The sequence below is a fragment of the Paenibacillus sp. 8b26 genome (assembly GCF_050626875.1).
In the GTDB taxonomy this organism is placed as follows: Bacteria; Bacillota; Bacilli; order Paenibacillales; family Paenibacillaceae; genus Paenibacillus.
Genome location: NZ_CP192445.1, coordinates 3,534,776 through 3,650,118, shown reverse-complemented (window position 1 = coordinate 3,650,118; position 115,343 = coordinate 3,534,776). Strand labels below are relative to the sequence as shown.

Genomic DNA, 115,343 nt, shown 5'->3' with positions numbered 1-115,343 from the left:
AAGCCGCTCGCTTCGCTGCTCAGCCAAGTCGCCTACAACGGCTCCGTTGCCGTGAGCGGTCTGACGGCAGGCACCAAGCTGCCTACTACGGTGCTGCCGTTTATCTTGCGCGGTGTCAGCCTGCTGGGCATAGACTCCGTCTTCTGCCCTTATGAAACACGCGTAGCGATCTGGAAGCGACTCGGCAGCGACTGGAAGCCAAAACAACTGGAGCAGCTCGTCGAGCGCGAAATCGGGCTGGCTGACCTGCCAAGCGCGCTGGAGGACATCCTCGCGGCCCGCTCACAGGGCAGAACGCTCGTGCGATTGGCTGACTAAGCGGAAGTGTATTCACAAGCTATCCGTCGATGCAGTTCCACATAAAGGACTGTTTATTCCCTCGTGTCTAGCTTTGGAAAAATTTAAGAAGCCTGTAAATCTGCAGTTTTGAGATTTACAGGCTTCTTTTTCGTTCTACCGTTACTTATGAATGGATGAGCAAGCAACCTGGATAAAACATGGTACATTTGAGGAAAAGCGAAATCCAGTCAACACGGACGTTTACTTTTCACAACAATGAACCTTTTTGGAGCTCCAGTTGTTATATAGATAACCCGCACAAGAAAGGAGAGCGAATATTGGAAAGCAATCGAGAGTTGTTTGATAGATATCAACGGGATGTATATCGAACCTGCTACTATATGGTTCATGACCCGTCGGATGCAGAAGATTTGACGCAGGAAGTGTTTATCACCCTGTTTCGCAGCAATCGCGAACACATCGAACAACTAAAAGCCTGGATTATGAAAGTTACAGTAAACCATTGTCTGAATTACCTTAAACGCCGGAACAGCTTGCATACGAAGGTGTCAGCTAATCCCCATTTATTTACCGGGATCGAAAGCAAGCCTGTAGACAGGCTGGTGGAGGAGCGCGAATCCGCAGAGGAATGGGCTGTTTATATGAATCGTCTTCCGGCCAAAATCCGCGCGGTGCTGACACTTCGTTATATGCATGATTTTACTTTAGGGGAAATATCCGAGCTGCTGTCAATCCCACTGGGGACTGTCAAATCAAGGACGCACAAAGGACTTCGGCTAATGGAGCGAATACTACGGGATGCAGGCGTACAGCTCCCCGAGTGGGAAGGAGACAACTATGAGCAAAATAAAAGAAACCTTGAAGCATAAACTAAATGAGGATGCGGGAGTTCCCTATCCCGATTTCGAGAACATGTGGAGCCGTATGGAACAGGCAGGACATACTGCACCTACCACGACGGTCCATTCCGAAGCCGTTACCCCACGCCGACACAGAAACTGGCGCAAAATAGCTATTGCCGCTTCTCTAAGCGCACTTCTGGTTGCAGTTCCTGTCTATGCCGCCATACACTACAATTGGGACAATCTGCTACGTGGAAGAAGTGGCATCCAGACAGCACTGAAACAAAACCTTGGGCAACCGCTGGAGCAGTCTGTGACCAGAGACGGAGTGAAGCTAACGCTACATACAGCTATTGTCGATGAGAACCGGACGGTTATCCTATACAGCTTAGAGGTCGGAAAACGTGCAAACAACGAGTTTTGGAATGTTAAAGGTATGTCACTCAAAAAGGCTACGCAAAAAGACAGTGACGGGGAATACAACTTCCAACAGTGGGATCCGAAAAACCAGCGGTATAACGGATATTTTGAAAGCGATTGGACACCACAGCGGGAGACGGAGAACATGCAGCTGACCGTAGAGCATATGCAGCTTTACAGCATACAGGAACTGGATTTGCCGCTCCATATCCAATCGCCTGAGCCGCAAACTTTCACGTTGGGTCGTGACGGATTGCACGACATAAAGGTACAAGCATTTGATCAAGGGAAGGACAAACTTATGCTATCCTCCGCAATTACCTTCGATTCGTCCATGCCAAAGAAATGGGATAATCCGCAGATCATGGCCTACAAGGGCGGAATCCCTGTGATGTCGCAGCCGGGAGGGGCTTTTGGCAAGCCTGGAGAGAATGGAGAATATACGGCACAACAGTATTTTAAGCGGAGTGATATACCGGAAGAACAGACCACCTACAAGCTACAGTATGCCAAAACGGAAAAAAGTATCGACGGGCCCATCGAATTTGATCTTCAGTTAAGCAAAAAACAAATGGAGAGCGGAACGATTAAAACCGTGCTGAATACCCCACTGGAGAAGGGAGATCCAAATTTTACGATGGAGCATATGCTCGTCACGCCCACAGAAATTCGTGTCACGGTCAGAAGTAAGAAAAAATTTGCCGATATCCCTTATCAAAAATACTCCCTTTCCGTGAACGGCAAGACGCTGGAGGGTAACCGATGGTCACCGCCTAATAGCGAACCTTATCTGACCACGATCCGTTTTGAGCGACCGTCCGATCTTGTCATTACCAAGGACACCCCGGTTACCTTCACCGGGAAATACAAAGTAACGATACACTCAGATGATAAAACGCCGCTGCGTTTAACTCATATTTCCGATCAAAGGCAGACGCTGACCACACAAATTGGCGGCTATCCGGTGAACTGGACCTACTATAAACAAGGAGCGGATCTGTTCGTGGAAACCGATAGCGAGGATGCCCGTTTTGGTGGAATCAACCAGACCCATATTGGTCTGGGCAAAGAACGGATTATCGGCAAACCGATCACGACCAACTTCAACGGAGACGGCAACAACAAGGCGGTTGATGTCTACAAGAACTTCAAGGGGACCGAGGCTTCCATCTATATGTTCTACTACACGACGGACGACCCAGAGGCAGGGACAACTATACCATTACAGCCTCTGACAAATACAAGCGAAGCATCTGAATAGTAATGCTATAAAAAGGGTGTCCCATATACCTGTGTGAACTGCGGTATATAGGACACTTTTTTTCCAGTAAGCTGCGGTGCGCGTGGAGTTATTCTATTTTCGCTTACTTCACGGAGCCTTGCGTAACGCCGTTGATGATCCATTTTTGCGCAATCAGATAGACGATAATCATCGGCAGCAAGGCCATCAGGTACGAGGCAAAGGCCAGATTAAAGTCTGTATTGAACTGTCCCTGGAACACATACTGAACGAGCGGCAGCGTGTACTGCTCCGGGTCGCTGATAATAATAAGCGGCAGCAGAAAGTCGTTATAGGTGGACAGGCAGGTGAGAATCCCCACGGTAGCACTGATCGGTGCCATCAACGGAAAAATAATTCGCCAGAACGTGCCCCATGTCGTCGCCCCGTCTACCGTAGCCGCCTCTTCCAGCGCCACCGGAATGGAACGGATGTAGCCGACATAGACGAACACGTTAAACGCCAGCCCGTACACCGTGTGCAGCATAATCAGCCCAAACAGATTGGTCATATGAAATCCCGAGGCCAGTTTAACAATCGGCAGCATGATGATCGGGAACGGAATGAACATGGCGCTCACAAAATAAAAATATAATCCTTTAAAAAAGCGCCGCTGCATATTACGCGCAATCGCATAAGCGACCATGGAATTGGTCAGCAGCGTCAACACTACCGTCGATGTCGTGACCACTACACTATTCTGAAAAGCACTGAAAAAGCTGGTCATTTCTACCGCACGACTAAAATTCTCCCAATGCAGCTCGGTCGGAAAGGCAAAGGCAGAATGCGCCATCTGCTCGGGATTTTTAAGCGCAATCGTCACCGTCATATAGAGGGGAAACAGGATAAATATCGTCCCCAACGCCACCAAAAGCAGCACAGGCCAGTTGGTACGTCTGTTCGTTCTCATCAGTTATCCATCTCCCTTCTCTGGAGGAATCGCAGCTGCAAGATGGAAATCATCGCAATCACAATAAAATAAATGACAGAGTTAGCCGACTGATAAGCAAATTCCCCGCCTCTAAAGCCCCCTGTATAGATCAAGTGTGATATCGACTGTGTTGCCCGCCCCGGTCCACCGTTCGTCAAGGCCACGATCTGGTCGAACACCATGAGAGAATTTTTCATCGCCAATACCATATTGATCGTAAAAAACGGGGCAATCAGCGGAAACGTAATACTCCAGAATTCACGCCATTTGCCTGCACCGTCCAGATTGGATGCCTCGTACAGACTTGTTGGAATGGTTTGCAGCCCGGCCAGATACAGAATCGTATTAAAGGCAATCCCCTGCCATACAGCTACGATCACAACTCCCACCCAAGCCAACTGTTCGCTGCCCAAAATGTTGGTCGACAATGAGGTAATGCCTAAATTTTGCCCCCAAATCGTAAACACGTTCGAAAACAGGTAATTGAATATGTACCCGACAATCAGCACGCTCAAAATATTAGGCAGAAAATAAATGCCCCGAAAAAAGTTACGGAACCGTATTTTAGCATTCAGCCCCAGCGCAATCAGTAAACTGAGGACATTAATTGCAATCGTAACCACAATGGCAAACTTGAAGGTAAACCAGTATGCGTTCCCCACATTATCGTCCTGAAACAGGTTGACATAGTTTTTGAACCCGACAAAGTGATATTGATGACCAAAGCCGTTCCAGTTCGTGAGCGAATAATAAAAGCCCTGCAAAGCAGGCAATGTCAAAAATATAAAAAACAACAGGACAGCCGGCACGGTCATCCAATAGAAAGCCGTTAGTCGCTTGTTCATGTCTTATCCTCCTCCCCTATCGGCGGTTAGCTACCTTATCCCATTCTCGGTCCAGCTTCGCCAGATAAGCGTCGATGTCTCCGTTTTGCAGGAAGGCCTGCACAATGGAGTTTAACTGTACGGCTTTCGGAATATAATGATCGGCAAAATCAATGACACGCCCGGATTTAAAATACGGCAGCAGCTCCGCTACACTCGGATCATCCTGCGTGACTCCCTTCACCGCTGAAAACAGCGTTTGCTCCGTGATATACTGCTTGCTGTTCTCCGGCTTCAACAGGAAGGCAATAAACTCCTTGGCCTCTTTTTTATGCGGAGTGCTCTCCGACACGGCTAACAGTGTATCTATACCGGACACCAGCTTGACCGCCTTTTCATCGTTCCCTGTTGGTAACGGGAAGAATCCAAGCTCCACCTTCGGATTCGCCTTGCGGATTTCAGATATCGCCCATGAGCCCTGGATGTACATAAACCCCTGTCCATTAGCAAAGGCACGGTTCCCGTCCGCATAGTTTTTGCCAAAATTATCGCCATGTCCATATTTCAGCAGCTTCAGCTGCTTTTCCGCAACCTCGCGGTACTTGTCCTGAAAGGTGACCTGATTTGCACGTCGTTGCAGGAAAAAATCAATGCCCACCAGATTCGGGCCAAGTGCATTGAAGGGAAGATTCGTCTGCCAATCATCTTTATATGTAAAATAGAATGGGATTTTGCCTGCGGCCTTGATCTTTTGTGCCGTTGCGATCAGTTCGTCCCACGTTTTGGGCACCTGTAATCCCATTTCCTTAAAAAGTGTTTTGTTGTACATCACACCATTCGCATTGGCGGCATAAGGGATTCCGTACACCGGATTGATCCCGGTCACATCCTTGAGCATTTTGAGGTAGATCGGGTCCACGGTATGCGGCAGATCCGTATTCGCCAAATCCGTAAAAATACCGCTCTGCGCCAAAATGGAATAAGTATCGGTGGCCCCAAGCCCCACAATGTCAGGTACATCATTTTTGACAACCCGGGTCAGCAACACCGTCTCTGCCTCCGGCGGGTTGACCTGTGTCACTTCAATGCCGGGATGCTCCTGATTGAATCGGGAGATCAGCTTATCGAAGGAACCTTTGGCCTCCGGCTTGTTCTGAAAAAATTCAATCTTTACCTTGCCTGACGCGTCATCCTTATTGCATGCGCTTACAATAATCGCCATTAGAAGTATCGAAGCTAGTAATGACAGCCTCTTGCCCCATTTCCACATACTCATACCTCCTTTTCCCCTATGTCAATCTATTGCGTGACTAGACAATTAATACCCGAAGTCTATGTAAAAGAAACGATATGTCATTCCAACATCACAATAGGTGTAATATGTATCCATTTTCAACATAGGATTAACTTGACTATAGAGGAGGAGGCGTTGGTTTGTGAGAGATTGGCGGTTATATGGTAAAAAGGTACTGGTATTCGCTGTAGTATTGCTGCTTTTTTCCGGTATGGGTTTGTTAAATGGAGGTAGATCATTTGCAGCCTCGGGGTTTTATGTAAGCGGAACCAGTCTGAAGGATGCTAACGGAAATACCTTTGTCATGCGTGGAGTGAATAACCCTCATATCTGGTTTGATACACAGGCCGATCAGGCATTGGATAGCATTGCGGCGACAAAGTCCAACACCGTTCGCATTGTGTGGCAAACGAATGGATCAGCACAAAGACTGGAGCAAATTATCAACCGCGCTAAACAGCTCAAGCTGATTTCCGTCGTTGAACTGCATGATGTTACGGGCAGCAATGACGCCAACCATTTGAACGATATGGCCCGTTATTTCGCGGATCCAGCGGTAAAAAAAATACTGGCCGATAACCAGAAATACGTACTCGTGAATATCGCGAATGAGTGGGGTGACAACAACCTCACCGACGCCGCATGGCGAGACGCTTATAAAACGGCGATCACCACACTGCGCAACGCAGGCTTGCCGAATACAATTGTGATCGACGGCTCCGGCTGGGGACAATATGCCTCTCCCATTAAGGCCCATGGCGTTGAGCTGCTACAGCATGATCCAAACCATAATTTGCTGTTCTCCGTCCATATGTACGCTAATTACAATGATTCCAGCAAGATTGGCTCTGAGCTGCAAGCCATTAAGGATAAAGGGCTGGCTGTAATCGTGGGCGAGTTTGGTTACAACTATAACAACGGCAACAACAATCTGGGTACCACCGTGAATCCCTATGAGGTCATGAAGCAATCCCAAGCCAAAGGCATCGGCTATCTGGCCTGGTCCTGGACGGGCAACAACAGTGAGAACGCATGGCTTGACCTTGTGAACAGCAGCGACTGGAAAACACCGACGGCATGGGGCAATATCATATTGAACGATGCCAACGGTATCAAGAACACCTCGAAGACAGCTTCGGTGTACTGAGGTAGAGTCTCAGAAGGAATTAATGTTAAAAAAGATCCAACCGACCCTCAAGCGGTCGATTGGATCTTTTTTAACTTTTATGATGTTCAGGCTACAAAGCCCTATTTCTAAACAATCTTTTTTTGCCATCGTGTAAAACTAATAATGATACTTACCAGAATTAATCCTCCTGCACACATCCAGAAATTAAAGGAGTTCTCTACTCTTAAAGCAAACATTATTTGCTGAAATGGGTCCATTAACATAATAAGTGGCCTAAACAACTCGAAGAGAAATACGGATAAGATAAGAATCACTATATAGGCAAACAATGGCCGTGACACAAATAAACATACGGCGCTACTCAACATGAGCTTTACCAAGCAAACCAGCGTTAATACCAAATAAAACACAAGTATGTAGAGTATGGCATCTGATGGGGGAGAGGCATCTGATGAACCATATTTAAAAAAAGTAGAGCTATGCGGGAAGAACAACCATCCTGTGAGTACACCTATAAGCAGGCTTGTCCCCATAAAAATGACCGTCGAGGCTGATAGTGCGAGCAACTTGGCAAGCCAAAACTGAAAACGTCGATACGGTCGTAACATATATAGCCTATACGCTCCGGAATAGAGATCGCCGCTTAACTGATCCACATACAGAATGGGCAGGATTGCTGTAATTAGAAATAAAGCAACCTCACTCATCATCAGCCACGGCAGGTTCAGATTATTTACGGCCACAGTTCCTTCACCAAAACGTAAGACCTTCGTACCCGTTACTTTATGGCTACATATAATTACAACCACGATTAATATATAGGCTATATATAATAAAAGAGTGGATTTGCGATTCCAAATTCGTTCCATCTCACTTCGCCAGATTCTTAGCATGAAGAAATCCCCCTAATACAGATAATCATCGGTCACAAAACGGCGATATGCACCCCAAGTAAAAAAAATAATATATAGACTAACAACGGTGACAATGGCTCCATTCACAGACAAGTTCCCCATTAAAGACCTATCTAATCCTGTATGCTGCATAAACGGAATAATCATAAACGTGATTACATTGTATAAATAGGGTATATGAGAAACGAAAGAGGCCAATTTTAAATACAATGAATCAAACAACAGAGAGCCCAGATTGTATACCATACAAACACCGATGGCATACGTTACACTCTTGCTGTGCATAGCGACAAAGCAGTAGAAGGAGCTTATTGCTAATAACGAGGCAAGCGCCCAACCATAGTATTCAAGCATCTGTAGTCCTTGAGATCCGGACAGCCCCGCATCACTTACATCATATGAAAGAGTCCATACTTCAACAATCACCTGCGAGGATATTGCAAATGCAATGAGAAGAAGCAAGATAGAAGCATTCAAAACAAGTAACTTACTCCAGAAAATCTGACCGCGGGTAAATCGGCGCATAAATAACAAACGCAGTTGCCCGCTTCGAAATTCCTCTGTGTATATAGCTGCAGCTAAAGCAGCCACAGCTATGTTGCATGCTAAAAACAAATTCTCACGCAGACCAGTAACGACAAAGTTTAAGGATAATACCTCTACAGGGACCTTCATCGTGCGCAAAAAATATACTCCTGTCGAATAGGCTAGCATCGGTGTACATAAAACCATGAGCCAGAACCACTTTCGTCTCCATAATCGCTCGAACTCACTGTATATTAATAGCTTCATAGTCCCATTAATCCCATAAAGGCATCCTCCAGCCGTTGACCTTCCTTTACCAGTTGATCAGCAGGCCCCTGCCAAACCAGCCTGCCTTCTTTAATTACAATGAGTTCGTCACACATCTGTTGCAATTCATCCAACAGATGACTGGAGATAAAAAAGGCATAATTCGCTGAATCACGCAAATGAAGCACAATATCTCTCAATTCCCTCATCCCCATGGGATCAAGCCCATTGGACGGTTCATCCAGCAATAGAAGTTCAGGAGCACCCAGCATGGACTGCGCAATACCTAGCCTTTGCTTCATTCCCAGGGAATAGGTTTTCACCTTGTCATCCCCCCGCGTTTCCAGCCTCACCTTTGTAAGCAACTCTTCGATATGTATCTCCCGATCTGAGGGTGCAATTTCAGAGTGCAACCGTGACAAATTACGCAGAACCTGCCTGCCTGTCATATAATCAAAAAAGACCGGAGATTCAATAATAGCACCCACCTTGGACAGCGCCTTTTCCCGATCTGTGTGTACATCATATGAAGCTATCTTTACAGAGCCGCTGGTTGGCTGCATTAATCCAGTCATAATACGCATCATTGTTGTTTTGCCTGCTCCATTAGGCCCAATAAATCCATATATCTTTCCTTTCTGAAGCTTAAATGAAACATCATCCAATAAATTTCTTTTCCCCATTTTTTTCATTACCTGACTGACCTCCAGTAAGGAGTCCGACATACCATTCCCTCCATCCACAAGCAAATCACAAAATAGTTCCAACGGTGCATTTGATATGTAAAATCTTTATTGACAACGTAAACTTCATTTAACAGTGCATCATATTATTTATACAGATTAAAAAGTATCACATGTTGCGAAATGTAAACAACTTTCTTTATATGTAAAATAAAAATATAACAATTCATTAATACTAATTATTTTAATAAATGGTTATTAAATTACCGAGCATGATGACTTTACACAGCAAGAGGGTAGCCCCTCGGTGAACGTTCCACCTCAGGGCTACCCTCTATATAAAATAAACCGTTGTCTATTTAGTAACTAGCCTACCACCTATGCCAGTTCAATCCACTCGCCGAGCAACGTGTCCAGCTCCGCTTGCAGTCGCTCACGCGCATCCCACAGCTCCGCCATGCGCGCAGTGTCGTCGCTTGTGCCGAGCTGCTCCAGCTCGGCATCCGCCGCCGCCAATTCCGCTTCCTTGGCGGCAATCGCCCGCTCCAGCCGTTCGCTGGATACGGCGGGCGGCCGGAACGGCTTCGCGGCCTTCGCTCCGCGTGCCCCCGTGCCAGCGGACGACCCGCTACCTGCGACGGGCGAGTCCAAACGGCCTGCCGCACTCGGACGCGTGCGGCTCGCATCGGCCCCGGCAGGCGCTTCTGTCCGCGCAGCCGAAGCCGTCCTATTGCTGGCTGCACTGACAGGTGCAGCCCCGCCCAAGCCAGAGCCGCCACCTGCGGCGGCTCTGCTTCCGGATGCCGTGCGTGCCCCGGCATCTCCTGCGCTCAGGAAGCGGGCGTGTTCCAGCTCCCGCTTCTTCGCCCGGTATTCATCGAAGCCGCCCAGATAAGAGGCCAGCTTTCCATCTTCCAGCTCCCAGACGCGCCCGGCCAGCTTGTTCACAAAATAACGATCATGCGAAATCGCCAGCACGGTTCCCGTGTAACTGTCCAGCGCTTCCTCCAGCGCCTCGCGTGAGTCGATGTCCAAATGGTTGGTCGGCTCATCCAGCACCAGCAAGTTCGGCTTTTTCATGACCAACAACGCCAGCCGCAAGCGGGACCATTCTCCACCGGACAGCATGCTAACAGGCTTAAACACATCTGCTCCGTAGAACAAATACTTCGCCAGCAGCCCGCGTGCCTCGCCTTCCTCGACACCCGCTTCTTCCTTGAAGTACACAAGCACGGTCGCACGACTGTCCCGCTCTCTTTCCTGCTGCGCCAAATATCCATACTCCACGCGTGCGCCCCATTGCACCATGCCTGCATCGGCACTCTCCTGACCGAGCAGCAGCTTGAGCAGCGTCGTTTTTCCCGAACCGTTATCTCCCAGCAGAGCGACCTTTTCACCGAATTCCAGACTTCCTGTAGCACCGTTTAATATCTGGCGCTCCCCGTAGGCTTTGGCCATTTCTTCGAAATGCAGCACCCGCCGGCCCGAACGGTCCTCCAACCTCAAATTAAACTCAGCCCCTTGCGGGTCCAGTACAGGCCGCTTCACCAGTTCCATGCGCTCTAATGCTTTACGGATCGAGTTCGCTTTTTTAAAAAACTTTTCGTTATCCCCATTGCGTCCCCACTCTTCAAAACGCCGAATGGCCTCTTTCATCTTCTTGATCCGCTTTTGCTGTTCCTTATAATCCTCAAATTGCAGCAGCAGCCGTTCTTCCTTTTCCTTGACATAACCGCTGTAATTCGTATAGTACGTAAACGCCTCGCCATCCTCCAGCTCAATCATCTTGACGGCAACGCGATCCAGAAAATAACGATCATGGGATACAACAACACACGCGCCCATATAGCCTTGCAAAAATTGCTCCAGCCATTCCAGACCTTTTAAATCCAAATGGTTGGTCGGCTCATCCAGCAGCAACAGATCCGGTCGTCCGATCAACTGGGATGCGAGTGCAATCTTCGTTTTCTCCCCGCCGGACAACGAACCAAAGCTGCGCGTATACATGGCTTTGGGGATACGCAGCCCGTCGGCTACCTGATCGATATTCGCATCCATTTCATAGCCGCCGCTTCGCTCAAACCGTTCCTGCAAGGCGGCATACGATTGCAGCAGCTTCTCCAAACGATCCGCATCCGCAGCTACTACCGGATCGGACATTTCACGCTCCAGCTCGCTCATCTGACTGCGGCAATCCTTCAGCTCACGGTAGGCGTAAGCCAGCGTTTCGTACACGCTCAAGTGTTCAAACTCCGCCGGGATTTGCGGCAAATAGCCGATTTTCGTATCCTTGGCGATGACGAGCTGCCCTTCATCCGGTCGGGATAAACGCCCAATAAGGCGTAACAGGGTGGTTTTGCCGCTTCCGTTGCGGCCGATGAGCCCCACCTTTTCCCCCGTATGAATATCAAACGATGCACCGTCCAGAATCAGATTGGCACCGTGGTATTTTTTCAATTGTTGACCGTTCACAATATACATGTCTAGGCTCTCCTTTATTTAGGAAGACCCTTACCCGCGCAACACAAAAAGAGCCGCAGGAGCTAGTAGCCCGCGACTCTTTGGATGATACACAATCCGTTCGAGTTAAGGTAGGCGTCTTCTCGCGATGTTTACAACCGTATGATTAAAATTGGACAGACTTCTCCCGTTGAATGGAAAAGCATGCATAATGCCAGCCATAGCAATCGGCAGCTGGCTAATACGGTTGTTCAGCATCTCGTGATTCACCTACCTCACCTCCTTCTTCATAATTGTGTGTAGTATAGCATATTTTCTCGCCTTATAAAAGAGGGCGATGCCCACTAACTGTTTGCGATGCTCCGCTTCTCGTAATCGAAAATACGCCGCATACAAAAGCGACAATCACAAAAGCCCCGCCCACCCAGGCGTTCGTGGCAACTGATTCACTATTCTCAATTACCGCACCGCCCAAGGCTGAGCCGAGGGCAATCCCGATCTGGAGAGCAGAGAAATTGAAGCTTTGCTGAATACTACCTGATTCGGGAGCATTTTCGATGAGATAGCTCTGCATCGGCGGAGACAAGGCCCAACTTAATATACCCCAGATGATCAGCAACGGCGCAAATACATACATCGAGTGAACCGAGAATGGCAGCAAGAACATCACGGCGATAAATACGCCCACAATGATCAAAATACTCTTCGCTGTGCCAAAACGATCCGCCAAAGAGCCGCCAATAAAACCGCCCCCAACAGCCGAAAGTCCAAATACAAAATAGGCGACACTAATCCACGATGCATTCAAGCCCATCATATTCTCCATAAATGGAGTGAAATACGCATACAGTGTGTAATGACCCGCCAACGTTAACGTAGTCACGAGATGCGCACTAATCACCTTCACATTTTTCAAGGATTTCAGTTGCTCGCGCATCGGCACGACATGTTCCGTCGGAATCCGCTCCATAAACAAGTTCATGACGATCATAGCAACTACCGTCAACACGGCGATAATCAGGAACAGCACCCGCCAGCCAAACGCATTTCCAATCAGCACCCCGGCTGGAATACCAAGCACGATGGACGAGCTAACCCCCATGGAGATCACACCGAGAACCCGGGCCTGATAAGCCTTGGACACCACTTTGACGGCAATCGTCAGCGATAACGTCACAATCAATGATCCACTTGCGGCGGTAACGATACGGGATACAAATAAGACCGCATAATTCGGACTCCAGAAGGCCAACAGGCTTCCCAGAATAAAAATAAACATCGACCATAAATACAGCCGTTTTCGTTCAATTCTGGCGGTCAGCGCCAATAATGTCGGCCCGGCGATAGCATAGACAAGCGCGTAGATCATAATAAGCTGTCCCGCCGTGCTTACGGAGACATTCAAATCCTGCGCAATCTGGGGCAGAACGCCACCGATAATTAACTCCACCAGTCCCACCGTAAAGGTCGCAATCGTTAAGATAACTACTTTAAAGTTCATTACATAAGCTCCTTTGCTATCATGTAAATCCCTCGATATACGTAAAAAAATCCTGACCACAAGAAATGTACAAAGACGCACATTTTTTGTAATCAGGATTTATCGGTTCCTGGTAGAGACCCTCAAACCATATTATTGAGGTTATACAAATGGGACATTCATTGATCACGCATCACGAAGGTTATAGACATTACTATAAAGGAGCCTAACCCGAAGTTCAACCCCCTAAAGCTGTAAAAATTCGCTCATGGCGCGATCCGACAGATATGGTAAGTATTCATGGCCGTATTCGTGATACAGGAGCATTTCCTTGTCCGATACGATTTTATTGTACACCGCATATTGTGTGGAAGGTGGGCAGATCGTATCCGACAACCCCGTCACAAATAGCACCCGACCGCGAATACGATCTGCCAAATGTTGAATATCGATGTAGCCTAGTCGGTGAAATAACTCTTCCTCGCGCACATGATTCGGATCAAACCAGCGAAAATAATACACCAGCTCCTCATATGCGGATGTGGTGGCATCCAGCGCCCAAGCTCTTTTATAGTCCGACAGGAACGGATATACCGGAACCGCTACACGCACACGTGGCTCCAATGCAGCACAGGCAACTGTCAATGCTCCCCCTTGGGAGCATCCGAACGCGCCGATTCGATCAGGGTCTACCTGCTCCATTGACATCAGAATACGCACCGTCTGCACCGTATCCAGAAATACATTACGGTAATAGAACCGATCCGGGTTCGGGTCGTCGATTCCCCGGATGATATGCCCACGAATCGTCGTTCCCTGAACCTGCAAGTTGTCCTCAGACAAACCGCCTTGCCCCCGACAGTCCAGAGCCAGCACGGTAAATCCATGTGCTGCATAGCTCACTTTATCGAACCAGTCGCCACTGTCACAGGAATATCCGTGAAACATCGCCAAAGCCGGACCTTTTTCTGTAAAATGCTTGGGTCGGACGAGCTTTCCATGAACCTTCGCTCCGCCTACTCCTGTAAAATACAGATGAAAGCACTCCACCAGCGGAGAGACAAAATCGGCTGGCTCCAGCGTATAATCCAGCGGCTGCCGCTCCAGCTCCTGTAGCGCCCGTTCCCAGTACGCATCAAAATCCGGCGGCTTCGGACTACTGCCCGTATACGACTGCAATTGCTGTAAAGACATATCCTCCGGCATTCAAGTCCCCTCCTACATCCGGCCCGACTCATGGTCGTCTGCGACCACTTCATCCGTTGCGATGACATACTTCATCATGTCGGATACTGTCGTGTATGCGACACCTACATACGTATCGGCGGCTCCATAATAAATGGCAATCCGTCCGGTGTCCGCATCATGCAACGTAGCACATGGGAACACTACGTTTGGCACAAAGCCACGTTCCTCATACCACTCTTCCGGGGTCAGCACGAAATTGGAGGAACGATATTTAACTTTAGACGGCTCATCCCGGTCAAGAACGACTACTCCCATGCTGTATACCAGCCCATTACACGTGCCCGTCACCCCGTGGTAGAACATCAGCCAACCATCGGTCGTCTCAATCGGAGCCGGCCCGCCGCCAATCTTCACCGATTGCCACCAGCCCTGTCCGCCCTTGCTCATCACATGACGGTGCTTGCCCCAGTACACCAGATCCGGACTTTCACTGAGAAAAATATCGCCAAACGGCGTATGACCGCTATCGCTCGGACGGGATAGCAACACGTAGTTTCCGTTTAGTTTGCGGGGGAATAGCACACCGTTTCGATTAAACGGCAGGAACGGATTTTCCAATCGTACAAAGTTTTTAAAATCCTTCGTTTGCGCTATCCCCAACGCCGCACCGTAAAAATCTGTACACCAGATGATATAATACGTGTCCTCCACTCGGACCAGACGCGGATCGTAAGCATAATTGGGCTGGTAATCGTTCCCTTCCTCATCGACCAAATGCAAACGTTCCGTTTCAATGTCCCAAGCCAACCCGTCGTCACTCCAGCCCAGATGCAAATGCGGGCGTCCATTAATCGTTTCCGCCCGAAACACCCCCACAAACCGCCCCTCATACGGAGCTACTGCACTGTTGAAAATACGGGCAATGCCCGGCACCGGATTCCGTCCAATGACTGGATTCTCACTATGTCTCCATACCGGAGCCTCACTGCCTTCAGGCTTATCTTGCCACGGCATTTCCGGCAGACTGTCTCCCACAATTCGTACGTTACCTACATCCAAATCCACATTCAATTTACTCATACATATACTCTCCTCTCACCGAGACACTTGATTTTATCGATTTTTCTATTTCACTGAACCCTGTGCAAATCCGTTATAGATATATTTTTGTAATGACAAAAACGCAATCAGCGTCGGAATAATGGCTATGATAATACCTGCACTGATCACTTCCCATTGCGAGCCATACGGCCCTTTAAACTTGAACAGCGCCGTCGAAATGACCTGAAGGCTTGTTTTCGGCATATACAGAAACGGGGTGTAAAAATCGTTGTAAATATTAACCCCTTTGATAATAATGACCGTCACAATGGCGGGCTTGAGCAGGGGCAAGATAATGCGCCAGTAGATGGTCAGATAGGAGGCACCATCCAACATGGCCGATTCGTCCAGTGCCACCGCAATGGAATCCAGAAATTGCAGAAAAATATACACCGCAATAATATCGGTTCCCAAATACAGCAAAATAGCTGCCCAAGGCGTGTTAAACAGTTCCAACTTGTTGATAATCTGGAATGTCGATACCTGTGTCGTTACCCCCGGAATGAGGGTTGCGAGCAAAAACGCACCCAGCATGAGACTTTTGCCTTTAAATTTAAAACGATTCAAAATATACGCGATCATAGAGCCGGTCAACGTCGCGCCGATGATCGAAATAATCAGAATAAAGCCCGTGTTCACAAATCCGGTCAGCATGTTGCCGTTCACAAAGGCTTTGGCATAGTTGGCCCAATTGAACCAATTGTCCGGAGGAGTCAGAGGACTGGTAGCCGCATATTCAGCCTTTGTTTTCAAGGAAGCAAAGAAAATCACGACAATCGGAAGCAGTGCGACGAACGCACCCAGCAAAAGCGCGGCATACTTGATGCTGTTCGCCAGCATTCTTTTTAACATATACACGGTTAATCCTCCTCTCCCCGAATCAGCAAACGTTGCAGCAGCGTAACCACGATCACAATCAGCAGCAAAATAACCGCCATCGCCGAGGCCAGACCGACCTTGCTGTACTTGAACGCCACGTCAATCGTCTGAATGACGAACGTTTTACTGCCATTGGAGCCACCAGTCATAATATACGGAATATCGAATGCACTGATCGCACCGCTAATCGCCAAGATGAGATTCAGCTGCAAAATCCGCTTGATACTCGGCAAAATAATGTACCGAAACTGATGCCAGCGGTTGGCCCCGTCCATATCAGACGCTTCATACAGATCACTTGATATGGAGGAAATCGCACCGAGAAACACAATAAAGTTAAAGCCCATGTATCTCCAGATCGACGTGCCAGCCAGTGAAATATTAATAATCTCCGGGTTGCCAAGCCACAGCTTGATATACGAGCCTAGTCCCAGTGCCTGAAGCAGTGTATCCAGCGTGCCGTCCGGCTTGAAGAAGAATAGAAAAATAAAACCAATGGCCACCCCGTTCATCAGGGAAGGGAAAAATAAAATGCCCTTAAACACATTTTTAAACCAGGTTTGAAAGCTGAGAATGGTTGCAAAATAAAGGGCCAGCCCCATCTGTACAAACGTAGCGACAAAGTAATACAGACTGACCTTAAACACCGAGAAATACTCAGGGTCGGTAAAGATTTTGATATAGTTTTCAAAGCCCACATATTCCAGACGCTTACTATAGCCGTTCCAGTCCGAAAAGCTGTATTTGAACATGTTGATCACTGGCAAGTAAGCAAAAGTGACCAGCAGCGCCAGCGGAATAAATGAAAAGGCTGCAATAATCGCCAATCTTTGTTTGGAGTAGCTGAGATTCGAAAATTTAAACATGCTGCACCTCCTGGCTATCCGTCCATCGACTGCTACGTCGATCCTTTCTAATCGTCAGCTCAGATGACTATTTGGCTGCCTTCGCAGCCACTTCAGCTCGCGCCTTCACCCATGCGTCGTTCAGATCCTTCATAATGGTGTCATACGATTCAGGGCGGTTACCGACGCCTGCCTCAATAATGCGTTTCTTGAAATCCGGCTGCCACAAGCCGATTTCTCCCTTTTTGTCGATTTTATCAACAATTCCTTCTTGTCCTTTTGGGGAAGGAGTGAGCGTTTCAAAGACAACTCCCTGATCTCCGTATTGCTTCAAAATTTCAGGCAATTTAGCACCCTGTAGCGGACTGATGCTGCCCGCCTGCTCTACAGCATAGTTGGACTTCTCGGTAAACCAGTCCACCCAGGCACGGGCCGCTGCTTTATTTTCACTATTTACGTTAATGCCGAGGTTGTAATCACCTGCCAACGGAACAAGCACCTTGGAGGCATTTGTCGGAAACGGCATAAAGCCGACATCATCCTTGTTGGTCGCTGTGCTTTTGATCTGGTCAATGGCCCAGGAGCCGAGTACCATCGTACCGATTTTCCCTTGAGCCAAATCCGCCTTGGAGGTCTCCCAATCCGTCGTGGTTGGGTCTTTTTCGATCAGACCATTTTTAGCGGCATCGTACATGATCTTATACAGCTCATAGTGAGGCTGACCCTTCGTAAAATTGTCGTCTGTATTCGGCTGCGTAACATTCACATATTCCTTCGTGCCCGCCACTGTAGCCAAATCAGCTTCCCACTGGGTCAGTGCCCACCCGGAGGCATAGTTCGTAAACAGCGGCACCGCCTTGGTTTTGTCCTTAATCTGCTGTAGCGCTTTCAAAAATTGATCCGGGGTTTTAGGAAGTTGCGTGATCCCCGCATCCTTGAACACATTTTTGTTATAAATCACACCGGAATACGTCATTGCTACCGGAATACCGTAGACATTATTGTCCACCATACGTTCTTCAATGCCGGTATACTTGCTCTTCATCTCCTCATAAGTGCCCAGTGGCTCGAAAAATTCGGGTAGCTCTGCAATGGGAATGCTGGTAGGAATAAGCAAAACATCTCCGTAATCCCTGGTGCCCATCCGAATTTTAATTTGGCTCTCATAATCGGCTAATGCCTGGAAATTGACCTTCACCTTCGGATAAAGCTTGTTAAATTCCTTGGCGTAGTCCTGAAACACCGTATCCACAATGTCTGTCCGTTGTGTAATGACCGTGATTTCACCTTCCATATCCTTCGGATCAGAACTGGCTGCTGGCGCATCTGATCCTTTTGGGGCACACCCTGCAAACAACCCCGCTAACAATAGCACCGATAGTAACGGCACCAAAACCTTGGACAACTTCATAAAACGACCCCTCCCGTTTTTTAAAATAAGGTTATCGTTAAACTAACAAAATCATTTTATTATGATAACGCTTACTATGTCAATTTTATTATTTTGTGAATATATAAGCAGAGCTATAAAATCTTCATAATGTCAATACAATTCATGTAGTTCTTCCCACCCAGAGTAATAACGATAGCAGCATAGCTGCCCTGAAACATAACCATTAGCCTTGGAGTAACGGTTATGAATCAGGAGAGTTGACAGCTTTGAAATACGTGATTATGATTTTAAATAAAGTTACCGATAACCTAATATAATTTACAAAGGAGGGTTTTGCCTCTTGGACACATTGCTACATGAGATCAGACAGGAATGGAAGGATCATATACTCCCGTTCTGGCTAAGGTTGAAGGATGAAGCGCACGGTGGATTTTATGGTGAGGTGGATGTCGATCTGCACATCCATACAAAGGCGAACAAGGGTGGAATTGCTACTGCACGATTACTCTGGTCATTCTCGGCGGCAGCCCGTGTGACCGGGGAACGCATCTATAAGGATGCCGCACGACACTCTTTCCTGTTCCTGCAAGAGCACCTGATAGACCCGGTATATGGAGGAATGTACTGGATGGCAGATCATACGGGCCGTCCTGCCGACACATGCAAGCACGTCTATGCACAGGCATTCGCCATTTATGCCGTGTCCGAATATGCGCGGGCAACGGGCGACCCTGATGCACTGCCACTAGCTAAGGAGCTGTTTCACCTGCTGGAGCAAAAAGGATATGATCGCACCCGCCAGGCATACGGTGAACAATTTGACCGTATGTGGAACACACAGCCTAATGAGCTACTCAGCGAAAACGGGGTTACTGCGCATATCACCATGAATACACATATTCATGTTCTGGAAGCGTATACCCAATTACTGCGCGTGTGGCCGGATGAAAGCGTGCGAGATGCACTGGTGAATGTATTGGACATTTTATACTGTCGTGTTTACGATGCTTCCGCCCGGCGATTGGGGGTATTTTTCGACAGTGACTGGCGCTCTCTGCTCGACCTGACCTCGTACGGTCACGATATCGAGGCTAGCTGGCTGATTGAGGAAGCTATGAACGTACTGGGTCACCATCCCCCGGAATATGTAGACATGGTGGTGGATATCGCCCATGCGGTAGCCGAACGTGCTGTTCAGCCAGATGGTTCACTGATCAACGAACGGGAAGGCGATCGGGTAGACACCTCGCGCATTTGGTGGGTACAGGCAGAAGGAGTCGTCGGCTTTTACAATGCGTATCAACGAACACAGGACGAACGTTTCTTACAGATTGTACGGGATTTGTGGGCCTACACTCGGCAGTATATCGTAGATCCACGACCTGGAGGTGAATGGTTCTGGTCCGTTCAAGCGGATGGCAAGCCTGATCCAAAAGAAGTTGCAGGACCTTGGAAATGCCCTTATCACAATAGTCGATTTTGCATTGAAATGCTGGAAAGGATGGGAACGAAATGATTCATACTCAATACAATAAGCTGCTGACGCAGCAAGAGGAACTGATTACACGCCCGAATGAGGTCAACACCACCTTTTACAATGGCATCTACGAACGCTACCGCTATCCTGTACTCACACGCCACCACGTCCCGCTGCACTGGCGGTTTGATCTAAATGCACAAACGAACCCGTTTTTCATGGAGCGTCTGGGCGTGAATGCAGCGCTAAACCCGGGCGCGATCTATCATGAGGGCAAATATATTCTGGTTTCCCGCACCGAGGGGCTGGATCGAAAATCGTTTTTTGCCCTGGCCGAAAGCGATAACGGTATTGACCAGTTCCGGTTCATCGATGCTCCATTAATATGGGACGATATCGACCCGGACGAAACGAATATGTACGATATGCGGCTGGTGAAGCATGAGGACGGCTGGATCTACGGCATTTATTGTTCGGAGAAAAAGGACCCTGACGCACCAGCACACGACACCTCCAGCGCTGTCGCTCAGGCCGGACTGGTCCGCACCCGCGATCTTCGCACATGGACCCGTCTACCGAATATCTCCACCCGATCACCGCAACAGCGTAACGTTGTCCTGCACCCCGAATTCGTGAACGGCCAATACGCCTTTTACACTCGTCCGCAGGACGGATTTATTTCCACCGGCTCGGGCGGCGGCATTGCCTTCGGTCTGTGCGAGGATATTACACAGCCTGTGATTGAGAGCGAAACAGTGATTGACGAGCGCTGCTATCATACGGTGTACGAAGCCAAGAACGGGCAAGGGCCCGCTCCGATCAAGACCAGCCGCGGCTGGATTCATATCGCTCATGGCGTACGCAATACCGCCGCTGGTTTGCGATATGTACTCTACACCTTTGCCACCAGCCTGGAGGACCCTTCGCACGTCATCGCCAAGCCCGGCGGGCATTTTGTAGCCCCCTATGATGAAGAGCGTGTCGGGGATGTCTCGAACGTTATTTTTTGCAATGGAGCAGTGGTTAACGAGCACAATGAAGTCTTTATTTACTACGCCTCCAGTGATACCCGTATCCACGTGGCAACAACGACCGTCGCCCGCTTGGAGGACTACACGTTCAACACACCGCCTGACCCACTGCGTTCACTCGGCAGCGCCGCTGTCCGACGTGAGCTGATTCAGCGCAATGAAGCGCTATTGCAAGCACAAGCCCATTCTTCGTAGCGGACATAAGCCGCAAGCTTTATCCTGCCTGCGGAACCATGTATACTATCCAGAGAACAACTGTTATCCGCAGGCTAATGGTTGTTCTCTGGGCAGCTATGCTGCTACTCTTTATCTTTACAGGGTAGCTATGCTGCTGATTTTTCTCGACAGGACAGCTATGCTGCTGATGTTGATCTTTTTTAAATTGGAAGGCGGAACAGGAAATGAAGAGCAACGTAACGATGCGGGATATCGCAGATAAGCTGGGGGTTAGCAGCGTGACCGTGTCGAAGGCGCTCAATGACAAGGATGGAGTTAGCGATGAGCTAAAGGAGCGCATCAAGACGCTTGCAGGCGAAATGGGCTACCGTTTCAATACCGCTGCCAAGTCCATGAAGGAGGGCCTCACCTATAACATTGGTGTTGTCATTCCCGAGCGTTTTACCGGTCCCGGCCAATCGTTTTATCTACACATCTATCAGCAAATTTCGCGGGAACTCGAACAATACGGCTACTACGGCATCCTTCACATCCTCCATCGCGAGGACGAAGAACAGCTTAATCTGCCACGTATCTATTACGACCGCAAGGTGGATGGCTTCATTCTTCTGGGACAAGTGAGTAAGCCATATATAGAGCTGGTGCAGTCCATGGATCTGCCCAAAATGTTCCTTGATTTTTATGATGAGCATGCCGATATCGACTCCGTAGTAACCGATAATTTTTATGGAGCCTACGAGCTGACCAACTATTTGATCGCCCAGGGACACCGGGACATTGCATATGTGGGTAATCTCTACTCCACCAGTAGCATTCAGGACCGTTTCCTCGGCTACTATAAATCCTTGCTGGAGCACAGGCTGCCCCTGCGTAACGAGTGGGTGCTCAGCGACCGGGACGACGAGGGTGTATACGTTGATATGGAGCTGCCCCAGCCACTGCCGACCGCCTTCGTATGCAACTGTGACCAGGTCGCGTACAACCTGGTGCAAAAGCTCATTGCTCTGGGATACCGCGTGCCTGAGGATTGCTCTGTGGTTGGCTTCGACAACGATGTATATGCCACCCTTATTGTTCCGCAGTTGACCACCGTTGGAGTAGACATTGAACAGATGGCCCGTACTGCCATTGAATCCATGATGAAAAAAATAAGCCATCCCGGCAGTCGTTTTGGCCGGGTCCTTGTACAAGGCCACATCGTGTATCGTGATTCCGTGCAGCGTATGGAGAGGCCGTGATCGATGTGTGCTTTGGACAATTGGCCCCTATTCTCAAAGCTTCACAACCAAAAGCCGCTCAGCATGTCGCTGGAGCGGCTTTTGATGTTCATAGATTCTACACACGTGGTCGACGTACGCGCCTTTACTCAGGAGCGTTGGGCCACAAAAGAATTGCCCGTTCGATTGAGAATCGGGAGCATCCGCGTTTCCTGTCCCATGGAGGCTTGGCAGAGCGGACAAACCGGTTCACTCAAAAAGGTGAAATCCGTTCGCATCCAGCCGTTGCAACCCTCGCTGGTACACGACCAAATCGCCGTATCTTCCTCTGGGATAATCTCTGGAGCCTGACGTCTGTACATCTACATTCCCCCCCTCGGTTTTATGGGGTAATCCCCTACATTAGAAGGGAGCCCCGCCCAACGAAGCGGCAAAGAGGCTCCTCTGATCCAGCTCGTCCTGATCCGTTTTAGCTGGTCTTGGTGACATGCTCCGCCTGCGGCCCGCGCTGGCTTTCCACCACATTAAATTCCACATGCTGGCCTTCGTCCAGCGTCTTGAAGCCTTCGCCGTCGATTGCACTGTAGTGGACAAAAATGTCCTGGCCCTCTGTCTCGATAAAGCCGAAACCTTTATCTGCATTGAACCATTTCACTGTTCCTGTTGGCATATTGTTAAATCCCTCCTGTGCGGGTATTAATATGCTCCATCCTCTGAAAAATATGCGTATTTTCCCAAAATGTTTACTTGCGGATCGCCTTGGTCCAGAAACCGCCATGAAACTGCTTCGGCTCCACTGTAATGACAAAGGCCTTGGGATCAATATCCAGAATGGATTGGTACAGCTTGTTCTGATTTTTCCGCTTAGCCAAAATTTCCATCACCAGCCGATCTCCATCCCGCCCACTGCCCAGCCAGGCTGTAACACCGTACCCTTTGTCACGCAGCGCATTAGCGATACCTCCGTTGACCTCATTGCTGATCACCTTGACGGTTACGTAGCCGAGCGCTATTTTTTCCTCAATCCATGCTCCAATGAGAATACCCAGCGCATAGCCGATAGCATAAACCGCGAGACTTGCCACCTGATCCAAATACTTAAGCACCATGTTCAGGCCCAGCACATAGATCGTAACTTCTACAGTACTTATGAGCGCAGCAACGTACTTCTGTCCTTTCAGCGTCAAAATCATACGCAGTGTATACGCAGACACGTAAATAATTTGAATAACGAAAATAAATAACAAAATTTTAAGCATACGCCCACTCCTCATTTCACGTTCTGATTTGGCCTGTATCCATCATTATACCCTTGTATGTCGCACAGCTTTCCGTTTCGCATCACCCTCGCTCGGGTAAAGACTAACTACAGCATGCTGAATGAAATTTCGATCACATAAGGAGGGCTATAACATGAAGGATAACGGAATCAGCGATAAAATCAAAGGTAATGTTAACAAAGCCAAAGGTGAAATCAAGGATCAAATCGGGAATGCTACGGATAATAAATCCCTTCAAGCCGAAGGTAAGCTGGATAAGGCCAAAGGCCATCTTCAGGAAACAGCAGGCAAGCTGAAGGACGGCAAATAATTCGTGCTTTGGATATGAGCTTTGACGCAATATTTTCCCATCAAGCCTCGCTGTCTTGTGCAGCAGGCTTATTTTGTTTGACTTGTTTTGTTTGACGACTTTTCAAAAAAACTTTTACGAAAACAGGGCAACTTTTACTGTTGCTGTTGCGTCTAACCAATATAAGCACATCTGCTAATATCCCTCCAAACGTGTTGGATTTTGTAGTCATTAATGTTACTCTAGTCTATGAACTAGGCTATAATTCTTAAATAAAGGGGTAGACAAACGAATGAAATCATTGAAATCTATGAAAAAGCCTGTCATCATCACTGCCGTATCCGCCTTGGCCATATCGGGGGCTCTTTTCAGCCAATCCACATATGCCGCGCAAGTGACTAAGCCGATCCAAGCAGTTTATAACAATATCAAAATCATCTACAACGGAACTGAGGTTCCTTATGATGCAAAAACAGAACCATTTATGCTGGATGGCGTGACTTATCTCCCGCTTCGTCTGGCAGGTACAGCTTTGGATAAAAAAGTAGATTGGGACGGTACCAACAAACGCGTAGTCATTGCTGACAAAGGCGTTCCGATTGATCAATCTACAGTTACAGCATTGAACAACCAGATTACGACGTTGACTCAGGAACTGAACACAGCGAAAGCAGCGAACACGACGAAAGATGCTACCATCGCTCAATTGCAAAAAGACAATCAGACGTTAAAAGATGACGCAAGCAAAAGCAGCTCTAGCTCCTTGAAGGATCTTCAAAAGGAACTGAATGATGATCACAGCGATGACTACAACACCAACTCTGATATCTCGCTCAGTGGCAATAAAAACTCTATTACCGTGACTATCGAAATGACGAAATCCAGATGGACTGACCTATCCAGCAGTAAACAAAAGAGCTACCTGGAGGACATCGTTAACGATATTTTGAAAGAGTATAAGGATGCCGATGTTGACGGTACGGTTAAGAATTCCAGCAATAACGATAAATTAGCGAGCTTTACAACCAACAGCAGAGGCGATGTTACGATTAAAAAAATAGGTACATCTTTCGACGCAAACACGATCCAACGTGATTTATTCAACAGATACAGCAGCTACGCCGGATATGGCTTTGATTTCAGCGTAAGAGGCGACAGCAGTAACGCCTACGTGGATGTGTTTGTGGATCTGAATGATTGGAATAAAATGTCGAATTCACAAAAAAGCAACCTGACAGATGGCGTTACTGATTTTCTTAAAGACCAAGAGTCCATTGATAGAGTCAATGGAACTATACGCAACAAGGACAACCGCAACCTAATTACTAACTTCTGAATATAAATTAAAAAACTAAGCGACAAAGGCTCTGAGCCTTTGTCGCTTTTTATGATGTACAGGCATCATACATTCCATTATTTAATCAACCTGCCTACGGAAGTAATATATTTTATATAATCTTTATCCGCATCGGTTGTATCGATATTTTGGGTATAAATCAAATTACCGTGGCTGGTTATGTTAACTTTATAATTCATATTGAATTTAGAATAAGGATTTACACTATAGGTCCCTTTGCTATAAACAATCATAGGATTAAAGTCGATTTGCCTGGAAGCAGGTGATAAGCCGCCCTCGTACATAGCATAAATATCCAATATGCCTTTCTTGCGATCCCAATCAAAGGAAGTAAGATCAAACGCATTCGCGTCAATGACTTGGGCCAAGTCTTGTCCCTTAAAATGCATAAGAACTGGACTTTCCGTAAAGCTGTCATGCCTTAGCTTCAATAAACCACGCTTGGAATCCCACTCCATCTTCGCATCTGTATCTTTCAACAAAATGGATACCGGCAAAAACATCGCATTACTTTTCATGATGGGAACTGTGTCCATTGTCACTGGCTCACCATTAACCGATATTTCGGGTGATCCGATCGTAGCCGTTACATTACGGCCCAACAGATCAACAGAAGCGGTTTTGTTCGCTGCATTGTAAGTTACTTTGCCACCCAGTATATCCTCAGCCGCTTGGAGCGGTATAAGCAGTCTGCCCTTCTTATCCATAAAGGGTGATACAGGGTAGGTGTATAAGACGTAATGATCATTGACCTTGAGGTGTATCGGCGTTTGGCCTTGAGCTTGAGCTGATGCCCAATTCAAGTTAGCATCAGCAAAACTTAATAAAATCATAAGGCAGATTAATAACCTAATTTTCATAATGCCCCTCCTCGTTATTGTTCGTTACCAGTGTATCGTCACAAAAATATCAATTCAACCACAATTTACAACATATATCCAAAAATACACATGACATTTTACATATACTGGTTTATAATGGATTAAACTGCAAAACAAAAAGAGAGCACAGAATTGCACTCTCTTTGAATAAAGCATATAAAAGCAAGAAATATTAATAGGCCAATGCAAAAAGTCCTTTAATGTGGGACAAGTAACGGATGTTACTGCCTTCCTTCATCAAAGTAGCTACAGTGCCTTTCAGTTGGGTGCCATTCGCGCCTACCGTACCGATCGCGTCTGTTCTGCCCAAGCTGCCCAGCGTACCGGAGAATACAGGGTTGAATTGTTCCATTTTTGCTCCGTTGAAGTAAGCAAAAATGTTATAACCCACGGTTTCGCCCATTTGCCAAGCCAACTGTGCAGTTGGAGGGTATGGACGCTCGCCTTCACCAGGGAACACCACTGCGCTGTCGCCAGCGAGGAAGATATCTTCATGAGAAGTCGATTGCAGTGAACCGTTCACGGTTGCGCGGCCACGGTTCACTTCGATACCGGAAGCGCCAACCAGTGCGTTGCCTTGTACGCCGCCTGTCCAGATCAGGGTGTTCGTTTGGATCGAACGTCCGTCTTTGAGCAGAACTTCGTCGGCTTTCATTTCCGTAATTGGAACACCAGCTACGATTTGAACGCCACGTTTTTCAAGGCTTGTGACTGCACGATCAACCAGTGCTTGAGGGAAGCCTGCCAAAATAGATGGTCCAGCTTCTACACAGTAGAGGCTAATATCTTTGTAGTTAATGCCTTTTTCACGGCAAACCGCAGGTAGCTTGTCAGCATATTCGCCAACCAGCTCGACACCCGTCAGACCGCCACCACCGATAACGATTGTAGCGTCCGCTTTGTTACCGGATTGCTTGTAAGCATCCAGACGAGCTTCCACATGTGCACGAATGCGATTGGCTTCCGCCACTGATTTCAGCGTGAAGCTGTGCTCTTGCAGTCCCGGAATACCAAAGTAAGCCGTTTCACTGCCCAGGGAAATAACGAGAGCGTCATAGCTCAACGTAGCGCCACTGGCCAGGGATACTTTTTTATCGTCCGGTTTGATTTCCGAAACGGTATCCACTTTCAGGATAATTTCTTTGTTACGCAGCAGTTTCTCCAAAGGAAGCGCAACAGCTTTCTCGGCAATTGTACCTGCCGCCAAACGGTGCAGCTCCGTAATAATTTGGTGCGACGCAAAGCGGTTTACCACTGTAATGGTTGCTTGGCTAGCGTCCAGATGCTGGCGTGCTGTCAGAGCGGCCAGCAAGCCGCCGTATCCGCCGCCCAAGATCAAAATTTGCTTCGACATGTCCATCCTCCGTTCTTGATCAGGTAATTATTTGCTTTCGCGTTGGCGCTCATTCAGAATATCCAGGAAAGCCTGGCTGAAACGCAGCGTTTTTTGTACATTTGGATCTTTAAGCATTTTGAGCAGGCCAAACAGACCTACACTGCCGTCTGTAGTTTGTACGCGGTCTCCTGCTTCAATGGCAGCAGAAGCCAAACCTTTAGCCGACTCTGTAACAGGCTTCACAAACTCTCCCATGGAGCTTTTCATATCGCCGATAAATACAGGGTCGGTTGCCAAACTACGGGCTACATCATAAGCGTCGGTCATCAAAGTAACCATCTCAGTCAACTTGGGCAGATTCTCAACCAGTACGGTCAGCGATTGCTGAACCTCCGGTTTCATCAATTGGTCCAATACATCCCGAGACTCTTTAGTAGCTTCTTGTGTTACAGCCACCTCTTGTTGGTTTTCAGACATGCGTGAACGTCCTCCTTTACTGTGAAAATAGAAGTCCATTCCTTTCTCGTAACCTGTATCCATAAACTCTAGCAATAAAACGTTCATTGAATTCACGCCCTTAAACATGCAAGAAGCACAGCTAAAACCGGCCTATACCCTAAAGGGCAAGACTGATTTATTGCAGACGCCAATTGTATATTGCTCGGACGGTATTCTGTTGTTACTGCTGCGGAATATCTCACGAAGCGCTTCTTCGTGACTATAACAGGCCGAAACGGAACCCTATACCTCTATATTACACTGTTTACAACACAATCGTCGAAGAAATTTTAAATTTGCACAAATTTCTATAAAATTTTTATTGTTATTTTAGATAAAAATTAGAATAAGCTCGTTTTTTGTCCAATTTTCCGCAAAAAAAGGGTCATATCATAGCATGCAAGGGTAATAGAGAGAGTGAATCTCATATCGCGATCACATGAAAATCACCACAAAACATAGGAGGCCAATCCCGATACGTTCGTCATTGATGTGCAGGACTCCCACGACGCGGGCGCTTGCGGACTGATTCGCGGGAGTGCCCTGCGTTCATAGGGAGTCCTCAGGGGCATCAGAATCATCTGGAGAAGGCAACGGCACACCGGATTCGATGAATTCATCCAAATCGCGGGCTGCCTTGAATTGATTGCATTCGTTGCAAGCACATACACAATTGACGGGCGTAGTGTGTCCTCCTTTGGCACGGGGCAGCAAATGATCAATGGTATCACCATAACCCCCGCAGAAAAAGCAGGTATAGCGATCACGCTTGAGCACATATTGACGGAATTCCTTATTGCTGTAGAGTCTGCGGATGGTGTACGGATTAACAACCACTGCCATGCGCTCTCTAACCAGGGTAACCGCCAGATCAAATTCAATCTCCTGATGCCAACGTCTCCCCTGATCGGTTTTGCCCCTTAACCGAATCATGCCGTTACGGTTGAGCCGCAGAACCTTCGTATCCGCAGGCTTCAGCCTGCTGAGCAAATGCCGAACCCGTTGTCGATGACGCTCGCGGGCTTTATCCGTGACTGGCTTCCTGCGGGGCGGCTGAGGCTGCACATCAGGCTGTGCGGACGGCTCCATGCCTTGCACGGTTGCCTCATCCCCAGCGTCATGCGATGCCAGGGAAGCCGTGAGGGGCTTTGTTCCCTCGCCGGAAGAAGGAGCGGACGCAGACGCGCGTTCTTGCGCCGCTAGCCCCCGGCAGGAACGGCAAGGACCACGCCGGGAATAAGGACCGGCCCGGCGACCGGTTCTGCGCTGAAATTCCGTTAAAGGCTTTAGCTCTTGACAATACGTACATTTTTTCATCAGCGGTTTACCCGCTTCGCTCCTGATTGACTGCGATTCCGTCATGTCCGCCCCTCCTTTCCCCGTTGCTCACGTTTACCGAATACTTGAAACCCAAACTTTTGTTAAGTTAAATTCATTCTACCGTTTTCACGTTCCCTTTTCTAGCTATCGAATATATATACTCTCAAGGTATAACAAATTTTAATCATTTGGCATACGTTATACAGCGATCCCTGTTCTTCGTTCAGCAGCTTATTAACCGCCTGACGTTTAGCCCCCCTTGCTTGGTGGGTAACTTGTTATATATGAAGGAGGGACGCATGATGAAAAGGAACCATACGATGATGCAGTTTTTCGAGTGGAACGTCGAGGCTGACGGCTCCCACTGGAAGAAACTTGCCCGCCTGGCACCGGAACTAAAAGCCAAAGGAATTGACGCGATATGGATTCCACCTGTCACCAAGGGCCAATCCCCCCAGGATACGGGATACGGCGTCTATGACCTTTACGATCTGGGTGAATTTGATCAAAAAGGTGCGGTGCGCACCAAATACGGTACAAGGGAAGATCTGCTGGAGGCTATTGCTGCCTGCGTTCGCCACGGTGTGGCTGTCTATGTCGATCTGGTCATGAACCATAAAGCTGGCGCGGATGAAACGGAAGTATTCAAGGTCGTCGAGGTCAACCCGGATAACCGCAATGAGGTCATTTCCGAGCCGTTCGATATCGAAGGCTGGACTAAATTTACGTTCCCCGGCCGTCAGGGTCAGTATTCCACATTTCAATGGAATTTTGAGCATTTTAACGGAACCGATTATGATGCAAGTCAGGACCGGACAGGAATTTATCGTATTTTAGGCAAAAATAAAAGCTGGAGCGAGCATGTAGATGATGAATTCGGCAATTATGATTATTTGATGTTCGCCAATATTGACTATAATCATCAGGAAGTGCGCAAGGAAATGATCCGCTGGGGCAAATGGCTGGTGGATACCCTGCAATGCAACGGATTTCGTCTGGATGCGATCAAGCATATCAATCATGAATTTGTACGGGAGTTCGCTACGGAAATGATCAAAAAACGCGGACAGGACTTTTATATGGTAGGTGAGTTTTGGAAACCTGATCTGAAATCATGTCAAAAATTTCTGGATACCATTGATTATAAAATCGACCTGTTTGACGTATCCCTCCACTACAAACTACATAGCGCTTCCTTGGGTGGAAAGGATTTCGATTTAAGCACCCTTTTCGAGGATACGCTAGTCCAGACTCATCCCCTGAACTCCGTCACTTTTGTCGATAATCATGATTCCCAACCGCACGAAGCCCTGGAATCGTGGGTAGAGGACTGGTTTAAGCCCAGCGCCTACGCGCTCATCCTACTGCGCAAGGACGGTTACCCCTGTGTATTCTACGGCGATTACTACGGCATTCAAGGGCAAACGCCCGTGAAAGGCAAACAGGCCGACCTGGATCCGCTCCTGTATGCCCGCTATCATAAAGCCTATGGTGAGCAAAAGGATTATTTTGATGATCCCCATACGATTGGATGGGTTCGTCAGGGCGTGCCTGAATTGGAAGGCTCCGGCTGCGCCGTGGTGGTCACCAACGCCGACAACGGAGAGAAGCGTATGTTCGTGGGAGAACACCGTGCAGGAGAGCAATGGACCGATCTGACGGGCCGCCACGATCATATCGTACAAATTGAAAAGGATGGCTACGGTATATTCCCGGTTCGTGCCGGCAGTGTATCCGTATGGGCGCTTCCTGCCGAGGATGATAGCCCGGAGGAAGCAGATGACGACGTGGACGCTTAATATATTACTTATTAACTTATACCCAGCACAAAGAGGACAGGATGCGAGGAAGCGCCCTGTCCTCTTTTTATCGAAAATCACTCCGTCACCTTGCTTGGGTTAGCCACGGCCTGTTTTTTCGCCTCCACATGACTCGGATCACCGAGATAGAAGCGCCGAATGGGATCTATATGCTCGTCCAGCTCATATACCAGCGGAATGCCTGTCGGAATATTCAAATCCAGCAGTGCGGTTTCGTCCAGATTCTCCATGTACTTGATCAGTGCCCGCAGGGTGTTGCCATGTGCGGAAATAATAACCCGATCCTTTTTTTGCACCAAGGGCACAATCCGCTGCCTCCAAAACTCACCGACCCGATGCACCGTATCCTCCAAACTTTCTCCGAGCGGCAGCTCTTCCGGCTTAATGTTGCGGTATCGTTCCTCCCTGCGAGGACTGCGTTCATCCTGTTCATCCAACATAGGAGGCCGCACCGTCAGGCTGCGCCGCCAGATATGAACCTGTTCCTCTCCGTATTGGACGGCGGAATCCAGCTTGCTAAGCCCCTGAAGAGCACCATAATGGCGTTCGTTTAGCTTCCACGACTTCTGCACGGGTATCCACAAATGATCCAGCTCGTCCAAAATGTGATACAGCGTACGAATGGATCGTTTCAGCACCGAAGCGAACGCCAGATCAAAGGTATACCCGTTCTCCTTGAGAATACGCCCTGCCTCTATGGCTTCATGGGTTCCCTGCTCGGTCAGGTCCACATCCGTCCAGCCTGTAAACAGGTTTTGGCGGTTATACACGCTTTCTCCATGCCTCACCAGCACTACTTGATACATAGAAGACCCCACTCCTTTACTTACTATCGTATGTTTTACCTAACTTCTATGTATTTAACGTAAAATAAAGTTTTTAAACAGGTTCTTTTACTACTCGCAAAAACAGGAGGTTTCTCCATAGCCTGATCACCCAAATTTGTGTGCTTTTTTTGGATAGTTTTTTGGAACAGGATTTTGCAAAATTCGATTCCAGTCGCTCCGAATTGCAATATATAGACGAACTAGACCATTTGGATCTATATATTGTTCATTGGAAGTCGCTTATTGGATTTTTGCAAACTCCTCGAGAATGAAATACTTAAAAAATGGAACAGCAACTCAGAGTTAAAAACAAAGACAAACAACTTTGACCGATGACGAGAGCAGCTCCTTTCCCCAGAGACCATCCGGGGCCTTACGGCACGCGCAGGCAGCAAGGCACCAGTTAACCAGCGGAAACATAAACAGCCTGGTCGGACCCTTTGCGCGGTTCAATTCCGTAGCGTGCCTTATTAAGATAATGGAATCAATGTCCATTTTTTTGTTGAAAAATTACAATAAAAAAACTTATAATGTAAGAGAAGACAACAAAATTCAATATACAGCTATTAATAGTGTGGCTGTATTTTGAACGTTCTTTATTAGTCATATGACAAAATTGGAACTTATACATACTGGAGTTAATTAATAAAGACCATTCTTGTCTTGGAAAGAAGGGGTCACTTTATTAACTCATTAAGGGTAAGATCAGTTTAGGTAAAAATAAATTTTAATGAGAGAGCAAGCTATGAATATGAAAAACATTAAAAAAGTGTCTTTATTATCTGTCTTGTCTTTAGCTGTTGCAATTCCATTAACTGCTTCTGCAGCAGCTACGACCGATGTTGCACCGGCTACAACTGACTCAGCAGCAGTTTCCCAATCTGCAAACACATCGATTGATGTGACTACACCAACAACTGGTGACCATGTTATAACTCCTCAACAAACGATGTCTGTGTTTGATACAACATTATCCGGTCAAACACAGACATCGTATTTTTCTATTCCGGCGAATTTGGGTTATGTTAAATTATGGGTAAGAAATACAGGTAGTGAAGCGATTAAATTCGCCGTACACAAAGGCTCTGCTAGTGGTTCGATTATGAGTGGAACTGATGTAAAGATAGCTCCCGGAGATACTTTTAGTTGGATTAGCAGTTCAGCTTGGCCTACTGGCGAATTTTATGCTACTTATAATACTAGTAATACTAAAATGTCAGGTCAAGCTTATGGTAAATTAGGCTCGTCAAGAAGTGAATTGTAATTCAAATATGCAAGTGTTGTAAACTGATTTAGTATTGAATTGTATGCCCCTGCTGCATAGTTTTATATTATGTAGTAAGGGGCATTTATTGTAAGTAAGGATAACTCTAAAAAAGTGTGCAATTCAAAGAATGTGCCTTGGCAGCTACTTCATTTGAAGATATTTTCTTAAGTGACCGTTTGACGGGTTTTAAATAAGCGCCTGTGTTCATTTGGTGCACATAAAGTATATAAAGCGTAATATAAAAGCAGGATATCGATATTTTCATGCTGATAACCGTAATACATAGGCAGATAAGTCGCTCAATGATGAGTGGCTTTTTTTATTGCCTTTTGAAATGTTGAATAGGTTTTGAAGAAAGCAACTCATACGCAGCCATGAAATCATTCACTTCCTCCAAAGTAAATTTATTATTCTGTCCATTCTCTCCTATCCATCCAATGATATATCCACCGACAACCATAGCCTTTTCTGAGCCTGTTCCATCAGATATCACACCTTGCAGTTAATCAAAAACAAATTTTATATTTTATTACATGGGGATGTATTTTTATTTTTTTCTCAAATAATTCATTTTATAGAATAATTATGAGCGTTATGTGGGATTGGGAAGAGGAATATTTTTGCATACAAAGGGTGTGGTTTCTGAGGTTTCTGACTGAACATAGTGGTGATGTAACTTCTTAGTCTGATATATACGGTTGTACTGATTAATTAGTTCGTCCAAAATCATAGCTTGCTCAAGTACGCAAGCATGTCCAAAGCCATGCTGCTTATACAGATCATGCAACCGTTGACGGGCGCTTTCCAACTGTTGATTTAACGTTAAAGTTTCATCTATGTTCATGTCTTCAACCTCCTAATGAATTTCATTTTAGAAGATAATGGACAAATACAGTATGATCATTTTTTAGCCAAAACAACAAAATAAACAAAAAAAGCCAGCCTAACGGCTGGCCAAGGTAATAATTCTTATTGATTAAGCTGTGCCAATATGTCCTTGAACCTGGATTGCGTTAGAGCTTGGGATTCCGGTTGGAACTGGTAGTGCGAATACCAGTAAAAAGCTAGTTGTTACTAAGGTTAAAAGCTATCTTTTTTGTCAATTCTTTCCCACATGTCATACCCAGCCAGTATTTCAAGAGTGGCATAGGCTTTGAAACGCTCAAACAAGCCAACACAATTGGCAATAAGTAGTCCATGGTTAATTGTAACAGCTTTTTCATAAGCGTTTATTAAACTTTTGAAACCGTATGGATATCTACCTTTGTTCAAGCTGTATTTAGCCAGTTTGTACCAAAATCGTGCTTGCTGTTGCTGTAGAAACGGCTCAGCAGGAGATGGTTCCTTATACGACGCAAGTTTAGGTTCAAAGCGATGGATGATGTGATCCACATCAATATTATATTTATTCGCTGCTTCAACGATATTCAAAAGTTCATTAAAAATGTGTTGTTCGCCGGATATATATTCTACGTAGTCCGATAGGACACTAACATCTCCAGACATAAGCCTGTTTACGTAAGTATTAATTTTGGCCCATTGCTGAAATTTACCTAGCCAATGGAGTGTATCTGAATCTGTTTCTTTAACCCAGCTTAGATCAGTATAGCCACGTATATGCTCTAAAGCCTGTACATGATCTCCATTTGCATCACAAGCGTGTGCACACATCAGTTCAGCATAAGCTATGTATACAAACAGAGGTCTGCTAAGTTTCTTTACCGGTTTTATTTCTCGCTTGGAGTTATGAGCCAAATTGTACTGAATTTGCCCTAACTTATACATTTGGCATGAAAATTTATAGACCTTATCCCACAAGCTCAATGATCTATACACGTTTGCCAAGTCTTTCAAGGCATCCAGTTGGTCAATTTCATCCAAACGGTCGACAAAAGGTTCAAATTTAGCTGCTGCTTGTAGATTTTGAGCCTGATCTTCCCCTATCCGAATGCTAAATAGCCGATACTGGCATAAAGCAAGTCTTTCTGAATGCTGCTTTCTTTCACTCTCAGCCGCGTTTTCATAAAGGTAAGCTGCTGTGTCCCGATGCCCTTTGTGGAACAAATCCTCAGCCAGTTCAAAGAGTGAATGAGTGTAGATTGGACTATCCAGAAACATACTTACAGCACGCTGTAAACAATCCAGTCGCCCTAACTCAACACAACGATATACGAAAGGTTTTACTCTTCGCCAGTTAAGTGGTGATTCTTCAACGCACTCTTCAACGAATCGCTCATAAAAATAATCCGGTGGTAAATTCATGCCCATCGTAATGCGATCCAGTTGATTAACAGATAAAGAACGATTGCCTGTGATGATGCCGCTTACTGTACCTACATTCAAATTAGTGATATGGCCAAACTGGGTCATACTCAAGCCTTTCTGTTTCAGATATCTTTCAATTTCTGCCCGAATCGCAGGTGTTATTTCCATGAATAAACCACCCTTTCAGCGTGAACTTTGGAATGTGCAAATTTAAATAAAAAGAAGAATTGGAAAACTCGTAATATAATGAAATATTTGTATGTTTTCAATATACCACCTATTGGTACAACAATAAATACCTCTTTTTGGAGAAACATTGGATTATGTACGTAAAAATCACAGGTGACAGTTCAGAGTATGAAGTGGGTTTCTATAACCTGATAAGGAGGATATCAATTGAAGAGAACAGGTATGACACGTCCCTTAGATACGTTAGGCCGAATTGTTATTCCGATGGAAATCCGAAACTCAATGGGGATTGAGATTGGCGAGCCTTTAGAATTTTATATGGACGTTGAACAAGGTTTTATGGGCATAGGAAAGTATAGTAGCGGGGTTTCCTGTAATTTGTGCAATTCATTTCAGGATTTAACCTATTTCAAAAGCTCTCTTTTATGTAAGCAATGTATACTCGACCTGAAGGGAAACGTAGGTGTTCGTCCCATTCCTGCCCCTGTTGTTAAGGAGTCTACGTACAAAGAAAAAAAAGTAAATCGGTCGACACAAGAACTGGTTGAAAGCCTAAGAAGACTCAAACACGAGCATCCGACAGCCAAGCAGAGTGAATATGCCGAAAGGCTTGGCGTGTCACAAGGCCGTATTTCCCAGCTTAAAAAGTTATTATAGCGTGCGATGGCGTTTTCTTCATGATTTTACCTATAAAGGCTCCGTTATAGTGAAATGAATCTATCTTATGGAGGGTTAGTGATGGGGAATTGTTTTAAAACAGAGGAAGAAATTTATTTGTTGTCTGAACACGTGCATCCCTTGGACAAGGGTTTTGAATTGTTTCGGCTAAATTATAGACAAAATGATTGGGCAGAAGCGGAGTGCGTCGCTGATCACATTTTAAGTATGGCTGAACGCAGTTATAACAGTAGACGAAAATGGGGGGAAGTTGTTCCTCTAAATCAGATGCTAAAGTACCCACTTATATTTTATTTTGGATACGGATACCTGGCTAAATCAATCGTTTTTCAGAAGCGAAGTCTTTTTGATCGAGCAAGAGAATATATAGCTAAATATGCTGACTTAGAATGGTACGAAAATGCTACGGACGAAGATATACAAGAAATAGAACGTTTTAAAGGATTGGCAGTGGCAAATGGATACGCTGTAGACTTATTATCAGGGAATAAGGAAATATTGAAGGAGTACACTGAGTTTATACAAGAAAACGACGAGGAAACATTGCCCGGATTAATCACAATTTTTGAAGCAGCAAACATAAATGAATGGAATATAGACGAGTATTATTATATTCTCGATCAGCTAGAGACTTTCTCCAGCTTTGAAGACCTTGGAAATCGTGTATATTATGTGAAATTACTAAATCAACTAGCTATCTATAACATAAATCAGCAGCGGTATGGTGTCGCCATAAATTATATTCTGAATTGTTTGCAAACAGCAGTTGCAATGGATTTATACAGGGAATTTATTACAACTATTTCCATGTTCGAAACCGTTCGTCCGTTTGCAACAACGGAACAGCTGACAAAGTATCAAAATATCTTACAGAGAGTGCATTCACATGAGAAAGATATTAGTAGTTACATTTATGCTGATGACATTTGCTCCTTTCAATCACGGTGTTAACGGGTAACAGCCAAGGCCACTTGCATCAGCAGATGGCCCTCAGGCTGTCGAGACTTTCTCAAACAGCCTGAGGGCGGATTCAGCCGTCCTCTTCTCCTTATCCTGCACCTATCTGCACATTAAAGTGAAACTATTCATGAATCGCAGACACTTAGTCCTCCTTGCTGAACTTGGACAACAGCTCCAAAATCCGCACATACAGCCATACCAGGGTCAAGAGCAATCCAAAAGCGCCGTACCATTCCATGTATTTGGGTGCCCCTTGCTCGGTCTGCTCCTCAATAAAATTAAAATCCACCAGCAGATTCAAAGCCGCAATGATCACAACAAATAAACTGATGCCGATGCCAAGCCAGCCTGTCTCATGGATATACGGAACATTCATACCGAAAAAATTCAAGATAAAGTCCACCAGTGTGACCAGAGCAATAGCCAGCGTACACAAAACAACGAATGAGATAAAGCCCCGTGTCACCTTGATGATTCGCTGTGTGTACATAAAGAGCATCAGTAACAAGATACCTACGGTCAGCAAAATGGCATTGGCCACAATGCCGGGGTATTCATACTCCATATAAGCTGAAATACCGCCCAAAGCAAAGCCACTGAAAATCGCATAGATTGGCGAAAGAAGTGGAGCTGTTTTTGGAAAAAAGAATATCGCAAGGGCCATACCAGCCATACCGAACAAACCTGCAGTCATCAAGGATAGAACCTCTATGATCCCCTGGTCATTCAAATACCAGGTTATACTGCCAGAAACGATAAGCAAAACAAGTAGAAGCAACGTTTTATTTACCGTTCCTCCAATGGTCATGCGTTGTTCGCTAACTTCTCTTTCATCTTCTCGCAAAAAAATGTCATCACGTAAAACCGGATTGCTTAAGCTCATTCAGGGTGCTCCTTTTCAAATGTGTTAATTTCTAAGTTTGGCCTGTCGATTCTTTGTGCTGTATATGTATATATCGGTACAACCCGAAAAAAGTTTCAGAAAATTTTCAAAGCAAAAAAAACTCTAGCTCACCTTACGGCAAACTAGAGTTAGAGGATCAGGTCGTTACAGCTTAAAAATCAGCTGTCGCAATCTGGATCGTACCAAATGTGGCACCGGCTGCAGTAGTCAACAGACCAGCTACCAGCAATAAAGCAACTTCCAGCGTAAGGCTAGTAAATGCAGGGATAACATAAGTGATCACGGGTGCGTCGACACGAGTAACGACAAGATCGATCGGAGCCGGACCGTTATTATTAACGGTAATTGTAGCATTCGCGCCACCGTTCAAGTTTTCAAAGTATGACTTACCGATACCAGCCGCAATCGTGAAGTTTTGTTGAGGTAATAGAATCGCCATAGGTTTCACCTCCCTTGTGCTTGATAGTGTATTCTATGCTTCCAATCTATGAACGCAACGTCAATTGACTCAGTAGGAAGACACAAAGTTTACAGATTCATAGATTAAAGTCCCTATCACAAGCCAAAAAAGGGTTGCCTTCTCAGATCCTTTGTAGAATCTGATCGGACATCCCCTTCTTGAATAAACGAAGAAATAACCTACATCATATAACGTTTAATGTTCTATTTTAATGCTACTGCACGAGAATACTTAATTCCCGCGGGTCAAAACGGGATGGCGCGGAAACCTTCACACGGATATTACCCGCCTCTCCCTTTGTACGAACCCAGAACGCAATGCGTCCACCAATCAGGGATAAAGTTGAAGGACCGATCAAATCACCCGCTCCCTCGACCTCCACCGAAACCGGATCAGCATAGAAAGGCAGGACATTTCCGTATTCGTCCAGAGCATCCACCACAACTCTCGTCACGTCCCAATCGCCTGCCTCCAGCGCTGTATCATCGGCAGCTACACGCAGCTCCGTGGGTACAGGATTACGGGAATAGCGTCTGCGAATGACCTCTTGACCGTCCACGTACCCAATGAACACGGCATCTTCCCACTTCATGCCCCAGTGACCTGTCAATTCGTCGATAACGACGGGAGGATGCGGGAGCGCCGGATACTTTTCCTGGTTCGGACGATAGACGCCCTTACGCTCGTCACCATAAATGAATTCCACCTCATCACAATTGGTGAACACAACCAGCGGCACAACGCCCCCGATGTTCCGTTCGCCACGTGACCAGTAAGTGACTGGCTCCAAAATGATTTCCTGCTCGACCCGCTTCTGACTGCGATACACGTTCGCTGCGAATTTGGGCAAGCGGAACATATCCATGACACCGTGGTAGCAGATTTTATCGCCAGAGCCAAAATCCGCGTGTGTATTATAGTCAAAAGCGCACCAGCCAATCGCACCAGCAATGCCTTCGTCGGCATAGGAAGCATTCTGCACCCGCGTATGGCGCAGTGCATGCTCCATCACCCGTTCCTCCTGATCAAAGCGCTTGGTCGGGTACATATGCCCGTTATATTCCGTCACCAGATAAGGGACCGGATGATCCAGCTTGGTGACGATGGACGGCTCGCGCAGACCTGTCGTTTCGCCATCTACACCTTCTGTATCGTCATACGTATCGAAATTGCGGATTTCCTTCACCAAATATTTTTGATGCCCACCGTCATGAACGAAATCATTCATCGTATACACATCTTCCAGCAGTTCGCTGCCTACAATATAGCGCACCCCACCAGTCGCACGAGTCGGATCAAGCTTGCGTGCAAGCTCATTGGTACGTGCGTACAGCTCATGATCATCCTGCGATTCATTAATCCGCACGCCCCAGATCACAATAGACGGATGATTGCGGTCGCGGATAATCATGTCCTCCACATCCCTGACCGCCTGTTCCTTCCACGCTTGGCCGCCAATATGCTGCCAGCCCGGAATTTCCTCAAAAACGAGCAATCCGATCTCATCGCAACGGTCCAGAAAATGGCGGGACTGCGGGTAATGTGATGTTCGGACCATATTCAGGCCCAATTCCTCTTTGAGTACATCAGCATCACGGCGCTGCGCTCTTTTGGGCATCGCATACCCGACGTACGGGTAGGACTGATGACGATTCAAGCCCAGCAGTTTGAGCTTCCGCCCGTTCAGGTAAAACCCGTCCGGCTGAAATTCGGCTTCGCGGAAGCCGAAGCGCACATTCAACCGGTCCAGCTCTTCACCATTCCGCAGCAGTGTCAGCTCTGCTTCATACAGCTTGGGATCATCTATATCCCAAAGCTGTAGGCCGTTCAGTTCTTTCAGTTCCAGTGTGACTTCCGCTGACTTCACTTCTGTCGGCCGGATTTCGGCCTTCACGCTCGCTCCGTCCAGCAATCGCAGGGCGACCGTTAAGTCGTCCTCCTGATCGCCAATCCCCTCCAGCTCCGCAACCACGCGTACCGCCTTGCTTGCCGCAAGTGGCTCCGGTGTCTGGACGAATACCGTGCCGAGATGCACAGGCTCGACAACTCGCAGTTGCACCTCACGGTAAATACCGCCATAGGTCAGATAGTCAATGACTGCCCCAAAAGGAGGAATGTCGTCCCGCTCCGTGGAATCGACGATGACCGTCAGTACATTGGAGCCTCCGTATTCGGCAAGTCCGGTCAATTCAATACTGAACGGTGTGTAGCCTCCCTTATGCTCCCCCGCTTTTACCCCGTTCAGATATACCTGCGCGTAAGTCATGACCCCTTCAAAATCGACATATACCCGTTTCCCCTTGGTATCTGCCGGAATGTTCAGCTCCCTTTTATACGTGGAAACAAACTGGAACGCCTTGTCGTCAAAATAGTTATACGGCAGCTCTACATTGGTGTGTGGCAGCAGAATAGGCTCATACCGACTCGCATCAATTCCTGCGCTTATTTCGCTCTCAACATACTCGGGACGGTAAAACCACTGGTCATTCAACGGCAAAATGGTACGCATGGACAGTCACCTCAACCTTTTATTTTTCACTCTTTTACCATAGTAAAATATTTAAGTAAAAATAACGAGTAAAACTTAGTAAAATAAATATATTTTTAATGTAAGCATTTACAAGATATTTGTCAATTCCGTTTTTTTCTTTTGCCCATACAAAAAAAACAGCCCCGGCATCCGGAGCTGTAAAGGTCATTAAACACACAATGGAGCACATTACTATATCGAAGCCGTAAACGGCGACGCACTGCTGTTACGAATCATCAGCTCGGTCGGAATGGTGACCTTGCGACCCACCTCGTTCGGACCGTTGCGCACCGTATGCAGCAAAAGCTGAACGCCCGTTTCTCCCATCAATTCAGTATACGTCTTGACCGTCGTCAGCGACGGTGTCAAATACTCCGCTGTCGGAATATCATTGAAGCCGACGATTGAAATACGTTCAGGAACAGCGATTTGATGCTGCTCCAGCGCCTTTAATACACCAATCGCCACCGAATCGCTCGCCACAAAGAAGGCTGTAGGCAAGTTCTCTGGCCCCGCCAGAATGGCCGCTTCCATCGCACGAAAGCCGTCTGCCGCCGTCCCGCCGCACACATGAACGTCGTTCGATGTGCATAGCGCATGCTGCCCTTTATACTGTAAAAAGGTCTCATAACGCGCATCCAGCTCCGTCTGGTTGAAATCATGGGCCTGCTCATCCTTACCCATACCCACATAACCGATATGACGATGGCCCGCGTCCATCAAATAATCCAGCGCGTCCGCCGCAGCACGAGCGAGGTCAATGACGACATAGTCCGCACCCGTTCGCTCCACGGGGTGATCCAGAAAAACACAAGGGATCGGAAGCTCCAGCATGTGCTCCACTTCCTCGCTGCTAAAGTGTCCGAGCACGATCAGCCCGTGCAGCCCTTCGGACAGCGTCTTCAGTGCAGACAGCGTCTTCAGTGCGGCCAGGTCTTCCCGCCGGAAAATGCGCTCCAATTGCGCTCCGCTTTGGCGGCATTCCTTTTCCACGCCGAACCGGATGGACAAATAATATGGGTCCTCCAGTTCCTGATACGCGCTAAACCAATGGACCATACCGAGCCGAATCGGCCCCTCGGCCTTTTTACGAGGCTGACGCCCGATACCGCCGTTTTTACGTTTGGCTGTCGTATATTTCATACGCTCCGCGACCTCGAAAATTTTACGCCGTGTTTCCTCTGAAACGGACAGTGTTTCATCATAATTTAACACTCGGGAAACTGTCGATATGGAAACTTCCGCCTCCTGAGCAATATCTTTTAACGTAGGCATTGCAGACTCCTTTGATGGTTTTACTCCATTTTTACGTTCTTTTACTGTTATCTTACTCGTCGTCTCTGTGCAACACAAGCTGTCGTTTTAGAAGGTACAGCCAAATTTTTCATATAACAAGTCCAATCATGATAAAATATGTAGCATATCAGAAATGACCACAAGGAGGATATACGCATGAAACAGGAACTGATTGAACGCCTGACCACTTATGTTCAGGTGGATACCCAATCCGATGAAAGCAGCAACACTTGCCCGACCACACCCGGACAGCTCACACTGGGCAAACTGCTGGTCAACGAACTGAAAGCCATTGGTATGACGGACGTAACGATGGACGACAACGGTTATGTCATGGCAACCCTTCCTTCCAATACGGATAAAGAAGTCCCGGTTATCGGCTTTTTGGCCCATCTCGATACCGCTACCGAAATGACTGGCGCAGGGGTAAAGCCCCAACTGACGGAAAATTATGATGGGGGCGATATTACGCTGAATGCATCGCTGGGTGTGAACCTTTCTCCGCGCGAGTTCCCCGAACTGCCCCAATATAAAGGTCATACCCTGATCACGACGGACGGTACTACATTGCTTGGTGCAGATAACAAAGCCGGGATCGCAGAAATCATGACAGCGATACATTATCTGCTGGATCACCCGGAAATCCCGCATGGCAAGATTCGCGTCGCTTTTACACCGGACGAGGAGATTGGAAGAGGACCGGAACGGTTTGATGTAGCTGCTTTTGGTGCCCAATATGCCTATACCGTGGATGGCGGACCGCTCGGAGAACTGGAATATGAAAGCTTCAACGCCGCAGCCGCCCATATTACTATTCATGGCGTTAATGTCCATCCAGGTACAGCCAAAAACAAAATGATTAACGCCGTCAAAATTGCCATGGAGCTAAACGGACGACTGCCGGCGAATGAAGCTCCGGAATACACGGACGGATACGATGGCTTTTATCATTTGCTGGAATTTGAGGGCACGGTCGAACAAGCCAAACTGTACTATATCATTCGTGATTTTGATCGTGAAAGCTTTGAAAACCGGAAGGCTTACTTAACGAACGTGGTGAAAGAACTCCAAGCCGCATATGGGGAAAACCGTATCGTTCTGGAGCTGAGAGATCAGTATTACAACATGAAGGAAAAAATCGAGCCCGTCAAGCACATCGTGGATGTTGCCCATGAAGCGATGACAAAGCTGGGCATTGATCCGATTATGAAGCCGATTCGTGGTGGTACAGATGGTTCACAGTTGTCCTATATGGGACTGCCTACACCGAATATTTTTACAGGTGGGGAGAACTATCACGGCAAGTTCGAGTATGTGTCTGTAGATAACATGGTGCTTGCAACCAAGGTCATTGTCGAAATCGTACAATTATTCGAACAGCGCGGCGAGTGAACCGAATACAAGAAGCTTTTGCATCATTATAAAACGAAAAGGCATATCGTTTCCTAACTGGAAGCGGTGTGCCTTTTTTCTGAAACTCTCATGCCCGTTGAATTTTTCATTACATTTATAACTTTTCTCCCTCCGTAGACCGACAAATATATATGTGACTATAAAAAATATACCTAGTAAAGAAAGGTAGGTAATCTATTTGAATACAGTAGATGCATTAATAGCAGCCATTCCCTACATACAACGGATTATGAGTGAGAAGGTAACCCTTTGCCTCTTAGACCGTACTCATGTTCTGGCTTATAGCGAGTCGGAAGGGATGGAGCTCGGCTTTGAAACTGGCTCAGAGCTGCTCGAGGGCTACCAAAATTTTTCCATGCTTAAAAATGGGCGCGAGCCCAGCCTGACCCACGTTCCTGCTGAACTGCTGGGGTATCCTCTCGATATGGTCAGTATTCCTGTGTTTGACGAAAATGGCGAGGTCGTTGCAGCATTTGCTGCTTCCTATAATTTGACTAACAAGAATCAGTTGGATCAAATCGTCACTGAGAACCTTTCCATCACCGAGCATCTCATTGACATGGTGCAGCATGTAGCAGCGCATTCCGAGGAGCTACAGGCTACCAGTGAACAGATTTTAAAGAACACCCAAATTGCCGTGCAAAACTCAGGCAAAATCAATCAAGTTGCTGTATTTATCAAGGAAATTTCCGAGCAAACCAACCTGCTCGGGCTGAATGCCGCTATTGAAGCCGCACGTGTGGGGGAAGCGGGAGCAGGCTTTGGCATCGTGGCTCAAGAGGTGCGTAAGCTATCCGTAGAATCCAAAAAAGCGACGGTCGATATCGAAGGAGCTCTCAAGGATGTACAAAACTCCATTCGTCAGATGGAGCAGGAAATTGAGCAAATCGTTTCCTCCTCTCAGGAGCAAGCGACTCTCGTAAGCTCTTTTACCGAAGTGATGGAGCGTATGCAACAAGCGAGTGAAACGATGCAGCAGTTAGCGAATAACCTCACTTCATATATTGTGGAATAAACATAACTCCGTACGAAAAAAGAGAGCACACTTATCGCCAAAAGCGTTAAAGTGTGCTCCTTTTATTTACAAAATCCCTGCCGGGACCTATCATTCAAACCGAGTTTAAACAGTAACTTAGAAAACACCATGATTGGAAGGATTCACGGGATTGAGCTCATCCAGTACAGTTCCCGAAGGAATCACAATACTAAGAAACACCAAGACCATAGTTACCGAGATTAAAGCCTTTTTCATTATGAAGCCCCCTTAATAAAATGGTTTGATATTGCTCTTGCTGTGACGGTGTTGCCAAATCTCGATAAGCCTCAAACAGAGCGACCAGTGTCCTGAAATCGGCATCTGTTTCTACACTAACAGAAGATTGAAGAGAAACAAGGACATAATTTAACGCAACGGTGTACTGCTCCTGTTTGAAATAATAAATGGCTAATTGGTTAACCAGCTTTAAATAATATACGCGGTTTCCTCTATCTTCATAACCTGCAAATATCTCAATATCGCGGGCAAAATCATTTACCAGATCGTCAATGTTCCAATTATTCAAATTAGCAGCTTCGGCAATACCGACCAATCCCGGAAGCAGTTCCTCATCATTGGCGTGAAGAAATTGAATATATTCGGGCAGAAGCTCCCGTTTTCCCGAAAGCAATTCTATCGTAAACAGGTTGGCTTTGGCGAGAAAGCGAAATCTTTCTACTTCTTCAAGACCGCTCTCATCCAGCCCCATAAACCAGCCCATCTCGCTATACTTCATAATATAATCTCTGGCTTCATCATACTTGCCTTTATTCTGATAATAAATAGATTTCGCCAGATAGCTGTATGCATAATAAAATACCAACGGATGTTTGGTATTCAATGTCTCGTGCTTGCCGTCCGCAGCATTTCTCAGTTGGGTGCGATACAGGCTTTCAGCCAAAGCATGCAAATAGTCTGCAACTTTGTTCGCCTCGTCCCAATCGTTATGTGTATAGCTGATTCTAAACAACTCACAAGCCTTGTCGAGTTCGTGGCTGTCCGACAACAAATAAATAGCTTCCCTTTGGTTCAGGACCTCTTCCACTAAAACCCGCCTCCCTATCCTGAAAATGACGTTTACCCATGTATTCTCATCAGGAGCATCCGCGTTGTCGTTCCTCTCGCATACCAGTATATTACAAATATAGACAAAACCTAACTTGAAGTCAATTCAATCATTTGATATGCAATTTCTTTTGCAACCTGACATTACCGTGTATGGTTTATAGCCGATGAATAAATGACTCATTCGATAGAAATAATCCATAACAAAGACGCGAATCAGGCCCTCCAAGGGAGGCCAAAGAGAAGCCATAGTATCCTCAAGGTAACTACGTTACGAATTAGTGCGTACTTTTCAATCGGATACCGGGGGCTTACAATCAAACCTGTGCATGAAACCAAAGTATTCGCAGCACTCAACAGAGTATGTACCTGTTCATCCAATACAAATTCACTAAAGGAGTGAAGTTAATAACATGGAACTTCAATTGGCTTTGGACTTAGTAGATATCCCGCAAGGGATTGCATTGGTAAAAGAAGTAGAATCGTATATTGATATCGTAGAAATCGGTACACCGATTGTCATTAACGAAGGACTACATGCGGTAAAAGCAATGAAAGAAGCATTTCCGAATTTGAAAGTGCTGGCTGACCTGAAAGTTATGGATGCAGGCGGTTACGAAGTGCTGAAAGCTTCCGAAGCTGGCGCAGATATCGTTACGATTCTGGCTGTAGCTGAAGATGCAACGATCAAGGGTGCGGTAGAAGAAGCGAAAAAACAAGGCGGCAAAAAAATCCTGGTGGATATGATCGGTGTTAAAAACCTGGAGCAACGCGCTAAGGAAATCGACTCCCTCGGCGTAGACTACATCTGCGTGCATACAGGCTACGATCTGCAAGCTGAAGGACAAAGCCCGTTCGAAGCACTGCAAACCGTTAAAAAAGTCGTGAAAAACTCCAAAACAGCCGTTGCTGGCGGCATTAAGCTGAGCACCCTGGCTGAGGTCGTTAAGGCTCAACCGGATCTGGTTATTGTCGGCGGCGGGATCACTGGCGAGGACGACAAAAAAGCTGTTGCTTCCCAAATGCAACAGCTCATTAAACAAGGTTAATTCCAATGGAAACCTCTCAATATTTATCCGAGGTGCTCAAGGAGCTGCAATTGGTTCCACAGCTCATCAGTGATGTAGAATCGGAACAACTGATCCAGTCCATTGCCTCCGCGAATAAAGTGTTCGTGGCAGGTGCAGGACGTTCAGGTTTCATGATCCGTTCGCTGGCGATGCGGCTAATGCATATGGGTGTTCAGGCTTACGTGGTCGGGGAAACGGTAACCCCCGGCTTGAGCGAAGGCGACTTGCTGATTATCGGTTCAGGCTCTGGTGAAACCAAAAGTCTGACCTCGATGGCAGAAAAGGCGAAGAAGCTTGGTGCTTCTCTGGCGCTTCTGACCACTTCCCCCGGATCGACCATCGGCAAGCTGGCTGATATTATCGTCAAGCTTCCAGGCGCACCCAAGAACCCGTCCAACAAGGATTACCAAACCATTCAGCCCATGGGCTCACTATTTGAGCAAACCTTACTGTTGTATGGCGATGCATTGGTGCTCAAAACGATGGAGCTACGCAAGCTGACTTCTGAATCTATGTTTGGTCAACATGCTAATCTGGAGTAGAGCTGCTAGACTTTTACGATAACAAGGCAGGCCATCTTTTACATGTCACATGGACATGCGAAGACGGCCTGCTTTTTTTGTATTTATGAGTTTTACCTGGCGCTGCTGAGTAGTGGGATGGCGCTTCCAGAGTACGTTTACGAGTTCTATCTATAATAGTCCATGCCATCGTAGGAAAAATATTTAAAATATGCCGGGGTTGCGACGACTGGACCATCTTCGTCTACGATAGCATTCGTGTGGGAATAGGCATTGGGATGTGGATCGGATTTCTTCTCCCCCGCAGGCGTTCGACGTCGCCGACAGGTCAATCTGGCTGTGTCGATTCAACGCGTGCCCAATCTGCCGCCAATCCGTCAGGTTACGGCTATGAAAAATCGGCAAGCCCGGCATATATTCAAACGGGCTTGCCGCCATGTAGTAATCCTCCCCGGCACGTATCGCGCTCGGATCAGGATAAAATCCGGGGACAACCGGATTCGTCTAGCGTAAGGTAGCCATAGCTCCAGCTCTCCTGTTGGACAGCTCTATTGATTGATCTGATTCAAGCTATTTATTCGTTACTCCCCGCTGGCAACGGCGGTACTTTGGACAGATCAGCAAGCGCCCAATAAGCATATTTGGCCTTTAACCGTTCGTCGAACAGCAGCGGTTTATCCAGCCGGGCAATCGGAAATGTGCTGAGCCACGTATTGCCATCATCCGTACCCCAAATCGTCACATTGCTGATATTCTCCTGCTGCCTTGAAAACATATCGAACAGCGCCCGATAGCGGTAAGCCTGCCGGATCAGCATGGCTTCAGGGATCGTTTCGTAGCGATCCGTGTCATTGGAATAAAGGCCCATATCCAGCTCCGTAATCTGGTTATCCAGACCGAGTGAAGCAAACTTTTCAATGGATTGTTCAATCTCCTGAATCGTCGGAAACTCCAGCCGAATATGCGATTGATGGCCTACTCCATCGATCGGTACACCTTTACCGAGCAAATCACGCACTAAATTGTACAGGAAATCCCGTTTCTTTGGCTCGTGCGTGTTGTAATCGTTAATAAACAGCCGGGCATTCGGACCCGCCGCTTCCCGCGTGACGCGGAAGGCTTTTTCAATATAATCCGTGCCGGTAATCTGATACCATTTGCTGCGGCGCATGCCGTCCGGCTGGTCGGGATCAATGACTTCATTCACCACATCCCAGTCGGTGATTACATTTTTATAACGCGCCGCGACAGCACGAATATGCGTCTCCAGTCGATCCAGCAAAAGCTTTTTATTTTCCGCAGTTGGCGTCATCGGCTGTCCATTCTTATCCTTGAACATCCAATCCCCGGTCTGGCTATGCCACACCAAGGTATGGAAGCGGATTTCCAGTCCGTGCTGTCTAGCAAATTGCACAATTTGGTCTGCTTCCTCCCAATGGAACTGTCCCTCGGACGGCTGCAAGGAAATCGGCTTCATCGCATTCCCTGCAACGACGCTGTTAAAATGCTTCTGCACCAGTTCTCCGTAAGCCCCTTCTGTCTGGAAAGCCTCAATCGCCGTGCCGATGCTGAACTGTCCCTGATATAATCCGTGCAAAGAGGGAATGTCCTTTTCAATAGCCAGCGGCGGTACAAGTGACAGCTCGAAATCATCCATATAAAAGGAAGCCGTTCCTTCTGCCGTTTCCAAATACATAGAAATGGTGTCTGCATCATGCGCGAGAGTATACGTACCAGACAAATGCATCCATCCCCCTGTCGTGGTAGCCGTGTCGCCTACAACAGTTTCATACGCACTTTCACCTTGGTGATCGCGTTGTACGCTGAGCCGTACCTTGGCAGGCTGCTGCTCGCCCGGTGCCAGCTTTACCCAAGCGCTGACCGTGTAACGGCTGCCTTTTTGCACCGTAGCAGTCACATCAAGCTTAGGCCCGGCATACGTCTTTTGTCTGCCTGTCGTCAGCAGGCTGTACGATCCGGTTCGTGCATCCGCATTCGACACTTGCACCGTCTCGGCCCCCATACGGGATACCCAGCCTTGAGCTGTACCGTCCTCGAAGCCGGATACGATACCACTGGTCGGTTCCGTTGGTGTCTCCGATTCCTGCCTGATTTCTACCTCATCCACATAGTATGCCTGCGCGGGATTTGAGCTTTCCACATACAACTTCAATGCATCCATCCCCCCGGTAAAAGTATATTTGCCTTGAAGTTTGATCCACGATGTATCCGTCGTCTCCGTCTGCGCTACCGTCTTCCATGTCGTAGCCCCGCCTGCTGGCTGCTCCTCCACCGTAAACTTAATCACGCTCGGATTCGCGGAATTGCCGTCCAGCTTCACATAGCCGCTAATCTCATACTCCACCCCCGGCAGCAACAGCGACTTCACATCCAGTTCCGCTCCGTTCCAAGTCGCCGTGCGAGCGGTTGCCTTCAGACTGTGTGTGCCGCCATATGCAGCCTCCGTGACGGACGCGATTTGAGTATAAGTCCCCCGAGGCTTCCAGCCCTCGCTATTGCCTTGCTCAAATCCATAGGTCCCGATGGTCTTATCCACACTTCCCGTTGACAGAACCGAATCCGCAACTGGCGGGGAATATTCCACAAACGGAGCCGCCGCCGCTACAGAAGGACCCCACCACCCCACTGGCAATAACAGCACCCCGACCAGTACCAGACCAAAAGATTTGTACAAAAATGACCTCAACGCAATCCCTCCCGTGCTCATATTTTCAAAAATACAAGAAAGTGAGTTCCGCACATTTCTGGTCCATGCTCACCCCTTAACGCCTCCCAGAGTCATACCCTTCACAAAATATTTTTGCAAAAAAGGATACACCAAAATAATAGGTACGGAAGCCACAATCGTCATCGTGGCACGAATCGAGGTAGGAGTGACCGACTTCGCCAGATTTTCCGAGCCTGCAAACTGGCTGGCATAATCCTGAGCGTTCACGGACGTATTGGAATTTTGCAATATTTTCATCAGCTCATACTGGAGTGTACTCCACTGCTCATACGACGAATTGTACAAAAACACATCAAACCAGGAGTTCCATTGCGCCACCGCCGTGAACAGCGACACCGTTGCCAGCACCGGAACACACAGCGGCAAAACGATACGCATAAAAGTCGCAAATTCCCCCGCCCCATCAATACGGGCCGACTCCAAAATCCCTTCCGGCAAGCCTTCAATAAAGGAGCGAATCACAATCACATTGAACACCCCAATCAACCCCGGTACCACATACACCCAAAAGGTTCCGAGCATCCCCAGCTCACGAATCAGCAGAAAGTTCGGAATCAGCCCCCCGTTAAAATACATCGTCAAAATAAAAGCCAGCGATACAAATTTACGCAGCACATATTCCGGCCGACTGATCGTATACGCCACCATCGCGCAACAAAACACCGAGGTCACCGTGCCCACAACCGTACGCAGCACAGAAATCAACGTAGCATGAAAAATCGTCGCTTCCTTGAACACAAATTCATAATTGCTCCACGTAAACTCACGCGGCCACAAATAGATCCCACCCCGAATCGAATCATTCGCTTCATTCAGCGAAACCGCCAGCGTATTCAAAAACGGATATAGCGTGAACACCATCAGGCACAGCATAAATACAATATTACACGCATCAAAAACCCGATCCGAGGGTGCCCGTAACCGCCCGTGTACAGCCTTCCCTTTACCCATAACTTCCGCTCCTTTCTAAAAAATAGCTTAAGCACTCTAATTCGATGATCAGGACGATTGCTGGTGGAGATATTGGTCTTATATTTTGGAGTGTTATATTTCTATTGTTATATGAACAAATGTTAATTTATTAGATTATTTTCTCTATTAGAAGTTGTAATCCAGTTCGTCCATAAAGTCTTAATAAGGTCCGCGAAGCGGCCTGCTAAAAATCCACTGACCTGCACCAGTAGTATGAATGAACACGCACCTTTTGTTATCGCCTCGAATAGCTCAGTCCTAAAAACAAGCGATAGCGAAGCTGAGCCAGTCATGATCGTGCAGTTACTACAAGGAAGCGCGAGCACGCGCCTTCCCTCAAGTTCTCCCCTGCCACCACCCTCAGTTCTTAAAAAAGTGACTTTATGGCGGGTAGCAGCGGAGCGGGCAGAATTGTTCTGAAGAAGCGGCAGCGGTCGCCTTTATCCCCGGATTCCAACCTCTAATGTTTTATAATAAAAAGGAATCCGGGGATAACAGCGATCGGAAGAACAATCCGCACGCAAAGCGGCCTTCTCCCCCCATAACTCCCTTTATCCTAGAACAATCTCTCCTCCCCTAACCGCTTCGCAATATGATTGGCGCTAAACAGCAAAATGAAGCTGACTACCGTTTTGAACATCCCTGCTGCAATCGAAAGGGAGAAATTGCCCATCTGAATACCATATTTCATTACAAAAATATCCAGATTTTCCGAGTAATCCACGTTCATACCGTTGCCCAGCAAATATTGCGGCTCAAAGCCCGATTCCAGCAGGTTGCCGATGTTCATAATGAGCAGGATGATGAACACAGGTTTTAATCCTGGCAAGGTCACATGCCAAATCCGCTGAAAACGCCCGGCTCCATCCATCTCGGCCGCTTCATACTGCGAGGGATCAATCATCGTCATCGCGGCCAAATAAATGATGGTGTTCCAGCCGACATTTTTCCATACTTCCGATGCACCGAGAATGCCCCAAAAATAGCTTCCCTCGCCCAGCCACAGCACAGGCTCCTTAATCAGTCCCAGCCACATCAGCACCTCATTGACAATGCCGCCATCCGCAGACAGCGCCGTACTGATAATGCTCGCCGCGACGACCCACGAAATAAAATGCGGCAAATAGCTGATCGTCTGCACCACTCGCTTGAATACGATCTGACGAAGCTCATTCAGCAAAATTGCCAATATTATAGCAGTTACAAAGCCCAGCACCAGATTAATAAAGCTCATCGCCAGCGTATTGCGCATGACCCGCAGAAAATGCTCATCCTGAAACAGAAAGCGGAAATGCTTCAACCCAACCCACTGCTGATCAAGCAGCTTACGCGCAGGCTTAAAATCCTGAAAAGCAATCGTCCAGCCCCAGATAGGCAAATATTTGAAAATAAACAACCAGATTAAAAAAGGGATGGACATCCATACCAGTGCCCGCTGCTGGTTCAGCTTGTGCATAAATCCTCTAAAGCCAGTTCGCCGTGAGGGCGGCAAATGGCTCTGTGAGGTCGTGACAGGTGCCGTGTTGCCCATAGCTGCTTCCTCCTTTATTTTTTACCAGCAGTTTCGACTTTTTTGGCAACCTCCTTCGTAATCAGCTCCTCATACTCCTTCACATCCAGCTTGTTGAATTCAGTAGTGTACTCATTCCAAATCGCCTCAAACTGCCCCGGTGCAGACAGCACTAAACGTGGGAAATATTTTCGTTGCAGGTCGCCCTTCTTTTGCTGGAAGAGCTGCGCAGGTGAGCCTTGGGCAATCGGGATACTCCAAGCCGGATACCATGGGCGCTTGTCTGGGGCAGAAAATATTTGCGAGAGGGACTCTACACCATAGGCTTTTAGCAGCTTTTTATCTCCCTCGGTGTAGGACATACGCGCAACCTCAGGCTGCCGCCCGGGGCCAACCGAGTTGCCGTCAGGCAGGGTAGAACCACTACCGTATCGCGGCCAACTGTATTCAAAATATTTGAACCCGAATGATTCGCGGAACGCATCCTGACCCGTCTGCTTAATTTGCTCCTTGGTCCGGTAAAAGCGCCCTTTTTTATCTACATCATAGGTTTCGCCCTTGATCCCCCAGTTGGATAACACCTGGTTTTCATTGGTCAGCAGATTGTCAAAAAACTTGATGATACGTACCGGGTCCTTGGCACTAACCGTAATTCCAATACCTCGGTTATTAACGAATGACGAAGGGTCAATGTACTGATCCTTTATATTCTGGTCGTATACAACAGGTAGCCCTATATATTCCATATCATCATTGCCCGATTGCTTGGAAGCCTCCTGTAGGTTATTTAGAGCCTGCCCCGCCTGCCAGCGATAGTCGAAGAAACCCAGCACCTTGCCCGAGGTCAGCTTCCCCAAATATTGATCGTAATTGTCCACAAAGGATGCTTTGTCGAACAGGCCCTCTGCATTGAGCTGATTCAGCTCTTTGAGATACCGCTTCGTGATTTCCTCATCCCCATAATCCGTCGCCTGGTGCGATTTCATATCAATCATCGTGCCGCCATCGTTCGGATAGCCCGCCAGATGCATCGGCGCGTTCGTAAGAGCATAAAACCTATCCTGTGTGGTTAACGCCAAGTACCCGGTCAAGCCCTCGTCTGCATGCTTTTTCGCAAAGTTGCGAATCAGGGTCAAATACTCGTCGAGCGCTTTTATTTTTGGATACCCCGCCTCCTTCAACACCCTGCGCTGTACCCAAAAAGCTCCCTGCTCCACGTTAGGCGCGGGCAAATAATCGCCTACCACCGCACTGAGTGGCAGGAAATAGATATTCCCATCCTCCGCCTTCATCAGGTTGTAATACGGTCCGTATACACGCTTGATATTCGGACCATATTTATCAATCAAATCATTTAGCGGAATAAAGGCTCCGGCATCCAGCAGCTTATCAATCGTGCCATCAGGCACAATGGCGTCCGGGTAATCGTTACTGGCAATGAACGTACCGATCTTCGTATTGGAATCCCCTACCAAATGCTCCAGCTTCCAGTTTACTCCTGTCTGATCCTCCAGAATTTTGCCGATCCGCGTTTCATTGGTATGGATGTCCCTCCCCGCAGTGGCATTAAAATACGTGAATGTGACCCTCTCATTAGGACCTCCTGCTGCAGGCTCCTTGCCCGCACTTCCTGAGCAGGCAGTGATCATAGATGCCATCATGATGAATACCAGACTGATGATCCCGAACCTTTTGCTTGTCATGCCAGACCTTCCCCTTTCAGCCTCTTTTGTCGATTGTGTGAATACCGAGCGGCCGTACCTCAAGCACTGGAAATCCCGCACACTCCAAATTGTAAGCACTTTCATTTTATAAAATGCCGTTAATTTCGTTCACCTGCCAATCTAAAGGTGTTACCTAGAAAACTATAGGAGTAAGTCCAACAAAGCAAAATAAACGCCGATCCAGCATCAGCGTCCATTTTTACTGCAATACCCCTTGACTCCATTGTCAATAGGATTCACGTTGTGATAAAATGAAACAAAGAAGATTATAATAAAAAAAGAGCAAGGATGCGTTAACGTCCCTACTCTTTAGCAACAGCCGCTTATAAGGGCGGTGGCTGTGAACTAGGTACAGAAATAGACCGCTAACCTTTGTCCGAAGGGCGGTCTATTTCTTTTTGCTTTGGTTCAATGCAATGACAATCGTGACGATCAATCCGATCAACGCAATAATTAGCGTACCGAACATCATCATTAATGTCAGCGTATCTTTAACCTCCACAGGCATCACCTCCTTTGCAGGAGACTAGCCGACCGCGCCATCTAAGCCGTTCTGTTGATAGGGGGAATTATACCATATGGATATCATTGAGCGGAAGAACTAAAAGACTCCCGATCCGCAGGAATGATAATACGGATCTCCGTCCCCTCGCCGGGTGCGCTGCGAATATCAAGCTCAAAGCGGCTTCCGTAGTAAAGCTTCAGACGATAGATGACATTCTGCAGACCGATACGCTCGCCCATTTCCTCCTGTCTGTGCATGTAACCGTACAGCCGTTGTACCTGTTCCAGAGACATGCCAACTCCATCGTCTCGTACCGTTAGCATCAGTCGCTCCTCCCGACGCTCAAAATGAATCTCGATGCGCCCCCCATGCTTCAGCGGCTCAATGCCATGAATGCTTGCATTTTCAACCAGCGTAAGCACAACCATTTTGGGAAGCAGATAGTCCAGGTCCTCGGGTCGTGCCTGCACTTCGTACTGTATCCGCTCCCCAAAGCGGTATTGCTGAATTTCCAGAAAACAACGAATCAGCTCCAACTCCTCCCGCAACGTGACTCTATCCTTGTTCCACACCAACGAATTGCGGAAAATTCGTGCCATATTATGAATAATGCGGGCTGTCTCGTCTTCATGCTTCATCAGGCTTCGCATACGTATCGTCTCCAGCGCATTGAACAGAAAATGAGGGTTGATCTGGCTGTGAAGTGCATTAAGCTGGGCATGCCTGCGTAGAATCTCCAAATTTTTTCGCTGAATATCCGCCACATAGACATCGTTAATCAATCGCTTTATTTTCAGCATCATTCGATTAAATTCACCTGTTAGCTGCCCAATCTCATCTCTCGATTCTGTACCGGGAATCAGTTCAAAATGCTGATTTTTCACCTTTTTCATATGCTTCAGAATACGATGAATGCGCACGTTCAGCGAACGTGTAATCCAGATGATGATCAAGGTAGGCAGCAGCATATTCATGCAGGTTAACAGCAGCACAAAATTGCGCGATTTCTCCATTTCATACAGCACTTCATCGCCCGACACCGCAGTCACAATGCTCCAGCCATTGAGTTTACTTGTCAGCACATAATTTGTCTTGAACTCTATAGTGTCCTTGGGCTGCTGGAGGGTGCTATAGGCCACGACCTTATGATTGATATCAATCCTAGGATCGGTCGTATATTCGATTTCCCCCCGTTCGTTGAGCAGAAAGAGACTGCCCCGCAAATTCAGATTATGGAAAATCTCTTGAATGGACGACATTCGCAGCTCTATTTTCAGTATTTTCTCGTGGCCATTTTCGGAATAAAAATAGTTCATCCGCCGAATCAGGCTAAAGGGATGCAGTTGTTCGCCCGTACCGTCGTCAGTACGTACAAATATAGGCTTGGACTGCCGTCCGGGTGGGATTTTGGCATACCAGGGCAAGCTTTTAACCCGCTCATCTATAAAGCTGATTCCCCCGGAATCCAGTAGAGTCGGATTATCTGTGTAGATCGTCATTCCACCCACAGAATGGTATACAGGACTGTAAGTATTGTTTAACATACGACGCAAATAAGAATCATAGGCGGCAATATATTCAGCGGGATGGGGGTATGTTTGCTCCAATAGTTCGTTTAGCTGATGATCGGTATAAAAGACCGACGAGATTTCCATCGCATCTTCAAACTCACGGTAAAACTCAATTTTGATCTGCTCCAGCGCACGGGAAATATCCTGCATACGCTGTTCCTTCACATTTTGCGAGGTGACGTGGTAAAAAATCAGATTGGTCACCACCACTGGCACAAATACACAGAGAAAATACAGCAGCAGCATTTTATCCCGCAGACGGACATGATCAAGGGTTGAGCGTAGCATCCTCATTCGCTGCCCCTTTGCGGCTCCACACGGGTATTCAGGCTACTGCGGTATTCGCTTGGCTTGGCCTGCACCAATTTCTCAAATTGGGTGACAAAATAATCCGGGCTACCAAAGCCCACACGCTCGGCAATTTCATAAATGCGCAAATCGGTCTGACGAAGCAACCGTTTAGCCTCCTGAACCCGTAATTGCAGCAGGAATTCGTTAAAGTACACCCCGTACGTTTTTCTGAACAATTGGCCCAGGTAGACCGGATTCATATAAAAGCGGGCTGCTATACTTTTCAGGTTAATATTCTCTGCCGTATGCTGCTCAATGTAGGTGCGGATGTGCTGAATTCCTCCCTGTTGACGCTCCTTGCGCAACACCCCAATCATTCGGCTGCTTTCCTCGGTAAAAGCTGTAAATAGCCGTTGTAATTCACCCAGCGACAGGTTCATATCCTGCCAGCCCATCATAGGCTCTAATGTCTGAAGCGAGCGTTCATCACCCTGCATATTTTGAATAACCCGCACGATGCTTATTACGCATTGATGCAAGTTCATTTTTACAGCCTCCGGGGCGTAATGTTGCTCACGAAAGCTGCAAAACAGATGATCTACGGTCGAATATAGCTCCTCCAACCGTATCTCCTCTACCTGCTCCGTCAAGCAATCCAGTACATCCTGATGGATCGTCCTGTAGTAGAGCATTGGCATCCCCTCCTCCTGATACACGACAATGCCGCTGCGGTCATGAATGTATTTATGGAGCACCGCTTCCTTGGCACATTCATAGGACCGATGGAGATCTTGCAATCGTTGAACAGGGCTTCCTGCGTATACAAAGACCCGGCTCCCCATCTGATTTTGCAGTAGCTCCATGCCCTCCAACTCCCGTTGTAGCGCTTTCATAAAAGTGTCTGAACTAGCTTCAAAGCACTTCAAAAAGAAGTCCGGCACTATGATGCCAATCCGGTTACGATGCTCATGGACGTAGAGAGGATACTTGCCGTCGATCAAACGATAAAGCGCCTGCTCTACAAGCTCCCTGAACTGGAAAAGCGACAGCGGAACACCGTTGCCATCGGAACGCCACGGATGCTGATCATTCAGCTCGACGAGCACATAGTACATATGCGCAGCTTCTCCAAGGCGTAGCTGCTGTTCCCAAGCCGTCACCACGGCATCATCCACCTCATTCACCATCAGTGTCTCCAACAGCTCACCTGTGCGGCGACTCTGATAGAGCTGTGCATTCTGCTGCTCTTGATGCAGCCTTTTACTCAGCCTGCGCAGTGCAGACGAAAAGTCCTTCTCATCAATCGGCTTGAGCATAAAATCATGAACCCCATAGCGAAGTGCCTGCTGTGCATAAGCAAAATCGCTGTAGCCACTCAAGATAATAAACGCAGGATGATCCGTCCCCCGCCCGAGTACACAGCGAATCAGCTCCAATCCGTCCAGCACAGGCATACGAATATCGGTGATGACCAGATCAGGATGAACGCTACCGATCAGTTCCAATGCATCCTCGCCGTTATCAGCCTCCCCAACGACCTCAAAGCCGCAGGCTTCCCAATCCATGAGTTGAAGCAGTCCTTTGCGGGTGAATATTTCATCATCCACCACAATGGCTCGATGCAGCTTCATAACCCGCTTCCTCCTTTCGGTTTGTGCGTTATTTTATTTTGGATAACTATTCCAATCACCTCTAGCAATATGGTAATGTGGAAACATCGGGAAATGGAAATTGCCGTTACACCTATCATATGACGAATGGGGCGGTGCAAAAGCATGCGTATGGTATTTCGTTGGTTCGGTGAAGGGAACGATACAGTAACACTGGAACAAATCCGACAAATTCCGGGGGTAGAAGGACTCGTGTGGGCGCTGCACGATATCCCGGCCGGAGAAGAATGGCCTTTGGAACATATTGTGGCATTTCAGGAGCAAGCTGTACAGGCCGGTTTTCACCATGAGGTCGTAGAAAGTGTAAATGTGCATGAAGATATCAAGCTCGGACGGCCGACACGCGATTTGTATATCAGCAACTACATACGCACATTGGAAAAGCTCGGGCAGCACGGCGTCAAGGTCGTCTGCTATAATTTCATGCCCATATTCGACTGGCTGCGCACCGATCTGCATAAGGAACTGGAGGATGGCTCGACGGCTCTCTTCTTCGAGAAGTCACGAATTGAAGGTCTTGATCCGTTCGAGCTGGTACGCCGAATTAACGAAAACAGCTCGTTAACCATGCCCGGCTGGGAACCGGAGCGGCTGGAGCATCTGACAGCTTTGTTTGAAGCGTATACCCACGTCACGGAAGATGACCTGTGGCAGAATCTGGCCTACTTTCTGGAGGCCGTCATTCCCGCCGCCGAACGCAGCGGCATTCGGATGGCTATCCACCCCGACGATCCGCCATGGTCCGTATTCGGACTACCTCGTATTATCACAAGTCAGACCCATCTGCGCAGGCTGCTGGCGTTGTACGACAGTCCGGCCAACGGCATTACGCTATGCTCTGGTTCGCTGGGAGCCAACCCCGATCATGATATCGTATCCATGATTCATGAGTTCAAGGACCGGATTCCGTTTGCTCATATTCGCAATGTGCGTGTGTCCGCCAACGGAGACTTCATCGAAACATCCCACCGAACTCAGGATGGAACCGTCGATATTGCAGGCATCGTTCAGGCGTATCATGATGTTGGCTTCACGGGCTACGTCAGACCCGACCACGGTCGTCACTTGTGGGGAGAGGAGTGCAGACCCGGATATGGACTGTATGATCGCGCACTCGGCATTATGTATTTATGGGGATTGTGGGATGCGCTTACACGAAGCCAAGCCCAACACAACAACCCCACTCATCATGTGGAGTCCACACTAACCGAATCCGTTCACCCGAAGGAGTCGATCCTATGAGCACACAACCCCTACATCCTTCATTAGCAGGCAAAACAGCCGTGATTACAGGCGGCGCAGGTGTTCTATGCAGCACGATGGCCCGCGAGCTGGCAAGGCAAGGCGTGAAGGTCGCCATTCTGAACCGAACAGAAGCGAAGGGCCTGCGCGTAGCCAGAGACATTCAAGACGCAGGCGGAGAAGCGATAGCTGTAGCCTGCGACGTTACCGATGCCGCCAGCGTACAGCAGGCAGAGCAGGTCGTACGCAACCAATTCGGCGCATGTGACATTCTGATCAATGGAGCCGGAGGGAATCACGCGAGCGCTAATACAACCCGCGAAACCTTCCGGCTGGAGGATCTGACGCAGCCGGACATCACCACCTTCTTTGAACTGAGCATTCCGGGTTTTCGCCAAGTGCTGGACGTGAATTTCATTGGAACGCTTATTCCGACACAAATATTCGCACAGCGTATGACTGGACGCGCAGGAGCAGTTGTCCTGAACATTTCTTCCATGAGCGCCCCCAGCCCGATGACCAAGGTTCCGGCTTACAGCGCAGCCAAGGCTGCCATTAACAACTTCACGCAATGGCTGGCCGTTCATCTGGCCGAAGCGGGTATACGCGTCAACGCTATAGCACCGGGCTTTTTTCTCACAGAGCAAAACCGCGGGCTGCTCACCCACGAGGACGGCTCCCTCACTGAACGTGCGGATAAAATCATTGCCCATACTCCTATGCGCCGCTTCGGCGTACCGGACGATCTGCTGGGCACTCTGCTATGGCTCGTGGATGAACAAACATCCGGCTTTGTCACAGGGACAGTGATCCCGGTAGACGGTGGGTTCATGGCGTATTCCGGGGTGTGACCCCCCACTAAAGAAAGCCGCTTGGCTTAATGCCCAAGCGGCTTTCTTTAGTGGGGGGTTCTTTTCCTCTTCTTCTGATTTTTATAATTTATATATTTTGCGCATAGCTTTCACTTGGCGTTTTGGTCAACACCACATGCAGGCTGGAATTCGCCTCCGCACCACCGCGATAGGAAAAGCGCTCATCTCCTGTAACATGGATCATATCCCCTTGGACAATTTCCGTTTCTTCACCATTCACAGTTACAGTACCGTTACCCTCAAGAACAAGCAAATATACATTTGCTCCTGGATGATTATGTGTTGGCAACTCAGCATTAGGAGTAAAGTTGAGAATAAAAATTACATTGTCGGCTTCCTTATGCACAATTCGTTTTGTAAACGCAGCTTCTTTATATTCCTGAAACTGAATGAGGTTAGATTTTTTCATGTAGGTTCACTCTCCTGTTTGAAATTGGATTTGCCTATGATGGATTAGATACCTGGCATGTTCTCAGGTTTCAATCTATATGGTCTTATTGTATTTGATTATTACGCTCGCCTTGTGATTGCAATCACAAATATAAATTTAAGTATTAAAAACTTTGAAATATTCAAAAATTTGATTTCAATCCTCTTTTTCATCGACACATCCAACTAGAATCGAATTGTGTTAGACAAACAAAAACAAGCAGGAGGTTATTCCTATGAAGCCCGGATTTCAACTGGCAAAGGATATTTATTGGGTAGGAAAAATTGATAATCGTGAGGTTCCCTTTCATCGTCTTCTACTATCTAAGGGTACAACATATAATGCATATCTATTGAAAACTGGAAAACCAACCATTGTGGATACCGTGGATATGGCGTTCGGTAGGGAATTTGCCGAAGCTGTAACCGAATTGATCGATCCGCTGGACATTCAATATATTATCGTCAATCACACGGAACCAGATCACTCAGGCGGATTGGCGGCACTTGCTTCCAAAGCAACGAACGCTACGATTGTCTGCACTGAGATTGCCGTTCCGGAAATTCAACAAATGTACAAGCTTCAGCATCGCAATTTCCTGGTGATCAAGGACGGGGATCAACTGGATATTGGAGGCAAGACGCTGCTGTTTAAGGAAACACCTTACCTCCATACAGAAGAAACCATGATTACGTACTGCATAGAAGATAAAATCTTGTTCCCTTGTGATATTTTCAGTACACACGTGGCTGTAGAGCATCTATTTGCCGACGAGGCCGGTTTTGACATTACCGAAGACTTTATCGGATACTATCAGGCTATTATTCATCCGCATCGCAGATATGTGCGTACATTAATCGAAGCTGTTTCTGACCTGGATATTGAGATGATTGCTCCTTCCCACGGCTTCGCGATCCGACATGACATTGCCAAGTTTATTGATTTGTACGCCTCTATGAGTACCGAAACCAAGGATGATAAAAAAGTAGCGATTGTCTATGCCACTTTAAAAAATAATACTAAAAAAATGGCAAACATCCTGAAAGACTGCTTTTTGGAAAACCAAATCAAGGTGGAGCTATGGGACGTAGATAAGGCGGATGAAACGGAGATATTGAATAGTATTGCCTCAGCGGATGCTATTTTCGTCGGTAGCTCTACCAAATATGCGGACATGACGGGCAAGCTGGAAGACCTGCTGCAAAAAATGCAAAAGATGAATCTGGAAGGCAAGCTGGCTGCTGCCTTTGGTTCCTACGGCTGGAGCGGGGAAGCGATTGAAGTGGTACAGGATTACTTGAACGGTACCAATATGAAAGTCCAAAGCACTTCAGATGTAATCAAGTCAACGGGTATGACGCATGTAGAATTCCCGGTACGCATTCGTTTCTCTCCTACAGAAGATGAAAAAGTGAAAAAAATTAAAAATGCCGCTGAATTTGTCTCAGATCTACTGCTTAGTGTTATTTAAAACACAGTAGCGTATAGCGAATAGGAGAGATACTGAATGGGTAACCAACATTACGTTATTATCGGAGGCAGTGTCGCCGCCGTCAACGCGGCAAAAGCGATTAGAGATCATGATGAGCTGGCCGAAATTTCTATTTACGGGGAGGAAGCATCCCTTCCGTATAATCGAGTCAAGCTTTCCAAGGGGCTATTCACTGACCTGCACAGCGACAAAATCCTGATCAAAAAGGAAAAATGGTTTGCTACTCAACGAATTCATGTTTATTCCGGCATCAAGGTCACCTCGATACATGCAGAGGACTGCACCATTGAAACAGCAAACGGACAAATCGTTGCTTATGACAAGCTACTGCTGTGTACAGGAGCCCACAACCGTGAGCTTTTACTGGACGGTGCTTCTCTAAGGAACGTTCACAATATTCGTTTTCGACAAGATGCGGACAGCCTTAAGACAAAATTGCAAACGGGAGACCGGATATGTATCATCGGCGGTGGTATTCAGGGCGTAGAAACCGCCTGGTCCTTCCAGCAAGCCGGGTATGCTGTAACCATTTTGGAAGCTTCGCACCGGCTTATGCCCCGCCAGCTAGATGAGAAGGCCGCTTCTATTTTGAACCGTCGGATTACCGAACGGGGTACCGAGGTAAGGCTTGGACAAGGCGTAAAGCGTATTACAGGCACAGATCACGTAGAAGGTGTGGAGCTACAGAACGGATCTGTTATTCCCTGCGAGCATGTTGTGTACTCTATCGGAATTGTACCTAATACTGAACTTGCTCGCCAAATCGGTCTTGATATTGGACACGGCATCTTGGTGAACGCACAGATGGAGACCAGCTCCGCCAATATATATGCGGCAGGTGATGTAGCCGAGTTTCAGAATAGAGTGGATGGATTATGGGAAAGTGCTATAGAGCAAGGGAAAATAGCAGGAGCTAATATGACGGGTGCATCCGTCAGCTATCAGCGTCCCATCCCTGTAACTCTATCGAACAGCTATGAATCCCCTCTCTTTTCCATTGGCCTAGTAGATGAACAGGAATGCGACACCAGCCTGACCAGTGAAAATCAAGCTTCTTATACACGAATGTTCATACAAAACGGCTCTATCTGCGGCGTGATCGGTTTTGGGGATGCCCTCGCTTCACTTCCATACAAAACAGCCATCATTCAGGGACTCAAACCGGACGCGCCAGAGCTTACAAAAATTTTGGGTGACAAGGAGAGCTAAAGATGAAAAAATATGTATGTCAACCCTGTGGATACATTTATGATCCTGCTTTGGGTGACCCCGATGAAGACGTGATGCCTGGTACAGCGTTTGAGGACCTTCCGGAAGACTGGGTTTGTCCAGTCTGCGGCGAGGATCAAAGCCATTTTGCCCCAATAGATGATACAGAATAACAAGAACGCACTATACTTTTTAGTTTCCGGTTTATGAATGGAGTGAATGAATGTGAATGAGATGTCCTGCCCCTGCCAGTGCGAAAAGGAGCCCTGTGCCCGCAAAGTGCCTATCTTTTCCTCTTTGTCCTGCGAAGATTTGTGTAAGGTCAGCTCCATGATCCGACACCGGAAATATCAGAAAGGCGAGGCCTTGATTATCGAGGAACAAGCGTCCGATACGCTGTACATTATTAAAAGCGGGCATGTCAAGCTTCTGAAAATGACACCTCAGGGCAAAGAACAAATTCTGCACATTCTGACAACTGGCGATTTTTTTGGCGAGTTGAACATATTTAACAGCGATGAGCTGAGTAACTTTAGTGCGTATGCCTTAAAAGATACAGATATTTGTATGCTCACCAAGGATGATATGGAGCAGTTGATTCACAACAATCCCGATATCTCTTTGAAGCTGCTCAAAACCATTACCAAACGCTTGGCCCATACCGAAAAGCTGGCTCAAAGCCTGGCTACCAAAGACCCGGAAATCCGTATTGCCTATATGATTCTTGAGCTTGGGCATAAATACGGAAAACGGGACGGCTCCTACATTAAAATCAATCTCCCCCTTTCACGCGAAGAAATGGCTAATTATGTGGGTGTCACACGCGAAACCATCAGTCGCAAATTCGCAAAATTTGAACAACTGGGGATTATTCATATTAAGGGTACACGAGAGATTACTATCTGCAATGTACAGAAACTGAGCGAATATATAGATTGAGGAACATCAATCCAATGTTGTTCTAGCATGAAGAGCAATAAAAAAACCGCTTCTTTGGCGTAATGGTTTATGGCTGGTATACCTGCCACTTCCATTTCGCTAAAGGGCGGTTTCTTTTTTTACCCTATTTTATAATGGGCTATCTTTCAATCGTTGTGTTCACACCTTGGGGAGACGCTCTCCGCACAGGCTTCCCGGAAGGAAGCTCCGGTGCAACCGTGTCCTCGGCGGACTTGGCCTGAATCGTGGCGGACTTGGAGCAATCCCACACAACTTTGACCAGATACACAAACAGCAGCACGTTCAACAACGAGGTCACACATAGAATAACTCCATAGCTGTCCTGAGAGTTGGAGCTATAGAAAATATCGAAGGTGTTCAGGAAAATCGTGAGACTGAATCCACCCGCGAGCCATAAAAATCTCCGATCCCGCAAATACAGATATGCTAGTACAGCCAACGCTGCGGCCGGGAACAGATACCGTTCATGCATGCTGGAAGCGAAAGTGAACACACCTGCAATTTGTACCAGCGCAGCCGCGGCCACAAACTGTGGTTTGTTACTGCGCGCATACATCCACCACGTAAACAAAGTCACCAGCACAATGCCGATCATACCCCATGTGTGGTAGCTGAACAGGAACAACGTCGTCGTATCCTGCGTATAATTACCACCGATCAGTGCGAAGAAGTTATACGCGTTCACAGAAGCATATGGATACTCACCGACCGTTCCTTGGTATAAATCAAGCAACCATAATGGCTCCTGCCCCCACGAAAATGGCAGTACCACCAGAATTGTCGTCACAACCGCTCCACCTATAGCCAGCAGCCAAGGTTGTATTTTACGTTGTCTCAACAGCTCGAAGAACAGAATCGGACCATAAATAATCCCCTGTGGCTTCATCAGCACCGCTACCGTAAACAAGACAGTGGACCAGCCTACTCTGTTTTCCACCAACAGCACAACCATGCCTACAATCAGCAATGTAAAGAATGAATCTACTTGTCCCCAGAAGGTCGAATTGATAAACACCGCCGGGTTAAATACATAGAACAATACCAGCCCGATGCTGATTCCAAAGCCGACCCGTTTGCTCGCCAACCGATACAGCATGTACGCTGTCGCGATATCCGCCAATATATTGGGTAGCCGCAGCAGCACCGACATATAGGGACTGAAAGCGTCCGTTGAACCGATTTTACCGATCACATATAAAATATAAATATAGAACGGCGGATAATCACTTGATCCGTTCGTGTAAAATCCCGTTAAGCTATCCGCTGCTGTTGTAGCCCAGTTCCGGAATAGCATTAAATCCATGTGTCCCGAGATCCACGGCGCTATCGCCATTCTTAAAAAGAATCCCACGCCAAGCACGGTCCATAACATCAGACCCCGGTTACGTTCCCCGATCTTCCATACACTGGCCCGAAAACGATACACAATGAATACAAACGCACCGAAGAACAAAGCGGCAAAGATCGCCAGCGGAGTCGCAGAAGCAGATGAAGAATGTCCGCCTCTTCCACCGCCCATACCAGGGCCGCCGTTACCGGACATACCGCCCGGACCTCGCTGTTGCCCGTCTCTGACAACACCGTTGCCTCCGGAGGTAGACGTGTCTTTCCCGGCCATTGTACCTTTATCACCCGATGTCGATGTACCTTGGGTGGATGAATCGGATGATTGGCCTGTCGTACCTGGGCTCTTGCCGTCCAAGTTGTTCGTGGTACCCGTCGATGTCGAATTGGAGCTGGTATCCTGCCCTACATTTCCTGATAACGAAACCACACTAACCACAGCACACAATATGAGACTGAACAGAAGTATATATTTTATGCGGTTCTCTTTCCACGCGTTCAAATCCGATGCACCTCTCTCTGTATCTATTTTCCTCATATTGTATCTGCCATAGCTGAGGGCATCGTGAGTTCTGGCTGAAAGTTGGCTGAGTATGGAATCATTTCTTCATAAATTGCCGCTCCATCTCCTGAATGGCCCGTTCGAGTGCGTCCTGTGGATGTTCTAGCAGGTTACCATGTCCGACAGCCAGCAGAGATGGTTTGAATCCCGCAAGCTTTTTGGCGCTTTCCAGTGAAATTTCCTTGTTCCAGGTAGCCAGTGCCGGAAAAGGAAACCACGGTTTGAACTGCCCAGACACCGCCACACCGCCTCGAATCTGGAACGCATCGCCCGCAACCAGCGCACGGGTGCGAGTATCCAAAAACGCCATCGAGCCTGGCGTATGTCCCGGCGCACTGATCGCCTGCAACGAGCCCACATGATCGCCTTCTTCCAGCAGAACGTCAGGCTGTGTACGGATGTTTTTGGGCACACTGCCCCGAATCGGAGTATCCGGTTCCCCCGCATCCATTGATACATCCCCCTTTAACAGTCGGGCATCCCGCCCGGAAATGAATACTTGCGCATCCGAATACCGTTCCTTCAGCCTATCGAGCGCACCCACATGATCCTCATGAGCATGAGTAAGCACAATGCGTATGATAGGTTGCCCCATCCGCGCAGCAGCCTTTTCGATCCCATCTGCACTATAAGGAAGTCCGGCATCTATCAATGTCAGCCCCTCCTTTTCCTGCACCAAATAGCAATTCACCGGGAACAGCCTCGGCAGAAACGTCAATTGAACTATATGTTGCACCTGAACAACACGCATCCGTCTCATCTCCTCATCTTGATTGAAACTAATTATATTAGTATATATAAATAATATTATTAGTTTTAAGCAAATCTTTTCGCAGATATTCATTTGGAACTGCTTTCGGGACTAAATGCTCAATCTGGCTGTGCGTTTCCTGCTGGAAGTCTGCGGTATTGTCGCTTTTGTATATTGGGGGTTTAAAACAGGGATTAACGTACCTATACGACTGGGACAATAAATAGCCAAAAAAAGCAGCAAAAAGGCAGACCCCGGAATAATACCGATGATCTGCCTCTCTCCAACTATGATGCGAATGTTCCTCTATCCATCAACCCTGCCGGATAGCCTCAGCAATGGGCGTGCTGCCTGACGCCAGATTAATCGCACGGTGATACGTCTGCCGTTCATCCAGTGCCGCTACCACTACTGCCGCTACATCCTCACGGGAAATGGTGCTAACGGAAGAATCATCTCCCGTAGCGACCTTTCCGATACCGGGATCATCTGTCAATCCACCCGGACGAAGGATCGTGTAATCCAGATTACTCGCTTCCAGCAAGCGATCTGCATAATGCTTTGCCACGTAATACGGCTTAATCGACTCAGGCCATTGCTCCCGATTCTCCGCATGCCTTGCGCTGACCATAATGAAGCGGCGAATGCCTGCCTGCTCGGCAGCTTCCATGGCCTTGACTGCTCCATCGAGGTCGATGAGCAGGGTTTTGTCCGCGCCTGTTTTGCCACCGGAACCTGCCGTGAATACGATAGCATCGCTACCCTTTACGGCTGCGGCAATGTCGTCAACCGTTCCTTCGAGATCAGCGATCACCGTTTCCGCACCCAAACGTTCAAGCGCTTCGGCCTGATCCGGATTGCGGATCAACGCCTTTACGCGATGCGAGTCATTTTCACCCAGCAGACGAACAAGATGTCTGCCTACTTTTCCATTTGCGCCAATCACCAGTACGTTCACAATATCCCTACTGTATTCGCAGTCTCTCATCTACATTATACAGAAGTATTTTACCCGTATGGTTCAAGACGCAATCAGATTGGTATGTCAAGTTTGTGATCAGGTTGTCTTACAGCTTGGCTTCCCGCTCCCAGCACTCCACTTGCTCCAGCCCCGGAATGCTATCTTTATAGAAGATAGGGTCGTGACCCGCCTTTTTCTGCCGTGAATAATCCTTTAAGGCTGCAAAAGCGACTCGGGATAAAAGGGCAATGGCAATCAGATTGACGACAACCATCATGCCCATAAATAAATCAGCCAAATCCCACACCAGTTGCACCTTGGCCACCGCTCCAAAAACCACCATGCCAATTACAGCAGCGCGATACAGCCATACCCAAATTTTCTTGGATTTCATAAACTCGATGTTCGTTTCACCGTAATAGTAGTTACCGATCAATGTGCTGAAAGCGAACAGGAATACCATGATGGCAAGAAAACCGGACGCCCACGGGCCGATATGCACACTAAGAGCCGCCTGGGTCAGCTCAATACCACTAAGTCCTGGCTTCGTATACGCACCGGATAACAAAATAATCATTGCCGTGCTCGTACATATAATAAGCGTATCCGTCAGCACCCCGAATGCCTGGATCAAGCCTTGCTTGACCGGATGGCTGGTGTCTGCCGTAGCTGCCGCATTCGGTGCGCTCCCCATTCCTGCTTCATTGGAAAATAAACCACGCTTGATGCCGTGCATCAGAGCTGCCCCGATGGAGCCTCCCGCAACCTGCTCAAAACCGAACGCACTGCGTACAATCAGGGACAATATCTGCGGCAATTGCTGAATATTAATGATCACAATAAACAGCGCAATTCCGATATACAGCACTGCCAGTACAATGACGATATATTCGGACATTTTGGCAATCCGCTTGATACCCCCAAAAATAATGACCGCAAACACAGCCGCCATCAGCAGACCCACGACCAGCCGACTCGTGCCGAAGGCATTTTCAAAAGCTAGCGTAATCGTATTGGACTGCACCGCGTTAAAGACCAGACCAAAGCTCAGTGTAATCAGTATCGCAAAGACGATACCCATCCACCGCTTTCTCAATCCGATCTCCATATAATACGCCGGACCGCCACGGAATCCGTCTTTGTCCTTCACTTTATATACCTGTGCTAATGTACTTTCGACGAAGCTGGAGGCCGAGCCGATGATCGCAATGATCCACATCCAGAACACCGCACCCGGACCGCCCAGCGCAATGGCAAGAGCAATCCCCGTAATGTTCCCCGTACCTACGCGTGCCGCCATGCTGATACAAAATGCCTGAAAAGGCGAAATGCTGTCTCGGGAGCCGCGTTTTGATTCTTTGAGGACCCGGAACATGTCTCCGATCATTCGTACTTGCAGACCCTTAGTGCGGAACGTAAAAAATAGCCCCAATGCGATCAGCATGACAATTAACAACTTAGACCAGAAAAAGTCGTTAATTACACCGATCACACCCTGTAAAACCTGTTGCATCCACAATCCCCCTAATATCCTTTGAATCATTTCCTCGGTAGAACCGGTTCCACATCCGGCTGTTAAGCAGTATTTTTCGAGTATATCAATTTTTTGCCGCACAGAACAGATAATTATACATTTTACTGAATAGAAACCATTACCAGGAAAGAGAACCGTGTTCGCTTCTCATCTTATCCCCGTTTCTGCTGCACATGCAGACCTGTCAAAAAAGTGTTCATCATGACTTCAATACTCCGATCCACTTCCACGGGTAAACCAAAACCGCCATTTTGTTCGAGCGAGGCAAAACCATGAAGCAGACTGCGGAACCCCCTCGCCGCATGAACACAATCCTCTTCCTTAAATCCGTAACCGCTGGACAGAACAGAAATAACAAGCCCCGCTACGCGATCCGCAGCACGCCTCATTTCGGGATCATTTCGATCGGTCGCATACAGCATCGCTTCATACAAACCGGGTCGCTCGCGGGCATATCGCATATAGGCTTTCCCCATAGCGGTCATTGCATCGTCACCCGCTCTGCCAACCGCCGCGCTCATCAAAGCTTCCTCCAACTGTCCCAGGCTGTGTAGAGCCAGCACTTGGCGCAGTCCGTTCAATCCGTCCACGTGGTTATACAAAGACGGAGGGCGAATGTGCAGCTTCTGCGCCAGCGTGGTGAGCGTAACATCACCCATCCCCCGTTCATTGGCAATGTCCTCAGCAGCCTGTAAAATATCTTGCAGCTTCACTCCGTTTCTGGGTGACATCAGCATTTCTCCTTTAATCGAATTTCTATGTAAGGTGTTTACGTATAAATATACATAATGAATCTCATTTCTATTTTAACTAATTCTGTTAGTTTATACAAAGAAGTTTTGGTATGCAAGCATATCAGCTTTTACTGATATAATGAACGAAACAAGATCATAAAGCGGGTCTGACCACTTTTTCGATCCCATGCAAAGGAGATAGTTATATCTATGGAGTCCAAGTCACTTCCAGCCATTGAATTTAAAGACGCCACCAAATATTTTACCGGATCTGAACAGCAACGTGCTGTCCTGAACGGAATTACGGCAAGAGTCTCTCCCGGCAAAATCACCACGCTGGTCGGCCCGTCCGGGTCTGGCAAAAGCACGCTGCTTTCACTGTGTAATCTTCTACTGACGCCGGATGAAGGGGAAATCAGCGTATTCGGCAAGCCCCTTTCCGAATGGGAAATCCCTGAGCTGAGACGAAAGGTCGCACTGGTTTTTCAGGATGCCCCCATGCTGCAAGGAACCGTTCTGTATAATCTTCAGACCGTAGAACGGTTGCACGGCACGGTGCTGCATGACCCAGGCGACCTGTTAGAGCGTGTAGGGCTTACCCGCGATCTACTGGAGCAAAAGGCGCAGGAGCTATCCGGAGGTCAAAGACAGCGCTTGGCCTTGGCGCGAACGCTTGCGAACCGCCCGGATATTTTACTGCTGGATGAGATTACTTCCGCACTGGACCCAGCCTCGGTCAAAGAGGTAGAGGAACTGTTGCTTCAAATGAACAAAGAAGAGGGAACGACGATGATCTGGATTACGCATCATATGGAACAAGCACGCAGAGTGGGCCATGAAACATGGCTGATGATCGACGGAAAGCTCGTGGAGCAAGCGGATACCGAGACTTTTTTCCATGCACCACAGCACAATGAAACCCGCAAGTTTATAGCAGGAGAATGGGTATGACGATTGTTGCCCTGATTCTGTCCCTCGGTTTTGTGTTCATCGCCATCGTCATGTCCAAATCCTTCAAGCTCGGTCTGGATCGGGATATCATTATCGCCACGATCAGAGCATCGGTTCAGTTGCTGGCCATCGGCTATGTGCTGCATTTAATTTTCGGGATGCAGAGCTACGGATTTATCGTATTATTCATTCTGCTCATGATCACTGTGGCCTCCCAAAATGTCGCGCGCAAAGGAAGATTCATTCCCGGCCTGATGTGGAAGTCGTTCCTGACGCTGCTTAGTGTGGAAATCGTTACACAGGCATTTCTGATTGGCCTGCATATCATTCCGGCGACAGCCCGATATATGATTACGATTAGCGGCATGATCATTGGCAGCTCCATGATTTTGTCTAGCCTGCTGGTATCCCGGCTCAAGTCGGAAGTGCTGCTGCGCAAGCCTGAAATTATGCTCATTCTGGCACTAGGCGGCACGCCGAGACAAGCTATTTTCCCGATACTCAAGGATTGCATACGCTCCAGTATGATTCCAACCATTGAGGGACAGAAAACGCTGGGGCTGGTCCAGCTTCCCGGCATGATGACCGGACAGATCATCGCAGGTGCTAATCCCATTGCCGCCGTCCGCCTGCAATTGCTGATCGTATTTACCACCATGACCTCTGCGATTTTGACCAGCGTACTGCTCAGCCTGTTTATTTATCCGGCATTATTTACCCGCCAGCAGCAGCTTCGCACAGAAGCATGGGAGCGCTGATCCCTATCCAACACAGCTTTATTTTGCAAAAGTCTATCTGCCAGATGATCGGTAGGTAGGCTTTTTGGTGTATATTCTTGTCCCTGCACGAAAAGATCTACTGTGATTTTATATCATCAGGCTTACAATATACATATATAGGTTAAATGTCGACTTAAGAGAGAGAGCATAGAAATAAGTCATCTAACAACATGCAAAGGAGATAAAAAGATGAACCATCGTTTATTAATCCAAAACGGCTGTGTACTCACGCTTGATAAGACAATCGGTGATTTTAAGAAAGCGGATATTCTCATTGAGGGGAAAAAAATTGTCGCTGTTCAACCGGAGCTAGAAGCATCCAATTGTGAAGTTGTTGACGCTACAAACATGATTGTTATGCCGGGATTCGTGGATACACATCGCCACACCTGGGAATCTGTCGTTCGTAATGTAGGTGCCGATTGGTCTCTCGAAAAGTACCTGGGGCGTATGTACTATGGGAATATTGGAGCTAAATTACGTCCGCAGGATGGATATGTAGCGAATCTGCTTGGCGCACTGGAAGCATTGGATGCAGGGGTTACCACGCTACTGGATTGGTCGATGATTAATTCACCCGATCATACGGACGAGCTGATCCGGGGCTTGCAAGAATCGGGAACACGAGCGGTCTTTGCCCACGGAGTTCCTAGTGATGGCGAATATTGGTCCAGAGAAAGCCAGATACGACAATCCGATGACAGCAGACGGGTGAAAAAGCAGTATTTCTCATCAGATGACCAGTTGCTTACCATGGGGCTAGCCATAAGAGGGCCGGAATTCAGCGCATGGGAAACAGCAGTCGATGAGATTCGATTCGCTCGGGAGCTCGGTGTGCTGTGTACAATGCATTTAGGGTTCGGAACATGGGGTTCGGTGGATCGGTCGATTGAAAAATTGCATAAGGCTGGACTACTCGGACCGGATCTTAACTTTGCCCATGCCAATACACTCAGCTATGAGGAGTATAAACTAATCGCAGATTCGGGTGCCTCCATTTCCGTTACTCCGGAAATCGAAATGATGATGGGGCATGGTTATCCGGCTACAGGGTTGTTTATGGAGAACGGAGGAAGACCGTCATTAGGGATCGATGTCGTAGTATCGACCGGTGGAGACATGTTTGGGCAAATGAAGTTCGCCTTGCAAGCAGAACGTTCCAGAATCAATGGAAAGGTTTTATCCACAGGAGAAATGCCGGTGGAACTCACCATTTCAGCACGGGACATTTTAGAATTCGCGACGATTGACGGTGCCCGAGCATTGGGACTGGATCATAAGATCGGTACGTTAACTCCGGGAAAAGAAGCTGATCTGATTATGATTCGAACCAACGATCTGAATATGTTTCCGGTAAATCATCCAATCGGTGCTGTTGTGCAATGTGCCAACACGAGCAACGTCGATTCAGTGTTTGTGGCTGGAAAAGCTGTCAAACGGAACGGAAAAATGCTGCATGTAGACATTCAACGTTTGCGCAAGTTAGCCAATGAGTCGAGGGATTATATTTTCTCACAATACGGGGTGCCTGAAGAAGCATGGCCAATCTGATTTGCTGTAGGGTGCCATGCAACTCAAGTCAAATATTCCTACATTCCGCTTGTTAAGATGGAATCGAAAGGAGGGAACCATCGTGTACGAATGGAACGAAATGGTCCAACTCATGATTGATTGGATTGATAATAATCTTACTTCAGCACCATCGTTGTTGAGAATGTCCAATCAGTTAGGCTACTCTCCTTATTACTGTACAAAACAGTTCCATTCTCTTACAGGAATGACGTTAAGGGATTATGTGTGGATGCGCCGGATTAGCCGTGCAGCCCTTGAACTCCGGGATAGCAATGTCCGCATCCTTGATGTTGCCATAAAGTATGGGTTTTCTTCACAAGAAGCTTTTACACGAGCATTTGTAAAAGCCTTTGAGGTAACTCCGGCTGTATACCAAAGAGAGCCTAGACCTATTCCGTTAGCGATTCGTGTTGAAGTGTTCTCTCCTTATCATTACCATTTGAAGGAGCGGGATAAGATGGTTAAGGTTCATTTGCAAGAAGCCGAAATCAAAATTGAGCGTATACCAGCACACAAATTTATTGGAATCTGGGATGCCTCTTCTCGAAACTACGGTGATTTCTGGAGAAACGGTCATAATTGTGATGAAATTTGCGGAACACTGGAAAGCATGTCTCACCTCAAGCTACCCGAACAATTGGGACAGACCGCAGGCTGGTTCTATCAGGATGGTCAAAAGGGCTATCTCTATGGAATACCGGTTGCCGCTGACTACGCCGGAGAGATTCCATTAGGTATGGAGTGCCGGAACATCCCCGAATCAGATTACCTGATGTTTTTTCACCCGCCCTTCAATTATCTAAAAAACAATGGAGAGGTTATGAGAATTGTGGAGGAAAAAGCTTGGAACTTTGACCCTACCAGCATGGGATATGAATGGGATGAGGAAACGAAGCAGGATTATCAGCGACATTTCCCGGAGGGATACGGTTACGCAGTGTTACGTCCAGTGAAAAAAATGTAGAGAAAAAGAATCCCAAGAAGCCGCTACGATCAGGATGCTGTTAATCGTCTTGCGGCTTCTATTTTTCCATTCAAAACTGCAAAATGAACCAGCATCCAAGCTAGTACGTGGTAATACGTTGTTACAATATTGGTTTGGAGGTATAGGCAATGAAATCATTTCGTTTTGGGTTAGCCCTACTCTCATGTCTAGTTATTACTGTAAATATTACGGGGTATGACGACTATAATATGCTATTGGCTATCATTAGCCCGTTGGTTTGGATTTACGAATCATTTCAATTTGTGCGAAAAGCAGACATCCCCGTAGCCGTCGTTTACTTCACTACACTGGTTTTCTGGTTTTTTATTGGATACGTTTTGGACCGTTTGATTAGAAGATTGAAAAATTAAAATTCATCCCTCCCAAAACAACCAAGCAAGTCAACCTTTTATGTAGTGCAGTCTTCAATTAATAATACCTCCTTTGTTGAAAATTTTAGCATTTACTTTCATTATAAAGAGATGTTATTTTTTCGGAATTAACCAACTTTTACGCTGAAATTTAGATATCGTTAGATTCTACATGCTCGATGCCCTTGGCGGAGATATATAGACAATATTTCATCTCCGGAAGAACTACCGCCCATTATTCTACCCACAATGCTACCCATATAAAAATTACATATGCCAGCACAAAGAACGTAATCACACTAAGGGGGATAATCCAAGTAAGATGGGTTTTAAACGGGGCGAGGATTTTTTCCCAAGTAAGATTATTAAATGGGCATCTTTTAGTAAAACCATTTGTGACCTCCATCTACTCCTCATTTGTAAGCTTCAAGTACACATCATAGATTTACAGAACGGGGTATGGGCTTGAATTACATATCGTATGACAAAAAGTATATTCTATTATTTTCTAAGTTGATCATGCTAATGATCACGTTATTATAACTAAAATCATATACATCTCTACTCATAATTAAACTATTAGTACGATTATTTCTAATCGTGTAATAACCCTGAGTTCCTTTAAAAGGTAAAAGATTAGCTATTTCTTCATTTGTAATGTCTTTAATTTTTTCGAACAGCGGCTCACTTAACTCTGTAGGTAACGGTAGTTTAGACCAATTATTCAACGTTCCTCTTTTGGTCAATTCCTTCATTTCTTCAGAACTAATTTGGTAAATATACAAACGATATCCATCCCCAAGCGCTCCATATGATTCATCACTGAACCAGATTCTTGTTTCTTTGGGTAATTGAACCCCTAACCTATCGTAAAGCCATTCTACTTCTTTGTTTTTTTTATAAAAAGAACCATAAAACAATGCGGCTAAAATCAGAACAACAATTAATCCAAAGATGATCAGCTTTTTATTTCTCAACTTTACCGTCTCCTTTGTTGAAAATTTTAGCACCGTTATACCAAAAACCACTCTCTCAATAGAGAGGTGGCTCTTGAAATTTTAGAAATTCACACTTTTTTCCTTTTCTTAATTACGAAGGAAACTCCACCAATAATCATTAACCCGGCAATAAAGATTAATGACAATTCCCCAGTGCTGATTTTGCTTGCATTGGCCTGTGAAGCAGTCGAGCTTAGACTGGATGGGCTACCTCCAGAGATCGGTTCATCCGAATCATTTTTTGAAGCTGCTTCTTGTCGAACTTTCTCATTGGCAGATAGAAACTCTATAAATTCCTGTAGATTGTATACTTTCAATGGCTTAAAGTCCATGTATACACTCTCTCTAAGAGGAACCACAACTTCCTTCCCATCTATATCAGAAATTAGAGCAACCGTAGCCAGTCGATCATCATATATCAGTTTGCTGTTTTCATCGTAGCCGACCAGTTTCTTTGTTTCTTCGAATTGACTTGGAAACTCAAGATCACTATAAGCTGATCGTATTCTTTTCCCATCTTCTGAAAAAACAATTCCGTTATTTTGTTGTCCACTTTTTATGGAGAATAAGTACCCTTTAGATTTCAATATGTCATTAGCTTTATCTGTATTTCCTGATCTAATAGCTTTAGAATTTACAGTGTAAACCTTAAAGCCTTCATCAAGCGTTAAATTTTCCGCTTCTTTAGTAGTTGTTATTTTGAATCCTGTATTCTGTCTAATATCATCTTTGAAATTCCCCAAATCTTTTTCAATAGATTGTTCAACTTCCTGCGGAACCTCATTTGCCGCTAAGACCGTTATAGGAAACAATAAGATACAAGAAAACGCAATTCCAAGTATTTTTTTATACATTTTATCACTCCTCCTTAGTGCTCATGTTTTAGTCCACATAAATTTCGTTTATGGGGTAGCGGCTCTTTATCAATTGCAGAGCTTAATCCCCCATATGCTAACGCGCTTTTTACTTCCCGATCCGATCCTCCCTTATTTACGAGGCTCCATAACTTTCATTTGATTACACCCTCTTAACCATCTCCTCTACTATTTCTAGTACCACTAATATTATCCAATAATATATAAAAAGTGTAACATATTTCTTTTTTTGATAACGTTCAATAATTCAGTCCCTTTTCTTTAAAAATCCTGTATCCGCCAATACTCGCTGTTTTCATTCAAGAAGCGGCAGAATGAAATAAAAAAGACCAGCTTAAAAGCTGGTCCATGGTAGAAAATTTAAAACTTAGATCAGAATCCACCCACGTGCCCTTAGAGTTGGATTATGCAAAAACTTGGTTTACAACTCGAACTGTTATCCGCGATTAGTTTTTTTACGAAGAAAGACGATTGTTACAGCACCTAAAATTAAAACCACTGCTGACACTATCAAAATTTGATTTATATTGGTGTTGGCCTCAGGAGCAGCATTGGCAAATCCTCCGCTTCTTAGTTTCTCGGTACCAGAATTATCATTATTAGAACTCGCTTGTTTCTTAAGGAAAGTAATAACTTCACTGGTAGTCCGATACTCGTCATTCCCCAAAGCTTGGAATAATGACGCTTTATTCTCCGGTACAGAGGATAAAATAATGTCCTTAACTGAGTCTTTCGCAGCGTCCTTTGCTACAAAATAGTAGGCAGGTCCAGCTTGGACTACTTCGGGATCTCCATGCTCTGACTTAATTCTTGCCAAGGCATTTCCGTAGTTATTAGCATTTCCACCCACCTGAACAGTTTTATATTCTCCATCTTCTAATGCAACTGTCAAATAATTTTTGGCTACACCATTTAACTGAATCGTGAACAACCAACCACCAGTATCTAATGTATAGTCTTTTAAACTATTACTTTCTTTGTTCAATAAGTTCTTATCAACTGCATAAAGCTTATACCCTTCACCTAATCCAATACGGTTCACTTCTTCTGCATTTGCATAACCATACTCGGAAGGACTTTGAGTAGCATCTGAAATAAAGGACTTCAACCCTTGCTCGGCAGCACTCCTTACTTCAGAAGGAATATCTTCCGCATTTGAAGCAAATGCATTCGAGTCGAATATACAAAATAAGCATATCAGCAATAGCGACACCTTTTTCAATTACAACACCTCCTTAGTTAGTTATATTATAAAGTGTACCGTCCCACACGTGACCAACGCTGTTACTACCTTTCACCCAAGAGTAACTAGCCTTATTAGTAGTAGCATCAAGAGGATCGACATAAAAAACCCAATCAACGTTATCTGTAAGATGTGAATTTTGAATGCCTTTAATCAGAACAGCATGGCCTCCACCATTTGACCATGACCACCCCGCGTATATAGGCCGACTATAATCTACAATTTGCGTAACAATTGAACTGTAGGATATAGAAGAGCTTGCAAGCGTACTGTTAAGTCCATAGGCGCTTAATCCCCTCTTTGCTTCTTGATCGGAAGCTCCTTCATTTATAACAGAACCTTTTACAGTCCTTACAAAATTAGCTTGAGTCACTGATTTATCGTAATAGCGTAAAATACCCTGAGATACAGCTGCCCAGCACCAGGAGTCTCTTTCCTGTACGCTCGCATATGCCCCCAAAGTTCTAAGCCCTGAAAATGCAGCATACGAAGAAGATGGGATTACAGAAAAAGAAATGGCCAACAACATACATAGAATAGCGAAAAGCTTAAACTGTTTTTTCACTTCCATCTTTCCTTTCACAAGATATTTTGGTGATAAAAACAACTATTTGATTTTCCTTTTTCAACCATCCCCTCTACATAACTATTCTAAATACTCATGATAGATAACCCAAGAAGATATTAAAAATGTATCATGCTTCAATTTTAGGGTAAAGTTAACAAACTATGGTCTTATTCTTTAAAAATCCTGTATCCGCCAATACTCGCTGTATAAACTGCCGCAACATCAAGCTCTCCCCATAAAAATTTAACATTTTCTGACTTTCTTATGTATTTATATTTCATATAAGGTATTTAATAGATATAGTGATATAGTCAGTTCTGTTACTCGCTGGGGAAATTATTTTTGCATAAGGAGGGTTGGAAGATACGGTTGTGCTGGTTAATGAGCTCGTCCAAAAGCATAGATTGCTCAAGCACAGAGGAATGTCCAAAACCGTACTGGTCATACAAATCATGAAGCCGCTGTCTTGCATTTTCTAATTGCTGATTTAATGTTTCATCTGTCTTCATCCAAATCCCCTCCTAATGAATCTCATTTTAGGATGGAATGGGTAAATATGAATCGTCCATTTTTTCATTCAAGAATCGGCAAAATGGAAATAAAAAAAAGACCAGCATCTAAGCTGGTCTTTGGCAATGAGTTGTTATTTGATTCAGAATCCACCAATTAATTCCTGAGTTTGAACTGTGCCAGAAGCTTGACTTATAGCTTGAACGGGCGCAATGAATCCTAGCATAAAGCTTGTTGCTACTAAGAAAAAAGCAATCTTTTTCATCATTCTCTCTCACCTCCTTAGACCGTTTGGTATGGAGTCAGTGTTTCAGGGGCAGACACACTCTGAAACACTTGTTGTAAGTGATGATTAAAAGATCTGATCAGACTAATTCCCATTAAGAAAGTAGCCATCTTTTTGATCAATTTCTTTCCACATTTTTTGAAGTTTTTTTCCTGTTGTATGGACAGCATTCACTCTGAAACGTTCGAATAATCGTGCACAATTTGAAAGGATTAGTTCATTATTAATTGTAAGAGCCTTTTCCCAAGCAACTAAGAGGCATTCAAAACCATAAGAGTATCTACTTTTATTCAGATTATAACTAGCCAACTTGTACCAAAACCGTACGTATTGTTCAACTAAAACTTGCTGTGTATACGTATCATCCGATGATGGTTCCTGATAGGCTGTAATTTGGGGTTCAAAACGCTCTAAAATATAATCAACGTCTATATTGTAGCGATTGGCTGTTTCTAGGACATTCAAGAGTTCGGCAAAAATTTCTTCTTTACCTGCCATATACTCTACATAACCCGGCAGCACGCTGATATCTCCTGACATGAGCCTGTTTACGTAGGTATTAATTCTCGTCCAATGTTGAAATAAACCAATCCAATGAAGGGTGTCTGGATCCTGTTCCTTTACCCAGCTTAAATCAGCGTTAGCATGGAGATGCTGTAAAGCTTTCATATGTTCTCCCTTTGCATCATACACAGCTGCACGCAATAGATCCGAGTAGGCTATATAAATAAAAAGTGGCCCACTTAGTTTCCTTACTGGCTCTTGTTTCTTGCGCTTTGGGTTATGAGCCAGATCATATTGTATTTTCCCTAACCGTCCCATTTCCTTAGCAAACTCGTACACCTTGTCCCACTGGCTCAATGATCTGTATACATTCGCTAAATCTTTTAAAGCTTCGAGTTGATCGATTTCGCCCAAACGGTTAACAAAAGGCTCAAATTTATTTGCTGCTTCGAGATTAATCGCTTGATCTTTCTCAATCGTGAGCTTAAACAAGCGATACTGGCATACCGCAAGTCGCTCGGAATGCTGCTGCTTTTCACTTTCAGCCACATTTTTATACAGGAACGCCGCTGCTTCATTGTGGCCATCTTTGAAAGCATCCTCGGCTACTTCAAAGAGCAACGGAGGATAAATAGGATTATCTAGCAATAGAAATACAACTCGCTGCAAGCAATCGAGTCAATCAAGCTCCACACATCGGTACAAGAACGGGGATATTCTTCGCCAGTTGAGGGGTTCTTCCTCAATGCATTCTTCAACATATCGGTGATAAAAATGATCTGGTGGTAATTCCATCGTTGAAGTAATACGATCCAATTGGTTAACAGAGATAGTCCGATTGCCCGTTACAATGCCACTCACAGTACCTGGATTCAGTCCTGCGATATGTCCAAACTCAGTTCTGCTCATATCTTGTTGCTTTAGATACTTTTCTAATTCTGCTCTTATCGTAGGTGTGATTTCCATGAATAAACCACCCTTTCAATTGTGGACTCTGGGGTATAAACCTAGTAAATGAAGCTATGTAGTTCAAAAATTCATAATATTATGAAATGTTTTCCTTTTCACATCACAATAGTACCACCTTTTGGAACAACAATAAATACTACTATTTTATTGATTATCATCTTTTTAATGGGAGTTTTTAACATGAAGGACATAGGAATGACGAGAAAATTAGATGGATTGGTACGACTCTTAATTCCCAAAGAAATACTGAATACGTGTCATATTCAACCTTCTGATTGTATTGAATTTCTTTTAGAGGGGGCAACCATATCCGTCACTAAATATAACGACCAAACCTGCGAGTTTTGTAAATCAAAAGAAGAATTAACCGCATTTAAGAAGCGTTTTATATGCAGCAAGTGCAGGTATCTGATCATTCACAGCAGCATGTAAGGATTAAAGAGGAGGTAGGTTATGAAAAACACAGGTATGACCCGCTCATTGGATACTTTGGGTCGAATCGTAGTTCCTATAGAAATGCGAATGACGATGAATATGAATAGTGGGGATTCGCTAGAATTTTTTGTGGATGATGAAACGGGCTTTATGGCTGTAAAGAAGTATATGGGCGTTTCCTGTAAAATGTGTAGTGCGGTTGAAAATCTAACCTATTTCAGAGATTCATTTCTATGCATCGACTGTATCCATAAATTAAAGGAGAATATAGATTGTAGCCCCATACCGACTCCTTCTATTAAAAAAGATACACACCCCCACAAAAGAACGAATCAGTCGGCAGAAAAATTACTCGGACGTCTTAGGGAACTCATTCAGGAGCATCCCGATGCCAGACAATACGACTATGCTAAATGGCTTGGCGTGTCACAAGGACGTATATCTCAGCTTAAAAAGTTACTGTAAAACGCAGCATAACCTCTTGTAAAATCCTGTTCTTTTAAATCCAAAGCCATTCTTATCATATAATTTTATTTTAACGTGAATACTCACTGAATACCTTTGTTTACTTATGTAATACCGTCTTCCCATCCTGTAAACTAAGTTCCATCAAGCGATAACCGCTGGATCATAGAGAGGATGAGATATTCATGAGTGTAGAAAATAGAGTTTTAGCGATACAAGATGGTCTGGACGGACGTGTGAATGCAGTCATAGATCAAACCCTTGCCGAGAAGCGCCTGGTTGGCGCAGTCGTCATGGTATATATCGATGGTTCACCCGTGTATGTGCGAGCGGCGGGGCTGGCTGATCGAGAAGAAAATCTTCCTATGCGCGAGGATGCTTTATTTCGGCTCTCTTCTATATCCAAGCCAATTGTATCTACAGCGGCCTTGGTTTTGGCAGCCCAAGGACAGATTGGACTCGATGAATCCATTGAACGCTGGTTGCCGGACTTTCGCCCCCGCTTGATCAGCGGCGAGCAACCATCCATTACGGTACGGCAATTGCTCACACATACTGCCGGGCTGACCTATGGCTTTTTAGAGGAAGAAGGCGGCGGCCCCTATCAACGTGCAGGCGTATCAGATGGCATGGATTTTTCAAATCTTACCCTTGAAGAGAACTTGCAACGTTTGGCTTCTGTGCCTCTGTTGTATACACCGGGTAAAGCATGGGGCTATTCCATTGCCACCGATGTACTCGGCGCTATCATTAGTCGCGTATGCGGCACAACCCTTGAGCAGGCTGTTAAAAAGCTCGTTACAGACCCCCTCGGTATGCAAGACACTAGCTTCACAGTTGCTGATCCCGAACGACTTGCCGCCGCTTATGTCAACGATACTCTGGAACCCCGCCGGATGCGTGAGCTTGAGGTTGCGCAGGTGTTTGAAGGCACAGCAGGACTTCGTTTTCAGCCTGCACGCGCCTTTGATCCGACGGCTTTCCACTCTGGCGGCTCGGGTATGATTGGCAGCGCAAAAGACTTTATGCGACTACTGGAAACACTGCGAAACGGTGGCAATCCATTACTTTCTGAGGAATGGGTACGTGAAATGGGCACCATCCAGACCGGGAATCTCTCCTTGGCAGGCTGGCCGGGACGGGGCTTCGGACTGGGATTCACCGTACTCCAAAATCCCGACGAAGGCGAAACAGCAGAATCCCCCGGAACGTGGCGTCTCGGAGGAGCTTACGGTCATTCATGGTTCGTTGATCCCGCGCAAAGACTCAGCGTTGTTGCCTTTACCAATACAGCATTTGAAGGTATGTCGGGTCCGTTTACAACCGAGCTTTGCCAAGCCATTTACGGCAGCTCAAAAAGGGTCTAATAAAGCGGGAGTTACATGTTTAAGCTCTACAGGCGAGGATAAGACAATTAACGTGGTAGAGTGACCGTGCTTTCCGCACTCATCCCCGAATTGCTCCAGCTTAAGCATGGATTCGACCATAACCTTAAGTAAATAATTTTGCTCACCGCTAATTCGATGGCACTCAATGACCTCAGGTGCAGATTGACAAAACTCAACAAATGAATTGCATTGATTCGTATGCACGAGCACATGGGCCATGATCGGCTTTCCGACTTTTTCATGTGAAACCATGGCCCGATATCCAGTGATAATGCCTTTATCCTCCATGCGCCTTACTCTTTCCGTGACAGCGGGCTGGGAAAGTCCAACCTCCTTGCCCAGCTCGGTCATGGAGATGCGTGCCTGGTTTTGTAGACATAACAAAATTTTATGATCCACTTGGTCCATAGGTAATCTACTCCTTAAATACAAGGTTATATTGCATATATACTTTATTTTTTATCATCTATTCAGACAATGACTTTGAATTATATCCAACAATCGAATATTACCATGTAAAACTATGACGGTAAAGAGAACTGCTATACAGAAGGACTTGATACCCTAAAGCCAAAGAAAACCGGCTAACACGATGCTACGTGTTAGACCGGTTTTTGTTTAGAAAACAGGTTTCCTACCTGTTGATTGCGTGTGGCTTGGATTAGATCAGCGTGTAGCCGCCATCCGGGAACAGCACGCTTCCGGTGGTGAACTTGTTCGTCATCAGATACAACACGGTATGCGCGATTTCCTCGTTATAACCCACCCGATGGAGCAAGGTTACTTCCTTGTATTCCTCAAAAGCTTGCGCCCGCTGTTCGCCCTCGGAGCCATCTCTCCAGATGGTGCCGGGAGATACAACATTGACCCGTACCGGAGCCAATTCTACCGCCAAAGCTTTACCCAAGCTTTCGATTGCGCCGTTAGCCGCCCCGTATGTAGCGCCAAAGCCCATCGGCCGCTGGCTGAATGCTCCAGACATGAGGACGATGGAGCCTTCCTTGGAAATATGCGGAACCGCATGCTTGGCAGCGAAATATTGCGGCCAGAATTTCCCTTCAAACGGAGTCTTCGCCATTTCCGTATCAATCGTGATCGGACCACGTGTGTAGCTCGCGCCTGGTGTAAACAGATGGTCGAATGCGCCGACCTTTTCAAAAAATGCCTGCACTTCCTCCTCCTTCTGATTATTCAGTTGGAAGGTTTCCACCGATTCCGCAGGGATAACTTTCTTCGCCTGCTCCAATTTCTCCGCAGAACGCCCAGCAATTACGATACTCGCTCCCTGCTTTGCTGCTTCTATTGCTGTTGCCAGTCCTATACCTGCACTGCCGCCAATGACGACGACACGTTTTTGATGTAAAATCATACAATTCTCAGCTCCTTTGTGAGGATTATATCATAACTATTTTATTAGTATACATATTTTTAATCGGATGGGCTTTCCTGCACAGTGCTTTTACGGTAGGATGTCGGCGACTGACCGGACCATCGTTTGAACTGCCTGCTAAAATGGGCAATGTTTCCATAACCGAGCATATCGGTAATTTGCTGCACCGTCCATTGCGGATCAGCCAATAGCAACTTAGCCTCGTGCAGGACAAGACCAGACAGATACACACGGGGAGATACACCAAAAACACTACGAAATACACGATTACAATGGGAAACGCTAATCCCTAATTCCGATGAAATGCCTTCAATCCCATCATGCTTTTCTACAGAGTCGATTTGTCCAAAATGCTGATTCACCCTGCCTTGAAGTCGGCTGGCAATCTGATGGGCAAGCTCAGCCTGCACGTATCCGCGCCCCGGCAGATGCGCCGCTTCGCTGGATACCGCCTCCCATAACGTAGCGAACAGCTCAAATACGGCAGATTGAATCCGCATACGCTTGGCCACCGAATCCCCTGCTTGTTCTGCATTGGGTGTGGAAAGTTCGAGCAACTTATCCAGCGCGGGTCCTATCTGCCTCGCCACCGCACCTTCAGCTGGAAACAATACCTGCTCCAGTCGGCTCAGTAACGAGAGGAACAGCTTGTCATCAATGTCGAAATGCATGCAAAAATACGTAAAGCCCTCCCCGCTGCTGTAGCTGGAGTGAACAATTCCCGGTCGCAGCAGCACCAGATCACCTTGCCGTTGTGTATAGCTGCGGCCATCCACCACCATCACCTGCTCTCCTGCAAGCACGATATTAATTTCATATTGAGGATGCGTATGTGGCGGGTAGCTCCATTCCCTTCCGACTCTTCGCGTATGGATGGCAAACAGATTGACCGTCGTTCGTACATCGGGAAAAAAGTACTCCTCTCCAGTAGCCGTAAGGTCTGTAGGCTCTGGGCAGTTCGGTAAACGTGGTGACGACATGCTTCCCCTCCTGACGTTGATGGTTTTACTCCAGTATATCGTTTTTAGCGCGATTTGGATAAATGATGGCGCGATTTGACAATGGTTCCCTGAACCTTAGCATGCTAGGCTCTATATGAGGATGCTGCAAAATACTTTTGTATCTGAAAGTCACTCTTTATATTGAAAGGGGTTTCATTATATGACGAAAAATATATTTTATAACACGCAACACTCACCTGTCGGTGCCTTTTCCAGCTTTACACTCGGGTTCAAGGGTAATCGGGGTGGACTCGGCTTGGAGCTAGGCAAGCCCGCGGATGAAAATGTATATATCGGGCTGCAATCCAGAGACGGCGAGGTCTATGAGGCGCTCCCCTTTTTTGCAGCCACACAGGACGAAAGCGCCCGATACGATGTGGAGAAAAAGGATAAACGAACGGAGCCACAGCTTGTTCCCTTTGCCGATCAAGCCATTACCCGTGAGCTAAAAGCTGGCACAGATACATGGAGCGCCGGAGATTTGACGTTCCGGCTGTATTCTCCTGTCCGTCCGGTTCCAGAACCGGGGAAAGCGGATGTAGATGAGCTGCGGGCTGCGCTGGTTCCGGCGGTATTTGCCGAGCTTACGATTGATAACACGCAGGGAACGGCTGCGCGGAAAGCCTTTTTCGGCTATCAGGGCAGTGATCCGTACAGCGGCATGCGCATTGTTGGCGAAGACCCGCGCGGGGAAGCTGCGGGGTTGAATGTCGGGACGTTGGGAAAAATCACGGGCGTCGGACAAGGGCGTAGCACGGCCATTGTGACTAACAGCAGTGAAGCGGTACCTGCCTGTGGATTTACGCTGGAGAAGCTGCTTGGGGAGTCGATTGCCGAGAACTTATCCTTCGGCCTGGGTGGAACGGCTGCGCTCCTGATGGACGTTCCCGCAGGCGAGAAGCGCACGTATTCCTTTGCCGTCTGTTTTTACCGGGGCGGCATCGTCACTACAGGTATCGACACAGCGTATTATTACACCCGGCTGTTCACGGATATTGAAGACGTGGCGGGCTATGCCTTGGAGCATTTTACAGCCCTGAAGGCATCCTGTATCCAGGCGAATCACTGGATCGAGTCGGCAGGCTTGAGCAAGGATCAGGAATTTATGCTCGCACAGGCGATCCACAGCTACTATGGCAGTACCCAATTGCTCAGCCAGCAAGCGGATGGAGAACCCATCTGGATCGTCAATGAAGGCGAATATCGGATGATGAATACGCTGGATTTAACGGCAGATCAGCTTTACTTTGAGTTGATTTTGAACCCGTGGACGGTACGCAACGAACTGGAGTGGTTTGTAAAACGGTACAGCTACCGCGATGAGGTACGATTCCCGACCGAGGAACAGACCTATCCAGGCGGCATCACGTTTACGCATGATATGGGCGTAGCTAATGTATTTTCCCGTCCGGGGTACTCCGCGTATGAGCTGGCAGGGATTGACGACTGCTTCTCCTATATGAGCCACGAGGAGTTGGTAAACTGGCTATGCTGCGCCACGGTATATATCGAACAGACACAGGATCGGGCGTTTACGACACGTATGCTGCCCGTTTTGCGTGAATGCTTCGCCAGCATGTTACAACGGGATCACCCTGATCCGTCGCACCGAAACGGCTTAATGGGCTTGGACAGCACCAGAACGCAGGGCGGCGCGGAAATTACGACCTACGATAGTCTGGACGTTTCTTTGGGGCAGTCCCGCAACAACATCTATTTGGGCAGCAAATGCTGGGCGGTATATATTGCGCTGGAGAAGCTTTTTGCCTCGGAAGGACTCAATACCCTTTCACGGGAAGCTGGCTCACAGGCGGACAAATGCGCAGTAGCGATCACGGTGCAGATGACAGATAAGGGATATATCCCTGCGGTCATTCAAGAGGGGAATGATTCACAGATTATCCCCGCTATTGAGGGGCTGATCTTCCCTTACTTCACAGGATGCGAGGAGGCCCTTCAACTCAATGGGCGGTTTGGCGGATATATACAGGCCCTTCGACGCCAGTTGGACACGGTGCTGGCACCGGGAGTTTGCCTGTTCGAAGATGGAGGCTGGAAGCTGTCCTCGACCAGTAACAACTCTTGGCTGAGTAAAATCTACCTGTCCCAGTTCATTGCCCGCGAGCTGCTGGAGTTCCCTTGGGATGAAGCAGGGCAAGCCGCGGATGCTGCCCATGTCTCTTGGCTCCTTCACCCTGAGGAATCCTATTGGTGCTGGAGCGACCAAATGCTCTCAGGCGTTGCCCACGGCAGCAAATATTACCCACGCGGAGTCACCGCTATTTTATGGCTGTATGAAGGCAAGAGCAATCGCCTAACCTTACCGCAGCATATGGAGCAGGAGCAGCATGCCTGAGACGGACCTTCATCTGCACAAGGAGGATCGAATATGAGCAATCATATGGATGTGCAAAAAGAGAACGGCTATGACGCTTGGCTCCATTATCCACGCAGCAGTCATGCAGAGAATCGGCCCGCATGGTGCAATGTTATCGTGGTCACCGGAGGGGATGAAGTGCTCCAAACCGCTGCAAATGAGCTACAACGCGGATTGACCTCCATGTTCGGACAGCAGCCGAAGATCAACGACGTTCCTGTAGATGTGCCATTTATTGCACTCGGTACATTTAAAGACCATCCACTGGTGGCAGAACGATTTAGTGCAGAGGAACAGGCTGATGTGAACGCAGAAGGCTACCGAATTCGTGGAACTGAGATGATAAACCCGGCACAATCAGCTTCGTATGATGCTATAAAAGAGCCGTACGTCACGGTCGCCGGTCAGACCGCCCCAGGCGTGCTGTACGGTGTTTTTCATCTGCTGCGCTGGCTACAAGGAAGACTGGATGGCGAACTACCGTTACAAGCCACCAGCAAATCATCCGAATCATCGGATGGTCCGTTTCTGGATGTATTGTCCAATCCGGTTAATCCCATCCGCATGATCAATCACTGGGATAACATGGATGGCAGTGTTGAACGGGGATATGCGGGGGCATCCATTTTTTACGAAAATAATGCCTTAACTAAAAATATGGACCGCCTTAGGGACTATGCCCGTCTGCTCGCATCTGTCGGCATTCAGTCGTTATCCATTAACAATGTGAATGTCCATCAAGTAGAAACCGAGCTGATTACGGACAAATATTTATCGGACGTAGCCAGGCTAGCTGCAATATTTCGAGCCTATGGCATCCAAATCTACTTGAGCATTAACTATGCCAGCCCTATGCAGCTCGGCGGACTAACCACAGCCGATCCTCTAGACCCCGGTGTAGCGGAATGGTGGCGGACCAAAGCCCGGGAGGTTTACGCCGCCGTTCCCGATCTGGGTGGCTTCGTGGTCAAAGCCGATTCCGAGAATCGGCCCGGTCCATTCAGCTACGGACGCCATCACGCCGATGGAGCCAACATGCTGGCAGATGCGTTGCAGCCTTATGGTGGACGGATTATTTGGCGCTGCTTTGTCTACGACTGCAAGCAGGATTGGCGTGACCGCAAGACGGATCGGGCTCGCGCGGCCTTTGACCATTTTAAACCGCTGGATGGGCTGTTCCGCGATAATGTCATTTTACAGATCAAAAACGGTCCCATGGATTTTCAGGTGCGGGAGCCTGTCTCCCCCCTGTTCGGGGCGCTGCAAGCCACTCAGGTACTGCTGGAATTTCAGATTACCCAAGAATACACAGGACAGCAACGGCATTTATGCTACCTTGTTCCGCAGTGGAAGGAGGTTCTGGATTTTGACACTTATGCTCAGGGAAAAGGCTCCACCATCAAGCGAATCGTGAGCGGCTCTTTGGGTAGCAATGGCAGTCCTGCTTCCCCTTCCTCCACCAAGTACACTAACTATGGGATCGCTGCTGTAACCAATATTGGGGCAGACACCAACTGGACCGGACATTTGCTCGCCCAGTCCAATCTGTACGGCTACGGACGGTTGGCATGGGACCCGGAGCTGTCCGCAGACGAAATCGCAGATGAGTGGGTTCGGCTGACGTTTGGCGGACATAGGAATCGTTCCTATACGGGCAATAGCAAACATCTAGTTCCTGCCATTAAAAAAATGCTGCTCGATTCGTGGAATATCTACGAGTCCTACACCGCCCCTCTCGGGGTCGGCTGGATGGTCAGTCCTGGTCACCACTATGGGCCGGATGTGGATGGCTACGAATATTCGATGTGGGGCACCTACCATTTTGCCGATTGCCGTGGTATCGGGGTGGATCGCACTACCACGACTGGAACGGGCTATGTCGGGCAATATTGTTCTCCCCAAGCGGATATCTATGAATCTACCGAAACCTGCCCGGATGAGCTGCTATTGTTCTTTCATCATGTCCCTTATACGCACGTACTCCACTCTGGTCAAACTGTCATTCAGCACATTTATGATACACATTTTGAGGGTGCGGAACGTGCGGCCAACCTTAGAGACACGTGGGTTAGTTTGAGGGATCATCTGGATGAGGCGATCTATGCACAGGTGCTAGAGCGTCTGGAGCATCAAACTGAGCACGCTCAGGAGTGGCGGGATCGGATCAATACGTATTTTTACCGTAAAAGCGGCATTGCTGACCAGAAGAATCGCCCTATTTATTAAAATAGTCCTCCGTGTAACACTGCATACATGCATAAATGAGGCTCCCAAGCTCTCAAATTCACCTACTTCTGTATGGAATGTTGTCTCCAGCTTATCTTGCACAATCCTAAAAGGCATACGTCTGATTTTTAGACCTATGCTTTTTTTGACTTAAACACGTTTGGAATCATATACAGGAGCATTCATTTGTCTGTCTATAACAAGGTGTCACTAGCGAATTAGTCATATTTCTCCCCTTCGAGAGTGCAATAAATTCTTCTTTTTGGGCAACCGATTGCTTTATAATTATTTTGTAAACGTTTACAGAATGTTGTCGAAATAGACTATGCTTTGGGGAGGATGATCGCTTTGACCTTGTATCGAAGTCTATGGAACAAAGGGTGCCTGATTCTATTAAGCCTTGTGCTGTCTTTGACCGCCTTCATTGGCTCACCCTCCAATACGGCAAGCGCCGCGGTTGCTGATGATTTTCAGGCTTCCGTTATGGGACCGCTGGCGAAAATCAATGACTGGGGCGCATTCAAAAAGCAACTGCAAACGCTGAAAAGTAACGGCGTGTATGCCATCACCACCGATGTCTGGTGGGGCTATGTGGAGAGTGCAGGAGATAACCAGTTCGATTGGAGCTATTACAAGACCTATGCAGACGCTGTAAAAGAGGTAGGTCTGAAGTGGGTTCCCATCATTTCTACGCACAAGTGCGGCGGAAATGTGGGCGATGATTGCAACATCCCGCTGCCAAGCTGGCTGTCGAGCAAGGGCAGTGCAGATGAAATGCAGTTCAAGGACGAAAGCGGCTATGTGAATAACGAAGCCCTTTCCCCATTATGGAGCGGAACTGGCAAACAATATGACGAGCTGTATGCCTCATTTGCTCAAACATTTGCTAGCTACAAAAGCATTATCCCCAAAATTTATTTAAGCGGTGGGCCCTCAGGAGAATTGCGGTATCCTTCATACTATCCGGCAGCGGGATGGAGCTATCCTGCACGGGGCAAATTCCAAGCCTACACCGAAACAGCCAAAAATGCGTTCCGCACGGCCATGAATGAAAAGTATGGATCATTGGACAAGATTAATGCGGCTTGGGGTACCAAGCTAAGCAGCCTTAGCCAAATTAATCCTCCAACCGACGGGGGCGGATTTTACACGAACGATGGGTATAATTCCGCGTATGGGAAGGATTTCCTGTCGTGGTACCAAAGCGTGCTTGAGAAGCATCTGGGCGTCATCGGAGCTGCTGCACACAAAAACTTCGATTCCGTGTTCGGTGTCCGTATCGGAGCCAAGATTTCCGGTCTGCACTGGCAGATGAACAATCCTGCCATGCCTCACAGCACAGAGCAAGCAGGTGGATATTATGATTACAACCGTCTCATCGAGAAGTTCAAAGATGCGGATCTGGATTTGACCTTTACTGCACTGGAGATGAACGACAGTGGCACAGCACCGAATTATTCCTTGCCGTCCACATTAGTAGATACCGTCTCCTCGATCGCTAATGCCAAGGGTGTTCGCCTGAATGGTGAGAATGCACTCCCGACTGGCGGCAGCGGCTTCCAAAAAATCGAGGAGAAAATCACGAAGTTCGGTTATCACGGCTTTACACTTTTACGCCTCAACAATCTCGTCAACAGCGACGGCTCACCAACTGGTGAAATGAATGGATTCAAACAGTATATTATCAGCAAGGCCAAGCCTGGCGATAATGACGGGGGTACAGGCAACAAAGTAACTATATACTACAAAAAAGGCTTCAACTCACCTTACATTCACTACCGTCCGGCTGGCGGAAGCTGGACTGCTGCGCCTGGTGTGAAAATGCAGGATGCCGAAATTAGCGGCTATGCCAAAATTACCGTCGATATCGGTTCTGCCTCCCAATTGGAAGCTGCTTTTAACGACGGCAATAACAACTGGGACAGTAACAACACCAAAAACTACTCCTTTAGCACGGGCACTTCTACTTACACGCCCGGTAACAGCGGCAATGCGGGAACTATCACATCAGGCGCTCCATCGGGCACGATTCCCGGGGATGGCGGCGGTACAACTAACAAGGTAACGGTATACTACAAAAAAGGCTTTAACTCGCCTTACATTCACTATCGCCCTGCCGGCGGAAGCTGGACTGCTGCGCCTGGTGTGAAAATGCAGGACGTCGAGATTAGCGGCTATGCCAAAATTACCGTCGATATCGGTTCTGCCTCCCAATTGGAAGCCGCTTTTAACGACGGCAATAACAGCTGGGACAGCAACAACACGAAAAACTACCTTTTCAGCACTGGAATTTCTACCTACACACCCGGCTCTAACGGGGCTGCAGGATCTATCCGAACGGGGGCGCCTTCGGGGGGCGTCCTCAGCGTAGGGACTTCTACCTACACAACCAACCTCAACGAATTTGCAGGACTTATCCAAACAGGGGCACTTTCGGGTGTATCCTTAAACGTAGGGACTTCTACCTACACACCCAACTCTAACGGAGTTGAAGTAACTATTCAAACGGAGGCGCCTTCGGGCGCCTTCACTCCTATAGATCTGGGTACCCTCTCCAAGCCCACTCCCCTCAACACAGACTGGAGCAAACAGAGCATTTATTTTATCATGACAGACCGATTCAGCAACGGAGATCCATCCAACGATAATTACGGTGGCTTCAATTCCAACAACAGCGATCAGCGCAAGTGGCATGGTGGCGATTTTCAAGGTATTATTAACCAACTCGACTACATTAAAAATATGGGGTTTACCGCCATCTGGATTACTCCGGTAACGATGCAAAAGAGCGAATTCGCTTATCACGGCTATCATACGTATGATTTTTATGCGGTAGACGGGCATCTCGGTACAATGGACAAGTTCAAAGAGCTGGTCGGTAAGGCACACGACAAAAATATCGCTGTGATGCTGGACGTAGTCGTGAATCACACAGGTGATTTCCAACCGGGGAACGGCTTCGCCAAGGCTCCTTTTGATAAAGCAAATTGGTATCATCACAATGGCGACATTACAGATGCGGATTACAACTCAAACAATCAGTGGAAAATCGAAAATGGTGACGTTGCCGGATTGGACGACCTGAATCAGGACAACCCAGATACAGCGAATGAACTCAAAAACTGGATCAAATGGCTGCTGAACGAGTCGGGCATCGACGGACTGCGAGTGGACACCGCCAAGCATGTACCAAAAGGCTTTTTGAAGGATTTTGACCAGGCCGCCAATACCTTCACCCTCGGTGAAATTTACAGTGGCGATCCTGCTTATGTGGGTGATTACACCCGGTATCTCGATGCCGCACTGGATTTTCCGATGTATTATACAATCAAGGATGTGTTCGGACACGATCAATCTATGAGGAAAATCAAGGAACGCTACTCAGATGATCGTCACTATCGCGATGCTCAGACCAACGGCGTATTTATCGACAATCATGATGTAAAACGTTTCCTGAATGACGCCTCTGGCAAACCGGGTGCTAACTATGACAAATGGCCTCAGCTCAAGGCAGCCTTGGGCTTTACTTTGACCTCACGCGGGATTCCTATCATCTATCAAGGCACCGAGCAAGGCTTTAGTGGCGGAGATGATCCTGCCAACCGGGAAAACGTTGTGTTTAACGCCAATCATGATCTGTATCAGTACATCGCTAAGCTGAACCGTGTGCGCAACAGCCACCCCGCTCTGCAAAACGGCAGCCAAAAGGAAAAATGGGCGGACGACTCCTTTTACAGCTTCCAGCGCTCTAAAAATGGCGACGAGGCCATTGTACTTATCAACAATTCTTGGAACAGTCAAACCCGCACGATTGGCAACTTCGACAATCTGTCCAACGGCACTCGCCTGACCAACCAATTAAGCAACGACTCCATTCAGATTAACAACGGTTCAATCACCGTGACCCTCGCTCCAAAGGAAGTTAAAGTTTTCACCAAATGAGTTACATCGATTATTCAATTGTGCTAAAATAAATGATAGAAGGATATACTAAAAAAGAGCAAGGATGCTGGTAACATCCCTACTCTTGGCAACAGCCGCTTTGAAGAGCGGTCGGCTGAAAAAGGTTAGCTATTAGAAATAGACCGAGCCCCTTCTCGAGAGCGGTCTATTTCTTTTTGTTTTGGTTCAACGCAATAACAATCGTAACGATTAACCCGATCAACGCTACTAATAGCGTGCCGAACATCATCATTAATGTCAGAGCATCTTTAACCTCCACAGGCATCACCTCCCTTCCGGGAGACTTAGCCGACCGCCCACCTAAGCCATTCGCCCACCCTCTCCTGAAATGAGAGACAAAAAGTACTCCTCTAGCGTCTGTTTGGAGGTGTGTATCTCATAGACTGGAAAATGATGATCTATTAACTGTTTATTTAATGCAGCTGTATTCTCAATCGGACTATGAATTCTTAGTTGTTGTGGGATATCACTTTAGATTGTAGCTTCTTCATAAAACTGCTTACGGAGCTTTTTTGTTTCAATAATATATTCCACTTTTGAACCTCCTAATCACTAAATAATACAAGTATACAAAATATAACCACTACTACGTGTAAGATTGCTTACACTGTACCATCTGTCCATAAAACAAAACAGGCACCTGCGACGAAGCGTACACTTCGTTGCAGGTGCCCTGTTTATATATAAACAACGTGGGATTACTTAGGCCTCAGTAGCCACGTTGATATTGTTCAGGTATGGAAGGCTTCTCGCCGCGCAATGTCACCGCTGCATGAGTCGCCCAATATGGATCGCGCAGCAATCCGCGCCCCACGGCGACCAGATCGGCATCCTCATTGCCGATAACGGACTGCGCCAAGGCTGGATCATCCAGTGCGCCGACGGCGACTACCGGGATGTTCAGCGCCTCGCGAATTTGGCGTGCAAATGGCACTTGATAGCCCGGATAGTTGCCCGGCTTTCTGGCTCCCGCAGGGCCTTCTCCGCCCGTGCTCACATGGATCACGTCTACGCCCGCAGCCTGATACGCCCGGCTCAGCTCAATCGTATGATCCACATCGTATCCGCCATCTACGTATTCGACCGCGCTGATGCGGAAAAATAACGGCATGCCCGCAGGCATTTCCTTGCGTACAGCCTGAATGACTTCAACGCCAAAACGGGATAGCTCCTGACCGTACTCGTCGTTACGCTTGTTCGTGACTGGCGAATGGAATTGGTGAATCAAGTAACCATGTGCCCCGTGAAGTTCGATCGTATCCACGCCCGCTTGAACCGCACGCCGGGCAGCGTCTGCGAATTTTTGCACCATGCCACGGACTTCCTCCGTGGTAAGTTCGCGTGGCTGTTTATAATTCGCATCCGGGTATGCAATTGCCGAAGGAGCCACTGGCTCTGCTGCATCCTCAGCTTTACGGCCTGCATGAGCAATCTGGATGCCTACCTTGGACCCGTGCGCATGAATGCCGTCCACCAGCTTCTTATAAGCCGGGATATGCTCATCTGACCAAAGGCCCAGATCATAATCTGTAATCCGTCCATCCGGCTCTACGTCCGTCATTTCTATAATAATCAGACCCGTGCCTCCAATAGCTCGGCTCAGGTAGTGAACATGATGCCAATCGTTCGGAATCCCGTCCTTAGCCGTGACCGAGTATTGGCACATCGGTGCCATCACCACACGGTTTTTTAATTCCAAATCTTTCAGTGTGTACGGTGTAAACAACGAATTCGTCAAAACGTTCATCTCCTTTTTATTCTTGCCACATAAATGGAAATACGTCCCAAATTACACGGTCTATTATAATCATATTCGGCATAGTCCAAACGGAATAAAGAGATTCCCCAAACGGGGTATCTCTCACATTTGCAACTTGCAGTCATTATGTATGTCGTATGTCGTATGTCGTAGATATATTGCACACAATCTATTATCCACAACTCAATAACTTTTTGCAAGTAAATATTTAAATATTATTAAATATTTTTTTGTCCACACCCTCTCGGCTTCCTAGCTATAACACAAAAAGACGCCCTTACGGACGCCTTTGCGAAACCAGCCTTATTGTGCTGAACCTAATTGCACCCATGCCTTCTCAATCTCAGCAACTGCCTGATCCTTGTTCATGTTGCCGCTGATATAAGCCTGCATCAGCTCGCCAAACTTTTGATGAAACGTATCCAGTGAGTAGTTGACAGACAGATCACCGGACTTCGACGTTTTCAAAATGCTTTCCATTTCCTTAGGCATTTCCAGATCAGGAAGCGGTGCATCCTTAATTGGAGGAATCACCTTCGCTACCTGGGAGAACCAGTTCTTACCGTATTCCGAAGTGTATAGCCAGTTAAAAAATTCAATCGTCTCCTTGGCTACTTCCGAATCCTTGTTAATACGCAGCGCTTGGTCAGCACCAGTAATGATGACGGATTGATCAGCCTTGTCACTTACCGGATAGCCCATGATGCCAATCTTGAGGTCAGGATTAATCTTCTTGATCGCTTCCTCATCCCATGCGCCTTTACCTGTCATAAACGCAGCTTTACCGGATGCAAAATCACTCACTTCCGCATTGCTGTCCCGTTCCAGCGGCTTATCCGTGCCATGCTTCACCGTCAAATCAATGAAGCTAAAGAAATTGTTGTACAGCACCGGGTAGTCCTTGATTTTTGCTTTGCCTGCAATAAAATCATTAACGAGCTGCTTCGGCTCTACACCTGCATCCTGTGCAGCAGCATCCACATAATGCTGGAAGATGTGCTTCCATACCCACCACTCTTTATATGCATTCGCAAATGGAGTGATGCCCTTCGCCTCAAGCTTGGTGACTGCGTCCTGCATCTCTGCAATCGTCTTCGGTGGGGAGGTTACACCGGCCTTGGTGAGTAAATCCTTGTTGTAAATTAGCGCAAACAAATTCCCCTTCACCGGGAAGCCCAACACTTTACCGTCACTGGAGCTCATATTCGCTCGAACGGCATCCGTCATAGCTGCTGCCAGCGGCTCATTCGTCAGATCGGCGCTATAATCAGCATACGTGTCGATGTCGCCTCCGGCCGTGGTCTGGAATACATCCGGCGTGCTGCCTGAGGCAATTTTGGATTTGAGAATGGTGTTATAGTCCGCCTGCATAATTTCCAGATTGATCTTCACATTTGGCTTGACCTTCTTATACTCTTCGATATACGCGTTAAAAGCATCGGTATACTCCGGTGAGGCTGTGAACATATTTATTGTAACCGTTTTCAATTCTTCTTTGCCGCCAGCATTCCCTTTCGCCGCATCTGAGTCGCCGCTGCTTCCGCATCCGCTCAACAAACCGACCGTCAAAAGCAAACTGCCGGATAACGCCATCATTTTCTTTAACATGGATACTCCCCCATTTATTCGTGATCAACGTCCATGCGCTCATTCTAAAAAATATAGTCCGATTTAAAAAGGCAGATTAGTGAAGCATTAAGGGTAAAAAAGTGGTTTATTGCAAGCTCACACGATACTCCGACGGTGACACCTGATAATAATTACGAAAAGCCTTACTGAAATAATTCTTGTCCTTGTAGCCCAGCATATCGGAAATCTCCTGAATTTTCAGGCTGGAATCGCCCAGCAGCTCCTTCGCCTTGCCCATTCGGACCTTCTGCACATATTCGTGAATCCCGTAACCAAACTGCTGCTTGAACAGCTTCATCAAGTACTCCCGACTTAAAAAATACGTTTCGGCAAAAAATGAAATTTTGATATCTTCAAAGTAATATCGGTCAATATGCCGTTTGATCTCCGTAATATCAAAGGGCTGACTCCCCCCTTGAGCATGCTGAACCCCGGCAATGTAAAGCTCCAGCATCCGATGCAGCCGCTGTCCATACTGGGCATAGTCCGTAAAGTCCGCAGCAATATCGCCCTCAGCCACGCTTTTTCTCTGTTCCCCCGAAGCCCCCTCCGGCTCAGACACAGATGCAGATACAGATAGGAAAGCACCCGGCTCCGTAGCCGCTTCTCTCAGTAAAAAATGAAGCTCGCCCATCATCCGATCTGCATCCTGTAAACGAAAAGCAGGGCCAGATGCCAACTGCTTCAGCAGGTCGTTTAGTAGTACCTTTGCTCGATTTGCCTGGCCTGTCTGGGCATCCTTCTGGATCAACAGCAGCCGATCCGTCCACGACACTTCTTCTGGCATCATTCCCTGCCGGGGCGCGACATGTATGACCGATGTTCCTGTCAGCTTCAATACGTCCGTGCTGTGGATATGCGCCTTGACATCCGTATAAACAGATGCCAGTTCCAGTATGTCCGTACAAGGCTTACCCACACCGGCAGCTACCACCATGCCAAACAATCCATGCAGATTCGTCACCGCCTTCTGTGTCACTTGTGCCAGCAGAAGAGGCATATGTTGTTCCTGCCCCGGAGACAATGTGCAAATCGAAACGACCTCGCGCTCCCGTCTCGGATGAGGAAAACTAAAACAGCTCAATCGTTCATCCGAAGTCTGAGCCAACACGTTCGTCACGGCAAAATCCATCAGATCCGTCTCCCCGTGAAAACGTGTCATGCGGACCTCGTCCCTGTTTAGCAACCGCAGCACGATCACCCCAAAGCGGTTCCCCGGTTGATCTGCACCGATCATGGGGAGTAACGCCGCATTCGCCTGCCTTTTAAAGCTACCGTCCAGAATAGATAAATACAGCTTCTCCTTTAGCTTCGGCAGTGACATGTTCAGCGTAATGTTCTGACTAATGAATTTGCTTTCGCTCTGCTTGCGGCTCTCCAATATATCTACCGCCTTGCGCAGCGCCTGATTCAATTCCTGCCGATTAATCGGCTTGAGCAAATAATCCACTACCCGGGATTGAATCGCTTGCCGTGTAAATTCAAAATCGTCATAGCCACTAATGACAATCGTCAGCAGATTAGGATACACCTTCTCGATGGCACGAAGAAATTCGATACCGTTCAACTCCGGCATTTTCATATCCACCATGACCACGTCTATTGGGTAACGTTGCAGCAGCTCCAGTCCAAGTCTGCCATTCGTCGCCTCAAACACCTGCCCGATGCCGAGGTTATTCCAGTCTCCGACAATACGAATAGCTTCGCGTAGCGGCTCCTCATCGTCAATGATCAATACGTTATACATGACTACTTCCTCCCTGGGGGATGCGCATTTGGATTTCTGTTCCCGTATCATCCGTATGTATGGATAGTCCCGCCTGATCTCCATACAGCAGCTTCAATCGTGTATTCAGATTTTTTAGGCCGATATGCTCACTCTCCCGTTCCTCCCACTTCTCTTCGAACGAATCCAGCACCTGTCTCAGCTTATCCTCCGAGATTCCCGGGCCGTTGTCCCGTACAGTAATCGTGGCATCTGTAGAGCTGGATTCGGCTGAAATGACAATCAGAATATCGCTTGAGACCTTTTCCAGCGCATGCTTGATTGAATTTTCCACCAACGTCTGCACGGACAACCTCGGGATTCGCAGCTCCATCAGCGTGTCCTCCCACTCCAGCTCGATTCGAAGTCTTGTCCCGAATCTTGCTTTTTGCAATCCCATATAACGTTCAATATGCTGGAGTTCTTCGCGGGCAACCACGATATCCTTGCCGTTGATGGAATACCGCAGGGTTTGGGCCAACGCATCGACCATATCCGCCATATCGAACATCTCACGCTTTAATGCCTGTGTGGATATGGCTTGCAGCGCATTGTACAGAAAATGGGGGTTAATTTCAGCCTCCAGCGCCTTGAGTATGGCGTTTTTCTCGACCAGCTTCATTCGATAACGCTCATTAATTAATTCTTCGGTTCTTTGGACCATTTCGTTAAAATGCAGCGACAAATACGCAATCTCGTCATGGCCCTTCACAAGGGCCGTTGCCCCGAAGTCCCCGGTACTAAACCGCTTCATCTGGGTGGACAGCTTGTGTAAGGGACTGGTAATGGCATTCGAGGTCAGCGTTACCAAAATAATAGACACCCCTAAAAACAATATCCCGATCACGTAGCTCCAATTTCGTGTCGTCGTAGCCGCTTCGTAAATTTGACGGTATGGGATCGGCTTGACGAGCCGCCAGCCTTCTTTTTTCCCGGCATCATACACGACCAGATACTCCTGGCTGCCGCTACTGTCCGACCATGTTACTCGTCCGCTCCCTCCCTGTCCAATCTGTTCCAGCACCCCCGAGTCCCGCATTCGCTCGTATAACGGAAGGCTGTCCACGTAAAAGGGAATACGTTTAGGACTTAGCAGCATGAGATGATCCCCTTTGCCGAGTGGAATGTTCTTCATGATATCGTCCACAGCGCTCGTATTGTAATAAAAGGACAACACCGCCTGCGGGTGACGAGATGCAATCGACCTCAGCACCCGATGGTACGCCATAAAGCTGGCCTGTGGCGCCACATACCCCATATCCGAGCGGGAACCCACAAAGGATTGGAACGATTCGTTGGCCGTGCTCGCCAGCGCCTCCTTATACCAGGGCAGCTTGGGAATATCCGTGTTCATCCCTTGGCGCACCGTAATATTGTACGTCTCCCGGGTCACCACATAATATTGATGGCGATCTGCCACGTACAGATAAATAGCTTCCAGATCACTGCGGGAATAAAACATGCTGCGCAAGTAATTTTCAATGACCATTCGGGAAGCATAGTCCCGATTTTCATTCGCAATCGCGTTCATAATATCGTTATAACGAAGCTGCGGCAGGGCCAACTGCTGCATCCCAACCAGATAATCCTCCAGGTTCTGATTAACCAGCAGCAGATTATTCGTTGTGCTGGCAATGCTATGACTCACCGACTCCCTTTCAATCATCTGATAGGAGATAATCGTCAGCGAGCCTACCACCAGAATGATCACCGAGGTAAAAAGCAAAATAAGCTTGTTCACCAATTTTTGCGTTATTCGTCTCCACATGGATCTGAGAACTACACCTGCTCGCTCTGGTATCACGATAAAATCGCCCCTTTTGAAAGCGTACACATTTTTACCCTCAACTGTTTTCTTAAATCCATTGGTCCGGCCCCAGGGGCTATCCTATACTTTCATTATATCTCAAACGGCTTGGAACGAAAGATCGGAAAATGTTGAGAAAAAGAGGTGCGTTATGCTGAAAAAAAGGGGAAGCCGGGGCGATAAGGGCAGTAAATTGGAGTTTGGCTTGTTCACACTGCCCGTCATCCTGTGCATTACGATTGCATTTTATATTCCGTTTTTGATGACAATACGCTATTCCCTGACCAAGTGGAATGGAATATCCAAGCATCCGAAATTTGTAGGCCTGGATAATTTCAAACAAATCCTGCTCGGAGACGCCAACTTTGCACATGCGGCCTGGTTTACGGTCAAATATGCCATTCTGTACATTGTGCTGGTGAACGTGCTGGCTATCTTGCTGGCGCTCGTCCTCGACATGAAGCTGAAAAGCTCGGCGTGGCTGCGGGCGGCTTTCTTTATCCCTTATATCCTCAGTCTCGTGATTGTCGGATTTATCTGGAAGTTTATCTTTATGCAGGGCTTTGAGTCACTGGGAAACAGCACAGGCTGGGGCATCTTCCAGCTCAGTTGGCTAGGGCAAGAAGGGCTCGCGTTTATTTCCATTTTGGCGGTATCTATCTGGCAATCCATTGGCTTTTATATGGTCATTTACATTGCAGGCTTGCAGTCCGTACCGGAGGATCTGAAGGAAGCCGCTATTGTGGACGGAGCGGGGCCGATTCGGAGATTCTTTAGTATTACGTTACCCTTGCTGGCACCTTCCATTACGATCTCGGTCTTCATGGCACTGACCAACTCGATCAAGGTGTTCGACGTCATTCTATCCCTGACTGGCGGCGGGCCGGGAGGTACAACATACAGTATTGCGTATGATATTTATCGGGACACGTTTCAGAACAATCTGTACGGCTATGGAACAGCCAAAGCGTTGTTATTATTCGTCGCAGTGCTGATCATTACGATCATCCAATTGTCTATTTTCAAACGCAGGGAGGTTGAAGCCTGATGCAACGCAGACGTATGGGACGTATTTTGCTGGAAGCGGGCATGATTGTATTATCGCTGTTATTTTTGTATCCGCTGTTTCTCGCCATTAACAATTCGTTCAAAAGCTTCGCTGAGGTCATGACCGACGTCATTGCGCTGCCCAAGCATCTTTCGCTGGATAACTACGTATATGTATGGAAATTCATTAACTATCCACGCTTATTTCTGAATAACACGATCATTACCGTGGTCGGGCTGGCAGGTATCGTACTGGTATCCTCCATTGCCGCCTATAAGCTGGCACGGACGAAGAGCAAATGGAGTTCCGCCATCTACATGCTGTGCATTATGCCAATGTTGATCCCGTTTCAGTCCATTATGCTGACTGTCTTGCGACTCGCGAAAGACCTGCATCTGGCGGACAGTACCTGGGGACTTGGCCTGTTGTATTGGGGCTTCGGCGCACCGCTGGCGGTGTTTATCTATCACGGGTTTGTCAAAGGGATTCCCAACGAGATTGACGAAAGCGCCAAAATCGACGGAGCCTCAGGCTTCCGGCTTTTCTTTTCGGTGATTTTCCCCTTGCTGAAATCGGTCACCGCCACTATTGTGATCATCGACGTGATGTGGATTTGGAACGATTTTCTGCTGCCCCTGCTCATGGTTAACGGTTCACCCAGCACCAAAACGCTTACGCTGGCGGCCTATACCTTCGTCGGACAGTATACGTCTGACTGGCAGTATGCCATGACAGCCATGGTGATGGCTGTGCTGCCTTCCATCGTCGTATTTATTTTCCTGCAAAAATACATCGTCAAAGGCGTTGTCGCTGGAGCGGTCAAAGGCTAAGTTCAAAATGGTGATTCCAGGCGAATTTAAAGAGTCAGCGTATATGAGTATACGAAGCCAGATAGCAAAAAGAGGACTTGCGTGTTATTTGCGCAAGTCCTCTTGGTTGTAGCTTAGATGCCCGGAAGACTCTGTTATCTAACACTTCCCGCTCAGGAAGCGGGATGAATCGGTGTATCCGAAATTGAAATTCTATCCATAGACGTACGTCTGGTGGACGTGCCGCGCCCGCCATTCGTATCCTTTGGATGAGTCGAAGCCGAGGTGTTGTTCTCGTCTGCATCGTTTGTAATGCGGAAATGCTGTATTTCCGACATTAGCTCGGCAGCCATATGACGCAGCGAATCGGCAGAATCTGCGATGACCTCCATAGAAGCGAGCTGCTCCTCGCACACAGCCGCAGCCGACTCCGATTCCTCTGCAATCTCACGGGACAAGCCTACCAGCTTTTGCTCCGAGTCCAGCAGTTGCCCGGTAATGGCAGACAATTCTTCGGTCGCAGCCGACACCTCCTGCGTATGCTCAGCGACCGTTTGTACTGCTTCATGTACTTTGCTAAACGTCTGCCCGGTGCGATGAATCAGATCTGTTCCAGCCTCAACCTCGCTGGAGCCTTTCTGGATCGAGTCTACGGCCTGGTTCACTGTATCCGCCATGGCATCCATAAAGACAGCAATCTGTTGGGATGCTTGACCTGTCTGTTCCGCCAGCTTCTTCACTTCACCCGCCACGACAGCAAAGCCCTTGCCCGATTCCCCGGCTCTGGCCGCTTCAATGGAGGCGTTCAATGACAGCAAATTGGTTTGCTTGGCGATATCGCGAATGAACTGCGTTACACTTTGGATTCTCTTCGATTGCTCGCCCAAGTCCTGAATGACCTTGACCGAGTCCTCCATCGTATCCTGAATATGGCGCATTTGCATAACCGTTTCCTCCAGGTCTGCATTGCCGCGCTCTGTCTCGTGAATCGCCCGCTCGGACAGCTCTGCGGTAATGGATGCGGATTGGGCAATCTTTTGAACGCCTTCTGCGCTTTCCTTGACCGCCTGCTGGTTTTCACGATTTCGCTCAACCTGATTGCCTGCCGACTCGTGGATTCCCCGTACCGTCTCCGCCATCTGCCGCGTACCTTCCGCCACTTGCCCGGAGCCATTGGACAGCTCACCCGAAGCCAGTGTAACTCCTTGCGCATTCTGATAAATCACTTGCAGCAGCGAACGAAGCTGGCGTTTCATATCGTTAAAGCTCTGTGCCAATTCACCAATCTCATCCTTCTGCCGAATTTGAATATCCTCCTGTGTCAGATCCCCTTCTGCAATACGCCGCGCGGCTTGAGCCACCTGAACCACCGGACGGGCAATCATACGGGTGATTACATACGCCAATACGATCCCGATTACCAGCGCAAGCGCCATCGCAATGATAATCATCGTCTGTACATATTGAAGCTTCTCACCCTGCTCGACTTGGGATTGATTCAGTAGATCCATCTGGTATTGCTCCATGACCTGTGACTGCTGCTCCAGTGCAAGTGCCATCGGCTTACATTTTTCCTCCACTAATCTCGTGTAGGTCGCGACATCCCCCTGCTGCTTATATGAGGTAATTTCCTTCACGATATCTGCATATTCAGCCTCCATCTGCTGGAGCTTTGCTGCCATTTGCTTGGGCTTGTCCAGTGCTGGCGTTGATTGCAGCTTCTTCATGGTCGTTGCAAAGGTTTCGCGTGCTTTCAGATAACTGTTCATTTCATCCTGATCGCCAGTCACTAGATACCCGCGAAAATACTTGGTCTGGCTCGCAGCATCATACTGCAATTCTTTAATAATCAAAATTTTATCGACTCTGTCATCAATCATACTTTGATAAGATGTATGTAAAGACGAAGTAGCATACTCACCAATAACGCCCACAACCAATGTAAGCAATAATACGGCTGCAAAACTAATGGATAGTTTTTTACCAATCTTCATTCTAAAATATCTCCTTTGTATGGGACAATTTTCTTAGGTCTAATGGGGTTATTATACGCCTATTTGTCATTTGAAACAGTTAAATATAATTCGTAAGTTTCAATTATTGAATGTAAAACATTCCAGATATGAAACGGCGCTGAATAATAAATAGATCACTTCTTTTTGTTGATTCCCCCTCCTTTCCTTACAGCCTCCCTTGACATTTCCCTTCATTAATGATTTACTGATTTTACTATTCGTAATTATTACGATTAAAAGAAACCGACAAGGGGAGCATTGCAGCTTCCCTATCTGACATTGTAGCCACTACAACACATTCAGCATTTCATGAACACTTTCGAAGGGATGAGTGATTATGTTGGCAAACACGATGGAATTGGAAAAGAAAATACCGGTGACGGTACTTAGCGGGTACCTCGGTTCAGGCAAAACTACGCTGCTCAATCATGTGCTGAATAATCGGGATGGCTTGCGGGTAGCTGTCATTGTCAATGACATGAGCGAGGTGAACATTGATGCCGATCTCGTTCGGGACGGCGGAGGATTATCCCGCGTTAATGAGAAGCTGGTGGAAATGTCCAACGGCTGCATCTGCTGCACCCTGCGAGAAGACCTCTTAAAAGAGGTAGAGCGGCTGGCGCTGGATAAAAAGTTCGACTATATCCTTATTGAGTCCACAGGCATCGGCGAACCCATCCCGGTAGCCCAAACGTTCAGTTATGTAGATGAAGAAAACGACATCGACCTGACCAAGCTGACCCGACTGGATACGATGGTTACTGTTGTGAATGCGCCGGAATTTTGGAAGGACTTCTACTCCGGAGATTCCCTCAAGGATCGCGGGCAGGAGGTTGCGGACGAAGATGCGCGCGGCATTGTTGATCTGCTGGTAGAGCAGGTGGAATTTTGTGATGTGCTGATTATTAACAAATGCGATCTGGTATCCCCCGAGGAGCTGGAGCGACTGGAAAAAGCGCTGCGCGGTATTCAACCGAACGCCAAAATCATTCGTTCCAAGTACGGTAAAGTGGACCCGAAGGAGATTTTGAACACGCATCGCTTCGACTTTGAAACAGCCAGCCAAGCGGCAGGCTGGATCCAGGAGATGAACAAGGAAGAACACGTACCGGAGACAGAGGAATACGGTATTGCTTCGTTTGTGTACAAGCGCAAAATCCCGTTTCACCCGGAACGTTTGTTAAAATGGCTGGCCAAATGGCCTGCCGAGGTTGTCCGTTCCAAGGGATTGGTGTGGTTCGCCACGCAGAACCGCACCGCCTTCACATTCAGTCAGGCGGGCAGCTCCAAGCAATTTGCACGCGCAGGACTGTGGGTATCTGCTTTGACCTAGGAAGAACACCAATACTATCTCGGAGAAGATTTTGAAAAAACACCGGATTGGGACGAAAAATACGGCGACCGGGTGACCAAGCTCGTATTTATCGGCATAGACATGAATCGGGAAGAAATCGAGCGTACGCTGGACCAGACGCTGCTGACTCCTGAAGAGATGAAGCAGGACTGGCGCAAGCTGCCTGACCCTTTTACCCCAAAAATATAACAGCTTCAGAGACACGCAAAGCGCCTAAAACGGGGAACAGCATTCCGTCTTAGGCGCTCTTCTATTCTTCATGCTTTACCCACTGCGCGCTGCCCAGCGGCCAGAAAATCACATCCGCACGTCCAACAATATCTTTAATCGAAACAAAGCCAATCGCACGACTGTCTCTACTATTATTACGATGATCGCCCATGACAAAAATAGTACCTTCGGGAACCTTGGACTCGGTTATTGTTGCATTTGGAAAGTCCACATTGTTGTACAGCTCGCCCTTGGCATGTGCTTCTTGGACAGCTCCCTGAATGTATGACTCTTCCACCTTCTTACCATTCACGTAAAGATTGTCGCCTTGATATTTAATCGTGTCTCCCGCAACCCCAATAACACGCTTAATGAAGTCTCTTCCTTCCTTTCTCACATGGAATACAACGACCTCACTGGGCTTGGGATCACGAAAATCGTAAATCAGTTTATTCAAGACAACCCGTTCATTTGTTTTGAAATTCGGCTCCATGGATGCTCCCTCAACGACAGATGGCGCAAACAGCAACCCGTGCATAATGAACACGAGAACAACACCCACCGTAATCGCTTTAAGCCAATCCACGATCTCATTTTTAACTCGCGACTGCTTGTCCGAAACTTTCCGTGTAGCTGGACTCGTCAAATGATTTCCGTTATCCATGCGTCAGAACCGCCTTTTATCATAGATTCTATTCCTAATATGTGTATATTGTATAAGTGTAATCAATTTTTCCCAGCTTGGCAAAACCGTGTTTAAAGTTGAAACAAAAGTGTGAACTTTTTTTCACAATATTAAATTATCATCAAAAAACAGTTGATGCAAACGTTAACATATATTAAACTGAGCTTATACTTCTTAGAGCGTTTTAGACATTATGCCAGTTAAGCCGTCACCCGAGGAGGTGTCCTCGTTTCACATGAAAGACAGCATAAGTCGCTTTTATAGTGCTATCTTCTTTTAAATAAAAGATGAAATAAGGAGGAATTTACATGTTTAAACGCAATGAACGTCCAAAAAACGGGTTTAACGCTCTGAGGCTCGGTGTTTCTTTTGTTTTCGCTTCTTCTTTTCTTATTGGAACCGCTTACGCAGATACGTCATCCAATGCTCCTTCTTCTTCCCTTTCAGAAGAGGCTGCCAGTGCAACGGATTCATCTGCTATCTCCACCACACTGGCGGCAGGCGACTTGTATGTAGCGCCAAATGGTAACGTGTCCAATCCAGGCACCATATCCAGTCCTACTACTCTTGAAGCCGCACTTACACAAATTGCTCCTGGTAAAACCATTTACCTGCGCGGAGGCAACTACGCCTATTCCTCAACGATTACCGTTCAGCATGGAAATAACGGCAGCAATGGCTCCCTCAAAGGGTTGGTTGCTTACGGCAGTGAAAAGCCTGTACTTGATTTTTCGGGTCAAGCCTTTGGCTCCGCTAACCGTGGACTCCAGCTTTTCGGAGACTATTGGCTGGTAAAAGGCCTTGAAGTAAAGGGTGCCGGGGATAACGGTATCTATATCGGCGGCAGCAACAACCGGATTGAAAACGTGGAAACTCACCATAACCGGGACACCGGTCTTCAACTCGGACGCTATTCCACTACAGCCGCTAACAGTGAATGGCCTTCAAACAACCTAATCTTGAACTCCTACTCTCATGATAATGCTGATCCTGATAACGGTGAGGATGCCGACGGATTTGCCGCCAAGCTGACCGTAGGATCAGGCAATGTATTCGATAACTGCCTGGCTGCGTACAACGTAGACGATGGCTGGGATTTGTACACCAAAACGGAAACAGGTCCTATCGGAGCGGTAACAATCTTGAACAGTGTCGCCCACCACAACGGACAGACTTCTGACGGAACGTCTACCGCTAACAGTGACGGCAATGGTTTTAAGCTGGGCGGGGACAAAATCAAGGTCAACCATATCGTGAAAAACAGCATTGCCTTTCAGAACAAAAAGCATGGCTTTACCTACAATAGCAACCCCGGCTCCATTACCCTGACTAATAATACCTCATGGAGCAATGGCGAAAGCAATTTTGCTTTTGACAAGGGGGAACACGTGTTCATTAACAATCTTTCCTTTGAAGGAACAGCCAGTGACAAGACCAGTGGAACCGATCAAGATAATTCTAACGTCTGGTGGAAAAGCAAAAAAAGCACCAATGCCAAAGGTCTTCTCGCCAGCGCCGCTGACTTTGTCAGTCTCGTTCCTTCCGTTACTAGAAGTGCAGACGGTTCCATCCAGCTAGGTAACTTCCTCAAGCTGGCTTCAGGAAGCGATCTGATCGGCTCGGGCACTCCGAGCGGCAATAATATAGGGGCACGTTAAAAGCCCAACCCAATCAGGACGCCCTGGCCCATCTACCTACTTAGACATACTGCATAATATAGCGACCGGTGATAGTCCTCATAACCAGACAAAATATGAGGTGAACAGATCATGGAACGAAAAATCACAATGAAACATACACTCGCCTATGGAAGCGGCAACATGCTGGGAAGCGGTGCACTTGCTATTAGTGGCGCATGGTTAATGTACTTTTATACAACCTTTTGCGGACTGTCTCCCGTTCAGGCCGCAGCCATTTTCTCCGTTGCCAGCATCATCGATGCAGTCAGCAATCCGATCATGGGCTTTATTAGCGACAACTTTCATCGAACCCGCCTGGGCCGTAAATTCGGCAGACGCCGTTTTTTCATTATGATGGGTATTCCACTGATGCTCGTATATCCGTTGCTTTGGGTAGATGGGTTGGGTTTCTGGTATTACCTAAGTACGTACGTGCTGTTTGAACTGGTGTATACCTCTGTCATGGTGCCCTATGAAGCCCTCGCCTCAGAGATGACCCGGGACTTCGGCGCGCGCTCCAGATTGACCGGATGGAAGGCCATGTTCGGTAAAATTGCCAATTTTGCCGCCGCTTTTATCCCTGGTCGCTTTATCGCTGAGTATGGCAAAGACTCTCCATTGCCCTTCTTTTATACCGGACTCGTGTTTGCAGGTATCTTGCTAATTGCAATGGCATTTTTGTACAAAAACTCTTGGGAACGCCCTACGGAGGAACTGCAAAAGGAACTGGAAGGTGAAGCTCCGCTTTCCTTTATAGATTCCATGAAAAAGCTGTTTATTGACATTTCCTCGACCTTCCGGGTGAAGACGTTCCGTCATCATCTGGGCATGTATCTGGGCGGCTTTTCAGCCGAGTGGCTGTTCACTTCTGCCTTTACGTACTTTATTGTGTTTTCCCTGTTCCAAAGCTCGGAGATGGTATCTAATCTGAACAGCTTTAACTCTGTCATTCAATTAATTTCCACCTATTTCTTCATCCAGTTCTGTGTGCGCAAAGGGTTCCGTATGCCTTTTATCGCCGCACTCGTCGTCGTTTGCTTTAGCGTAGCAGGTTACGGCCTGCTCTATATAACGGGAGCCTCCAATACGATGGTATGGCTATATGTCATCACACTGTTTATGGGTCTTGGTACAGGTGGGGTCTACTATATTCCTTGGAATCAATATACGTTCCTTGCTGATGTAGATGAGGCACTGACTGGCCGTCGCCGGGAAGGAATTTATGCAGGTATGATGACTTTCGCTGGTAAAATGGTGCGAGCCGTCGTCGTCTTCATACTTGGCTGGGTGTTACAGCATTTCGGATTCGTATCCGGGGCTGATAGTCAGCCGGTCGCAGCTCAGCATGCTATATTTTACGTGCTCGTCGTTGGAACCATCGTTTTGGCGATCATCGGTATGATTGCGTCTCTCGTGATGAAGCTGGATATCGACAGCCACAAGAAGCTGATTACCGAAATTGATCGTCTCAAAAACGGCGGCTCCATGAAGTCAGCCAAACCGGAAGCTCGAAAGGTATTCGAGGATCTGACAGGTTTCACTTACGACCGGTGCTGGGGCAACAATAATGTAGGTTTCAAGAACAAACCTGCTGACCCTAAATCACATACGCCTTCCATGTAAGCACAAACAACGATTACAAATCAAATATTTTCCATAGAGGTGACTGTATCATGGCAAATCCAACATCACAACCGACAACCAATCCTACAAAAACAGATTCTTGGGCTGTACGTATGAGCGATTCTGTTCTACAGCGGAGTCCGGAGTTTTACGAAAAATGGGAATATGACCACGGCGTTATTTACAGAGGTCTGGAATGGGTTGGCGAACTGACAGGCGATCCCAAGTATATGGAATTTGTAAAAAAACATATGGATCATTTTGTTGACGAAAATGGCGTGATTCAGCGCTATAAAGCAGATGAGTACAATATTGACCACGTGAATAACGGAAAGCTGCTCTTCTCTCTGTATCGTGCCACAGGAGACGAACGATATAAAAAGGCAGCTTGCCAATTACGCAGTCAGTTGGAAAAACACCCTCGCACAAGCGAGGGCGCATTCTGGCATAAGCAAATTTATCCGTATCAAATTTGGCTGGACGGCTTGTACATGGGTGCCCCGTTCTACGCTGAATTTATCCGCGAATTTGGAGATCCGTCAGAGTTTGACGATGTTACCTTGCAATTCAAGCTCTGCTACGAACATACACGTGATCCTCAAACGGGCCTTCTCTACCACGCATGGGATGAGAAGCTTGAACAGCCATGGTGCAACCCGCAAACAGGCTGCTCCAAGAACTTTTGGGGACGCTCTATCGGCTGGTTCGTTATGGCACTCGTTGACGTGCTGGACTATATTCCAGAAGATCACGCAGATCGCCCTGCCTTGCTCGATATGCTGGCGGAAACACTGGAAGCTCTGCTGAAAGTACGTGATAAAGAAAGTGGAGTCTTTTATCAGGTGCTCAACCTGGGCCATGTGAAAGGCAACTATTTGGAAGCCTCCGCTTCCTGCATGATTCTCTATGCTATCGCCAAAGGCGTTCGCAAAGGTTATCTCCCAGAGCATTATCGTCAAGAGGCAGAAATCATCCGTAAAGGCATTATTGATGAATTTATCACGATAACCGAAGAAGGACTCGTGAATCTGAACAAAACGGTGCAAGTAAGCGGTTTGGGCGGTAAAGATCGTCGGGACGGTACCTTCGCTTACTATATCAGCGAGCCGATTGTGACGAACGATCCCAAAGGTATCGGAGCCTTCATTCAGGCGATGGCTGAAGCGGAACGGCTCTGAAGCGGACGAAATGTAATCTTCTATAGCAGAAAAGGACGGGGCCAATGGCCCTCGTCCTTCTTGATATCTATCATTTTTTCTTTGAAATCTAAAGTTTTCAGCTTTTCAAGTAACGCTTGAGTTCTTCATAGAAATTTTCTCTGGAACCGGCCAATATGACTACAATGAGTTCGCCTTCCTCATTTTCTTCTAGCCGATACGCAATTTCATAATTGGTACCTTTATAAAATACATTGTAGCCAAGAGTTCCGCTTAGATCACCTGTTTTGTGCTCTCCAATGGAGGGACCAAGTCGTATGGCTGTAATAGCATCCAGGTAGGCTGACTTTAACGGTCTTTCAGAAAGCTTTTTAAAATATCGTTTTGCAGGACCTAAGTATGTGACTGGAAGCATTTAATCCTCCACCACATCGCCAAATAGTTCATCCGTATCATCATCGCCAGATTTAAAATTACGGGCAGCCTCTCCGGATTCAGCAATTAATGACTTTACAGCCCCGTGAAGCTCAGCCTGTCTTTCACGGAATTTTTGAAGCAGTTCCTGATCCTTGTACCCTTCCTTAATGAGATCAGCTAAGATAAGATCAGAAAAATTGTCATTCGCAGTATTTTCACGTACAGGACGAATAATGATGTTATTTCCTTTGATCCCGAATTCCACTTCATCCTTAATTCCAGCCTGTTCATACAGTTTTTGAGGTATTGTGACTTGGCGTTTTTGCGAGACACGCGCACGTTTCCACTCCACTCGTTCCACCGCCTCATTAGCTATTACCATAGTATACTCCCCCTTTTCCACCCATTCTATTCCGAGAAACAAATTTTCTTTGTTTCTTTACTTCTCTACTTATAGTATAGGTAGTTTTCGAAAAGGAAGCAACCTAAACATATATTCACTTCATAATCTTAAATTCATATCCCTGCTTTTTTAAATATTCTATGATTGTCGGCAAGGCTTTTGCTGTTTCTTCCTTACCATAGGTATCATGCATTAATATCACGGCTTTTTCTCGACCCTTAACAGTCTTTATGAATTGGTTTATGAGTCCGTTCGCTTTCTTGGATCGTCCCTCTGCATCTTTAGTTAATACATTCCAGTCCACTTGGTGGTAATCCTTTTTTAGTAAAGCTGCATCTAATGCGCCCATACCCTTGGGATCGTTTTTCTTCCACGTCATATGACCTCCGGGGAATCGGATCGCTCTTGTGGAGAAATCCGGACCCAGAATACTTCTTAAGGTTTGGTTATTCTTTTCAATATCCTGCATAACGTTGTTCGTACTTACAGCCTTGTGAGGATATAAATACTTATAGTTGTGTGAATACGTATGGTTCCCTATAGCGTGACCTTCTGCAACAATTCTTTTGATGATGTTCTTCGTATGTTCATTCTCATCTGCTTCCTTGCCTACGACAAAAAAGGTTGCCTTAACCTTCTGTTTTTTAAGAATATCCAATATTTGAGGTGTCACAGTCACGGATGGCCCATCATCAAAAGATAAATAAGCTACTTTTTTACCATCGGCTCCATCAGGCATCTGCCCCAGCATTTGTTGGTTTAAATATTTTTCGACAAAGGCTACGTCTTCCACTCCGGCCTCGTCTTTATGTGAAGCTGCTTTAACATTCGATTCGGCAGTCGGTTTACCTGTTGGTTTGGCATTGGATACGGTATCTGTTTTTTTAGCTTGCTCCAGTGTTTGGGCTGGTGGTTTGCTATCTGACACCTTTAGCACAATGAGCGTAATACAACCGATCACGAATAATAAAATAGCAACGAATAGCAATCTTCTTTTGTTTCTCTTCAAGCGATGCTCTCTTGTCCTGCTATGTGTGTAACTCTTTTCCATTAGCTTATGTACCCCCACCACAATTAATATTTCCCGAAACCAGGCATGTTCGTCTAGGTAACCTTACCATAAATAAGTAAAATGAAAATTGAAAAAATTGTAGCCAAATAGCAAAGAGTTGTTACCCTTTAGGCTAGCTCAATAGAATAAAAAGGAGCCGTGATATTTGCGCATCACAGCTACCTGACAACGATTGCTATTTAAGATTGCTTCGTCAAAGCCTGAGCCAACAAAGATGCATAGGCTTTGGCGCCTTTGGGCTTCAAATGAACTCCATCATGTTCAAAATACGAGTTTTTGCCCGAGCTGGCTCCGTACCAGTCGATCATCGTAATCCGTGTATCCTGGGACGCAGCTTCTGCAAGATGCCTGTTCACGATGCTCTCCCACGGACGCGGGACACGGGTATTCACGAGGATAATACGCTTCGCATCCTTCAGACTGGCGAGCAAATCGGTCAATTGATCCTTGGTAAAAGCGCCGTTTGTGCCCAGCTCAATAATGACTGTCTTCCCCAGCTGTCCATTCTGTCTCAACTGCTCCAGCACAGCAGGCGCTTCCGCCATCTGTCGTCCGATGCGCCCGTCTACAACCGCGCCTGGAAAAGCTTGCTGAATGTACGCCTGCACATCCAGCATGACAGAATCCCCAATCGCGGTCACACCTGAGCCATCATCTGCTTTGGGCGTAGCTTGTTGAGTCGAAGTATCCGACTGAACCTTAGTCCCATCCGTAGTGCCAGCTTTGGTCTCCGTATTCTTTGGCGTTTGGGCTAGAGCCTGGACCTTAGTTTTGTCCTGCACGTTGTTGCCCCCGGATACTTGCGGCTTGGCTTTCGGCTCCTTCGAAGCCACAGATACGGTTCCGTGAAGCGGCGGCATCGCCTTCGTCTTCCCGCTTGGATTCTCTTCATTCGCCGCTGCTGCCTGCGTGGTTGCGTCAGTAGACGCCACGTACAGGTGAATGGTGCCTATAAGAACTCCTATAAAAAGCATAGATGCCGCGGTTGCAGGCATCCACCTCCAGCGTGCCTGTCTGCGAACCGCTGTACGGATTCCTGCAGCCCAACGACGGA

Annotated in this window: 101 protein-coding genes, 3 pseudogenes and 1 riboswitch (2 of these 105 running past the window's edge); of the genes and pseudogenes, 40 read left to right on the top strand and 64 right to left on the bottom strand. The window is 47.1% G+C overall.

Features of this window, described 5'->3' with window-relative positions; genetic code table 11:
• The 3 genes from ACQ4MX_RS16785 to ACQ4MX_RS16775 form a co-directional block, all read left to right on the top strand.
• On the top strand, positions 1–318 hold the final stretch of the coding sequence (locus ACQ4MX_RS16785) for an acryloyl-CoA reductase (protein WP_431086113.1). The gene continues 690 nt to the left of window position 1, outside the view; the window shows 318 of its 1,008 coding nt (coding positions 691–1,008); its start codon lies beyond the left edge, outside the window; the stop codon is at positions 316–318.
• 299 nt (positions 319–617) lie between these two features.
• On the top strand, positions 618–1,169 hold the full coding sequence (locus ACQ4MX_RS16780; protein WP_431086111.1) for an RNA polymerase sigma factor: 552 nt from the start codon (positions 618–620) through the stop codon (positions 1,167–1,169).
• Positions 1,138–2,823: a DUF4179 domain-containing protein gene (locus ACQ4MX_RS16775; RefSeq protein ID WP_431086109.1), complete on the top strand. Its 1,686-nt coding sequence runs from the start codon at positions 1,138–1,140 to the stop codon at positions 2,821–2,823. The genes ACQ4MX_RS16780 and ACQ4MX_RS16775 overlap by 32 nt, the downstream gene beginning before the upstream one ends.
• A 103-nt stretch (positions 2,824–2,926) precedes the next feature.
• Here ACQ4MX_RS16775 and ACQ4MX_RS16770 read toward each other — a convergent pair whose 3' ends face one another.
• The 3 genes from ACQ4MX_RS16770 to ACQ4MX_RS16760 are packed head-to-tail and all read right to left on the bottom strand — an operon-like array spanning position 2,927 to position 5,866.
• A complete protein-coding gene (locus ACQ4MX_RS16770; RefSeq protein ID WP_431086108.1) occupies positions 2,927–3,751 on the bottom strand; it encodes a carbohydrate ABC transporter permease in 825 nt (274 codons plus the stop codon).
• Positions 3,751–4,617, bottom strand: coding sequence for a carbohydrate ABC transporter permease (locus ACQ4MX_RS16765; RefSeq protein ID WP_014278657.1), 867 nt, complete (start codon positions 4,615–4,617; stop codon positions 3,751–3,753). The genes ACQ4MX_RS16770 and ACQ4MX_RS16765 overlap by 1 nt, the downstream gene beginning before the upstream one ends.
• A gap of 16 nt (positions 4,618–4,633) precedes the next feature.
• Entirely contained in the window at positions 4,634–5,866 is a 1,233-nt protein-coding gene (locus ACQ4MX_RS16760) for an ABC transporter substrate-binding protein (RefSeq protein WP_431091358.1), read from the bottom strand.
• 166 nt (positions 5,867–6,032) lie between these two features.
• Here ACQ4MX_RS16760 and ACQ4MX_RS16755 point away from each other — a divergent pair, with 166 nt between their 5' ends.
• Positions 6,033–7,037 carry a cellulase family glycosylhydrolase gene (locus ACQ4MX_RS16755; RefSeq protein ID WP_431086106.1) on the top strand — a complete coding sequence of 335 codons (1,005 nt, stop codon included), beginning with the start codon at positions 6,033–6,035 and terminating at the stop codon, positions 7,035–7,037.
• Positions 7,038–7,144: 107 nt separating this feature from the next.
• Here ACQ4MX_RS16755 and ACQ4MX_RS16750 read toward each other — a convergent pair whose 3' ends face one another.
• The 11 genes from ACQ4MX_RS16750 to ACQ4MX_RS16700 all read right to left on the bottom strand — a co-directional run bounded on the left by ACQ4MX_RS16750 (position 7,145) and on the right by ACQ4MX_RS16700 (position 18,772).
• Positions 7,145–7,912 carry an ABC transporter permease gene (locus ACQ4MX_RS16750; protein ID WP_431086104.1) on the bottom strand — a complete coding sequence of 256 codons (768 nt, stop codon included), beginning with the start codon at positions 7,910–7,912 and terminating at the stop codon, positions 7,145–7,147.
• A gap of 12 nt (positions 7,913–7,924) precedes the next feature.
• Entirely contained in the window at positions 7,925–8,725 is an 801-nt protein-coding gene (locus ACQ4MX_RS16745) for an ABC transporter permease (protein WP_431086102.1), read from the bottom strand.
• Positions 8,722–9,450: an ABC transporter ATP-binding protein gene (locus tag ACQ4MX_RS16740; protein ID WP_014278662.1), complete on the bottom strand. Its 729-nt coding sequence runs from the start codon at positions 9,448–9,450 to the stop codon at positions 8,722–8,724. The genes ACQ4MX_RS16745 and ACQ4MX_RS16740 overlap by 4 nt, the downstream gene beginning before the upstream one ends.
• A 336-nt stretch (positions 9,451–9,786) precedes the next feature.
• Complete coding sequence (abc-f, locus tag ACQ4MX_RS16735; RefSeq protein ID WP_431086100.1) at positions 9,787–11,889, bottom strand: ribosomal protection-like ABC-F family protein; 2,103 nt, start codon at positions 11,887–11,889, stop codon at positions 9,787–9,789.
• 105 nt (positions 11,890–11,994) lie between these two features.
• Positions 11,995–12,138: an RAxF-45 family protein gene (locus ACQ4MX_RS16730; RefSeq protein ID WP_187644841.1), complete on the bottom strand. Its 144-nt coding sequence runs from the start codon at positions 12,136–12,138 to the stop codon at positions 11,995–11,997.
• A 52-nt stretch (positions 12,139–12,190) separates the two neighbouring features.
• Entirely contained in the window at positions 12,191–13,369 is a 1,179-nt protein-coding gene (locus ACQ4MX_RS16725; RefSeq protein WP_431086098.1) for an MFS transporter, read from the bottom strand.
• 69 nt (positions 13,370–13,438) lie between these two features.
• Positions 13,439–13,538, bottom strand: a riboswitch (purine riboswitch).
• Between the two features lie 56 nt (positions 13,539–13,594).
• Positions 13,595–14,554, bottom strand: coding sequence for an acetylxylan esterase (locus ACQ4MX_RS16720; RefSeq protein ID WP_431086097.1), 960 nt, complete (start codon positions 14,552–14,554; stop codon positions 13,595–13,597).
• A gap of 12 nt (positions 14,555–14,566) precedes the next feature.
• Positions 14,567–15,616, bottom strand: coding sequence for a glycoside hydrolase family 130 protein (locus tag ACQ4MX_RS16715; RefSeq protein ID WP_431086096.1), 1,050 nt, complete (start codon positions 15,614–15,616; stop codon positions 14,567–14,569).
• 45 nt (positions 15,617–15,661) lie between these two features.
• The gene (locus ACQ4MX_RS16710; RefSeq protein WP_431086095.1) at positions 15,662–16,495 is read right to left on the bottom strand and encodes a carbohydrate ABC transporter permease; all 834 of its coding nucleotides are present in this window, start codon (positions 16,493–16,495) and stop codon (positions 15,662–15,664) included.
• Between the two features lie 2 nt (positions 16,496–16,497).
• Positions 16,498–17,382 carry a carbohydrate ABC transporter permease gene (locus ACQ4MX_RS16705; protein ID WP_134912010.1) on the bottom strand — a complete coding sequence of 295 codons (885 nt, stop codon included), beginning with the start codon at positions 17,380–17,382 and terminating at the stop codon, positions 16,498–16,500.
• Positions 17,383–17,449: 67 nt separating this feature from the next.
• On the bottom strand, positions 17,450–18,772 hold the full coding sequence (locus tag ACQ4MX_RS16700) for an ABC transporter substrate-binding protein (RefSeq protein ID WP_431086094.1): 1,323 nt from the start codon (positions 18,770–18,772) through the stop codon (positions 17,450–17,452).
• A gap of 322 nt (positions 18,773–19,094) precedes the next feature.
• On the opposite strand from ACQ4MX_RS16700, the gene ACQ4MX_RS16695 reads away from it, so the two are divergent.
• From ACQ4MX_RS16695 to ACQ4MX_RS16680, 4 genes are read left to right on the top strand one after another with little or no spacing between them, the layout of a single operon-like run.
• Positions 19,095–20,270 carry an AGE family epimerase/isomerase gene (locus ACQ4MX_RS16695; protein ID WP_431086093.1) on the top strand — a complete coding sequence of 392 codons (1,176 nt, stop codon included), beginning with the start codon at positions 19,095–19,097 and terminating at the stop codon, positions 20,268–20,270.
• Positions 20,267–21,457, top strand: a complete 1,191-nt coding sequence (locus ACQ4MX_RS16690; RefSeq protein ID WP_431086092.1) for a glycoside hydrolase family 130 protein — start codon at positions 20,267–20,269, stop codon at positions 21,455–21,457. Before ACQ4MX_RS16695 ends, ACQ4MX_RS16690 begins: the two co-directional genes overlap by 4 nt.
• Positions 21,420–21,701 (top strand): hypothetical protein, encoded by a 282-nt coding sequence (locus ACQ4MX_RS16685; protein WP_431091441.1) that lies wholly within the window; start codon positions 21,420–21,422, stop codon positions 21,699–21,701. Before ACQ4MX_RS16690 ends, ACQ4MX_RS16685 begins: the two co-directional genes overlap by 38 nt.
• The gene (locus ACQ4MX_RS16680; protein WP_431086091.1) at positions 21,664–22,677 is read left to right on the top strand and encodes a LacI family DNA-binding transcriptional regulator; all 1,014 of its coding nucleotides are present in this window, start codon (positions 21,664–21,666) and stop codon (positions 22,675–22,677) included. Before ACQ4MX_RS16685 ends, ACQ4MX_RS16680 begins: the two co-directional genes overlap by 38 nt.
• 128 nt (positions 22,678–22,805) lie before the next feature.
• Here ACQ4MX_RS16680 and ACQ4MX_RS16675 read toward each other — a convergent pair whose 3' ends face one another.
• From ACQ4MX_RS16675 to ACQ4MX_RS16665, 3 genes are all read right to left on the bottom strand, one after another.
• On the bottom strand, positions 22,806–23,018 hold the full coding sequence (locus ACQ4MX_RS16675) for a cold-shock protein (protein WP_354450286.1): 213 nt from the start codon (positions 23,016–23,018) through the stop codon (positions 22,806–22,808).
• Between the two features lie 107 nt (positions 23,019–23,125).
• Positions 23,126–23,326, bottom strand: a complete 201-nt coding sequence (locus ACQ4MX_RS16670) for a cold-shock protein (RefSeq protein WP_044644292.1) — start codon at positions 23,324–23,326, stop codon at positions 23,126–23,128.
• 73 nt (positions 23,327–23,399) lie between these two features.
• Entirely contained in the window at positions 23,400–23,915 is a 516-nt protein-coding gene (locus tag ACQ4MX_RS16665) for a DUF2179 domain-containing protein (RefSeq protein WP_025683910.1), read from the bottom strand.
• 154 nt (positions 23,916–24,069) lie between these two features.
• Between ACQ4MX_RS16665 and ACQ4MX_RS16660 the strand changes: the two genes are divergently transcribed.
• Together ACQ4MX_RS16660 and ACQ4MX_RS16655 are read left to right on the top strand one after the other, a co-directional pair.
• A complete protein-coding gene (locus tag ACQ4MX_RS16660) occupies positions 24,070–24,246 on the top strand; it encodes a CsbD family protein (RefSeq protein WP_068939077.1) in 177 nt (58 codons plus the stop codon).
• A 271-nt stretch (positions 24,247–24,517) separates the two neighbouring features.
• Positions 24,518–25,561, top strand: coding sequence for a stalk domain-containing protein (locus tag ACQ4MX_RS16655; protein ID WP_431086088.1), 1,044 nt, complete (start codon positions 24,518–24,520; stop codon positions 25,559–25,561).
• Positions 25,562–25,638: 77 nt separating this feature from the next.
• Here the strand turns inward: ACQ4MX_RS16655 and ACQ4MX_RS16650 are convergent, their stop codons facing one another.
• The 4 genes from ACQ4MX_RS16650 to ACQ4MX_RS16635 form a co-directional block, all read right to left on the bottom strand.
• Positions 25,639–26,442 carry a copper amine oxidase N-terminal domain-containing protein gene (locus tag ACQ4MX_RS16650; RefSeq protein ID WP_431086087.1) on the bottom strand — a complete coding sequence of 268 codons (804 nt, stop codon included), beginning with the start codon at positions 26,440–26,442 and terminating at the stop codon, positions 25,639–25,641.
• 193 nt (positions 26,443–26,635) lie between these two features.
• Entirely contained in the window at positions 26,636–27,817 is a 1,182-nt protein-coding gene (locus ACQ4MX_RS16645) for an NAD(P)/FAD-dependent oxidoreductase (protein WP_431086085.1), read from the bottom strand.
• Positions 27,818–27,844: 27 nt separating this feature from the next.
• The gene (locus ACQ4MX_RS16640; protein ID WP_044644287.1) at positions 27,845–28,276 is read right to left on the bottom strand and encodes a DUF1641 domain-containing protein; all 432 of its coding nucleotides are present in this window, start codon (positions 28,274–28,276) and stop codon (positions 27,845–27,847) included.
• 570 nt (positions 28,277–28,846) lie between these two features.
• On the bottom strand, positions 28,847–29,659 hold the full coding sequence (locus ACQ4MX_RS16635; protein WP_431086082.1) for an HNH endonuclease: 813 nt from the start codon (positions 29,657–29,659) through the stop codon (positions 28,847–28,849).
• A gap of 260 nt (positions 29,660–29,919) precedes the next feature.
• Here ACQ4MX_RS16635 and ACQ4MX_RS16630 point away from each other — a divergent pair, with 260 nt between their 5' ends.
• A complete protein-coding gene (locus tag ACQ4MX_RS16630; protein WP_431091357.1) occupies positions 29,920–31,416 on the top strand; it encodes an alpha-amylase in 1,497 nt (498 codons plus the stop codon).
• A 77-nt stretch (positions 31,417–31,493) separates the two neighbouring features.
• Here the strand turns inward: ACQ4MX_RS16630 and gpmA are convergent, their stop codons facing one another.
• Positions 31,494–32,243, bottom strand: coding sequence for a 2,3-diphosphoglycerate-dependent phosphoglycerate mutase (gpmA, locus tag ACQ4MX_RS16625; RefSeq protein WP_431086080.1), 750 nt, complete (start codon positions 32,241–32,243; stop codon positions 31,494–31,496).
• Between the two features lie 766 nt (positions 32,244–33,009).
• Between gpmA and ACQ4MX_RS16620 the strand changes: the two genes are divergently transcribed.
• On the top strand, positions 33,010–33,528 hold the full coding sequence (locus ACQ4MX_RS16620; RefSeq protein WP_431086077.1) for a hypothetical protein: 519 nt from the start codon (positions 33,010–33,012) through the stop codon (positions 33,526–33,528).
• A 595-nt stretch (positions 33,529–34,123) separates the two neighbouring features.
• Here the strand turns inward: ACQ4MX_RS16620 and ACQ4MX_RS16615 are convergent.
• Together ACQ4MX_RS16615 and ACQ4MX_RS16610 are read right to left on the bottom strand one after the other, a co-directional pair.
• Positions 34,124–34,375 carry a Spo0E family sporulation regulatory protein-aspartic acid phosphatase gene (locus ACQ4MX_RS16615; protein ID WP_431086075.1) on the bottom strand — a complete coding sequence of 84 codons (252 nt, stop codon included), beginning with the start codon at positions 34,373–34,375 and terminating at the stop codon, positions 34,124–34,126.
• Between the two features lie 236 nt (positions 34,376–34,611).
• A complete protein-coding gene (locus ACQ4MX_RS16610; RefSeq protein WP_431086073.1) occupies positions 34,612–35,964 on the bottom strand; it encodes a helix-turn-helix domain-containing protein in 1,353 nt (450 codons plus the stop codon).
• A 228-nt stretch (positions 35,965–36,192) separates the two neighbouring features.
• Between ACQ4MX_RS16610 and ACQ4MX_RS16605 the strand changes: the two genes are divergently transcribed.
• Complete coding sequence (locus tag ACQ4MX_RS16605) at positions 36,193–36,642, top strand: AbrB/MazE/SpoVT family DNA-binding domain-containing protein (protein ID WP_431086070.1); 450 nt, start codon at positions 36,193–36,195, stop codon at positions 36,640–36,642.
• Between the two features lie 81 nt (positions 36,643–36,723).
• On the top strand, positions 36,724–37,614 hold the full coding sequence (locus tag ACQ4MX_RS16600) for a DNA-binding protein (RefSeq protein ID WP_431086068.1): 891 nt from the start codon (positions 36,724–36,726) through the stop codon (positions 37,612–37,614).
• Between the two features lie 151 nt (positions 37,615–37,765).
• On the opposite strand, the gene ACQ4MX_RS16595 is transcribed toward ACQ4MX_RS16600, so the two are convergent.
• The 4 genes from ACQ4MX_RS16595 to ACQ4MX_RS16580 form a co-directional block, all read right to left on the bottom strand.
• Positions 37,766–38,506, bottom strand: coding sequence for a Bax inhibitor-1/YccA family protein (locus ACQ4MX_RS16595; RefSeq protein WP_431086066.1), 741 nt, complete (start codon positions 38,504–38,506; stop codon positions 37,766–37,768).
• Between the two features lie 172 nt (positions 38,507–38,678).
• Positions 38,679–38,966, bottom strand: coding sequence for a hypothetical protein (locus ACQ4MX_RS16590; protein WP_431086063.1), 288 nt, complete (start codon positions 38,964–38,966; stop codon positions 38,679–38,681).
• A gap of 235 nt (positions 38,967–39,201) precedes the next feature.
• The gene (locus ACQ4MX_RS16585; RefSeq protein WP_431086061.1) at positions 39,202–41,496 is read right to left on the bottom strand and encodes a glycoside hydrolase family 2 protein; all 2,295 of its coding nucleotides are present in this window, start codon (positions 41,494–41,496) and stop codon (positions 39,202–39,204) included.
• A gap of 213 nt (positions 41,497–41,709) precedes the next feature.
• The gene (locus tag ACQ4MX_RS16580) at positions 41,710–42,792 is read right to left on the bottom strand and encodes a LacI family DNA-binding transcriptional regulator (protein WP_431086058.1); all 1,083 of its coding nucleotides are present in this window, start codon (positions 42,790–42,792) and stop codon (positions 41,710–41,712) included.
• 177 nt (positions 42,793–42,969) lie between these two features.
• Here ACQ4MX_RS16580 and pepT point away from each other — a divergent pair, with 177 nt between their 5' ends.
• On the top strand, positions 42,970–44,205 hold the full coding sequence (gene pepT, locus ACQ4MX_RS16575) for a peptidase T (protein ID WP_431086056.1): 1,236 nt from the start codon (positions 42,970–42,972) through the stop codon (positions 44,203–44,205).
• Positions 44,206–44,404: 199 nt separating this feature from the next.
• Entirely contained in the window at positions 44,405–45,241 is an 837-nt protein-coding gene (locus tag ACQ4MX_RS16570) for a methyl-accepting chemotaxis protein (RefSeq protein ID WP_431086054.1), read from the top strand.
• Positions 45,242–45,431: 190 nt separating this feature from the next.
• On the opposite strand, the gene ACQ4MX_RS16565 is transcribed toward ACQ4MX_RS16570, so the two are convergent.
• On the bottom strand, positions 45,432–46,307 hold the full coding sequence (locus ACQ4MX_RS16565; protein ID WP_431086052.1) for a DNA-binding protein: 876 nt from the start codon (positions 46,305–46,307) through the stop codon (positions 45,432–45,434).
• Positions 46,308–46,740: 433 nt separating this feature from the next.
• On the opposite strand from ACQ4MX_RS16565, the gene hxlA reads away from it, so the two are divergent.
• A complete protein-coding gene (hxlA, locus tag ACQ4MX_RS16560) occupies positions 46,741–47,376 on the top strand; it encodes a 3-hexulose-6-phosphate synthase (RefSeq protein ID WP_431086050.1) in 636 nt (211 codons plus the stop codon).
• A 5-nt stretch (positions 47,377–47,381) separates the two neighbouring features.
• A complete protein-coding gene (gene hxlB / locus ACQ4MX_RS16555; protein WP_431086048.1) occupies positions 47,382–47,939 on the top strand; it encodes a 6-phospho-3-hexuloisomerase in 558 nt (185 codons plus the stop codon).
• Positions 47,940–48,122: 183 nt separating this feature from the next.
• Here hxlB and ACQ4MX_RS16550 read toward each other — a convergent pair.
• The 8 genes and pseudogenes from ACQ4MX_RS16550 to ACQ4MX_RS16515 form a co-directional block, all read right to left on the bottom strand.
• Positions 48,123–48,410 (bottom strand): annotated as a pseudogene (locus ACQ4MX_RS16550) (family 43 glycosylhydrolase); the annotation flags it as partial.
• A gap of 82 nt (positions 48,411–48,492) precedes the next feature.
• Complete coding sequence (locus ACQ4MX_RS16545; RefSeq protein WP_431091356.1) at positions 48,493–50,646, bottom strand: endo-1,4-beta-xylanase; 2,154 nt, start codon at positions 50,644–50,646, stop codon at positions 48,493–48,495.
• Between the two features lie 48 nt (positions 50,647–50,694).
• Positions 50,695–51,618: a carbohydrate ABC transporter permease gene (locus ACQ4MX_RS16540; RefSeq protein WP_431086045.1), complete on the bottom strand. Its 924-nt coding sequence runs from the start codon at positions 51,616–51,618 to the stop codon at positions 50,695–50,697.
• A gap of 577 nt (positions 51,619–52,195) precedes the next feature.
• The gene (locus ACQ4MX_RS16535; RefSeq protein WP_431086043.1) at positions 52,196–53,170 is read right to left on the bottom strand and encodes an ABC transporter permease; all 975 of its coding nucleotides are present in this window, start codon (positions 53,168–53,170) and stop codon (positions 52,196–52,198) included.
• Between the two features lie 14 nt (positions 53,171–53,184).
• The gene (locus ACQ4MX_RS16530) at positions 53,185–54,852 is read right to left on the bottom strand and encodes an ABC transporter substrate-binding protein (RefSeq protein WP_431086040.1); all 1,668 of its coding nucleotides are present in this window, start codon (positions 54,850–54,852) and stop codon (positions 53,185–53,187) included.
• 409 nt (positions 54,853–55,261) lie between these two features.
• A complete protein-coding gene (locus ACQ4MX_RS16525) occupies positions 55,262–55,375 on the bottom strand; it encodes a putative holin-like toxin (protein ID WP_161797149.1) in 114 nt (37 codons plus the stop codon).
• Between the two features lie 83 nt (positions 55,376–55,458).
• Positions 55,459–57,243, bottom strand: a complete 1,785-nt coding sequence (locus tag ACQ4MX_RS16520) for a sensor histidine kinase (RefSeq protein ID WP_431086038.1) — start codon at positions 57,241–57,243, stop codon at positions 55,459–55,461.
• The gene (locus ACQ4MX_RS16515; RefSeq protein WP_431086036.1) at positions 57,240–58,871 is read right to left on the bottom strand and encodes a response regulator; all 1,632 of its coding nucleotides are present in this window, start codon (positions 58,869–58,871) and stop codon (positions 57,240–57,242) included. The genes ACQ4MX_RS16520 and ACQ4MX_RS16515 overlap by 4 nt, the downstream gene beginning before the upstream one ends.
• Positions 58,872–59,015: 144 nt before the next feature.
• On the opposite strand from ACQ4MX_RS16515, the gene uxuA reads away from it, so the two are divergent.
• On the top strand, positions 59,016–60,152 hold the full coding sequence (uxuA, locus tag ACQ4MX_RS16510) for a mannonate dehydratase (protein ID WP_431086034.1): 1,137 nt from the start codon (positions 59,016–59,018) through the stop codon (positions 60,150–60,152).
• Entirely contained in the window at positions 60,149–61,003 is an 855-nt protein-coding gene (locus ACQ4MX_RS16505; RefSeq protein WP_431086031.1) for an SDR family oxidoreductase, read from the top strand. Before uxuA ends, ACQ4MX_RS16505 begins: the two co-directional genes overlap by 4 nt.
• 88 nt (positions 61,004–61,091) lie before the next feature.
• Here the strand turns inward: ACQ4MX_RS16505 and ACQ4MX_RS16500 are convergent, their stop codons facing one another.
• Positions 61,092–61,433, bottom strand: coding sequence for a cupin domain-containing protein (locus ACQ4MX_RS16500; RefSeq protein WP_134911983.1), 342 nt, complete (start codon positions 61,431–61,433; stop codon positions 61,092–61,094).
• Positions 61,434–61,689: 256 nt separating this feature from the next.
• Between ACQ4MX_RS16500 and ACQ4MX_RS16495 the strand changes: the two genes are divergently transcribed.
• The 4 genes from ACQ4MX_RS16495 (at position 61,690) to ACQ4MX_RS16480 (ending at position 65,094) form a co-directional block, all read left to right on the top strand.
• On the top strand, positions 61,690–62,925 hold the full coding sequence (locus ACQ4MX_RS16495) for an FprA family A-type flavoprotein (protein WP_431086028.1): 1,236 nt from the start codon (positions 61,690–61,692) through the stop codon (positions 62,923–62,925).
• A gap of 36 nt (positions 62,926–62,961) precedes the next feature.
• Positions 62,962–64,155 (top strand): NAD(P)/FAD-dependent oxidoreductase, encoded by a 1,194-nt coding sequence (locus ACQ4MX_RS16490; protein ID WP_431086027.1) that lies wholly within the window; start codon positions 62,962–62,964, stop codon positions 64,153–64,155.
• Between the two features lie 2 nt (positions 64,156–64,157).
• Complete coding sequence (gene rd / locus ACQ4MX_RS16485; RefSeq protein WP_134911980.1) at positions 64,158–64,328, top strand: rubredoxin; 171 nt, start codon at positions 64,158–64,160, stop codon at positions 64,326–64,328.
• Positions 64,329–64,389: 61 nt separating this feature from the next.
• On the top strand, positions 64,390–65,094 hold the full coding sequence (locus ACQ4MX_RS16480) for a Crp/Fnr family transcriptional regulator (RefSeq protein WP_149094408.1): 705 nt from the start codon (positions 64,390–64,392) through the stop codon (positions 65,092–65,094).
• Positions 65,095–65,233: 139 nt separating this feature from the next.
• Here the strand turns inward: ACQ4MX_RS16480 and ACQ4MX_RS16475 are convergent, their stop codons facing one another.
• Both ACQ4MX_RS16475 and ACQ4MX_RS16470 read right to left on the bottom strand, forming a co-directional pair.
• The gene (locus ACQ4MX_RS16475) at positions 65,234–66,961 is read right to left on the bottom strand and encodes a glycosyltransferase 87 family protein (protein WP_431086026.1); all 1,728 of its coding nucleotides are present in this window, start codon (positions 66,959–66,961) and stop codon (positions 65,234–65,236) included.
• 97 nt (positions 66,962–67,058) lie between these two features.
• Positions 67,059–67,772, bottom strand: a complete 714-nt coding sequence (locus ACQ4MX_RS16470; protein WP_431086025.1) for an MBL fold metallo-hydrolase — start codon at positions 67,770–67,772, stop codon at positions 67,059–67,061.
• A gap of 115 nt (positions 67,773–67,887) precedes the next feature.
• Here ACQ4MX_RS16470 and ACQ4MX_RS16465 point away from each other — a divergent pair, with 115 nt between their 5' ends.
• On the top strand, positions 67,888–67,995 hold the full coding sequence (locus tag ACQ4MX_RS16465; RefSeq protein WP_431086024.1) for a DUF2568 domain-containing protein: 108 nt from the start codon (positions 67,888–67,890) through the stop codon (positions 67,993–67,995).
• 90 nt (positions 67,996–68,085) lie between these two features.
• On the opposite strand, the gene ACQ4MX_RS16460 is transcribed toward ACQ4MX_RS16465, so the two are convergent.
• The 3 genes from ACQ4MX_RS16460 to ACQ4MX_RS16450 all read right to left on the bottom strand — a co-directional run bounded on the left by ACQ4MX_RS16460 (position 68,086) and on the right by ACQ4MX_RS16450 (position 70,998).
• Positions 68,086–68,730 (bottom strand): SDR family oxidoreductase, encoded by a 645-nt coding sequence (locus ACQ4MX_RS16460; RefSeq protein ID WP_431086022.1) that lies wholly within the window; start codon positions 68,728–68,730, stop codon positions 68,086–68,088.
• Positions 68,731–68,839: 109 nt separating this feature from the next.
• A complete protein-coding gene (locus ACQ4MX_RS16455) occupies positions 68,840–70,246 on the bottom strand; it encodes an alanine/glycine:cation symporter family protein (protein WP_431086020.1) in 1,407 nt (468 codons plus the stop codon).
• Between the two features lie 173 nt (positions 70,247–70,419).
• A complete protein-coding gene (locus ACQ4MX_RS16450) occupies positions 70,420–70,998 on the bottom strand; it encodes a TetR/AcrR family transcriptional regulator (protein WP_134911974.1) in 579 nt (192 codons plus the stop codon).
• Positions 70,999–71,211: 213 nt separating this feature from the next.
• Here ACQ4MX_RS16450 and ACQ4MX_RS16445 point away from each other — a divergent pair, with 213 nt between their 5' ends.
• The 4 genes from ACQ4MX_RS16445 (at position 71,212) to ACQ4MX_RS16430 (ending at position 75,267) form a co-directional block, all read left to right on the top strand.
• Positions 71,212–71,952 (top strand): phosphate ABC transporter ATP-binding protein, encoded by a 741-nt coding sequence (locus ACQ4MX_RS16445; RefSeq protein ID WP_431086018.1) that lies wholly within the window; start codon positions 71,212–71,214, stop codon positions 71,950–71,952.
• Complete coding sequence (locus ACQ4MX_RS16440; protein ID WP_431086016.1) at positions 71,949–72,710, top strand: ABC transporter permease; 762 nt, start codon at positions 71,949–71,951, stop codon at positions 72,708–72,710. The genes ACQ4MX_RS16445 and ACQ4MX_RS16440 overlap by 4 nt, the downstream gene beginning before the upstream one ends.
• Positions 72,711–72,920: 210 nt before the next feature.
• The gene (locus tag ACQ4MX_RS16435; protein ID WP_431086014.1) at positions 72,921–74,282 is read left to right on the top strand and encodes an amidohydrolase family protein; all 1,362 of its coding nucleotides are present in this window, start codon (positions 72,921–72,923) and stop codon (positions 74,280–74,282) included.
• An 82-nt stretch (positions 74,283–74,364) separates the two neighbouring features.
• Entirely contained in the window at positions 74,365–75,267 is a 903-nt protein-coding gene (locus ACQ4MX_RS16430) for a helix-turn-helix transcriptional regulator (protein ID WP_431086013.1), read from the top strand.
• 862 nt (positions 75,268–76,129) lie between these two features.
• On the opposite strand, the gene ACQ4MX_RS16425 is transcribed toward ACQ4MX_RS16430, so the two are convergent.
• The 7 genes and pseudogenes from ACQ4MX_RS16425 to ACQ4MX_RS16395 form a co-directional block, all read right to left on the bottom strand.
• Positions 76,130–76,636 (bottom strand): hypothetical protein, encoded by a 507-nt coding sequence (locus ACQ4MX_RS16425; protein ID WP_431086011.1) that lies wholly within the window; start codon positions 76,634–76,636, stop codon positions 76,130–76,132.
• Between the two features lie 89 nt (positions 76,637–76,725).
• Positions 76,726–77,511, bottom strand: a complete 786-nt coding sequence (locus tag ACQ4MX_RS16420; protein WP_431086008.1) for a hypothetical protein — start codon at positions 77,509–77,511, stop codon at positions 76,726–76,728.
• Between the two features lie 457 nt (positions 77,512–77,968).
• Complete coding sequence (locus tag ACQ4MX_RS16415; protein ID WP_431086007.1) at positions 77,969–78,754, bottom strand: hypothetical protein; 786 nt, start codon at positions 78,752–78,754, stop codon at positions 77,969–77,971.
• 13 nt (positions 78,755–78,767) lie between these two features.
• Positions 78,768–79,382 (bottom strand): papain-like cysteine protease family protein, encoded by a 615-nt coding sequence (locus ACQ4MX_RS16410; protein WP_431086005.1) that lies wholly within the window; start codon positions 79,380–79,382, stop codon positions 78,768–78,770.
• Between the two features lie 281 nt (positions 79,383–79,663).
• The gene (locus ACQ4MX_RS16405) at positions 79,664–79,852 is read right to left on the bottom strand and encodes a Spo0E family sporulation regulatory protein-aspartic acid phosphatase (protein ID WP_431086002.1); all 189 of its coding nucleotides are present in this window, start codon (positions 79,850–79,852) and stop codon (positions 79,664–79,666) included.
• A 143-nt stretch (positions 79,853–79,995) separates the two neighbouring features.
• A complete protein-coding gene (locus tag ACQ4MX_RS16400) occupies positions 79,996–80,121 on the bottom strand; it encodes a hypothetical protein (RefSeq protein WP_431086001.1) in 126 nt (41 codons plus the stop codon).
• Between the two features lie 102 nt (positions 80,122–80,223).
• A pseudogene (locus ACQ4MX_RS16395) lies at positions 80,224–81,609 on the bottom strand (helix-turn-helix domain-containing protein).
• Positions 81,610–82,065: 456 nt separating this feature from the next.
• Between ACQ4MX_RS16395 and ACQ4MX_RS16390 the strand changes: the two are divergent.
• A complete protein-coding gene (locus tag ACQ4MX_RS16390; protein ID WP_431086000.1) occupies positions 82,066–82,512 on the top strand; it encodes an AbrB/MazE/SpoVT family DNA-binding domain-containing protein in 447 nt (148 codons plus the stop codon).
• A gap of 185 nt (positions 82,513–82,697) precedes the next feature.
• The gene (locus tag ACQ4MX_RS16385) at positions 82,698–83,879 is read left to right on the top strand and encodes a serine hydrolase domain-containing protein (protein ID WP_431085999.1); all 1,182 of its coding nucleotides are present in this window, start codon (positions 82,698–82,700) and stop codon (positions 83,877–83,879) included.
• On the opposite strand, the gene ACQ4MX_RS16380 is transcribed toward ACQ4MX_RS16385, so the two are convergent.
• From ACQ4MX_RS16380 to ACQ4MX_RS16370, 3 genes are all read right to left on the bottom strand, one after another.
• Positions 83,865–84,308 carry an Lrp/AsnC family transcriptional regulator gene (locus ACQ4MX_RS16380; RefSeq protein ID WP_044644248.1) on the bottom strand — a complete coding sequence of 148 codons (444 nt, stop codon included), beginning with the start codon at positions 84,306–84,308 and terminating at the stop codon, positions 83,865–83,867. The two genes, ACQ4MX_RS16385 and ACQ4MX_RS16380, sit on opposite strands and share 15 nt — an antisense overlap.
• 253 nt (positions 84,309–84,561) lie before the next feature.
• A complete protein-coding gene (locus ACQ4MX_RS16375; protein ID WP_431085997.1) occupies positions 84,562–85,269 on the bottom strand; it encodes an SDR family oxidoreductase in 708 nt (235 codons plus the stop codon).
• Positions 85,270–85,328: 59 nt separating this feature from the next.
• Positions 85,329–86,270 carry a helix-turn-helix domain-containing protein gene (locus ACQ4MX_RS16370; RefSeq protein WP_431085996.1) on the bottom strand — a complete coding sequence of 314 codons (942 nt, stop codon included), beginning with the start codon at positions 86,268–86,270 and terminating at the stop codon, positions 85,329–85,331.
• A gap of 181 nt (positions 86,271–86,451) precedes the next feature.
• On the opposite strand from ACQ4MX_RS16370, the gene ACQ4MX_RS16365 reads away from it, so the two are divergent.
• The 3 genes from ACQ4MX_RS16365 (at position 86,452) to ACQ4MX_RS16355 (ending at position 94,836) form a co-directional block, all read left to right on the top strand.
• A complete protein-coding gene (locus tag ACQ4MX_RS16365; protein ID WP_431085994.1) occupies positions 86,452–88,647 on the top strand; it encodes a glycoside hydrolase family 52 protein in 2,196 nt (731 codons plus the stop codon).
• Positions 88,648–88,680: 33 nt separating this feature from the next.
• Positions 88,681–90,894, top strand: coding sequence for an alpha-glucuronidase family glycosyl hydrolase (locus tag ACQ4MX_RS16360; protein WP_431085993.1), 2,214 nt, complete (start codon positions 88,681–88,683; stop codon positions 90,892–90,894).
• 348 nt (positions 90,895–91,242) lie between these two features.
• Positions 91,243–94,836, top strand: coding sequence for a family 14 glycosylhydrolase (locus ACQ4MX_RS16355; protein WP_431085992.1), 3,594 nt, complete (start codon positions 91,243–91,245; stop codon positions 94,834–94,836).
• A 166-nt stretch (positions 94,837–95,002) separates the two neighbouring features.
• On the opposite strand, the gene ACQ4MX_RS16350 is transcribed toward ACQ4MX_RS16355, so the two are convergent.
• The 5 genes from ACQ4MX_RS16350 to ACQ4MX_RS16330 form a co-directional block, all read right to left on the bottom strand.
• Complete coding sequence (locus tag ACQ4MX_RS16350) at positions 95,003–95,116, bottom strand: putative holin-like toxin (protein ID WP_010347020.1); 114 nt, start codon at positions 95,114–95,116, stop codon at positions 95,003–95,005.
• A 450-nt stretch (positions 95,117–95,566) separates the two neighbouring features.
• A complete protein-coding gene (locus ACQ4MX_RS16345; protein ID WP_431085989.1) occupies positions 95,567–96,595 on the bottom strand; it encodes an NADH:flavin oxidoreductase/NADH oxidase in 1,029 nt (342 codons plus the stop codon).
• 324 nt (positions 96,596–96,919) lie between these two features.
• Complete coding sequence (locus ACQ4MX_RS16340; RefSeq protein WP_192511031.1) at positions 96,920–98,224, bottom strand: ABC transporter substrate-binding protein; 1,305 nt, start codon at positions 98,222–98,224, stop codon at positions 96,920–96,922.
• A 106-nt stretch (positions 98,225–98,330) separates the two neighbouring features.
• On the bottom strand, positions 98,331–99,992 hold the full coding sequence (locus ACQ4MX_RS16335; RefSeq protein WP_431085987.1) for a response regulator transcription factor: 1,662 nt from the start codon (positions 99,990–99,992) through the stop codon (positions 98,331–98,333).
• Positions 99,985–101,778 (bottom strand): cache domain-containing sensor histidine kinase, encoded by a 1,794-nt coding sequence (locus tag ACQ4MX_RS16330; protein ID WP_431091355.1) that lies wholly within the window; start codon positions 101,776–101,778, stop codon positions 99,985–99,987. The genes ACQ4MX_RS16335 and ACQ4MX_RS16330 overlap by 8 nt, the downstream gene beginning before the upstream one ends.
• Before the next feature lie 190 nt (positions 101,779–101,968).
• On the opposite strand from ACQ4MX_RS16330, the gene ACQ4MX_RS16325 reads away from it, so the two are divergent.
• Together ACQ4MX_RS16325 and ACQ4MX_RS16320 are read left to right on the top strand one after the other, a co-directional pair.
• Positions 101,969–102,865 carry a carbohydrate ABC transporter permease gene (locus tag ACQ4MX_RS16325; protein WP_082067081.1) on the top strand — a complete coding sequence of 299 codons (897 nt, stop codon included), beginning with the start codon at positions 101,969–101,971 and terminating at the stop codon, positions 102,863–102,865.
• On the top strand, positions 102,865–103,695 hold the full coding sequence (locus ACQ4MX_RS16320) for a carbohydrate ABC transporter permease (protein WP_044644238.1): 831 nt from the start codon (positions 102,865–102,867) through the stop codon (positions 103,693–103,695). Before ACQ4MX_RS16325 ends, ACQ4MX_RS16320 begins: the two co-directional genes overlap by 1 nt.
• 152 nt (positions 103,696–103,847) lie before the next feature.
• On the opposite strand, the gene ACQ4MX_RS16315 is transcribed toward ACQ4MX_RS16320, so the two are convergent.
• On the bottom strand, positions 103,848–105,668 hold the full coding sequence (locus ACQ4MX_RS16315; protein WP_044644237.1) for a methyl-accepting chemotaxis protein: 1,821 nt from the start codon (positions 105,666–105,668) through the stop codon (positions 103,848–103,850).
• Between the two features lie 361 nt (positions 105,669–106,029).
• Between ACQ4MX_RS16315 and ACQ4MX_RS16310 the strand changes: the two are divergent.
• Positions 106,030–107,232 (top strand): annotated as a pseudogene (locus ACQ4MX_RS16310) (GTP-binding protein).
• 61 nt (positions 107,233–107,293) lie between these two features.
• Here ACQ4MX_RS16310 and lepB read toward each other — a convergent pair.
• The gene (lepB, locus tag ACQ4MX_RS16305; protein WP_431085984.1) at positions 107,294–107,917 is read right to left on the bottom strand and encodes a signal peptidase I; all 624 of its coding nucleotides are present in this window, start codon (positions 107,915–107,917) and stop codon (positions 107,294–107,296) included.
• Between the two features lie 329 nt (positions 107,918–108,246).
• Between lepB and ACQ4MX_RS16300 the strand changes: the two genes are divergently transcribed.
• From ACQ4MX_RS16300 to ACQ4MX_RS16290, 3 genes are all read left to right on the top strand, one after another.
• A complete protein-coding gene (locus ACQ4MX_RS16300; RefSeq protein ID WP_431085983.1) occupies positions 108,247–109,596 on the top strand; it encodes a right-handed parallel beta-helix repeat-containing protein in 1,350 nt (449 codons plus the stop codon).
• Between the two features lie 111 nt (positions 109,597–109,707).
• A complete protein-coding gene (locus ACQ4MX_RS16295; RefSeq protein WP_431085982.1) occupies positions 109,708–111,240 on the top strand; it encodes an MFS transporter in 1,533 nt (510 codons plus the stop codon).
• A gap of 50 nt (positions 111,241–111,290) precedes the next feature.
• On the top strand, positions 111,291–112,418 hold the full coding sequence (locus tag ACQ4MX_RS16290) for a glycoside hydrolase family 88/105 protein (protein WP_431085980.1): 1,128 nt from the start codon (positions 111,291–111,293) through the stop codon (positions 112,416–112,418).
• Between the two features lie 97 nt (positions 112,419–112,515).
• On the opposite strand, the gene ACQ4MX_RS16285 is transcribed toward ACQ4MX_RS16290, so the two are convergent.
• The 4 genes from ACQ4MX_RS16285 to ACQ4MX_RS16270 form a co-directional block, all read right to left on the bottom strand.
• On the bottom strand, positions 112,516–112,812 hold the full coding sequence (locus tag ACQ4MX_RS16285) for a type II toxin-antitoxin system RelE/ParE family toxin (RefSeq protein WP_431085979.1): 297 nt from the start codon (positions 112,810–112,812) through the stop codon (positions 112,516–112,518).
• Positions 112,813–113,196, bottom strand: a complete 384-nt coding sequence (locus tag ACQ4MX_RS16280; protein ID WP_044644231.1) for an AbrB/MazE/SpoVT family DNA-binding domain-containing protein — start codon at positions 113,194–113,196, stop codon at positions 112,813–112,815.
• A 115-nt stretch (positions 113,197–113,311) separates the two neighbouring features.
• A complete protein-coding gene (locus ACQ4MX_RS16275) occupies positions 113,312–114,268 on the bottom strand; it encodes a polysaccharide deacetylase family protein (RefSeq protein WP_431085978.1) in 957 nt (318 codons plus the stop codon).
• 200 nt (positions 114,269–114,468) lie between these two features.
• A protein-coding gene (locus tag ACQ4MX_RS16270) for an acyltransferase family protein (RefSeq protein ID WP_431085976.1) crosses the window boundary here: on the bottom strand, positions 114,469–115,343 show its end. It continues 1,084 nt past the right edge of the window; 875 of the gene's 1,959 nt are visible here — the last part of the coding sequence; its start codon lies off the right edge, out of view; it ends in the stop codon at positions 114,469–114,471.

Bases quoted from the DNA above. Each gene is read 5' to 3' on its own strand.
- ACQ4MX_RS16640 (WP_044644287.1), bottom strand. From the start codon at position 28,276: ATGTCTGAAAACCAACAAGAGGTGGCTGTAACACAAGAAGCTACTAAA.
- lepB (WP_431085984.1), bottom strand. From the start codon at position 107,917: ATGGATAACGGAAATCATTTGACGAGTCCAGCTACACGGAAAGTTTCG.
- ACQ4MX_RS16520 (WP_431086038.1), bottom strand. From the start codon at position 57,243: ATGAGGATGCTACGCTCAACCCTTGATCATGTCCGTCTGCGGGATAAA.
- ACQ4MX_RS16610 (WP_431086073.1), bottom strand. From the start codon at position 35,964: ATGGAAATAACACCTGCGATTCGGGCAGAAATTGAAAGATATCTGAAA.
- ACQ4MX_RS16645 (WP_431086085.1), bottom strand. From the start codon at position 27,817: ATGTCGAAGCAAATTTTGATCTTGGGCGGCGGATACGGCGGCTTGCTG.
- ACQ4MX_RS16655 (WP_431086088.1), top strand. From the start codon at position 24,518: ATGAAATCATTGAAATCTATGAAAAAGCCTGTCATCATCACTGCCGTA.
- ACQ4MX_RS16770 (WP_431086108.1), bottom strand. From the start codon at position 3,751: ATGAGAACGAACAGACGTACCAACTGGCCTGTGCTGCTTTTGGTGGCG.
- ACQ4MX_RS16690 (WP_431086092.1), top strand. From the start codon at position 20,267: ATGATTCATACTCAATACAATAAGCTGCTGACGCAGCAAGAGGAACTG.
- ACQ4MX_RS16700 (WP_431086094.1), bottom strand. From the start codon at position 18,772: ATGAAGTTGTCCAAGGTTTTGGTGCCGTTACTATCGGTGCTATTGTTA.
- ACQ4MX_RS16295 (WP_431085982.1), top strand. From the start codon at position 109,708: ATGGAACGAAAAATCACAATGAAACATACACTCGCCTATGGAAGCGGC.
- ACQ4MX_RS16490 (WP_431086027.1), top strand. From the start codon at position 62,962: ATGGGTAACCAACATTACGTTATTATCGGAGGCAGTGTCGCCGCCGTC.
- ACQ4MX_RS16450 (WP_134911974.1), bottom strand. From the start codon at position 70,998: ATGTCACCCAGAAACGGAGTGAAGCTGCAAGATATTTTACAGGCTGCT.
- ACQ4MX_RS16600 (WP_431086068.1), top strand. From the start codon at position 36,724: ATGGGGAATTGTTTTAAAACAGAGGAAGAAATTTATTTGTTGTCTGAA.
- ACQ4MX_RS16665 (WP_025683910.1), bottom strand. From the start codon at position 23,915: ATGCTTAAAATTTTGTTATTTATTTTCGTTATTCAAATTATTTACGTG.
- ACQ4MX_RS16745 (WP_431086102.1), bottom strand. From the start codon at position 8,725: ATGAAGCTATTAATATACAGTGAGTTCGAGCGATTATGGAGACGAAAG.
- ACQ4MX_RS16750 (WP_431086104.1), bottom strand. From the start codon at position 7,912: ATGCTAAGAATCTGGCGAAGTGAGATGGAACGAATTTGGAATCGCAAA.
- ACQ4MX_RS16470 (WP_431086025.1), bottom strand. From the start codon at position 67,772: ATGCGTGTTGTTCAGGTGCAACATATAGTTCAATTGACGTTTCTGCCG.
- ACQ4MX_RS16315 (WP_044644237.1), bottom strand. From the start codon at position 105,668: ATGAAGATTGGTAAAAAACTATCCATTAGTTTTGCAGCCGTATTATTG.
- ACQ4MX_RS16650 (WP_431086087.1), bottom strand. From the start codon at position 26,442: ATGAAAATTAGGTTATTAATCTGCCTTATGATTTTATTAAGTTTTGCT.
- ACQ4MX_RS16340 (WP_192511031.1), bottom strand. From the start codon at position 98,224: ATGTTAAAGAAAATGATGGCGTTATCCGGCAGTTTGCTTTTGACGGTC.
- ACQ4MX_RS16765 (WP_014278657.1), bottom strand. From the start codon at position 4,617: ATGAACAAGCGACTAACGGCTTTCTATTGGATGACCGTGCCGGCTGTC.
- ACQ4MX_RS16360 (WP_431085993.1), top strand. From the start codon at position 88,681: ATGAGCAATCATATGGATGTGCAAAAAGAGAACGGCTATGACGCTTGG.
- ACQ4MX_RS16435 (WP_431086014.1), top strand. From the start codon at position 72,921: ATGAACCATCGTTTATTAATCCAAAACGGCTGTGTACTCACGCTTGAT.
- ACQ4MX_RS16380 (WP_044644248.1), bottom strand. From the start codon at position 84,308: ATGGACCAAGTGGATCATAAAATTTTGTTATGTCTACAAAACCAGGCA.
- ACQ4MX_RS16725 (WP_431086098.1), bottom strand. From the start codon at position 13,369: ATGAACTTTAAAGTAGTTATCTTAACGATTGCGACCTTTACGGTGGGA.
- ACQ4MX_RS16320 (WP_044644238.1), top strand. From the start codon at position 102,865: ATGCAACGCAGACGTATGGGACGTATTTTGCTGGAAGCGGGCATGATT.
- abc-f (WP_431086100.1), bottom strand. From the start codon at position 11,889: ATGTATATTGTGAACGGTCAACAATTGAAAAAATACCACGGTGCCAAT.
- gpmA (WP_431086080.1), bottom strand. From the start codon at position 32,243: ATGTATCAAGTAGTGCTGGTGAGGCATGGAGAAAGCGTGTATAACCGC.
- ACQ4MX_RS16365 (WP_431085994.1), top strand. From the start codon at position 86,452: ATGACGAAAAATATATTTTATAACACGCAACACTCACCTGTCGGTGCC.
- ACQ4MX_RS16705 (WP_134912010.1), bottom strand. From the start codon at position 17,382: ATGTTTAAATTTTCGAATCTCAGCTACTCCAAACAAAGATTGGCGATT.
- ACQ4MX_RS16385 (WP_431085999.1), top strand. From the start codon at position 82,698: ATGAGTGTAGAAAATAGAGTTTTAGCGATACAAGATGGTCTGGACGGA.
- ACQ4MX_RS16720 (WP_431086097.1), bottom strand. From the start codon at position 14,554: ATGCCGGAGGATATGTCTTTACAGCAATTGCAGTCGTATACGGGCAGT.
- ACQ4MX_RS16455 (WP_431086020.1), bottom strand. From the start codon at position 70,246: ATGCAACAGGTTTTACAGGGTGTGATCGGTGTAATTAACGACTTTTTC.
- ACQ4MX_RS16280 (WP_044644231.1), bottom strand. From the start codon at position 113,196: ATGGTAATAGCTAATGAGGCGGTGGAACGAGTGGAGTGGAAACGTGCG.
- ACQ4MX_RS16540 (WP_431086045.1), bottom strand. From the start codon at position 51,618: ATGGGTAAAGGGAAGGCTGTACACGGGCGGTTACGGGCACCCTCGGAT.
- ACQ4MX_RS16300 (WP_431085983.1), top strand. From the start codon at position 108,247: ATGTTTAAACGCAATGAACGTCCAAAAAACGGGTTTAACGCTCTGAGG.
- ACQ4MX_RS16715 (WP_431086096.1), bottom strand. From the start codon at position 15,616: ATGAGTAAATTGAATGTGGATTTGGATGTAGGTAACGTACGAATTGTG.
- ACQ4MX_RS16630 (WP_431091357.1), top strand. From the start codon at position 29,920: ATGAAAAGGAACCATACGATGATGCAGTTTTTCGAGTGGAACGTCGAG.
- ACQ4MX_RS16290 (WP_431085980.1), top strand. From the start codon at position 111,291: ATGGCAAATCCAACATCACAACCGACAACCAATCCTACAAAAACAGAT.
- ACQ4MX_RS16680 (WP_431086091.1), top strand. From the start codon at position 21,664: ATGAAGAGCAACGTAACGATGCGGGATATCGCAGATAAGCTGGGGGTT.
- ACQ4MX_RS16660 (WP_068939077.1), top strand. From the start codon at position 24,070: ATGAAGGATAACGGAATCAGCGATAAAATCAAAGGTAATGTTAACAAA.
- ACQ4MX_RS16405 (WP_431086002.1), bottom strand. From the start codon at position 79,852: ATGAAGACAGATGAAACATTAAATCAGCAATTAGAAAATGCAAGACAG.
- ACQ4MX_RS16330 (WP_431091355.1), bottom strand. From the start codon at position 101,778: ATGTGGAGACGAATAACGCAAAAATTGGTGAACAAGCTTATTTTGCTT.
- uxuA (WP_431086034.1), top strand. From the start codon at position 59,016: ATGCGTATGGTATTTCGTTGGTTCGGTGAAGGGAACGATACAGTAACA.
- ACQ4MX_RS16400 (WP_431086001.1), bottom strand. From the start codon at position 80,121: ATGATGAAAAAGATTGCTTTTTTCTTAGTAGCAACAAGCTTTATGCTA.
- ACQ4MX_RS16440 (WP_431086016.1), top strand. From the start codon at position 71,949: ATGACGATTGTTGCCCTGATTCTGTCCCTCGGTTTTGTGTTCATCGCC.
- ACQ4MX_RS16285 (WP_431085979.1), bottom strand. From the start codon at position 112,812: ATGCTTCCAGTCACATACTTAGGTCCTGCAAAACGATATTTTAAAAAG.
- ACQ4MX_RS16495 (WP_431086028.1), top strand. From the start codon at position 61,690: ATGAAGCCCGGATTTCAACTGGCAAAGGATATTTATTGGGTAGGAAAA.
- ACQ4MX_RS16420 (WP_431086008.1), bottom strand. From the start codon at position 77,511: ATGTATAAAAAAATACTTGGAATTGCGTTTTCTTGTATCTTATTGTTT.
- ACQ4MX_RS16535 (WP_431086043.1), bottom strand. From the start codon at position 53,170: ATGGGCAACACGGCACCTGTCACGACCTCACAGAGCCATTTGCCGCCC.
- ACQ4MX_RS16370 (WP_431085996.1), bottom strand. From the start codon at position 86,270: ATGTCGTCACCACGTTTACCGAACTGCCCAGAGCCTACAGACCTTACG.
- ACQ4MX_RS16480 (WP_149094408.1), top strand. From the start codon at position 64,390: ATGTCCTGCCCCTGCCAGTGCGAAAAGGAGCCCTGTGCCCGCAAAGTG.
- ACQ4MX_RS16465 (WP_431086024.1), top strand. From the start codon at position 67,888: ATGCTCAATCTGGCTGTGCGTTTCCTGCTGGAAGTCTGCGGTATTGTC.
- ACQ4MX_RS16585 (WP_431086061.1), bottom strand. From the start codon at position 41,496: ATGCGTACCATTTTGCCGTTGAATGACCAGTGGTTTTACCGTCCCGAG.
- ACQ4MX_RS16375 (WP_431085997.1), bottom strand. From the start codon at position 85,269: ATGATTTTACATCAAAAACGTGTCGTCGTCATTGGCGGCAGTGCAGGT.
- ACQ4MX_RS16335 (WP_431085987.1), bottom strand. From the start codon at position 99,992: ATGTATAACGTATTGATCATTGACGATGAGGAGCCGCTACGCGAAGCT.
- ACQ4MX_RS16615 (WP_431086075.1), bottom strand. From the start codon at position 34,375: ATGAACATAGATGAAACTTTAACGTTAAATCAACAGTTGGAAAGCGCC.
- ACQ4MX_RS16775 (WP_431086109.1), top strand. From the start codon at position 1,138: ATGAGCAAAATAAAAGAAACCTTGAAGCATAAACTAAATGAGGATGCG.
- ACQ4MX_RS16590 (WP_431086063.1), bottom strand. From the start codon at position 38,966: ATGGCGATTCTATTACCTCAACAAAACTTCACGATTGCGGCTGGTATC.
- ACQ4MX_RS16635 (WP_431086082.1), bottom strand. From the start codon at position 29,659: ATGACGGAATCGCAGTCAATCAGGAGCGAAGCGGGTAAACCGCTGATG.
- ACQ4MX_RS16505 (WP_431086031.1), top strand. From the start codon at position 60,149: ATGAGCACACAACCCCTACATCCTTCATTAGCAGGCAAAACAGCCGTG.
- ACQ4MX_RS16530 (WP_431086040.1), bottom strand. From the start codon at position 54,852: ATGACAAGCAAAAGGTTCGGGATCATCAGTCTGGTATTCATCATGATG.
- ACQ4MX_RS16545 (WP_431091356.1), bottom strand. From the start codon at position 50,646: ATGAGCACGGGAGGGATTGCGTTGAGGTCATTTTTGTACAAATCTTTT.
- hxlB (WP_431086048.1), top strand. From the start codon at position 47,382: ATGGAAACCTCTCAATATTTATCCGAGGTGCTCAAGGAGCTGCAATTG.
- rd (WP_134911980.1), top strand. From the start codon at position 64,158: ATGAAAAAATATGTATGTCAACCCTGTGGATACATTTATGATCCTGCT.
- pepT (WP_431086056.1), top strand. From the start codon at position 42,970: ATGAAACAGGAACTGATTGAACGCCTGACCACTTATGTTCAGGTGGAT.
- ACQ4MX_RS16675 (WP_354450286.1), bottom strand. From the start codon at position 23,018: ATGTACAGACGTCAGGCTCCAGAGATTATCCCAGAGGAAGATACGGCG.
- ACQ4MX_RS16670 (WP_044644292.1), bottom strand. From the start codon at position 23,326: ATGCCAACAGGAACAGTGAAATGGTTCAATGCAGATAAAGGTTTCGGC.
- ACQ4MX_RS16595 (WP_431086066.1), bottom strand. From the start codon at position 38,506: ATGAGCTTAAGCAATCCGGTTTTACGTGATGACATTTTTTTGCGAGAA.
- ACQ4MX_RS16760 (WP_431091358.1), bottom strand. From the start codon at position 5,866: ATGTGGAAATGGGGCAAGAGGCTGTCATTACTAGCTTCGATACTTCTA.
- ACQ4MX_RS16325 (WP_082067081.1), top strand. From the start codon at position 101,969: ATGCTGAAAAAAAGGGGAAGCCGGGGCGATAAGGGCAGTAAATTGGAG.
- ACQ4MX_RS16500 (WP_134911983.1), bottom strand. From the start codon at position 61,433: ATGAAAAAATCTAACCTCATTCAGTTTCAGGAATATAAAGAAGCTGCG.
- ACQ4MX_RS16740 (WP_014278662.1), bottom strand. From the start codon at position 9,450: ATGTCGGACTCCTTACTGGAGGTCAGTCAGGTAATGAAAAAAATGGGG.
- ACQ4MX_RS16445 (WP_431086018.1), top strand. From the start codon at position 71,212: ATGGAGTCCAAGTCACTTCCAGCCATTGAATTTAAAGACGCCACCAAA.
- ACQ4MX_RS16390 (WP_431086000.1), top strand. From the start codon at position 82,066: ATGAAAAACACAGGTATGACCCGCTCATTGGATACTTTGGGTCGAATC.
- ACQ4MX_RS16620 (WP_431086077.1), top strand. From the start codon at position 33,010: ATGAATATGAAAAACATTAAAAAAGTGTCTTTATTATCTGTCTTGTCT.
- ACQ4MX_RS16515 (WP_431086036.1), bottom strand. From the start codon at position 58,871: ATGAAGCTGCATCGAGCCATTGTGGTGGATGATGAAATATTCACCCGC.
- ACQ4MX_RS16685 (WP_431091441.1), top strand. From the start codon at position 21,420: ATGAAGCGCTATTGCAAGCACAAGCCCATTCTTCGTAGCGGACATAAG.
- hxlA (WP_431086050.1), top strand. From the start codon at position 46,741: ATGGAACTTCAATTGGCTTTGGACTTAGTAGATATCCCGCAAGGGATT.
- ACQ4MX_RS16580 (WP_431086058.1), bottom strand. From the start codon at position 42,792: ATGCCTACGTTAAAAGATATTGCTCAGGAGGCGGAAGTTTCCATATCG.
- ACQ4MX_RS16275 (WP_431085978.1), bottom strand. From the start codon at position 114,268: ATGGAAAAGAGTTACACACATAGCAGGACAAGAGAGCATCGCTTGAAG.